Origin of the sequence: Polynucleobacter sp. Adler-ghost (assembly GCF_018688495.1) — a bacterium.
In the GTDB taxonomy this organism is placed as follows: Bacteria; Pseudomonadota; Gammaproteobacteria; order Burkholderiales; family Burkholderiaceae; genus Polynucleobacter.
Window position 1 is genome coordinate 718169 of the sequence record NZ_CP061320.1, and the last position, 115343, is coordinate 833511.

111 protein-coding genes and 3 tRNA genes (2 of these 114 running past the window's edge) are annotated in these 115343 nt (G+C 46.2%); 77 read left to right on the forward strand and 37 right to left on the reverse strand.

Annotated elements, in window-relative coordinates:
- The 4 genes from ICV89_RS03785 to ICV89_RS03800 form a co-directional block, all read right to left on the reverse strand.
- Positions 1-936, reverse strand: partial view of an AAA family ATPase gene (locus ICV89_RS03785; protein WP_215309827.1) — the 5' end (the start) only. 1164 nt of this gene lie to the left of the window's left edge; 936 of the gene's 2100 nt are visible here — the first part of the coding sequence; its start codon is at positions 934-936; its stop codon lies beyond the left edge, outside the window.
- Positions 937-1103: 167 nt separating this feature from the next.
- Positions 1104-1289: an AlpA family transcriptional regulator gene (locus ICV89_RS03790; RefSeq protein WP_215309829.1), complete on the reverse strand. Its 186-nt coding sequence runs from the start codon at positions 1287-1289 to the stop codon at positions 1104-1106.
- A gap of 60 nt (positions 1290-1349) precedes the next feature.
- On the reverse strand, positions 1350-2144 hold the full coding sequence (locus ICV89_RS03795; protein WP_215309831.1) for a hypothetical protein: 795 nt from the start codon (positions 2142-2144) through the stop codon (positions 1350-1352).
- Entirely contained in the window at positions 2137-3357 is a 1221-nt protein-coding gene (locus ICV89_RS03800) for an integrase arm-type DNA-binding domain-containing protein (protein WP_251370903.1), read from the reverse strand. The genes ICV89_RS03795 and ICV89_RS03800 overlap by 8 nt, the downstream gene beginning before the upstream one ends.
- A 455-nt stretch (positions 3358-3812) precedes the next feature.
- On the opposite strand from ICV89_RS03800, the gene ICV89_RS03805 reads away from it, so the two are divergent.
- Together ICV89_RS03805 and ICV89_RS03810 are read left to right on the forward strand one after the other, a co-directional pair.
- Complete coding sequence (locus ICV89_RS03805; RefSeq protein ID WP_215309834.1) at positions 3813-4385, forward strand: phasin family protein; 573 nt, start codon at positions 3813-3815, stop codon at positions 4383-4385.
- A gap of 97 nt (positions 4386-4482) precedes the next feature.
- Positions 4483-4785: a YciI family protein gene (locus ICV89_RS03810; protein ID WP_215309836.1), complete on the forward strand. Its 303-nt coding sequence runs from the start codon at positions 4483-4485 to the stop codon at positions 4783-4785.
- A gap of 58 nt (positions 4786-4843) precedes the next feature.
- On the opposite strand, the gene ICV89_RS03815 is transcribed toward ICV89_RS03810, so the two are convergent.
- A complete protein-coding gene (locus tag ICV89_RS03815; RefSeq protein ID WP_251370904.1) occupies positions 4844-5440 on the reverse strand; it encodes a DUF1080 domain-containing protein in 597 nt (198 codons plus the stop codon).
- 126 nt (positions 5441-5566) lie between these two features.
- Between ICV89_RS03815 and ICV89_RS03820 the strand changes: the two genes are divergently transcribed.
- From ICV89_RS03820 to nadB, 4 genes are all read left to right on the forward strand, one after another.
- Positions 5567-5791 (forward strand): hypothetical protein, encoded by a 225-nt coding sequence (locus ICV89_RS03820; RefSeq protein ID WP_215309838.1) that lies wholly within the window; start codon positions 5567-5569, stop codon positions 5789-5791.
- A 198-nt stretch (positions 5792-5989) separates the two neighbouring features.
- The gene (locus ICV89_RS03825; RefSeq protein WP_215309840.1) at positions 5990-7792 is read left to right on the forward strand and encodes an NAD(P)H-dependent oxidoreductase subunit E; all 1803 of its coding nucleotides are present in this window, start codon (positions 5990-5992) and stop codon (positions 7790-7792) included.
- Between the two features lie 37 nt (positions 7793-7829).
- Positions 7830-10724, forward strand: a complete 2895-nt coding sequence (gene fdhF, locus ICV89_RS03830) for a formate dehydrogenase subunit alpha (protein WP_215309842.1) — start codon at positions 7830-7832, stop codon at positions 10722-10724.
- A gap of 97 nt (positions 10725-10821) precedes the next feature.
- Positions 10822-12483, forward strand: a complete 1662-nt coding sequence (gene nadB / locus ICV89_RS03835) for an L-aspartate oxidase (protein WP_215309844.1) — start codon at positions 10822-10824, stop codon at positions 12481-12483.
- A gap of 10 nt (positions 12484-12493) precedes the next feature.
- On the opposite strand, the gene nadC is transcribed toward nadB, so the two are convergent.
- Genes nadC through pgi form a run of 4 tightly spaced genes read right to left on the reverse strand, consistent with a single transcriptional unit; the run spans position 12494 to position 17502 of the window.
- Positions 12494-13351, reverse strand: coding sequence for a carboxylating nicotinate-nucleotide diphosphorylase (gene nadC / locus ICV89_RS03840; RefSeq protein ID WP_215309846.1), 858 nt, complete (start codon positions 13349-13351; stop codon positions 12494-12496).
- Between the two features lie 45 nt (positions 13352-13396).
- Positions 13397-14524 carry a quinolinate synthase NadA gene (nadA, locus tag ICV89_RS03845; RefSeq protein ID WP_215309847.1) on the reverse strand — a complete coding sequence of 376 codons (1128 nt, stop codon included), beginning with the start codon at positions 14522-14524 and terminating at the stop codon, positions 13397-13399.
- Between the two features lie 50 nt (positions 14525-14574).
- A complete protein-coding gene (locus ICV89_RS03850) occupies positions 14575-15960 on the reverse strand; it encodes a phosphomannomutase/phosphoglucomutase (RefSeq protein WP_215309849.1) in 1386 nt (461 codons plus the stop codon).
- A gap of 45 nt (positions 15961-16005) precedes the next feature.
- Positions 16006-17502: a glucose-6-phosphate isomerase gene (pgi, locus tag ICV89_RS03855; RefSeq protein WP_215309850.1), complete on the reverse strand. Its 1497-nt coding sequence runs from the start codon at positions 17500-17502 to the stop codon at positions 16006-16008.
- A 139-nt stretch (positions 17503-17641) separates the two neighbouring features.
- Here pgi and ICV89_RS03860 point away from each other — a divergent pair, with 139 nt between their 5' ends.
- Together ICV89_RS03860 and ICV89_RS03865 are read left to right on the forward strand one after the other, a co-directional pair.
- Entirely contained in the window at positions 17642-18778 is a 1137-nt protein-coding gene (locus ICV89_RS03860) for an NAD(P)/FAD-dependent oxidoreductase (protein ID WP_215309852.1), read from the forward strand.
- Positions 18779-18798: 20 nt separating this feature from the next.
- Positions 18799-18888 (forward strand) — tRNA-Ser (locus tag ICV89_RS03865).
- A gap of 87 nt (positions 18889-18975) precedes the next feature.
- Here the strand turns inward: ICV89_RS03865 and ICV89_RS03870 are convergent.
- Together ICV89_RS03870 and ICV89_RS03875 are read right to left on the reverse strand one after the other, a co-directional pair.
- Positions 18976-19239 carry a hypothetical protein gene (locus ICV89_RS03870; RefSeq protein WP_215309854.1) on the reverse strand — a complete coding sequence of 88 codons (264 nt, stop codon included), beginning with the start codon at positions 19237-19239 and terminating at the stop codon, positions 18976-18978.
- A gap of 158 nt (positions 19240-19397) precedes the next feature.
- On the reverse strand, positions 19398-19862 hold the full coding sequence (locus ICV89_RS03875; protein WP_215309856.1) for a DUF2147 domain-containing protein: 465 nt from the start codon (positions 19860-19862) through the stop codon (positions 19398-19400).
- Positions 19863-19926: 64 nt separating this feature from the next.
- On the opposite strand from ICV89_RS03875, the gene ICV89_RS03880 reads away from it, so the two are divergent.
- On the forward strand, positions 19927-20718 hold the full coding sequence (locus tag ICV89_RS03880) for a MipA/OmpV family protein (RefSeq protein ID WP_215309858.1): 792 nt from the start codon (positions 19927-19929) through the stop codon (positions 20716-20718).
- A 1-nt stretch (position 20719) separates the two neighbouring features.
- On the opposite strand, the gene ICV89_RS03885 is transcribed toward ICV89_RS03880, so the two are convergent.
- On the reverse strand, positions 20720-21592 hold the full coding sequence (locus ICV89_RS03885) for a carboxylesterase (RefSeq protein WP_215309860.1): 873 nt from the start codon (positions 21590-21592) through the stop codon (positions 20720-20722).
- A 40-nt stretch (positions 21593-21632) separates the two neighbouring features.
- Between ICV89_RS03885 and ICV89_RS03890 the strand changes: the two genes are divergently transcribed.
- Positions 21633-22058, forward strand: a complete 426-nt coding sequence (locus tag ICV89_RS03890; protein WP_215309861.1) for a DUF4118 domain-containing protein — start codon at positions 21633-21635, stop codon at positions 22056-22058.
- Between the two features lie 32 nt (positions 22059-22090).
- Here the strand turns inward: ICV89_RS03890 and ICV89_RS03895 are convergent, their stop codons facing one another.
- The 7 genes from ICV89_RS03895 to ICV89_RS03925 all read right to left on the reverse strand — a co-directional run bounded on the left by ICV89_RS03895 (position 22091) and on the right by ICV89_RS03925 (position 27260).
- Positions 22091-22420 carry a hypothetical protein gene (locus tag ICV89_RS03895; RefSeq protein ID WP_215309863.1) on the reverse strand — a complete coding sequence of 110 codons (330 nt, stop codon included), beginning with the start codon at positions 22418-22420 and terminating at the stop codon, positions 22091-22093.
- A gap of 275 nt (positions 22421-22695) precedes the next feature.
- Positions 22696-23094: a hypothetical protein gene (locus ICV89_RS03900; protein ID WP_215309865.1), complete on the reverse strand. Its 399-nt coding sequence runs from the start codon at positions 23092-23094 to the stop codon at positions 22696-22698.
- Positions 23087-24589 carry an AAA family ATPase gene (locus ICV89_RS03905; protein ID WP_215309867.1) on the reverse strand — a complete coding sequence of 501 codons (1503 nt, stop codon included), beginning with the start codon at positions 24587-24589 and terminating at the stop codon, positions 23087-23089. Before ICV89_RS03905 ends, ICV89_RS03900 begins: the two co-directional genes overlap by 8 nt.
- A complete protein-coding gene (locus ICV89_RS03910; RefSeq protein ID WP_215309869.1) occupies positions 24577-25179 on the reverse strand; it encodes an AGE family epimerase/isomerase in 603 nt (200 codons plus the stop codon). The genes ICV89_RS03905 and ICV89_RS03910 overlap by 13 nt, the downstream gene beginning before the upstream one ends.
- A gap of 90 nt (positions 25180-25269) precedes the next feature.
- Positions 25270-25458 (reverse strand): AlpA family transcriptional regulator, encoded by a 189-nt coding sequence (locus ICV89_RS03915; protein WP_215309871.1) that lies wholly within the window; start codon positions 25456-25458, stop codon positions 25270-25272.
- Between the two features lie 87 nt (positions 25459-25545).
- Positions 25546-26019, reverse strand: a complete 474-nt coding sequence (locus ICV89_RS03920; RefSeq protein WP_215309873.1) for a hypothetical protein — start codon at positions 26017-26019, stop codon at positions 25546-25548.
- Positions 26016-27260 (reverse strand): integrase arm-type DNA-binding domain-containing protein, encoded by a 1245-nt coding sequence (locus ICV89_RS03925; protein ID WP_215309875.1) that lies wholly within the window; start codon positions 27258-27260, stop codon positions 26016-26018. The genes ICV89_RS03920 and ICV89_RS03925 overlap by 4 nt, the downstream gene beginning before the upstream one ends.
- A gap of 455 nt (positions 27261-27715) precedes the next feature.
- Here ICV89_RS03925 and ICV89_RS03930 point away from each other — a divergent pair, with 455 nt between their 5' ends.
- The 4 genes from ICV89_RS03930 to ICV89_RS03945 all read left to right on the forward strand — a co-directional run bounded on the left by ICV89_RS03930 (position 27716) and on the right by ICV89_RS03945 (position 32321).
- Complete coding sequence (locus ICV89_RS03930; RefSeq protein ID WP_215309877.1) at positions 27716-28516, forward strand: hypothetical protein; 801 nt, start codon at positions 27716-27718, stop codon at positions 28514-28516.
- An 18-nt stretch (positions 28517-28534) separates the two neighbouring features.
- Complete coding sequence (locus ICV89_RS03935) at positions 28535-29365, forward strand: hypothetical protein (protein ID WP_215309879.1); 831 nt, start codon at positions 28535-28537, stop codon at positions 29363-29365.
- A 46-nt stretch (positions 29366-29411) separates the two neighbouring features.
- The gene (locus ICV89_RS03940; RefSeq protein ID WP_215309881.1) at positions 29412-30533 is read left to right on the forward strand and encodes a choloylglycine hydrolase family protein; all 1122 of its coding nucleotides are present in this window, start codon (positions 29412-29414) and stop codon (positions 30531-30533) included.
- Positions 30534-30632: 99 nt separating this feature from the next.
- Positions 30633-32321 carry an amidohydrolase gene (locus tag ICV89_RS03945; RefSeq protein WP_215309883.1) on the forward strand — a complete coding sequence of 563 codons (1689 nt, stop codon included), beginning with the start codon at positions 30633-30635 and terminating at the stop codon, positions 32319-32321.
- Between the two features lie 130 nt (positions 32322-32451).
- Here the strand turns inward: ICV89_RS03945 and ICV89_RS03950 are convergent, their stop codons facing one another.
- Positions 32452-33033, reverse strand: coding sequence for a hypothetical protein (locus tag ICV89_RS03950; protein WP_215309884.1), 582 nt, complete (start codon positions 33031-33033; stop codon positions 32452-32454).
- Positions 33034-33270: 237 nt separating this feature from the next.
- On the opposite strand from ICV89_RS03950, the gene ICV89_RS03955 reads away from it, so the two are divergent.
- The 5 genes from ICV89_RS03955 (at position 33271) to ICV89_RS03975 (ending at position 38486) form a co-directional block, all read left to right on the forward strand.
- Positions 33271-33654, forward strand: coding sequence for a DUF1924 domain-containing protein (locus ICV89_RS03955; RefSeq protein ID WP_371817886.1), 384 nt, complete (start codon positions 33271-33273; stop codon positions 33652-33654).
- Between the two features lie 11 nt (positions 33655-33665).
- Complete coding sequence (locus ICV89_RS03960; RefSeq protein ID WP_251370905.1) at positions 33666-34127, forward strand: diheme cytochrome c; 462 nt, start codon at positions 33666-33668, stop codon at positions 34125-34127.
- Positions 34124-34798, forward strand: coding sequence for a cytochrome b/b6 domain-containing protein (locus tag ICV89_RS03965; protein ID WP_215309889.1), 675 nt, complete (start codon positions 34124-34126; stop codon positions 34796-34798). The genes ICV89_RS03960 and ICV89_RS03965 overlap by 4 nt, the downstream gene beginning before the upstream one ends.
- 47 nt (positions 34799-34845) lie before the next feature.
- Positions 34846-36288, forward strand: a complete 1443-nt coding sequence (locus ICV89_RS03970) for a sensor histidine kinase (RefSeq protein ID WP_215309891.1) — start codon at positions 34846-34848, stop codon at positions 36286-36288.
- A 95-nt stretch (positions 36289-36383) separates the two neighbouring features.
- Positions 36384-38486 carry an alkyl/aryl-sulfatase gene (locus tag ICV89_RS03975; protein ID WP_215309893.1) on the forward strand — a complete coding sequence of 701 codons (2103 nt, stop codon included), beginning with the start codon at positions 36384-36386 and terminating at the stop codon, positions 38484-38486.
- Positions 38487-38557: 71 nt separating this feature from the next.
- On the opposite strand, the gene ICV89_RS03980 is transcribed toward ICV89_RS03975, so the two are convergent.
- A complete protein-coding gene (locus ICV89_RS03980; RefSeq protein WP_371817887.1) occupies positions 38558-39772 on the reverse strand; it encodes a CaiB/BaiF CoA transferase family protein in 1215 nt (404 codons plus the stop codon).
- An 80-nt stretch (positions 39773-39852) separates the two neighbouring features.
- Between ICV89_RS03980 and ICV89_RS03985 the strand changes: the two genes are divergently transcribed.
- Together ICV89_RS03985 and ICV89_RS03990 are read left to right on the forward strand one after the other, a co-directional pair.
- Positions 39853-40851, forward strand: coding sequence for a tripartite tricarboxylate transporter substrate binding protein (locus tag ICV89_RS03985; RefSeq protein WP_215309896.1), 999 nt, complete (start codon positions 39853-39855; stop codon positions 40849-40851).
- Between the two features lie 93 nt (positions 40852-40944).
- The gene (locus ICV89_RS03990) at positions 40945-41748 is read left to right on the forward strand and encodes an enoyl-CoA hydratase/isomerase family protein (RefSeq protein ID WP_215309898.1); all 804 of its coding nucleotides are present in this window, start codon (positions 40945-40947) and stop codon (positions 41746-41748) included.
- A 28-nt stretch (positions 41749-41776) separates the two neighbouring features.
- Here the strand turns inward: ICV89_RS03990 and hemW are convergent, their stop codons facing one another.
- The 3 genes from hemW to rph are packed head-to-tail and all read right to left on the reverse strand — an operon-like array spanning position 41777 to position 44299.
- Positions 41777-42994: a radical SAM family heme chaperone HemW gene (hemW, locus tag ICV89_RS03995; RefSeq protein ID WP_371817874.1), complete on the reverse strand. Its 1218-nt coding sequence runs from the start codon at positions 42992-42994 to the stop codon at positions 41777-41779.
- Positions 42951-43550 carry an RdgB/HAM1 family non-canonical purine NTP pyrophosphatase gene (gene rdgB / locus ICV89_RS04000; protein WP_215310312.1) on the reverse strand — a complete coding sequence of 200 codons (600 nt, stop codon included), beginning with the start codon at positions 43548-43550 and terminating at the stop codon, positions 42951-42953. Before rdgB ends, hemW begins: the two co-directional genes overlap by 44 nt.
- A 17-nt stretch (positions 43551-43567) precedes the next feature.
- Positions 43568-44299, reverse strand: a complete 732-nt coding sequence (rph, locus tag ICV89_RS04005) for a ribonuclease PH (protein ID WP_215309900.1) — start codon at positions 44297-44299, stop codon at positions 43568-43570.
- 32 nt (positions 44300-44331) lie between these two features.
- On the opposite strand from rph, the gene ICV89_RS04010 reads away from it, so the two are divergent.
- The 4 genes from ICV89_RS04010 (at position 44332) to ICV89_RS04025 (ending at position 48554) form a co-directional block, all read left to right on the forward strand.
- Positions 44332-45273: a YicC/YloC family endoribonuclease gene (locus ICV89_RS04010; protein ID WP_215309902.1), complete on the forward strand. Its 942-nt coding sequence runs from the start codon at positions 44332-44334 to the stop codon at positions 45271-45273.
- 20 nt (positions 45274-45293) lie between these two features.
- Positions 45294-45944, forward strand: coding sequence for a guanylate kinase (gmk, locus tag ICV89_RS04015; RefSeq protein ID WP_215309903.1), 651 nt, complete (start codon positions 45294-45296; stop codon positions 45942-45944).
- 45 nt (positions 45945-45989) lie between these two features.
- Positions 45990-46193, forward strand: coding sequence for a DNA-directed RNA polymerase subunit omega (rpoZ, locus tag ICV89_RS04020; protein WP_011902918.1), 204 nt, complete (start codon positions 45990-45992; stop codon positions 46191-46193).
- 63 nt (positions 46194-46256) lie between these two features.
- Complete coding sequence (locus ICV89_RS04025) at positions 46257-48554, forward strand: bifunctional (p)ppGpp synthetase/guanosine-3',5'-bis(diphosphate) 3'-pyrophosphohydrolase (protein WP_251370941.1); 2298 nt, start codon at positions 46257-46259, stop codon at positions 48552-48554.
- A 17-nt stretch (positions 48555-48571) separates the two neighbouring features.
- Here the strand turns inward: ICV89_RS04025 and greB are convergent, their stop codons facing one another.
- A complete protein-coding gene (gene greB, locus ICV89_RS04030; RefSeq protein WP_215309907.1) occupies positions 48572-49072 on the reverse strand; it encodes a transcription elongation factor GreB in 501 nt (166 codons plus the stop codon).
- An 18-nt stretch (positions 49073-49090) separates the two neighbouring features.
- Between greB and ICV89_RS04035 the strand changes: the two genes are divergently transcribed.
- The 7 genes from ICV89_RS04035 (at position 49091) to ICV89_RS04065 (ending at position 56070) form a co-directional block, all read left to right on the forward strand.
- Positions 49091-49167: transfer RNA gene (locus ICV89_RS04035), tRNA-Arg, on the forward strand.
- Between the two features lie 89 nt (positions 49168-49256).
- On the forward strand, positions 49257-50429 hold the full coding sequence (locus ICV89_RS04040) for an ABC transporter permease (RefSeq protein ID WP_215309909.1): 1173 nt from the start codon (positions 49257-49259) through the stop codon (positions 50427-50429).
- Positions 50429-51196 (forward strand): ABC transporter ATP-binding protein, encoded by a 768-nt coding sequence (locus tag ICV89_RS04045; protein ID WP_215309912.1) that lies wholly within the window; start codon positions 50429-50431, stop codon positions 51194-51196. The genes ICV89_RS04040 and ICV89_RS04045 overlap by 1 nt, the downstream gene beginning before the upstream one ends.
- The gene (locus tag ICV89_RS04050; protein ID WP_215309914.1) at positions 51193-52107 is read left to right on the forward strand and encodes an MlaD family protein; all 915 of its coding nucleotides are present in this window, start codon (positions 51193-51195) and stop codon (positions 52105-52107) included. The genes ICV89_RS04045 and ICV89_RS04050 overlap by 4 nt, the downstream gene beginning before the upstream one ends.
- Positions 52104-52760 carry a membrane integrity-associated transporter subunit PqiC gene (locus tag ICV89_RS04055; protein ID WP_251370906.1) on the forward strand — a complete coding sequence of 219 codons (657 nt, stop codon included), beginning with the start codon at positions 52104-52106 and terminating at the stop codon, positions 52758-52760. Before ICV89_RS04050 ends, ICV89_RS04055 begins: the two co-directional genes overlap by 4 nt.
- A 42-nt stretch (positions 52761-52802) precedes the next feature.
- The gene (locus ICV89_RS04060; RefSeq protein ID WP_215309915.1) at positions 52803-53588 is read left to right on the forward strand and encodes an SDR family oxidoreductase; all 786 of its coding nucleotides are present in this window, start codon (positions 52803-52805) and stop codon (positions 53586-53588) included.
- A gap of 4 nt (positions 53589-53592) precedes the next feature.
- A complete protein-coding gene (locus ICV89_RS04065; protein ID WP_251370907.1) occupies positions 53593-56070 on the forward strand; it encodes an ABC transporter permease in 2478 nt (825 codons plus the stop codon).
- 23 nt (positions 56071-56093) lie between these two features.
- On the opposite strand, the gene ICV89_RS04070 is transcribed toward ICV89_RS04065, so the two are convergent.
- The 4 genes from ICV89_RS04070 to ICV89_RS04085 are packed head-to-tail and all read right to left on the reverse strand — an operon-like array spanning position 56094 to position 58325.
- Positions 56094-56633: an RDD family protein gene (locus ICV89_RS04070; RefSeq protein ID WP_251370908.1), complete on the reverse strand. Its 540-nt coding sequence runs from the start codon at positions 56631-56633 to the stop codon at positions 56094-56096.
- A gap of 3 nt (positions 56634-56636) precedes the next feature.
- Complete coding sequence (locus tag ICV89_RS04075; RefSeq protein ID WP_251370909.1) at positions 56637-57248, reverse strand: DUF3106 domain-containing protein; 612 nt, start codon at positions 57246-57248, stop codon at positions 56637-56639.
- A 46-nt stretch (positions 57249-57294) separates the two neighbouring features.
- The gene (locus ICV89_RS04080; RefSeq protein ID WP_215309919.1) at positions 57295-57759 is read right to left on the reverse strand and encodes a DUF3619 family protein; all 465 of its coding nucleotides are present in this window, start codon (positions 57757-57759) and stop codon (positions 57295-57297) included.
- Positions 57756-58325, reverse strand: coding sequence for an RNA polymerase sigma factor (locus tag ICV89_RS04085; protein WP_215309932.1), 570 nt, complete (start codon positions 58323-58325; stop codon positions 57756-57758). The genes ICV89_RS04080 and ICV89_RS04085 overlap by 4 nt, the downstream gene beginning before the upstream one ends.
- 193 nt (positions 58326-58518) lie before the next feature.
- Between ICV89_RS04085 and ICV89_RS04090 the strand changes: the two genes are divergently transcribed.
- From ICV89_RS04090 to ICV89_RS04115, 6 genes are all read left to right on the forward strand, one after another.
- The gene (locus tag ICV89_RS04090) at positions 58519-60306 is read left to right on the forward strand and encodes an acetolactate synthase 3 catalytic subunit (protein ID WP_215309934.1); all 1788 of its coding nucleotides are present in this window, start codon (positions 58519-58521) and stop codon (positions 60304-60306) included.
- Positions 60306-60797 carry an acetolactate synthase small subunit gene (gene ilvN / locus ICV89_RS04095; RefSeq protein WP_015420909.1) on the forward strand — a complete coding sequence of 164 codons (492 nt, stop codon included), beginning with the start codon at positions 60306-60308 and terminating at the stop codon, positions 60795-60797. The genes ICV89_RS04090 and ilvN overlap by 1 nt, the downstream gene beginning before the upstream one ends.
- A gap of 50 nt (positions 60798-60847) precedes the next feature.
- On the forward strand, positions 60848-61864 hold the full coding sequence (gene ilvC, locus ICV89_RS04100) for a ketol-acid reductoisomerase (RefSeq protein ID WP_215309936.1): 1017 nt from the start codon (positions 60848-60850) through the stop codon (positions 61862-61864).
- A 32-nt stretch (positions 61865-61896) separates the two neighbouring features.
- On the forward strand, positions 61897-62544 hold the full coding sequence (locus tag ICV89_RS04105) for a phosphatidylserine decarboxylase (protein WP_215309938.1): 648 nt from the start codon (positions 61897-61899) through the stop codon (positions 62542-62544).
- Positions 62545-62571: 27 nt separating this feature from the next.
- Entirely contained in the window at positions 62572-63435 is an 864-nt protein-coding gene (pssA, locus tag ICV89_RS04110; protein ID WP_215309939.1) for a CDP-diacylglycerol--serine O-phosphatidyltransferase, read from the forward strand.
- A 243-nt stretch (positions 63436-63678) separates the two neighbouring features.
- Entirely contained in the window at positions 63679-65226 is a 1548-nt protein-coding gene (locus tag ICV89_RS04115; RefSeq protein ID WP_215309941.1) for a 2-isopropylmalate synthase, read from the forward strand.
- Between the two features lie 40 nt (positions 65227-65266).
- On the opposite strand, the gene ICV89_RS04120 is transcribed toward ICV89_RS04115, so the two are convergent.
- Positions 65267-65860: a YSC84-related protein gene (locus tag ICV89_RS04120; protein ID WP_215309943.1), complete on the reverse strand. Its 594-nt coding sequence runs from the start codon at positions 65858-65860 to the stop codon at positions 65267-65269.
- A gap of 85 nt (positions 65861-65945) precedes the next feature.
- Here ICV89_RS04120 and ICV89_RS04125 point away from each other — a divergent pair, with 85 nt between their 5' ends.
- The 27 genes from ICV89_RS04125 to ICV89_RS04255 all read left to right on the forward strand — a co-directional run bounded on the left by ICV89_RS04125 (position 65946) and on the right by ICV89_RS04255 (position 91293).
- Positions 65946-67151, forward strand: a complete 1206-nt coding sequence (locus ICV89_RS04125) for a patatin-like phospholipase family protein (RefSeq protein ID WP_215309945.1) — start codon at positions 65946-65948, stop codon at positions 67149-67151.
- Positions 67152-67377: 226 nt separating this feature from the next.
- Positions 67378-67647 carry a 30S ribosomal protein S15 gene (gene rpsO, locus ICV89_RS04130; RefSeq protein WP_112204355.1) on the forward strand — a complete coding sequence of 90 codons (270 nt, stop codon included), beginning with the start codon at positions 67378-67380 and terminating at the stop codon, positions 67645-67647.
- 271 nt (positions 67648-67918) lie between these two features.
- Positions 67919-70072 (forward strand): polyribonucleotide nucleotidyltransferase, encoded by a 2154-nt coding sequence (pnp, locus tag ICV89_RS04135; RefSeq protein ID WP_215309947.1) that lies wholly within the window; start codon positions 67919-67921, stop codon positions 70070-70072.
- A 27-nt stretch (positions 70073-70099) separates the two neighbouring features.
- Positions 70100-71098: an NAD(P)H-quinone oxidoreductase gene (locus tag ICV89_RS04140; protein ID WP_215309948.1), complete on the forward strand. Its 999-nt coding sequence runs from the start codon at positions 70100-70102 to the stop codon at positions 71096-71098.
- A 17-nt stretch (positions 71099-71115) separates the two neighbouring features.
- The gene (tpiA, locus tag ICV89_RS04145; RefSeq protein ID WP_215309950.1) at positions 71116-71874 is read left to right on the forward strand and encodes a triose-phosphate isomerase; all 759 of its coding nucleotides are present in this window, start codon (positions 71116-71118) and stop codon (positions 71872-71874) included.
- A gap of 22 nt (positions 71875-71896) precedes the next feature.
- Positions 71897-72244 (forward strand): preprotein translocase subunit SecG, encoded by a 348-nt coding sequence (gene secG, locus ICV89_RS04150; protein WP_215309951.1) that lies wholly within the window; start codon positions 71897-71899, stop codon positions 72242-72244.
- 85 nt (positions 72245-72329) lie between these two features.
- A tRNA-Leu gene (locus tag ICV89_RS04155) sits at positions 72330-72414 on the forward strand.
- 110 nt (positions 72415-72524) lie between these two features.
- Positions 72525-72884 carry an NADH-quinone oxidoreductase subunit A gene (locus ICV89_RS04160; RefSeq protein WP_011902892.1) on the forward strand — a complete coding sequence of 120 codons (360 nt, stop codon included), beginning with the start codon at positions 72525-72527 and terminating at the stop codon, positions 72882-72884.
- A 5-nt stretch (positions 72885-72889) separates the two neighbouring features.
- Positions 72890-73372 (forward strand): NADH-quinone oxidoreductase subunit B family protein, encoded by a 483-nt coding sequence (locus ICV89_RS04165; RefSeq protein WP_011902891.1) that lies wholly within the window; start codon positions 72890-72892, stop codon positions 73370-73372.
- Positions 73373-73375: 3 nt separating this feature from the next.
- On the forward strand, positions 73376-73975 hold the full coding sequence (locus ICV89_RS04170; RefSeq protein ID WP_215309953.1) for an NADH-quinone oxidoreductase subunit C: 600 nt from the start codon (positions 73376-73378) through the stop codon (positions 73973-73975).
- Between the two features lie 3 nt (positions 73976-73978).
- A complete protein-coding gene (locus ICV89_RS04175) occupies positions 73979-75232 on the forward strand; it encodes an NADH-quinone oxidoreductase subunit D (RefSeq protein ID WP_215309955.1) in 1254 nt (417 codons plus the stop codon).
- Between the two features lie 23 nt (positions 75233-75255).
- Entirely contained in the window at positions 75256-75762 is a 507-nt protein-coding gene (gene nuoE, locus ICV89_RS04180; RefSeq protein ID WP_215309957.1) for an NADH-quinone oxidoreductase subunit NuoE, read from the forward strand.
- Positions 75759-77057, forward strand: coding sequence for an NADH-quinone oxidoreductase subunit NuoF (gene nuoF, locus ICV89_RS04185; protein ID WP_215309959.1), 1299 nt, complete (start codon positions 75759-75761; stop codon positions 77055-77057). Before nuoE ends, nuoF begins: the two co-directional genes overlap by 4 nt.
- Before the next feature lie 31 nt (positions 77058-77088).
- Positions 77089-79404: an NADH-quinone oxidoreductase subunit NuoG gene (gene nuoG, locus ICV89_RS04190; RefSeq protein WP_215309961.1), complete on the forward strand. Its 2316-nt coding sequence runs from the start codon at positions 77089-77091 to the stop codon at positions 79402-79404.
- Positions 79405-79412: 8 nt separating this feature from the next.
- On the forward strand, positions 79413-80486 hold the full coding sequence (gene nuoH / locus ICV89_RS04195; protein ID WP_215309963.1) for an NADH-quinone oxidoreductase subunit NuoH: 1074 nt from the start codon (positions 79413-79415) through the stop codon (positions 80484-80486).
- 11 nt (positions 80487-80497) lie between these two features.
- The gene (gene nuoI, locus ICV89_RS04200; RefSeq protein ID WP_215306593.1) at positions 80498-80989 is read left to right on the forward strand and encodes an NADH-quinone oxidoreductase subunit NuoI; all 492 of its coding nucleotides are present in this window, start codon (positions 80498-80500) and stop codon (positions 80987-80989) included.
- A 21-nt stretch (positions 80990-81010) separates the two neighbouring features.
- Positions 81011-81658 (forward strand): NADH-quinone oxidoreductase subunit J, encoded by a 648-nt coding sequence (locus ICV89_RS04205; protein WP_215309965.1) that lies wholly within the window; start codon positions 81011-81013, stop codon positions 81656-81658.
- Positions 81655-81963, forward strand: coding sequence for an NADH-quinone oxidoreductase subunit NuoK (gene nuoK, locus ICV89_RS04210; RefSeq protein ID WP_015420930.1), 309 nt, complete (start codon positions 81655-81657; stop codon positions 81961-81963). The genes ICV89_RS04205 and nuoK overlap by 4 nt, the downstream gene beginning before the upstream one ends.
- 2 nt (positions 81964-81965) lie before the next feature.
- Entirely contained in the window at positions 81966-84026 is a 2061-nt protein-coding gene (gene nuoL / locus ICV89_RS04215; RefSeq protein ID WP_215309967.1) for an NADH-quinone oxidoreductase subunit L, read from the forward strand.
- 24 nt (positions 84027-84050) lie between these two features.
- Entirely contained in the window at positions 84051-85517 is a 1467-nt protein-coding gene (locus tag ICV89_RS04220; RefSeq protein WP_215309969.1) for an NADH-quinone oxidoreductase subunit M, read from the forward strand.
- Between the two features lie 10 nt (positions 85518-85527).
- Positions 85528-87033: an NADH-quinone oxidoreductase subunit NuoN gene (nuoN, locus tag ICV89_RS04225; protein WP_215309971.1), complete on the forward strand. Its 1506-nt coding sequence runs from the start codon at positions 85528-85530 to the stop codon at positions 87031-87033.
- Positions 87034-87138: 105 nt separating this feature from the next.
- A complete protein-coding gene (locus tag ICV89_RS04230) occupies positions 87139-87741 on the forward strand; it encodes an NUDIX domain-containing protein (RefSeq protein ID WP_215309973.1) in 603 nt (200 codons plus the stop codon).
- A 60-nt stretch (positions 87742-87801) separates the two neighbouring features.
- Complete coding sequence (locus tag ICV89_RS04235) at positions 87802-88329, forward strand: DUF1178 family protein (protein ID WP_215309975.1); 528 nt, start codon at positions 87802-87804, stop codon at positions 88327-88329.
- Between the two features lie 82 nt (positions 88330-88411).
- Positions 88412-89164 (forward strand): transporter substrate-binding domain-containing protein, encoded by a 753-nt coding sequence (locus ICV89_RS04240; RefSeq protein ID WP_215309977.1) that lies wholly within the window; start codon positions 88412-88414, stop codon positions 89162-89164.
- A gap of 44 nt (positions 89165-89208) precedes the next feature.
- A complete protein-coding gene (locus ICV89_RS04245; protein ID WP_215309978.1) occupies positions 89209-89862 on the forward strand; it encodes an amino acid ABC transporter permease in 654 nt (217 codons plus the stop codon).
- Positions 89863-89896: 34 nt separating this feature from the next.
- Positions 89897-90628, forward strand: a complete 732-nt coding sequence (locus ICV89_RS04250; protein ID WP_215309980.1) for an amino acid ABC transporter ATP-binding protein — start codon at positions 89897-89899, stop codon at positions 90626-90628.
- Positions 90628-91293, forward strand: coding sequence for an amino acid ABC transporter permease (locus ICV89_RS04255; RefSeq protein WP_215309982.1), 666 nt, complete (start codon positions 90628-90630; stop codon positions 91291-91293). The genes ICV89_RS04250 and ICV89_RS04255 overlap by 1 nt, the downstream gene beginning before the upstream one ends.
- Positions 91294-91382: 89 nt before the next feature.
- Here the strand turns inward: ICV89_RS04255 and ICV89_RS04260 are convergent, their stop codons facing one another.
- Positions 91383-92903: a CoA-acylating methylmalonate-semialdehyde dehydrogenase gene (locus ICV89_RS04260; RefSeq protein ID WP_215309983.1), complete on the reverse strand. Its 1521-nt coding sequence runs from the start codon at positions 92901-92903 to the stop codon at positions 91383-91385.
- Positions 92904-93054: 151 nt separating this feature from the next.
- Between ICV89_RS04260 and ICV89_RS04265 the strand changes: the two genes are divergently transcribed.
- From ICV89_RS04265 to ICV89_RS04275, 3 genes are all read left to right on the forward strand, one after another.
- The gene (locus ICV89_RS04265) at positions 93055-94176 is read left to right on the forward strand and encodes an NADH:flavin oxidoreductase/NADH oxidase (protein WP_215309985.1); all 1122 of its coding nucleotides are present in this window, start codon (positions 93055-93057) and stop codon (positions 94174-94176) included.
- Positions 94177-94258: 82 nt separating this feature from the next.
- On the forward strand, positions 94259-95197 hold the full coding sequence (locus tag ICV89_RS04270; RefSeq protein ID WP_371817888.1) for a Bug family tripartite tricarboxylate transporter substrate binding protein: 939 nt from the start codon (positions 94259-94261) through the stop codon (positions 95195-95197).
- 11 nt (positions 95198-95208) lie between these two features.
- Positions 95209-95868: a SprT family zinc-dependent metalloprotease gene (locus ICV89_RS04275; RefSeq protein WP_215309989.1), complete on the forward strand. Its 660-nt coding sequence runs from the start codon at positions 95209-95211 to the stop codon at positions 95866-95868.
- 13 nt (positions 95869-95881) lie between these two features.
- On the opposite strand, the gene dnaQ is transcribed toward ICV89_RS04275, so the two are convergent.
- The 5 genes from dnaQ to ICV89_RS04300 all read right to left on the reverse strand — a co-directional run bounded on the left by dnaQ (position 95882) and on the right by ICV89_RS04300 (position 102359).
- Positions 95882-96592, reverse strand: a complete 711-nt coding sequence (dnaQ, locus tag ICV89_RS04280; RefSeq protein ID WP_215309991.1) for a DNA polymerase III subunit epsilon — start codon at positions 96590-96592, stop codon at positions 95882-95884.
- Complete coding sequence (locus ICV89_RS04285) at positions 96593-99691, reverse strand: efflux RND transporter permease subunit (RefSeq protein WP_215309992.1); 3099 nt, start codon at positions 99689-99691, stop codon at positions 96593-96595.
- Positions 99688-100998: an efflux RND transporter periplasmic adaptor subunit gene (locus ICV89_RS04290; protein WP_215309994.1), complete on the reverse strand. Its 1311-nt coding sequence runs from the start codon at positions 100996-100998 to the stop codon at positions 99688-99690. The genes ICV89_RS04285 and ICV89_RS04290 overlap by 4 nt, the downstream gene beginning before the upstream one ends.
- Before the next feature lie 115 nt (positions 100999-101113).
- Positions 101114-101569, reverse strand: coding sequence for a ribonuclease HI (gene rnhA / locus ICV89_RS04295; protein ID WP_215309995.1), 456 nt, complete (start codon positions 101567-101569; stop codon positions 101114-101116).
- Positions 101570-101573: 4 nt separating this feature from the next.
- Positions 101574-102359, reverse strand: coding sequence for a class I SAM-dependent methyltransferase (locus ICV89_RS04300; RefSeq protein WP_251370910.1), 786 nt, complete (start codon positions 102357-102359; stop codon positions 101574-101576).
- A gap of 36 nt (positions 102360-102395) precedes the next feature.
- On the opposite strand from ICV89_RS04300, the gene gloB reads away from it, so the two are divergent.
- The 7 genes from gloB to ICV89_RS04335 all read left to right on the forward strand — a co-directional run bounded on the left by gloB (position 102396) and on the right by ICV89_RS04335 (position 112225).
- Positions 102396-103205: a hydroxyacylglutathione hydrolase gene (gene gloB, locus ICV89_RS04305; RefSeq protein WP_215309999.1), complete on the forward strand. Its 810-nt coding sequence runs from the start codon at positions 102396-102398 to the stop codon at positions 103203-103205.
- On the forward strand, positions 103187-104605 hold the full coding sequence (locus ICV89_RS04310) for a transglycosylase SLT domain-containing protein (protein ID WP_251370911.1): 1419 nt from the start codon (positions 103187-103189) through the stop codon (positions 104603-104605). Before gloB ends, ICV89_RS04310 begins: the two co-directional genes overlap by 19 nt.
- A gap of 35 nt (positions 104606-104640) precedes the next feature.
- Positions 104641-106524 (forward strand): propionate--CoA ligase, encoded by a 1884-nt coding sequence (locus tag ICV89_RS04315; RefSeq protein ID WP_215310001.1) that lies wholly within the window; start codon positions 104641-104643, stop codon positions 106522-106524.
- A 244-nt stretch (positions 106525-106768) separates the two neighbouring features.
- Positions 106769-107962, forward strand: coding sequence for a glutamine-hydrolyzing carbamoyl-phosphate synthase small subunit (gene carA, locus ICV89_RS04320; protein ID WP_215310316.1), 1194 nt, complete (start codon positions 106769-106771; stop codon positions 107960-107962).
- Positions 107962-111225, forward strand: a complete 3264-nt coding sequence (gene carB, locus ICV89_RS04325; protein ID WP_215310003.1) for a carbamoyl-phosphate synthase large subunit — start codon at positions 107962-107964, stop codon at positions 111223-111225. The genes carA and carB overlap by 1 nt, the downstream gene beginning before the upstream one ends.
- A gap of 19 nt (positions 111226-111244) precedes the next feature.
- The gene (greA, locus tag ICV89_RS04330) at positions 111245-111721 is read left to right on the forward strand and encodes a transcription elongation factor GreA (RefSeq protein WP_215310005.1); all 477 of its coding nucleotides are present in this window, start codon (positions 111245-111247) and stop codon (positions 111719-111721) included.
- Between the two features lie 18 nt (positions 111722-111739).
- Complete coding sequence (locus ICV89_RS04335) at positions 111740-112225, forward strand: DUF4149 domain-containing protein (protein ID WP_215310007.1); 486 nt, start codon at positions 111740-111742, stop codon at positions 112223-112225.
- Positions 112226-112332: 107 nt separating this feature from the next.
- Here the strand turns inward: ICV89_RS04335 and ICV89_RS04340 are convergent, their stop codons facing one another.
- Positions 112333-112959 carry a YhbY family RNA-binding protein gene (locus tag ICV89_RS04340; protein ID WP_215310008.1) on the reverse strand — a complete coding sequence of 209 codons (627 nt, stop codon included), beginning with the start codon at positions 112957-112959 and terminating at the stop codon, positions 112333-112335.
- Between the two features lie 138 nt (positions 112960-113097).
- Between ICV89_RS04340 and ICV89_RS04345 the strand changes: the two genes are divergently transcribed.
- Together ICV89_RS04345 and ftsH are read left to right on the forward strand one after the other, a co-directional pair.
- Positions 113098-113772, forward strand: coding sequence for an RlmE family RNA methyltransferase (locus ICV89_RS04345; RefSeq protein ID WP_215310010.1), 675 nt, complete (start codon positions 113098-113100; stop codon positions 113770-113772).
- A 127-nt stretch (positions 113773-113899) separates the two neighbouring features.
- Positions 113900-115343, forward strand: the 5' portion of a protein-coding gene (gene ftsH / locus ICV89_RS04350) for an ATP-dependent zinc metalloprotease FtsH (protein WP_215310012.1). The gene runs 434 nt beyond the window's last position; the window shows 1444 of its 1878 coding nt (coding positions 1-1444); the start codon lies at positions 113900-113902; its stop codon lies beyond the right edge, outside the window.

Below are 115343 nucleotides of genomic sequence, written 5' to 3' on the forward strand. Positions count from 1 at the left end.
GGCCCCGCTTACCATTGAGGGAATTTTGTTGTAATACACATGCCAATCTGCCGGCTTAGGCTCAATCGCTTCCATGATTCCTTGCGCTTGGGCTATTACAGATTTGGGTTGATTCCCAAGTGCAATAAGGTGGCTAGTCAGTTTTAACAAGGGCTCATAGTAGTGTTCGCTTTGTAAGATTTGACGGGTGAGATCGGCAATGTCATTTCCCAAAACTAGGCCTTCAAATACATCTTTAGTCCCTCTGGATCCTGTCAAAATAAATTTCTCATCAAGTTTGAGGGCAGTAATGAGCTCGGATAGGGTGTACTTGGCAGTTGGATTCCACTTGTGCAATACATGTTTGAATGGCTTGTCATATTTGGTATTTGATCCAACTGGTAATCGAACATAACGAATGGGGTTGTTTCCCGACTTGTCGTTGCCGTTCACAAGGCTTTTTCGGCCAATTTCCGTTAGTAGCCTTTTTGCTTGATCCATATCTCTAATTGGCTCTTGCAAAATAAAGCCTAGCTGATGGTTATTTAAGGATGTTTCTAGGCTCCAGGAAGGCTTTAAAGGAGTCTCCTTGAGGTCATCAAGAACCACGCAATACATCGCCTCAGCGCAGCTAATTTGACGCCTTAAAGGATATTGATTGCGATTAAAGAGTGAGGTTGAAAAATAGTTATTTGACCCTTCCATTTCAGGGCAAGAGTTGGCATGTATGAAGTGACCAGTCCAATGCTCAGGCCCAGAATTTTGAGGCTTAACATCGTAGGAGGTTACCCAGCATCCAAGGGCGTCTGAGGGGCTATTAAACACCGTCCCCAGGAACTCTTTATTGCTGATAACGATTGGCTGACTATCATTTGCGGCCTCTTTAGCAGGGTTTGAAACTTTTCCTGCAGATCCGCTAGCATTTACTGCTAAGTTGATGTGATTACTCTTAAACATTTTCATGTTCCTTAAATTTAAAAAATAGAATTCCCCGGCTCGCCTAGGGCTGCTTTTTGGTACTTCGGTGTGTGCTGTGTCTGTGTGTTTTTTTACGTGCGCTTTGTCGCTACACGGGGCCGATGCCAGCTAGACGTATCTAGTTCTTCTACTGCTTTAAAACTTTATTACTGTGCTGCAAGGGTATCAATCCAGGCTGCAATGTCAGATTCTCTCCATACGCTGACATTTGTGCCCAGTTTGATGGGTTTTGGAAAATCTCCATTCGCAACCTTAGCCCAGATAGTACTTTTGGCTAGGGTAGTAATGCTTGAGACTGCTCCAATACGAATTAGCTTGCTAGGTGTTTGCATATATTTCCTTTCGTCTATTTGGTTTCACCTGCATATACTTATGCTTTTTCATCGTTGAATTCATGATTTCTCCTTTTTCGTTGTAGGATCAAGGCCTGTACGTTGATGAAAGAAATTGCGCAAGTAAGATTCAGTCCAGGTAGTGCGTTTATTGGACTCCCTAAACTTTGTACGCTCTTCCTCTGACATGTCCTTATTGGGACCGGCTACCCTTGGTAGGGGTATAAATGCGGGTTTAAATTCATCTTGTTTGGCTAGATCTCTAAAAATTGGGTAATCCGTCTTCTTCCAACGTTTGCCCTGGATGAGCGTTTTGGCTTTTTGTAGGCAGCCCATGAGAATTTTTTCATTCTCTTTAATATTTTTCTGTCTGCCTTTTAGTCTCTCCGTAACCCCTTTAGAGTGATTGTTTAAGAGCTCTGTATAGGTATCTTGTACGGTCGACAATTCTTTTTCATAAAAACGAATTACCTGATAGCAAATTTTCCTTTCTACCTCTGCATCAATAAGAAGGGTCATTTGCTTTGGTGTCAAACCGTTACCATAGATTTTTTCTATGTCAGCTTGGACTATTTTCCTTTGGCTGAAATCATTAAATCTCTTGAATGGTTCGTTAGGGCTTTGTAGCATTTCTAAATTACCTACTCGTTGCTGTAAGTCAAGTAATGCCGTTTTTTGAGGACCATTCAGCGCCCTTTTCTTTTTTGCCTTTTCAACGGCATCTTTAAGGCCGCCTAGTTTTCTAAGTTTGTCGTTGATTAAATGGTGAAGGGCATCACGATCTGATGGCGCAAATAATCTTTCAGTTGATGAGTCATCCGTTGGATCTACATCAGCTTCCCATTCATTAAGCATAAATTTCTCCTTCAGCCTCAATTTCGCTTTGAGATGTAATTAAATTTCCTTGTAACTTGCAATAGTTTTCCCAATCAGTAAGAAGGGCCCTCCTTTTGTCAATAAGATCACCTCTACGGTAGGCTGCTTCTACTTTGTTTGAAATGGCATGGGCTAGTGACATTTCTGCAACCTCTGATGAATGATCAGTCCTTTCTGACACCCAATCCCTGAAGGTTGATCTGAAGCCATGTACTGTTACTTTCTTTTTGAGTCTTCTAATCACCATCGTCATGGCCATATTCGAAAGGGGTTTCGTTTTCCTTGAGAATAAATACTCGCTGTCAGGGTCCAACAATTCAGATATTTTCAATATCTGAATAGATCTCTCACACAATGGGACCCTATGCTCCCTTTTGGCTTTCATTCTTTCTCCAGGAATTATCCAAACAGATTCAGAAACTTCGTTGCGCTTCCCGCCAATTACTTCGCCAGTACGTGACGCATTCAATATGCAAAATTCCAACGCTAATGCGGCCATCGTTCCCATCTCTCTAAGTTGTTCCATGAACTCTGGAATTTCATCAAAGGGGAGGGCAGCATGGTGTTTCACTTTTTTGATTTTGTTGGGCTTGGCTAATACTGTTTCTAAATGACCTTTCCACTGGGCTGGATTCAAGCCACTTCTTAGCCTTCGTGTTGTAGCTGCTGCTAATATCAGCTCAATGCGCCCACGCAACCTCGTGGCTGTTTCCGTCTTCTTGGCCCATATTGGTGACAGAATCTTCAAAATATCTTCGGTGGTAATCTGATCAAGCTTTAGATTACCAATTACTGGGTTTGCGTATTCCTCAATCGTGAACTCCCATTGAAGCCGGTGTTTTGTATTGGTCCACTCAGAGCTTTTAGTTTCTATGAATTGCTTTGCAAACTCGGAGAATGTGGCTTTCTGTTTCTCCATTTCAATTCTTGTTTCTTTGTGTGGTTTTGGGTCAATACCGTTCACAACCTTCTTCTTTGCTTCGATAGCCTTTATTCGAGCATCGGCTAGCCCAACATCAGGGTAGGGTCCAAGACCAATGTTCCTTTGCTTACCATCCATGGTGTATCTATAGATCCAATACTTTTTGTTGCTGTCTTTTACCCATAAATGCAAACCCATTGCTAAAGCGTCGGTATATCTCCCCGGCTTTTTAAGGTTTTTAATTGTTTGTGTATCTAGCTTTGTTGCCATGTTCATCTCCGTTACCAAAATAGTTACCAAAATCCATGCCCATAACAGCTTGGATTCACGAAGACGGCTTCATACCGTCATATATACTAATGCATATTCATGGATTAATTCATGAATATTTAGCCAAATAAACACGGAAGCCAGGAGTTATATGAGGGTACAGCATGCTCTCATGGCGTCTAATTTGACCTATAGAGATGTTAAGACGCCTCTTCCGCCAGTAGTTTGAAGCCACCTTCGGGTGGTTTTTTCTTTCTTTTTTCTTGCTTTTTACCTGAAATCACCACTTTCACCGGAATGATTTAGATACTCAACCCTCTGTTTTTAATCAAAAAAAAGGGGTTTTTGGTGTTTCTGTTGCATTGCCGCAAATAAATCTTGCACTGCAATAAAAAACTTTTTACAATGGTGCATCGCAATAAATTTTATCAATTTTAAAAAGTTAGGAAAACACCATGTTCCAGAATCAATTAAACGACCAACTCACACAAGCTCAAACTAAGGCTGTTGAAAATGCAAAGTTCTTGGCTCAAGTAGCTGTTGAAAGCGCAAAAGAATTAGCTGAAATCAACCAAGCTGCCGCTAAAGATGCTTTAGTAGTTGCTCAAGATGCAAGCGCTCAATTGTTGGCAATTAAAGATGCCCAACAGTTGGCAAAATTGGCTCAGCCTGAAACTGCACAAGAAGCTGCTAAGTACGCTGCTGCTTACCAAGCTAAAGTAAACAAAGTTGTGCGTAACAGCAACAAAGAAGTTGCTCATGTAGTTGATGCATCTATTGATGACGCACGTGCCGATATGGTGAAGTTTGTTAAAGAAGCTACTAAGACAGCTCCTGCTGGTTCTGAGGCATTTGTATCTGCATTCAAAACTGTATTTGAAACTTCACTCCAACAGTTTGACCAAGTTCGCGCTTCAGCAACTGATGCTTTCGCAAACTTTGAGAAAAGTGTTGATGCTGCAATGGCTAACTTTCAAGGCCAATACGCAGTAGCTAAGCCAGCTACCAAAAGCCGTAAAGCTGCTTAATTCGTTTTAATAGCATTGCACGAGAAACCGCCTTCGGGCGGTTTTTCTTTTTCTGCTTGCCGTAAGATGGATGTTTTAGAGCTAATGAGGAGTAAACATGATCTTTGCAATCCTTTTAATGGATCGTCCTGGTACTGCAGAATTGCGTATTCAAGTGCGACCAGAGCATCGCGCTTATTTGGGTCAGTTCGCAGATAAGATGGCCTTTGCTGGTCCACTTACATCAGAAGATGGCAAAACAACAGTGGGTAGTCTGTTGGCGATGGATTTTCCTAGTAAGGCAGATGTTGAAGCTTGGCTAGCAGATGAGCCATTCACTAAAGCAGGCGTCTATGAAAAGCCGGTCATTCATGTGTTTAATAATAGCTGGCAACAAAAGGTTGGGTTTCCACCTGCTTAGGTAAAAAAGAGCCACCTCATTTGAGGTGGCTACTTTGATGGATCTGTCTAGAGATGATCTAGATTGGCTTGATTTGTAGTTTCCTAAATTTGATGATGCCGCCAGCAGACTGAAGGGCAATGGGCCCCTCGGAGAACTTGCTATCCCTGGCATCTGTAACGGTAAGCACCCCATTCATCATTACTTTGAGCTGAGGTCCGTTGGCCGTAATTTCCATGGTGTTCCAGCGCCCACCTGCTTTGTGAATTGGGTTGACCTTGGCAATATCAACAATGGCTCCGGTGGAGTACTCCTGTCCCGGACGGGTATCCCAGATATTAATTTCATAAGCATTTCCAGCGGTGACTTTATTGGGATCTTGGCAGCGAATAAAAATTCCACTATTGGTGTTGGATTCAGCCCAAAATTCAGCGCGAATAATGAAGTTCCGATAACTTTTACTGCTCACCAGAAATCCGGACGGCTTATTACCCTCGACTATCCCTTTGCCAATGACCCAGTTCGCGCTGCCAATAATGTTCCAGCCGTCTAGGCTGACACCATCGATTAAATCGGTATAGCCATCTTGTGCTTGAGCATGGGTGTTGGCGGAAAGCAGGGCAATAGTCAGCGAAAAGGCAATTGCTAGAATTTGTTTCAAGGTTGTTTGCATCATGATCTCCAAAGGTATTTATCTCAATAGCTGCAATGTTGCTTCCATCCATTGTTGCTGACTTGGCTCCAATTCCACAAGTACTCACTTTCCCTTAACTTGGAATCAGGAATCCAGTAGACTTGAGGTATGAATTCAACTACATTGCGCCCCTTAGCTATCCTTGTTTCTGCTACCGCCATTGCCTTAACGGGATGCGGCTCCATAGAGTCAGCAGCCCAAGATGACTGCACTTCTATTGGCTGGCAAATCGGCAGCAAAGGCTACAACGATTGCTTTAAGGCGCGCGTTTACGAGCGCAAGCTAGATTACTCTCCGCCACCCGGCAGCAAGCCTTCCCCATCCGTTATTTAATAGGGTTTACCCTAGTTAAATTCACTTGAGCGCCGTCAAGGACTTGAGTGTGGAAATAACCCAAAATCACCCTTGATCTTGGGGATTTCCTATATAGAGCGAGATAAGTTGTTTCTTGCCAATACGGCCTTTCTCAAGCCTAGCTTCAGACATAAAAAATAGCATCATTAATGCGACTAGAAATTAGAGATTAAAACTATGAATCACCCAAAACCCTCGGCTGAAGTCAAAGCTGTTGCTGTAGCAACTGCAGATGATTTAAGGGAAACCATTCGTCGCAAGAGCAAACTCAAAGGGCGCCAAGCAGATGATGTGTCTTTGGCAGAGGTTCGCCAGTTAATCGGTGCTGCAGCTGATCGTCGTGATTTGCTAATTGAAAATTTACACAAGCTTAATGACGAATACCGTGCTTTGCATGATCGTCATTTGGTTGCTCTCGCAAAAGAAATGAATTTGCCGATGGCAGAAGTTTATGAGGTTGCTACTTTTTATCACCACTTTGAAGTAGTGCGTGGCAATGATCCGGTTGCAGATATCACTTTGCGTGTCTGTGATGGTATCGCCTGCGAGCTGGCCGGCGCGCAAAATCTATTGGCAAAGTTACCGGCAATTTTAGGTAATCCTAAGATTAAGGTAGAGGCTGCTCCATGCGTGGGTCGTTGTGAACAGGCTCCAGTAGCAGTTGTGCATCAGTACCCAGTATTGTTCGCAACAACGGATAAGGTTGCCGCCGCCGTCAAAAATAATCTGACTACCCAGCCTATGGCTAAGGACAGTGCGAGCTTTGATCCTGCAGCATTAGCTGAGAAGGGGGTATCCCCGCAGGGTGAGAATCAGTCAGTTTCACCAGACTATGTGGGCTACGAATCTTATCGCGCGCAGGGTGGCTATGCCTTAGCAAAAGAAATTGTTGAAGGTAAAAAAGACGGCGAGAGCATTGTCAAGATCATGGAAAGCTCGGGACTCCGCGGCCTAGGTGGCGCAGGCTTCCCAGCAGGGCGTAAGTGGCGCATTGTGAGAGATCAAGTCGCTCCAAAGTTGATGGCAGTGAACATTGACGAAGGTGAGCCAGGCACATTTAAGGACCGCACGTATTTGGAGCGCGATCCACATCGCTTCTTAGAGGGCATGTTAATTGCTGCCAATGTAGTGGGTATAGATGCTTGCTATATTTATCTGCGCGATGAGTACCATGGTTGCCGTGAATTACTCGAAGCGGAGTTGGCTAAACTCAAAGCAAACCCCCCATTTACATTGCCGCTGATCGAGTTACGTCGTGGCGCAGGTGCATACATTTGCGGCGAAGAGTCTGCCATGATTGAAAGTATCGAAGGGAAGCGCGGCGAGCCCCGTATGCGCCCTCCCTATATCGCTCAAGTTGGTTTGTTTGGTCGTCCAACGCTCGAACATAACTTTGAAACCCTCTACTGGGTGCGTGACATTGTTCAGCGTGGTCCAGAGTGGTTTAGTTCTTTTGGTCGTCATGATCGCAAAGGCTTGCGTAGCTTCAGTGTGAGCGGCCGAGTTAAAAACCCGGGTGTGAAACTCGCTCCAGCCGGCATTACGATTCAGGAGTTAATTGACGAATATTGTGGTGGCATGCAAGTTGGCCACAAGTTCTACGGCTATCTACCAGGTGGTGCTTCAGGCGGTATCTTGCCAGCAAGCATGAATGACATTCCGTTGGATTTCGATACCTTACAGCCCTATGGCTGTTTTATTGGCTCTGCTGCAGTGATGGTGTTTGGTGACAAAGATAAGGCGCGCGATATGGCGCTCAATGTCATGCACTTCTTTGAGCATGAGAGCTGCGGTCAATGCACGCCATGTCGTGTAGGTACTAGCAAAGCTGCCAAGTTAATGCAGTCGCCATCTTGGGATCAAGGCACTTTAGAAGACTTAGCAACTGTGATGGTTGACGCTTCAATATGCGGCTTAGGTCAAGCTGCACCCAATCCAATTCGCTGTATTGCAAAATATTTCCCAGCAGAAATTGCTTAATCAGCAAGCAAAAAACCAAGGGAAAAACGAGACAAATATGAACGCACCAGTAAATCCTAAAGAGCTTGAATTGCAAACCGTTGAGTTCAAGCTAGACGGTCAAACCATCGTTTCTTATGAAGGCGAGACTATTCTCAAGGCCGCTAAGCGTCACGGGATCGATATTCCCCATCTGTGTTTCAAAGATGGTTATCGCGCTGATGGTAATTGCCGCGCGTGTGTAGTGGAGATCAATGGTGAGCGTACATTGGCGCCAAGTTGCTGCAGAAGTGCTACGCCTGGTATGGAAGTGAAGGCTAATAGCGAGCGTGCACTGAAGAGTCAAAAACTCGTCCTAGAAATGTTGTTATCTGATATGCCCGACGAAGGATTTAAGTGGGTAGGAGACAGTAAGGAAGAAGAGCAAAAAAATCAACATGGTGAATTGAGCACCTGGGCTGCGCGCTTAGATGTCACAGTTCGACCTGAGCTCAAAGTATTGCGTCGTGAAAAAGTGAGTCATGACATATCCCATCCAGCGATGGCTGTGAACTTAGATGCTTGTATTCAATGTAATCGTTGCGTACGTGCTTGTCGCGAAGAGCAGGTTAATGATGTGATCGGCTACGCAATGCGCGGTGCTCACAGCGAGATCGTGTTTGATCTGAATGACCCAATGGGTGATAGTACTTGCGTTGCCTGTGGTGAGTGTGTGCAGGCTTGCCCAACGGGTGCATTAATGCCTAAGGGATTAATTGGCTCGCAGACGGTGGATCGCAAGGTGGATTCAGTATGTCCCTTCTGCGGCGTAGGTTGCCAGATTACTTATAGCGTTAAAGATGAAAAGATTGTCAGCGTAGAGGGTCGTGATGGTCCAGCTAACCACAATCGCCTCTGCGTTAAAGGTCGCTTTGGTATGGATTACATCCATAACCCACAACGCCTAACAAAGCCGCTGATTCGTAAGGCCGGTGTTGCTAAAGATGAGGCTTTATTAGAAGGCAAGCAAGACTGGTCTGAGATCTTCCGTGAAGCAACTTGGGAAGAAGCTTTGGAACTTGCGGGTGGTGGCCTCAAAAAGCTGAAAGATCAATACGGCAATAAGGTATTGGCTGGCTTTGGTTCTGCAAAAGGTAGCAACGAAGAGGCTTATTTATTCCAAAAACTCGTACGCACTGGTTTTGGCAGTAATAACGTCGACCATTGCACGCGCCTTTGCCATGCCTCTTCTGTAGCTGCATTATTAGAGGGTGTTGGCTCTGGTGCCGTTAGTAATCAAGTCAATGATGTTGAGCACTCAAGCCTTATTTTCTTGATCGGCTCAAATCCAACCGCAAATCATCCTGTTGCCGCTACTTGGTTTAAGAATGCTGCTAAACGAGGCGCAAAAATTGTATTGTGCGATCCACGTGCGACCGAAATCAGTAAACATGCCTGGCGTACGATGCAGTTCAAGCCGGATACTGATGTGGCAATGCTCAATGCCATGATCTTCACAGTAATTGAAGAGGGCTTAGTTGATCGGGACTTTATTGAGAATCGCTCTAATAACTTTGAGGCACTCAAAGAAAATATTAAGGGCTATAGTCCAGAAGCGATGGCACCAATCTGCGGCATCCCAGCGGAAACTTTGCGTGAGGTTGCCAGAGAATTTGCGACAACTAAATCCGCAATGATTTTGTGGGGTATGGGCATCAGTCAGCACGTTCACGGCACTGATAACGCCCGTTGTTTAATTGCTTTGGTTAGCATTACTGGTCAAATTGGTAAGCCTGGCTCTGGCTTGCATCCACTACGCGGACAAAATAACGTGCAGGGCGCAAGTGATGCAGGATTAATTCCGATGATGTTCCCGAACTACCAACGCGTAGATAATCCAGAAGCGCATGCTTGGTTTGAGAAATTCTGGGATACCCCATTAGACAAGAAGCCTGGTTACACCGTAGTAGAGATCATGCATAAGATCACCGCACCTGACAGTGATCCCGATAAGATTCGTGGCATGTATGTCGAAGGTGAGAATCCTGCGATGAGTGATCCCGATTTGAATCATGCCCGTCATGCTTTAGCTTCTTTGGATCTATTGGTTGTGCAAGATATTTTTATGACCGAGACTGCGCTCCTAGCAGACGTGGTATTACCAGCAAGCGCATGGCCTGAGAAAGTCGGCACTGCCAGCAATACCGACCGTATGGTTCAGATGGGTAAGAAAGCCATTAACCCTCCGGGAGATGCCAAGCCTGATCTGTGGATCATTCAGCAAATTGCTAAACGCATGGGCCTGAACTGGAATTACCAGGGTGCTGACGACGGCGTTGCAGAGGTGTATGACGAGATGCGTCAAGCAATGCATGCAGCTATCAATGGCATTACGTGGGAGCGTCTAGAAAAAGAGTCTAGCGTGACTTACCCATGTTTATCCGCTGAAGATCCAGGTCGCCCCATTGTGTTTGATGATAAGTTTGATACTAAAGATGGCAGAGTGAAGTTGGTGCCAGCAGATATCATTCCCGCAAATGAGCGCCCAGATGCGGAGTATCCATTTGTCTTGATTACAGGGCGTCAGTTAGAGCATTGGCATACTGGCAGTATGACGCGCCGTGCAACCGTCTTGGATGCGATTGAGCCAATGGCTACTGTGTCGATGCATGGTGAAGATATGACTCAGCTAGGCGTTTCTGCTGGCGATGTGATCACTGTTCAGTCCCGTCGTGGCGAAGTAGCTATCCACGTGCGTCGAGATGATGGCACTCCGCGTGGTGTAATCTTTATTCCATTTGCATACTATGAGGCTGCAGCCAACCTGATTACCAACTCTGCCCTAGATCCATTTGGAAAGATTCCGGAGTTTAAGTACTGTGCAGTCAAACTCGCTAAAGGCGGTCAGGCTGCTTCAGTGATGGGTTATGGAACTAATGATCCTAGTAGGCAGCAGTCTGAGCTCACTTCCTAAGCTATTTAGTTAAACCTAATAAAGCCCCCTTATCAGGGGCTTTGTTCGTTTAAATCTCTTAAAATATATTTTTAGCGATTGCCCTTTAGAATTAGTCATGGCTAGTTCAAAACCCCAAACCCCACCATCTGATACCAAAGCAGAATTACCCGTCCTGATTATTGGAGCGGGTCTAGCAGGCCTCACCGTTGCTCTACATATGGCAGAGACGCAACCAGTTATTGTGATGGCCAAGCGCGGTCTGGGTGAGGCTGCCACTGCATGGGCTCAAGGTGGCATCGTCGGAGTAGTCGATAAAGTACACGACAGTGTTGATTCTCATGTGGCTGATACCTTAGATGCTGGCGCAGGACTCGTGGTGGAGTCTACTGCTCGATATATTGCTGAAGAAAGCGCTGAAGCCATTCGTTGGCTGGTTGAACAGGGCGTTCCGTTTACCGCCGACGAGACTGGTCCTATGGGTTTGCATCTGACTCGTGAAGGTGGCCATAGTCAGCGTCGGATCGCGCACGTTGCTGATGCTACGGGTAAGGCCATTCATGAGGTCTTATTAGATAAAGCACGAGATCATAAAAATATTCAATTGCTAGAGCACTGGATTGCTTTAGATCTGATTACCAATCGGCACTTGGATGCGAAGACGCAACGCGCTAAGCCGAATCGTTGCTATGGTGTATATGCCCTTGATATTAAAAATAATCGTGTAGAAACAATTGAGGCCAAGTCGGTGGTATTAGCTACCGGCGGTGTTGGCAAGGTATATAAGTACACCAGTAATCCGGACACTGCGACAGGTGATGGTATTGCTATGGCCTGGCGTGCAGGTTGCCGTGTCGGTAATATGGAATTTATTCAGTTTCACCCAACATGTTTATATCACCCGAGCGATAGAACCTTTTTAATTACTGAGGCGATGCGTGGTGAAGGTGGCCTGCTCAAGCTCCCCAATGGCAATCGCTTTATGTCAGAGCATGATGAGCGTAATGAGTTGGCTCCTCGTGACATTGTTGCTAGGGCAATCGACTTTGAAATGAAAAAGCATGGTCTCGATTACGTACATCTCGATGCCACCCATTTAGGTGAAGCTTTTATTCAAGAGCATTTTCCAATGATCTATGCGCGCTGTATGAGTTTGGGATTGGACATTACTAAAGAGCCAATCCCTGTAGTACCAGCAGCGCACTATACCTGTGGTGGAGTTGTTACTGACCTCAAAGGCCGTACTGATTTGCCTGGTCTATATGCGGTAGGCGAAGCTACTTATACAGGCTTGCATGGCGCTAATCGTTTGGCAAGCAACTCATTATTGGAGTGCATTGTTATTGGTAAAGCTGCTGCTGCAGATATTTCTTCATTAAAAACACCAGCAATGCCAAAGCTCCCGCTCTGGGATGAGAGTCAAGTAGAGGATGCAGATGAGCAAGTGGTGATTGCCCATAATTGGGATGAGTTGCGTTCATTGATGTGGAACTATGTCGGCATCGTGAGAACCAATCGACGCTTAGAGCGAGCATTACATCGCATCAAACTACTCAGATATGAAGTGCAAGAATATTACGCTAACTTTAGGGTAACACGCGACTTAATTGAGCTTCGCAATCTGTTGGAGTGTGCGGAACTCATTGTGAGATCAGCTTTAATGCGTAGAGAGAGTAGGGGGCTGCATTACAGCCGTGATTACCCGGGCACTTGGGCAGTTTCTTATCCAACTATTTTGACGCCCCAGGCTGAGGGCAATTCCGAAAACGCTGCAAGCTAGAGATGGATTGCTATGCGGATATTCTCATTGAGAAATCCACTGCCTTAATATCTTTCGTCAGTTTTCCAAGAGAGATCCGATCAACGCCAGTGGCTGCAATTGCCCTCATCTGATCCAAGTCGATACCACCAGAAGCCTCTAATAAGGCGCGACCATGAGTAAAGGCGACCGCTTCTTTCATTTGCTCGGTAGTAAAGTTATCAATCAAGATATTTTTGGCGCCAGCATCTAAAGCTTCTTTCAGTTCAGTGAAGTTTTCTACTTCCACCTGAATATCTACCCCAGCATTTAAAGCTTGTGCAGCTTTCACGGCAGCAGCAACGCCACCTGCGGCAGCAATATGATTTTCTTTAATTAAGATGCCATGCCAAAGTGCAAGACGTTGATTTTGACCGCCACCGACGCGCACTGCGTATTTCTGGGCTTGACGTAATCCCGGAATGGTCTTGCGAGTATCGAGTACTGCACAACCCTTTGGGTTTGGACTGACTCCTGCAATCGCATCAACATGCTGACGTGCACTACTGGCAGTCCAAGATAGTGTTTGTAAAAAATTAATACAGGGACGCTCAGCCGAGAGTAGAGCACGAGAATTTGCATCAATATCGCACACTTGGGTATCGGGCTTCATCAAGTCACCCTCTTGGTAATGCCAAGTAACTTTTGCTGCCGGATCTAATGTTTTGAGGGTGCCTTCAAACCAATCTATCCCACAGAGCACAGCCTCTTGGCGCACGATCAGTTGCGCATGTACAAGCTTGCTAGGAACCAGTTGCGCAGTCCAATCGCACTGACCAATATCCTCCATCAGCGCATCAGCAATATTGCGTTGGCGGGCTTGCTCTACAGTTTCGTTGTAATTAAACATGCATATTCAGTCAAAAATACTATCCAGAAAAATATCAAAACTAGCTTAGGCAGCGCCAATATTCTTTACAAAGCCATGTTGAGCCTTGGCCAGAAGATCAGGATGATTTTTTGTGAAATCTAACATTCGCTCTATACAACCCAATGCTTTGACTCGAATATCTTCTTTGATAAAAATTTCACCAGAGGCGTTCTCAAGACAATTGAGAATGCCCTGCAAACCATTCATTGCCATCCAGGGACAGTGGGCGCAGCTCTTGCAGGTAGCACTATTGCCAGCAGTGGGGGCCTCAATCAATACTTTATTAGGAGCCAATTGGCGCATGCGATGCAAGATGCCATTATCGGTAGCCACAATGTATTCAGAAGCTGAGCCTTCAACTACGGCTTTGATCATGGCAGATGTGGAGCCAACGACATCTGCTAAATCTACAACCGCTTGTGGTGATTCAGGGTGAACTAGAACCATGGCATTGGGATGTGCTGCCATTAACATTTCTAATTCAACTGCTTTAAATTCATCATGAACAATGCATGCGCCATTCCATAGCAACATATCAGCGCCAGTCTGCTCTTGAATGTAGCGACCTAGATGACGATCAGGTGCCCATAAGATTTTTTTACCTTCAATCTTGAGTTGATGAACGATAGCTAAAGCACAAGAGCTTGTTACCATCCAATCAGCCTGGGCTTTAACAGCTGCACTCGTATTGGCATAGACAACTACAGTGCGATCCGGATGCTGTGCTCTAAAGGCGCCAAAGTCAGCAGCATCGCAACCTAAGTCTAAAGAGCAGCTCGCCTCCAAGTCTGGCATAAAGACGCGCTTTTCTGGACTTAGAATCTTGGCAGATTCACCCATAAAGCGCACGCCAGCAACAATCAAGTTTTTGGCAGAGTGGTTTTTGCCAAAGCGTGCCATTTCTAAAGAATCAGCAACAAAGCCACCAGTTTCTATTGCAAGATCTTGAATATCACCATCGACGTAGTAATGAGCAACTAAAGCAGCATCTTTCTCGATCAGCAATTGCTTGATACGGGCCAGTACAGCAGTTTTTTCAGTGCCATGTAGTTGGGGAGGTGTCTTCGCCCAAGCTTGAGCTGTACATATAGCCCCGGCAGCATTCTGCTGGGGGTAATCAAAAGCTATAGAAGTGCTAACAGTGGAAGTCATAGGTAATTTTATCTCTATTACGCGAGCTAGCGATAGCTGACCTCAATTACTTAAAACGGTAGCTTTGCTTCTGGCTTTGCGGCTAACAATACCGCCTTAAACTCGGCCTGTATACGCTGGATAGCCTCTTCACTATCTGCCTCAAAGCGCATCACCACAACTGGTGTTGTGTTGGAAGGTCGGGCAAGACCAAAGCCATCCGCGTATTCGACTCGCACACCATCAATCGTATTGATTGACTCTGATGTTGGGAACTTGGCATTGGCTTTGATTGTTTCTAGTAGGGCAAAAGGTTCACCTTCGGCGCAAGCGAGTTGCAATTCTGGGGTGCAGATTGCATTTGGTAAGCCATTGAGAGTATCACTTGGATTTTTCTCTTTGCTAAGAATCTCTAGTAAGCGTGCGCCGGTGTAAAGACCATCATCAAAACCAAACCAACGATCCTTAAAGAAGATGTGACCACTCATCTCGCCAGCCAGCGGGGCGCCAGTTTCTTTGAGCTTCGCTTTGACTAAAGAGTGGCCTGTTTTCCACATGATGGGTTCGCCACCATGTTCCTTAACGTAGGTGGCTAAGTTGCGAGTGCATTTCACGTCGTAAATAATTTGACCACCAGGATTGCGGGAGAGTACATCTTTTGCAAAGAGCATCATTTGGCGGTCTGGGAAAATGACTTGACCGTCTTTAGTGACTACGCCTAAACGATCGGCATCTCCATCAAAGGCAAGGCCTAATTCATTATCGGTAGTTTGGAGGTTCTTGATGAGGTCTTGCAGGTTTTCAATATGGGCTGGATCCGGATGGTGATTGGGAAAATGTCCATCGACTTCGCAGAACAATTCTTGAACTTCGCAACCCAAAGCTCTGAACAGTTTGCCAGCAAAAGCGCCACCAACGCCATTGCCACAATCCACTGCAATCTTCATGGGGCGAGCTAGCTTCACATCGCCAACAATATAGTTGAGGTACATCGGGAAAATATCAAAGGTACTACGTGTTCCTTGGCCAACAGTAAATTTCTTAGCTTCAATGCGTTTACGTAAGTCCTGAATCTTCTCGCCATAAATAGCCGCTGTACCCAGGACCATTTTGAAGCCGTTATAGTTCGGGGGATTATGGCTACCAGTAATCATGATCCCAGATTTTGGTGTTTTGCCATTGATGGTGTGATTGGCAGCAAAGTACACCATTGGAGTAGCTACCATACCTAAATCGATCACATTGATGCCGGTAGAGAGCAGGCCTGCTGTTAATGCTTCAATTAAGCTAGGACCAGAAAGACGACCATCACGACCAATAACAATATCGGTTTCACCAAGCTCATGCATTTCAGTGCCAAAGGCTTGGCCAATCAATTTAGCGATAGAGGGATCTAAGGTCTCATCAATAATGCCGCGGATGTCATAAGCTTTAAAAATAGATGGAGACAATTGCATTGCAGATCCTTCAGTAAAAACACCTCAGTATTGCTGGGGTGATAACTAGTTATTTGAATTTAATAGATTAATGCGGGCGGCAGTAACAGCGTCGATATCTGCACTAGCAGCAATATCGTTCTGATGACTCGCGAGTGCTTTCTCAATCGGCTTGGCTAGTACTTTGCCGTATTCCACGCCAGGTTGATCAAAGCTATTGATATTCCACAGGGCACCTAAAGTTGCAGTACGGTTTTCATAGAGTGCAAGCAGGGCCCCCAGATAAAAAGCATTGAGTTTGGGTAGTAATAGCAAGTTACTCGGGCGCTTGCCTGGATAGACATCATTTGGATTTGCAGCAGACTTACCATTTGCCAATGCCTGAGCTTGCGCTAAACAGTTCGAAAGTAGAATGCGATGATGCGCAATAGCCTCAGGTCGATCACTCATAGGCTCACGAATGGCAATGAAATCAATCGGAATGATTTCTGTACCTTGATGAAAGAGCTGAAAGTATGAGTGTTGCGCATTACTACCCGCGCTGCCAAATACCACTGGTGAAGAATGCTTAACTGCCTTGCCATCCCGATCCACGCTCTTGCCGTTACTTTCCATATCCAGTTGCTGCAACCACTTTGGAAACCAATCTAAAGCATCTGCATACGGAATAGCAGCATACGCTTTAATCTGATGTTTCTCTTGCTGGTGGAGCAAAGAGAGTGCCATGATGACGGGGAGATTTTCTTCAAGAGGTGCATTCTTAAAATGCAAATCCATCGCTTCGGCACCAGCTAAAAATTGTTTGAATGTCTCAAAGCCATATTGCAAAGCAATTGGTAGACCTACTGCCGACCATACAGAGTAGCGGCCACCCACCCAATCCCAGAAAGGAAAGATATTGTCTTGGCTTACTCCAAAGTCTTTGGCGGCGGGGATGTTGGCAGTGACTGCATACAAAGAATCAGTAATTTGGCTGGTAGAGCAACCACTGTCTTTAAGCCAAGCAACAACGGCTTTGGCATTCATGGAAGTTTCAAGAGTCGTGAATGACTTCGAGACCACGATGACACGAGTGCTATGCGCTTGAGAGCGAGCAAGGATGCGTGCTAACTCAGCAGTATCAATATTAGCCAAAAAATGCATCCGCATACCGCGGCTTGTAATCCCAGGAACATGGGCGAGCGCTTCAATTGCTAAGCGAGGGCCAAAGTCTGATCCGCCTATGCCAATATGAATGACATCGGTGACGCCAACCCAGGTATTACACAGCGCATCAATGCGATGCCAAACTTCAGAAACCGCGGGCATGACATCTTTGCCATCGATCATGACCGGCGTTTTGCTTAAGTTGCGCAGCGCAGAGTGAAGGGCGGGGCGATCTTCACTATTGTTAATGTGCTTACCAGCAAACATATCTGCAATAAATTGCTCTAGATGACTCTGGCGAGCGGAAGTAAAAAGCTTTTTCCAGTGAGCAGTATCAATTCCTTGATAGGCGGTATCGAGCACCACATCAAGGGCAGAGTGAATATTTTGGTTAGCTAATTCGGCGTGCACAGACATGGCTAGATTTTATCAATAAGGACATCAAAATCCCCTTAAAACGCTGAAAATGTTACGATTTCACCAATAACAAGGCTTTATCTTAGGCAAAAGTCATTACAAAATTGAGACATATCTGAAATCAAGTCAGGAATAGCGGATGGAGCAGGTTGATTGCGTGGTGGTAGGCGCTGGAGTAGTTGGTTTGGCAGTTGCTCGCGAGATGGCATTGCAGGGCCGAGAAACGATTTTGCTCGAGCGTGAGGATTCTTTTGGAACCATCAGTAGTGCACGCAACAGTGAAGTGATTCACGCAGGGATTTATTACCCTAAGGACTCTCTAAAGGCTAAGCTCTGCGTAGAAGGTAATCGTCTCTTGTATGAATACTGCCGAAGTCATCAAGTGAGCACGCAAGCCTACGGTAAGTTAATTGTTGCTGCAGACGCTAGTCAGTTAGATGACCTTCAGGCAATTCTCTATAAGGCTCAAAATAACCAAGTGCCTGATATCAAGATGATTTCAGGTGCGCAGGCGAAAGCGCTGGAGCCGCAGTTGCGATGTGAGGCAGCAGTGCTCTCAAGTTCAACGGGTGTAGTAGACAGTCACGGATTAATGCTGTCATTGCTAGGCGGATTTGAGGATGCAGGAGGCATGGTTGCCTATCAATCCCCTTTGCTCAGCGCTAAGCCGATTGGCAATAATGCCCAGGGTGGCTTTGAGCTCATGATTGGTGGCGTTGACGGTATGACCATTCAGACGAAATTGCTGATGAATTGTGCGGGACTAAGTGCGCCAGCGCTAGCCCAAAAAATTGAAGGCCTCTCGAAAGACCGAATACCCAAAGCCTACTTCGCAAAAGGCAATTACTTCTCCTTATCAGGTAAATCTCCATTCAGTCATTTGATCTATCCAATACCTGAACCGGGTGGACTAGGTGTTCATCTGACTCTCGACATGGGTGGGCAGGCGAAGTTTGGTCCAGACGTGGAATGGCTGGATATCGATGAAGAGAGCCAGATTAATTACACGGTTGACCCGCAGCGAGGAGAAGCTTTTTATGCAGCAGTTAGGCAGTACTGGCCAGGCTTAAAAGATGGTGCTTTACAAGCAGATTACTCAGGTGTCAGAGCCAAAATCGTCCCGCCAAATGCCCCAGCAGGAGACTTTTACTTTGAAGGACCCCAGCAGCATCAACTGAACGGCTTATTTAACCTCTATGGCTTTGAGTCCCCAGGGCTTACCTCTTGCTTGGCAATTGCTCAGCATTTGGAGGCACAAATCAAAAGTTCTCTATAATCTAGGACTTAAATCGCAAAGGAAGAGTGGCAGAGCGGTTGAATGCACCAGTCTTGAAAACTGGCGAGGATGAAAGTCCTCCGTGAGTTCGAATCTCACCTCTTCCGCCAGTATTTATATAGAAAACCCAGTATATTCAATGAGTTACTGGGTTTTTTGTTGTCTATATTTTTTCTAGTACCCGCATTGGTACCCACTTATTCTTCAAATCGTTCCCTGGTAAGAGGTAGCTTATCTGTTGGTGGTGGCGTGGCTGTTCTATTGTGACGTTGCTGGTCTTCTGACGCCGCCTCAAATACTCTGACGCGCTGCAGCTCCTGTTCTTTGGCTTCAGCTAGCTTGGACGCTGGAATGACCTTGCCGTCCTTAATAAGTCGCTCCAGTTGGAATTGCTTAAAGGTTTGAGTCTTTATCTTGCTAGCGAATTGGGTGTTGCTATTGTCTGAGCTATCGAAGTCCATGCATTTACTCTAACAAAATTATTGATGGGTACCCCCTTAGAACTTCCCCAGGAGTAGACCCCACCCACCCGGCACCCCCCATTTTCTAAAAAGGTTCCTCCCGATTCTCCCATACACATTGATCTGCTCAAACGATTCTTTGAAATTTGAAATTAAAACTAACGAACCCAAGTTTGAGTTCTACCCAACAATGGGATGCCAATATAACCCCTCACTTCCAAAGTTTTGTCGTTGACCAAATTAATTTTTACCTTATAAATCTCACCTTCTTCGGGATCTAGAATTTCTCCACCCGACCAAACCCCTGGGCTAGATTTTTTGAGGCCTTTCATAATCATCATACCGATTATGGGTTTACCTTTTCGCTCATCTTTACATAAGTTGCAGTGGGTTACTAGTGTTTCGCCAGGGGTAGGAATTAGCTCAGTAACGGTGCCGATTAATTCACCATTTTTTTCATCTAATCTAATTAATGAGCTGGGTTGATTTGTTTTCTCATCAATCGTTTTCCAAATTCCAAGTACTGGGTCTGTCGATTGTGCATTGCCATAACTTACAAAAAGAAAAGTACCCAAAAATGTACATTGGATAAATTTTGTAATGATTTGTAATGAGTTGGTCATAATGTTTTCATTGAGTGGTTTGGCTGCTAGTACAGATAGTCGTCTTTCATGTTAGATTGACGCCATGATGAAATCTGTAAAACTAACCGCAGGCTTGATATTACTTTGTTTTTTATCAAGCATTTCTGCAGCTTATGCTGCAAACAGTATAGATTCTGATGCTCCAAACGGGATTCCAGATCGTGTTGTGGGTGATATCGGAGCTGCTGTGTACAGCACCAATCTGAATATTGGTAGCACTGGCAGCCAATCAATGGCCTTACCCTATGGATTTTTTGACTACCAGCGCTTTGCCATGCGCATAGATCAGTTGGCCTTTAAAACTTTGCCTGTCGGATTTGGGTTTCTTGAAATCGTAGGTAAGGTAGATCCTGATTCCTACAAGGTCAAATCAACCATTAACAGTCAAACGATTAACAAAGGTTACCAAGTACCTATTGGCCTAGGAACATTTCAAGATACACCTATTGGGGCATTCTTTTTGAATGCCTATCATGACTTTGGTCAATCGAAAGGCAATCTCCTTGAAGTTAATTATTTTGCAGAAATCGAATTGATTAGCAAAGTAGTCCTCTACCCGCAAGTAGGCATGGAACGTCAGTCGGGCTCTTTTGCGAACTACTACTATGGTGTTACTCCTGGGGAGGCTCAAATTACTGGATATCGAGCATATACAGCTTCTGCTTCAAATAACCCATTGGCAGGTTTTTTACTTGAAATACCAGTAGCAGATGATTGGTACGTTAATTTATATGGAAAACGAAAATGGCTAGGTTCAGGAGTCAACAACAGCCCAGTTCTAACTCGCTCATATCAAGATACGATGTTTATGGCGCTTGCCTATCGTTTTAAATAGATTAATCAATGATGCGATCACGAATTATTAATTGTTTAGCATCTTTGCTGTATTGAACTACTGCCTTGCGCTTAAAAAATGATTCTTGAATGAATTCTACGGATTCATTAACAACTATTTCACGCTCGTTATCTAAAGTGATGATATGGTAAGAGCCGCCAAGCCAAATAATCTTACAAGTTGAAGAGCTGATGCTCTTAGAGATCCAGTCAATAGTTGTTGGTGCAACTACATCATCATCTATAGAGCAAATGATTTTTAAGTCAGATCGAAAATCTTGAAGTATTTTTTTTGCAAATTCAATCAGGCACAAGGACTGATATAAATGTTTTGCTGAGAGAGATGCTGATCCCACTTCTGTAGTTTCCTGCTCTAAGATTTGTTTTGCAACACGACGACGTACTTCAGGGTTGCGTAAGCCGTAAGGTTGAGATTCTTTATAGTGCCAATTCGTAATGCCAAGTTTGAAGACAACATAAAGTAATGGGTAGTACCAAGGCACACTCCAACCATCAAAAGCAAAAACGGGGGAGAGGGCCACTACTGGTAGACCCTTTTGATAATCAGCCTCGTAGGCTATTGCTAGTGTTGCACCCATGCTCAAGCCAACTAAACAAACTTGATCGTGGTTTTCAAGCAGTAAATTGACTACCGTATCTAATTCAGAGAGCCAAATATCAAATGTATCAAAGCCACTTTGAGCAGAGTAGCCATGAATTCTGGGAATACAAGAGGTATGCCCTAATTTTTTGATTGCTTTGGGGATCGATCCCAACTCCAACATGGAGCCCTGAAGGCCAGGCAGGAATACTACTGCCATACCTGAAGTTCCTAGGGTAAACTCCTCGAAAAGATCATTCACTTCATTGGACATGGTTTTAATTGGTAGTTAGCTTTAAGAGAGTGTAATCCAAATGCAAATAAAAAATTCACGGGCATGGGCGCCTCATATTCCTTCTGTCTATGGATATGCATTGCTTGGAACCCTGGCTGCATTTTTCATGCGCTATCAATTCCATCCATTGATGCAAGCCCAGTTCCCAATATTATTTTTTCTTTTTAACACCACTTTGATTGCTTACAAGTTCGGCTGGAAGCCAGCATCGATGAGCGCCATTATTGGGATGATATTGGCCTATTATTTTTTTATACCGCCATTTAATAGTTTTGAGTTACCTACCTTACTAGATTCTCTAAATCTCAGTATCTATTCGCTTCTATTCTTTACGGTTATTTATTTAATTGAAAAATTACAACGTGAGCGATACAGGGCTGTGTTGATTGCCAGAGTATCTGATTCAAGAATGCAAATAATGGCTAAATTAAGTGCTAAAAAATAATTATTAGCTTTATTTTCGCTTCAGCAATCTTCTTAGCTACTCAATTTACTTACATTGAGAATCGCAAAAAATAATTGCTCTGGGTCGTTCATGTCATATTTCACATAGCCTGTCGGCTTTCGACCTCTTGTATAGTCACCGTTAAAAAGATTGACGTGGTCACCTATGTCGCGCAATGTCAGCAAAATGGCTGATGATTTTCTCCGTTGCTCCTCTGACTCTCTTGTTCTCTCACCATTTCTGTACTTCGGGTGATTCACGCCTCGTAATACGTTGCGGGACTTGTGGGCTCCATGCATGCGGCAGCTAGAGCAGCCGTAAGCAGCTGGGTTTTTACATCGCTGTTTAGTGCGCTTTGTCATAACTTGACATCGTTTGGCACCGTTTAGTAGGCTCGGTAATGGCATAAGTAAATTTCTTTACATCAGATTACATAGGGTGTGAGGGGTCTTTTGAAGGCAAAAAATTTATTTCTCGCAATACCCATGCAAAGGACCATGACGAGAGCTACTCGTGCGCAGGTGAGCAGGGCATGTCTATTGAATATCTTGGGCATCTTGATCATCTTGAGTTCCTTAGCTTCACGGTTACAGTAAGTTATTCAATCTGTTCAAGATGCTCAATATATTCAGACAGGCTAGAGTTGATCAGCTTTCATCATTGCTTCTTTTGCGGTATCAAACCAATTGCCCTGAAGTATTCCTTGTGACGGAGTTACAACGTACCACTTGTCACTTGTGGCCTTTTTAACACTTATTATTCCAGCTTCATTAATCTTGTAATAACCACCTTTTTTCGATTCCTTCCAACCGACATTTCGTGAAATTGGGGCGGCCAACTTAAAGTTGCATTCGAAAACAAATTCCTCCATTGCCTCCTGAGCTTCTTCTGGGGTATCGTAAGAGCCCTTGAGAAATTCGCTGTCGCGAACTCCGCTCCACCCATCCCCAGATTTCTTTTTAAATACGGTCATGATGTCATCTGCACTTATTTTGTAGACATAGTTGCCGTTTGCGTTTTCATTCCATTCAGACATTTTTAGCTCCTAAATTTGAATCGTTACTTACTTGAACAAGCGTCCACTCCCAGGCTTCGCTACCTTTTTTGACCGTGATATACATGTCGTCCTTGGCTCTGCGTATTGATGCCCAGGAAATGCCAGCGCTCTTTGCCGCCTCCTTGATGTCATTAACGGGTTTGGTGCCACCTGATAGCTCTTCCTCAAGGAAGTTCTTTGCCTCATCTACAGCTTTTATTTGGGTCTTCTTCGATGGAGCTAGCAACTCATTTGCTGAGCGGAAAGACTTGTCTACCCATGTAATGTGCGAGGTTTTGATTTCATCTTCACCGCTGTGAAGAATCTTTTCCTTGATGTCATAAATAAACCCGTACTTATCATTACCAAGGTTGTTTTTGACTGGCAGCATATGCCTTGTGTGGTCGAGCTCATCTTCGCCAACTAAATAAGCCACCCTAGATACTGCAACCCACGCACCAGTTCCATTAAAGCGCTGGTGAGCGCCGCCATCAGAGCGTTTATTTAAATGCACCACCAATAGAACCAATGCGCCACTATCATGCGCCAGCGTTTGAAGTGGGGCCAACATCTTTCTGACATCCGAATCCTTGTAGGTGTCGGTTTTACCGCCAATGTACGCATTTGGTGGGTCAATGATGATTAGGCGAACGTCACCTAATTTGGTGGCGCAATCTCTTAGTAAGGCAACGTCTTGATCTAGCTGAAATGGTTCGAGCTCTTTACCTTCTTGCGCAATTCCTTGAACGATATGCACTTTATTGAGCACTGCGCCAGCCGCTTCTAGTCTTGGCCTTATTGTTCTAGCGGCATCATCTTCGTTCGCAAGAATAATGACGCTACCTATCGGTGCAAATCCATTTTGTAGTGGCGACCCAGCTCCAGATGTTGCAAGCGCTGCTAATTTAATCGCAATTTGAGACTTGCCTAGGCCAGGATTACCCCCAATTACTCCGATCATGCCAAGTGGGAAGCAATCTTCAACCAACCAGTCAACACGTTCTGCGATGATTTGATCAGCGCTGGTGGTAACTAAGCCTTTAGGCTGCTTAACGACTTCACTAGTTTTCTTGGTAACCTCAGACGGGAACTCTGCAATACCTTTGTACCCATTCTGTTTTGCTATAAAGAAGATGCTCCTGTAGCTGATCTTACGTTTTTCTTTTAGTTCGCTTGACCACACGCCGTCAAAATCCGTTTGATCAAATAGATCACCACGCTCGCTATACTCCAGCGCTATATCGTATCCAGAGCTCCAGCCTAGGTCGCGTATTCCCCAGATGGTATTTCTCCAAGGTACGCGATTGCCGTGCTCTTGTGGATCAGGGTCCATACCCTCTAAGATCTTTTTGAGATGCGATATGTTCTCTAGCGTCTCAGGTATTTTGGGTGCAACTACACTTTTGGGTGTAGGCGCCTTTGTTTTTGGTGGTAGCTTTTGATGGGCTTCAAAGATTGCCCTTTTTAGATCAGGTAGTTGAATTAAGCTAGGCATGGCTTAGCCTCCAATAACTTCGTACCAATAGGCGCTGCGCGATCTCGAAAGTTGATAGTGTTCGGTATGCGCAAGACCCTAGCAGCATCAGTCGTGACCTCGCCATCTACATCTAGGCCAAAGTCTTCCGCAATTTCACGTAATGCTTGTGCTTTAGGGAGCCATTCGCTTGTAGACATCGCCTCAGAGGTTGCCCATACTGCATGTATGCCATGACCCGTGTGATGGATATAGCTCGGAACTGGCAGATTAGAGTGTTCTATAAACTTCTCAAGGTCGGCAAGAGCCTCTTCAGGGTTTTGGTACTTGCCACCGCCATGACTATCTAGATCAAGCCAGAATGAGCAAAGCTGCGCGGCATTATCTTGGGTACGCTTGATACTTGGAGATTCATAGCAAGCCATGCTGACATATAGGGCGCAGTTGGGTTTAAGTGAATCGAGTAATGACACCAACTCATCAATATTCTTGAAGTGCCGTTGAGACCATCCTTCTTCATCTGCAATGCCAAGATAGCCAGCACCTTCACGTACATCATCAAGCCAATGGCGTAGAGATTCTTCTTCATCTAAAGTAAAATTAGTTAACATAAGCGAGCTTTCTTATTTAATTTGCGTTGAGTAGGGGAGCTAGAGCTAGATTCGGGTTGCCGCCCTGTCTAGCTCGTTTTGTTTTGATGCTCATAACTGATCTCCAGCAATTCGAGATTTGAGCCACGCATCAATTGCGTCACTTGACCAGCCCGTACTTCTTGCTGTGAGCTTGATGCCTGGTGGAAATAGTTTGAGTCGAATTTGTTTGTAAATTGAAGAAGGCCTAAGCCCAGTAATTTCACAAACTTCGGTAATACGATAGATCTTTATAGGCATTTATAGGCCCCTCCGTGTTGAACATAAAACGGAGTTTCATCCTATAAATGCGTTATGTATGCTCCTTGAGCTTACAGGTTTCGGGTACTACTTATTCTTCTTTGGAGTGTTGTACTCGTAAATTGAGTCCCTATCAGACGCTGATCGAAGCGTGTTTGCTCGATGAATTTTTTTCTTTTCGTACCACTTTTTTCTTATGTAGGCTGGATCATAAGAGCAGTCTGAGTCTTCACCAAAGAGTTTCGTTGCGATCCTTGAGCCTTCCTCAAATGCTTCTTTCATTGAATATGGCTTTATTGGCTGACCATTTTGATCAATATCAGGGTCAGTTGCGCATGCTATCCAATGGAATATGAAATCCATATTTGATCTAGATGTCTCATCTTGTTTTGATTTGCCATCACCGTAAGTGAGGCCAAGAATTCTAGCTGGATCACGTCCTGCACCCATTCCTCGGAAGACATGTATTAAATACTGCAATTGCTCTTTTGTTGGAGGGTCTCCATTTTCCAGTTGCTTAGCAAATGCCCTAAAACGTTTTTTTTGATCAGCTGGGCTCACGCTGCTGCCCTTAGTTGAGTAACTTTATCCATACTAAACCCAGCAGCCTGCGCATCACACCAGTCAGCAAACCATTGCATCATTCCGATCCGCTCATCCATAAAGTTGGAGCGCAAATAAGCTCTGCGAATCTTATTTTTCTCTGAATGATCTAGTTGACGCTCAATAGCATCTGGATTAAATCTATTTTCATTCAAAACATCTGTAATTAAGGATCGCAGACCATGTGCCGTTACTACAAACCCAAGTCTGTGTAAGGCAAGTCGTAAAGTATTCTCTGACATAATTTTATGTTTGCCTCTGCCTGGGAAAATGTAGTTATTGCCATCGCGATACGTTAGTGGCTTGATTAAGAGCAGGGCGGAAATTGCCTGTGATGGAAGTGGGACTTGATGTTCTCTACCGCTTTTCATTCTCGTGCTGGGTATAGTCCAGGTAGCATTCTCAAAATCAATCTCATTCCACAGAGCGCCGCGGATGGAGTTATCCCTTAATCCAGTGTAAAGCGCTAGGCGTAAAGCACAAACAGTCTTGAGATCAAGTTTTTGATTAATACCAGTTACATTCAGCGCATTAATCAGGTCGCCTACTTTGTTTTGGGGTAGGGCAGAAAAATGCTTAACTGGCGGCTTTTTAAAGTAGGGGTTGTCAGCCATATCTCGCGCTGGATTAATAGTTCCCCTGTGAGTTGCTCTTGCATATGAGAATATTTGCGCTGCTATTCCACGTGCTCTACGCGCTGATTCCTTTGTACCCTTGTCGTAGGACGCTTTAATGATCGTATAAAGATATGCCTCTTGAATGGAATCGATTGGCATTCTCTCCAGGTCTGGCAGTAGGTAGCGCTTTAATAGCCCATTGTTTCGCTCGTAATAATGCGCACTCCATTCGGATTCATTATGCGCAAGCCATTCCCTAGCAATAGCACCGAAGGTGGCCTCGCCCTTGATTATCTGGTTTGCCTTTGCTACTCGATTGGCAGTAGACGGGTTATCGCCCTTAGCAACGTGCTGCCTGGCTTCATCAATCTTCGCTCTCGCGATTTGTAAAGTAACTTTTGGGTAGGCGCCAAGTCCAGAAGACATCTCTTTGCCGCCAAGCCGATAGCGATATATCCACGTGCGACTGCCATCGGGACGGATGCGTAAACGCAGCCCAGCACCATCATTTAAATAGTAGAGCTTTGCTTTAGCTTTTGCAGCTTTGCATGCGGCTTCAGTTAGTAATTTTTCAGCAGCCATTAAGTTCTCCAGTACCCACGCCAGTACCCAATTTTACCGTAGCTTTTGGTGTGGTGCTATGAAGTGCTGTAACTTAAAGTACCCGTATTTATTGGGTTTAAAGGTGATTTATAGATTGTGGTGAAGCTCTGTAAAACCCAATTCGTCGCACACCTCTTCCGCCAAATAAATAGGTATTACAAGGATTTGTGGCAACACAACAGCCTTGTTACCAAAATCGTTACCAAAGCCATCCTGCGGGGTGGCTTTTCTTTTGGCACTGAGGGTCCGCTATCGGCCAATTAGAGACGCTTGTAAGAAATAAGTCCGCGCCTTTCTAAGGAGTAGGTCGCACGTTCGAATCGTGCTGGGCAGGCCATAAACTTCAAAAATATTGACAACTACGTCCTAGACAGTACTAAAGTACTTACTATATCTAATAACTGTAACTAATACATAAATTCAAAGGGGTAGGGATGCAAATATTCTTAAAAAGAACACTGGTCGGTTTTTTATCGACTTTAATCGTAGCTACACCAGCGTTTGCTCAAGATAGTAATACATCAAATCCACTACCAAAAGTCTCGCAAGAATGGCGCTTTGAAGTTACTCCTTATGTATGGGCGCCTGCAATTAAAGGCACTATAAATTTTGATAATGGCCTTGCGAAAACTGCTGATTTTTCTTCGAGCAATGTCCTTAGCAATCTGAAGTCTGGCGCAATGATGGCTGCTGAAGCGCATAAGGGTAACTGGGGCATTATGGGCGATCTTGTTTCAGCTACGTTGCAACATTCAGGATCAGTTCCCATATATGGCGGCGCTGCCACCGTAGCAGACAAAATTACGCTGCAGCAAACGGTTTTAACTGGTGCCGCAACTTATACGCTTGCTAATACACGGGACGTATATGTTGACGCCTTGCTGGGAGCTCGGGCAATTGATATTACAGCTACCTTAAACGGCAATTTAATTGGTACCGCTGAAAAAGAAACGATTTCAAAGAAAACCTCGACGGTCGATCCTATCATCGGTGCTAAAGGTCGTTACCGTATCGCTGACTCAAGTTGGTATCTGCCTGCCTATGCCGATATTGGCAGTGGTGGTGGTACTACGAATTTGACATGGCAGGTAATGGCTGGCATTGGTAAATCATTTGGCAGCTTGATTGATGCGTCATTGACGTATCGCGCGTTGTATTACGACATGAAGGCTGGTGGTGTTTTGCAAAAGACCACGATGCAAGGTCCGCAAGCTGCCATTACTTTTAAATTTTGATTCTGAATCACTGATCCCATGAAAACATTCAAACGTATTCTTGTCGTTATCGCAGCGACTACATTGTCTAGTCTAGTAGCTGCTCAAAGCAGTAGCGCCCCTGATGGGGGTGTGGATAAGGTCGGCATTGCTAAAAAACTAGCCAACCCGATTGCCAATATGATTTCGGTGCCACTGCAATACGAATTTAGTCGTGGTGTTGGTAAAAATCAGGGGGGTTCAGAGCAGACCTTGCTCTTTCAGCCGGTAACCCCATTTGATCTTGGTGGCGGAGATACTTTTATTGTTCGTCCGATTGTTGCCGGTGTAAGAGAGGTCAGTGTTCAGGCTGCGAATGGACAATCATTTTCGGGTTATGGCATTGCTAGCGTTACGGTGGAATCGTTCTATGCACCCAACACTAATTCATCGTGGATCTGGGGGATGGGTCCCTATGCTGTATCTCCCTCGGGCAATAGCGGCAAGTTTGGCTCCCAACAAACAGGTGCTGGTGTGACGGGTGTAATTCTCAATCGTCATGGTCCCTGGACTTATGGATTGCTAGGTTATCAGTCTTGGAGTGTAGGTGGCAATCCAAGCTTTGGCACGCAAAACAATTTATATGGCCAACCGTTTGTCGCTTTCACCAACAAGGACGCATTTACTTATACCGTGAATATGGAGGCGCAATATAACTACGATACGCATCGTACTTCCAACCCCTTATATGCCGGCGTATCGAAATTAATGGTATTTGATGGCGTACCTTTGCAGTTTGCCGCTGGCCCTATGTATTACATTAGCAATACTCCAGGCGGTCCGTCAGGATGGGGCGCTCGTGCCACAGCAACTTTGGTCATTTTGAAATAAACAAAAGCGTTTGAAGGCTGACACCAGACTTTATATAAGGACTCATATGAAACAAATCATCGCTCATAAAATTGTTGCTACATCACTCTCACTAACCTTAGTATTTGCTCCCTTTTTGAGTGAGGCATGTACTGCTGTGAATATCACTGCAAAAGATGGCTCTGTTGTTGCGGGTAGAACAATGGAGTGGGCTTTTGATATGAAGTGGCAGTTAACCGTCAATCCCAAAGGTACAGCTATCGCGTTAACTGCGCCTAGTTCAATGAAATTACCTGCAAGCAGTTTGTCGAGTAAATATGGATTTGCAGGTATCTCACCAGCCATCCTACCAGGACCACCTGCCTACTTAGAAGGTCAAAATGAAGCTGGTCTAGCGATTAGTGGAAACTTCTTGCCAGGCTTTACTGAATACCAGACAGTCAGCCCGCAAGATAAAAACTACGTTTCGATTCTTAATTTAGGCGGCTTTATTTTGGGGATGTTTGCTACAGTCAAAGAGCTGCGTAATGAATTACCAAAATATAAAGTTTGGTTTGATCCAAGTGAAGTAAAGGGTTTACCAACCCCGCCATGGTTGCATTTTGTTTTAACTGATCGAAGTGGCGAGAGTATCGTGATTGAGTTTGTAAAAGGCCAAATGGTCATCCACAATAATCTAGCAGGCGTCTTAACAAATGCCCCAACCTATGACTGGCACCTGAATAACGTACGAAACTATTTGTCACTGACAGCAACTGCTACCCCCTCTGTGACTGTTGGCAACGTTAATGTAACTGAGTTAGGACAGGGCGGTGGTTTGATTGGCTTGCCAGCGGATTACACTCCACCATCGCGTTTTGTCAGAGCCACTTATCTCAGGCAGCTTGCCTATCAGCCTAGTAATAGCATTGATGCTGTTGCGTTAACGGGTCATATTTTAGATAATGTGGACATTCCTATGGGGGTTGCAAGATCTACTGATGGCAAGCAGATAGTCTCTGATTACACGCAGTGGATCAATCTGAAGGATTTAAAAAATAACAAGATGAAGATTGCTAATTATGCAAGTCGCACCAACTTTATCGAGATTGATTTGAACCAAATGTTTAAATCTGGAAAAACAAAAAGCTGGTTAGTGGATAAATTGCCTTACCCAAAAAACGATTTGACAACAGAACTCTTAAAATAAATTAGTAGATAAACCGCCTTCGGGTGGTTTATTTTTTAGTGCATCAAACTAGGTTTATTTGTTCATGAAAATTTCAAAACCTTAATACATCGGCCATTTATGCGTATCCTCAAAATTATTTTCTCTGCAGTTTTTCTTTCGCTAGCCACCCCGGTCTTTGCCGACAATGCAGTGATTTATTTCAATGGTGACATCCTGACGATGGAGGGTGATAAGCCACAGTATGTTGAAGCAGTCGTAGTGAAGGGCAGGAAGATCGCTTATGTCGGTAATCTGCGAGACGCTTTAAATGGAGCCGGCGCTAATCCAGTAATGCAGGATTTAAAAGGTCAAACTTTATTGCCAGGCTTTATTGATGCCTGGGGCCACTTTACCCTGATTGCTCAGAACACTCTCGCTGTCAATCTGGGGTACTTTTCCAAAAATCCGCCGAAAACTACTAAGCAGCTAATAGACCGCTTGAAAGCAGAAGCAAGGCCATTTAATGGTTGGATTATTGGCGCAGAGTATGCAGACGCTTTTCTTACCGACGGTCCTTTAACCATTGCTCAGTTAGATGCAGCATTTCCTAATCAGCCAGTATTTGTTAATAACATTTCTACCTTGACTGGGATTGTGAATACTACGGGACTAAAAAAGCTAGGATTTACCAAAGCCACTAAAGTGACGCAAGGCATGCTGCCCGTTGATCCAAAGACAGGAAAGCTTACTGGTGAGTTGATTGGTGATCCAAATTTCGAGGCAACAGCGAAGGTATTCGGTAAGTCTTCCCAAGATTTAACGATGGAAACTTATCGCAAAGCCGAACAGATCTATGTCTCAAATGGATACACTACTGCGCAAAGCTATGAAACTACGATTCAAGATATTAGCAATATGCGCCAAGCAGTTGATCGTAATGTGATCAGCGTAGACCTGATTGCGTTGCCCACCTATGATGTGGTTGATCAATTGCTTGCAACCAATAAAAATTATCCATTTGGAGCCTATACCAAGGGTGATGGCGGCTTTAAGGTTGCTGGAATATTGGTTTCTACAGATGGCGCACCACAATTGCGTTTGGCCTATTTCACGAAGCCTTACACTGATAACACAGGTTTTTCAAAAGATTGGCGCGGGATGGCTGTTGCTTCTCAGGATTTGGTTGATAAGTATGCCAAATTAGCCTATGAAAAAAATATCCAGTACTTCGGTTACTCCAATGGGGATGCCGGTATTGATATGGCACTTTCTGGAATTACCAAGGCAATAAAAGAAACGGGTATTACTGAAGACCGCAGATCAGTAATCTCACATTCCTTCTTTGTTCGTGATGATCAACTCGACCAATACAAAGGCAATAAAATCTTGCCCCAATTTATGCCTAACCACATCTGGATGTATGGGGACGTGTACAAACGGATTCTGGGGGACGAGAGAGCTAACAATATGGTTCCACTCAATTTGGCTAAAGCAAAAGGTGTGCAATTTGGACTTCATAATGACACGCCATCATCAGGGCCAAGTGCATTGTTTACGATTTGGACCGCGGTTAATCGCAAGACCTATGGAGGAAGTACTTTAGGCCCGGATCAGCGCCTTGATCCCTATACAGCGCTACGTGGCTTTACTGCTGTGCCTGCATATCAGTACAAAGAAGAGGCATTAAAGGGCACTATTACAGCTGGAAAACTTGCGGATATGGTGATTCTTGATCGCAATCCAATGAAAGTAGACCCAATGGAAATTAAGGATATTCAGATTGTGAAGACCATTAAGAATGGTAAAGATCTTTATGGTCGCCCCTAGTTAGGTAGATTAGTACTCAAAGTTGATGGACTCCTTTGTGCTGTTGCGGAGGTAGGCTCCATCAAATAAAAACCCCAGCAATCACTTGCTGGGGTTTTATCTTTCTAGTAACTAGAAAATTTTTATTGCATTACTTCTTAGCAGCCGGAGCGCTGACAACTGCAGCAATCGCTTCTGTGTAAACCACTTTAACTTGGTCGTTTACAGCAATATCTTTCATTAAGTCAGGATTCTGAACTTTAACTTTGAAGATGTTTCCTTGAGGACCTTTTAAAGAAACGATGTTCTTAGCCGCATCAATTGCTTCAATATTAGCAGTAGCAGTAATAGTGTTAGTAGTGATCATGCCTGGCTTATCACCTTGTGGGGCAGTAGTAGTGGCAGTAGTAACTTGCTCACCAGTTGTACCTGGGTTTTTCACCTTAACCAACTCAATAGCAACAGCGAGTTCATATACAACGTCAAAACGATCACCCACTTTAATCTCAGCGAAGTTCTTTACTTCAGGGCCGGCAACGATAGTTGATTCGCCATCTTGATTCTTGAGAGTCACTGTACGGGTTGCAGCATCAATCTTGATGACTTCACCGTCATAAATGAGGGCGCTCTCTTGAGCAGCTACGGCAGCAACTGGAGCTTTTGGTTGGTTAAGAACAAAGTATGCGCCGATAGCGATAGCAGCAAGAACGACAACGATGAGTATTTTTTTCATAACAGCATTAATCCTTAATAAATTGAATCACATTACCTGTGAGTGATAGTGGGGTAATTGATAAATATGGTTGTTTTAACAATTATGGAGATTGTATTACTCATGCAATTAATCAGAATGAATTTTCAGAGCGAATTCGGCTAAAAAGGGCCTAATTTCACACTTTTTATTGATCTATCGCAATCTTCAGTCTTTTAAAAGGCACATACTTAGTAAATGGCGTCAACAGGAGCAGATATGTTTTTGAAGTTACTTTCAGGGTTTGTATTCATGGGTATGGCCTTTGCGGTTAGCGCAGGAACGCCGCAAGATTTGCTGAAATCCTATGAAGCTCAGTCTGGGAAAGCAAATTCAGCTCGCGGAGAGCGGTTCTTTAACATTCAGCATGGCAAGGAATGGAGTTGTGCATCCTGCCATGAAAATCCCCCTAATCACGACACCAAACATATTGTTACTGGGAAGCTTATTAAGCCGTTGGCACCTAGCGCTAATCCAGCACGCTTTACTGATGAAGCCAAAGTAGAGAAATGGTTTAAGCGCAATTGCAACGATGTAGTCGGAAGAGACTGTACTGCGCAAGAAAAAGCAGATGTTCTCTCTTGGCTGATGACTGTTAAATGAACCCCATCAAAATGAAAAAAACTATATTCATTAGCGCCTTTTTGCTATTGATATCTTCGCCTACGTTCGCAGGAAAAATGGCAACGCCTACCGATATGCCGGCTTCTTATGAGGCAGAGTGCGCAAGTTGTCATATGGCATATCCGCCAGCACTCTTAAGTCAGCAGAGTTGGAGGAATGTCATGTCTGGTCTATCAAAGCACTTCGGTACCGATGCTAGCGTGGATCCTAAGACCCAGACTGAGCTGACTAACTGGCTAGTGAAGAATGCGACTACTAGATCAAAGTACAGCGAGACCGCCCCAGAAAACCGCATCACCAAAACATCCTGGTTTATTCGTAAGCATGATGAGGTGAGGCCTGAGGTTTGGAAGCGCGCAAGTATTAAGAGCCCAGCGAATTGTGGCGCTTGCCATATTGATGCTGCCAATGGCGTCTTTAGTGAGAAAAATATTAAGGTCCCAGCGAAATGAATCATCCCCTGAATGACGCAGTTGGCGCTACAGGCAAAGTAAGGCAATCCATTCTGGTGTGGGATATGCCGGTGAGGGTGTTTCATTGCTTGCTGGTAATTTGTTTTACAGGTGCGTGGCTTAGCTCAGAGAGTGAGCGCTGGGCCATGATTCACTATGCCTTTGGATATACCGCATGCCTGCTAGTTCTCATTCGACTGGTATGGGGCGTTATTGGCACACGTTACGCTAGATTTAGTCAGTTCCTCAAAAGTCCTAAGGCAGTCATTGCGCACTTTATGGCAATGTTACGTGGTCATCCTCATCATGATGTTGGCCACAATCCAGCGGGTGGTTTGGTCATGTTTGCACTGATGTTACTCATATTGTTGATTGGCTTTACTGGCTATCTATCGGTTAAAGAATTTTTAGGTAACTTTGTATCAGAGGCTCATGAAGCAGTTGCCAGTTTGGCGCTTGGCTTAGTCATCATCCACATCATTGCGGCCATTGGCATGAGCTTGATCGAAAGACAGAATCTGGTCAGATCCATGGTAAATGGTAAAAAACAGGGTATGCCAGAGCAGGGGATTCGGTATCCACAATACCTGATTGGCTCCTTGATCTTTATCAGTACGCTTTACTTCTTCTACCTGATCCTGAGTGGCGGCTTACCTAGTCTGACTCAGTAGATCGAGTCATTCTTGTCTGGTTTGATGATCGTTGTACGATAGATGGTATGAAGCTGCTGATCGCCCTTTATTTCTTCATTCTTGCAACGATTCAGCTCGGCTTGTTATTGGGTGTGTATCACTATCACCGATCTCAAAGTGATCTGAGGCCTAATCCATATTGGATGGGATCCTTAGTGGTGAGCGTTATCGCCTTATTTATTTTTGGTGGCGGGATTCTAGTTCTCAAGGATATAGAAAAGCCTGAATTTAATTTTACGGTTGCCAACTCCCTGTTTTATGTGGCGACTATTTTTCAGCTGCTATTTTGTAAATCCCTTAATGGCCCAATTAGCAAGCCCATGCAATATGGCTTTGTACTTTCTGCGCTTATTTTTGTGCCAGCTTTCGAATTTCTTCGTTTATACGGAAATTATGAACTTCGGACAGCCTTTATGTGCACCCTTGGCATCATATTTTTCTCGTGGCAGATCACTATGCTAAGACGCAAGAGGGGGGCAAGTCCCTCTCGGCAGTTGATGTATTTGCAGTACGCTACGGCCATCGAGTTAATCTTTGCTATAGCCCGTTTAGCAGTATTGGCTTCGAATACTTTTACTATTCGTCAAGTTGAGCAGATTCCACAATTGCTTATTCTTTTGACTATTGCGCAATTGGTCGTCAATACACTGTCCTATATTGCGCTTGGTGGCTATTGGGCCGAAAAGGTTGCGCTAGCGAATGCAAGATCGCAAAGCGAGAATGATGAAATTAGGTCCCTTCTGATTGAGCGTGAGAACTTAATTACCAGTCTGCTGAAGGCAAACAAGACAGCAGCAACAGGTGCCTTATCGGCCTCTATTGCACATGAATTGAATCAGCCCCTAGGCGCATCTCAGCTCAATATCCAGTTTCTACAAAAGAAGTTGTCGGATGGAAATTTGACTACTCAGCAAAATCAAGAGGTATTGACTGCATTACTAGCAGATAATCGGCGGGCAAGCAGCATTATCCAATCGCTTCGATCCATGTTTTCAGATGGGAAGATTGGGGTGGAGCGTATTGATATTGTGGAGCTGATTGAGTCAGTTCTCAAAATTACCAAGCCAGAAATTCAGGCGAAGACTATTCAAGTTGTTCTAGATCTTGGCTCACATTCTTTAATCAATGTGAATCGCGGTGAGATTCAGCAGGTGCTTCTGAATCTGATTAATAACGCCATCCAGGCTCTGAGTGAATCCGCTCGATCTCCCCGAATGCTACGCATTGAAAGTCGGGATGTCCCTGGCGGAGTAAATCTACTCGTTGCGGATAGTGGCGGTGGTATCTCTGCTGCTGTTCAAGACCATCTATTTGAATTACTCTCGAGCAGTAATAAGCGCTCCGGTATGGGCTTGGGTTTGTGGCTTTGCCAGCATATTGTCACTCGTCATGGTGGCTACATTCGTTATGAAGACTCAGCTAGTGGCGGCGCACAATTTACTGTCTTCTTGCCATCTATTCAGGGCTAAGATATTAGCTCTATAGCTAATTGCCCAAAGGCAGACCTATCTTTACATTCGCAGAATAGCTTCTCTACCAATTTCCGCTTCAATCCAAGGCTTTTATGAAAACAAAACTATCGCTTCTTGCCCTAACTATTGTCCTGATTACTGGCAATTCCGCTATTGCTGCGGGAGGCGGTGGAGTCGTTGCTGACCCAGGCGCAATGCAAGGAAAGCATTTTGATACTAAGGGCAAAGCGCCCTCCACATTTACTGTTGAATTGCAAAACGGTTTACGTAAAACACTGCCTTTCGAAGATAAGCGCGACTTCGAAGAGTCTAAGAGGGGATTCATTGCGGCTCCTAGCTATAAAACCATCATGGCAGATGCTGGCAATGTCGCTTGGGATATGGGTAGTTATGACTTCCTCTTACAAGGTAAGGACTTTGATAGTGTTCACCCATCGTTACAGCGTCAAGCGATTCTGAATATGGGCTACGGCCTCTATGAAGTCGTGCCAGGAAAGATTTATCAAGTTCGCGGTTTTGACTTATCCAACATCAGCTTTGTCAAAACAAATACCGGCTGGATTGTCTTTGATCCATTAACTTCAAAAGAAACTGCCAGAGCAGCTTTAGAGTTAGTTAATGAGAAGTTAGGTAAGCGCCCAGTAGTTGCAGTGGTCTACTCTCACTCCCATGCTGATCACTTTGGTGGTGTGCGCGGCGTAGTGGATGAAGCAGACGTGAAGAGTGGCAAAGTGAAGATTATTGCTCCAGCTGGTTTTATGGATCACGCCGTAGCAGAGAACGTCTATGCGGGTAATGCCATGACACGTCGCTTGTATTTTCAGTACGGCGTTTTATTGCCACGTAGCCCATTTGGTCACGTTGACCAATCGATTGGTAAAAATACTGCAGCCGGTAACCTTGGTCTAATTGAGCCAACCATTCTGATAAATGAGCCTTTTGAAAAAATGACGGTGGATGGTGTAGAGATGGAATTCCAAAACACGCCCGGTACCGAGGCGCCTGCCGAGATGAATACCTATTTCCCGCAGCTCAAAGCATTCTGGGCTGCTGAAAATATTACGGGGACTATTCATAACATTTATACCTTGCGTGGCGCTTTAGTACGTGATGCTTTGGCTTGGTCCAAGAACATCAACAATGCCTTATATCGTTATGGCAATGAGGCACAAGTGATGTTTGCTTCCCATTCGTGGCCGCGCTGGGGTAATGATCGCGTGCAAGAAGTGATGCGTACGCAACGTGATAGCTATGCACATCTGAATAATGAGGTTCTTCATTTAGCAAACAACGGTGTGACCATCAATGAAGTACATAACGTCTACAAGCAGCCTGATAGCCTAAAGTCTCAATGGGCTGCACACAGCTACCATGGCTCAGAGGAGCACAATAGCCGCGCTGTTATTAATCGTTACTTGGGTTACTGGGATGCGAATCCTGCTACCTTGATCCCTTTGTCGCCAAAAGATTCTGCGCCACTCTACGTAGAGATGATGGGTGGTTCAGGCAAGATCATGGCCAAGGGCAGGCAACTCTATCAGCATGGCAAATACCGTGAAGCAATGGAGATCGTAAATAAGTTGGTTTATGCAGAACCAAACAACACCGCCGCCAAAGATTTGCTAGCGGATATCTTTGAACAAATTGGCTATCAAAAAGAAAGCCCAAGCGTACGTAATAGTTTCTTAGGTGCCGCCTATGAATTACGTCATGGCATGCCTTCTGGCGCATCACCAAAGACCAATGGCCCTGACATGATCAAGGCAATGACTACAGAGCTTTGGCTAAATGCCTTAGCCATCAGTATGGACAGTAAAAAAGCGGCCGGTATGAGGTTCACTATCAACCTCAGTACGCCAGATAACGGTGAAAAGTTTGTCGTCGAGATGAGTAATTCTGCGCTAAGTAATATCAAAGGCTATCAGGATAAAAATCCCCATTTGACTATTACCTTAAATCGCAGCGACTTAGAAAAAGTCATGGGTGGGCAAGCTACTTTTGAAAAACTATTGGCTGAGGGTAAAGCGAAGTTTGAAGGTGATCGCAAGGCATTTGAGCAACTGCGAAGCACGATGACTACTTTTACTCCAGATTTTGAATTGATGCCTGGTACAAAAGCTAAAAAGGCACCTCCCGCTAAACCGAGCAAAGACCCGTTTGAAGCTCCTCCAATCGCTAATTCCGATGGAGCTTAAGTTGGGTCTTAAGTGAATATAAAAAATGGGCTCTTAGGAGCCTATTTCATTTTCCGGAAACAGTAAGTACCTCAGGCCGCGAAAGCGCCACCATCTTCCAGTGCTTTGAGTTCTTGTCCTGCAATACCCAATTCCTTAAGTACCTCATTGGTGTGTTCACCGAGCAAGGGGGGATGACGAGAAACCTGTTGAGGAGTACCCATCATCTTCACTGCAAAGCCAATATTGGGAACCTTGCCTTCAATCGGGTGATCAATCTCCATACGCATCTGGCGATGCTGCCCATGCTCACTATCAAATGCTTGGGGGTAGGTATTAATCGGCCCAGCTGGAATACCTGCTGCCAATAGGAGATCCACCCACTCTTCACTAGTTTTGGTGATAAATGTCTTCTCTAGCTCAGCAGCCAATATCAAGCGATTGGCGAGACGTAATGGATTGGTTCTAAAAAGTGGATCTTCAAATAATTCTGGTCGATCAATCTTGTCGCAAAGGAGCTTCCAGAGTTTTTGATTGGTGGCGCCCATTACAAAATAACCATCAGCGGCTTTCATAGCCTGATAGGGTGCGCTCATATGGTTTGCTGTGCCCAACTTATAGGGCTCAACACCGGTGCCCCAGTATTGGGCTGTATCCCAGATCGAAAACGCCAAAGCAGAATCAAATAGGGAGGCATCAATAAATTGCCCTTCACCCGATTTAGTCTTACCAATATAGGCTGACAAAATTCCATAGACCGCAAAAAGGGCGCAACCAATATCTGCCACTGGAACACCCGCTTTCACAGGAGGACCATCTGGGTAACCTGTAACGCTCATAACACCAGACATAGCTTGTGCCATCAGGTCAAAGCCAGGGCGATCTGCCCATGGGCCTGTTTGTCCGAATCCCGAGATGCTGGCATAGACCAGTCCTGGATTGAGATCTTTCAGGGAGAGGTAATCGATCCCCAGTTTTTTCATCACGCCGGGACGATAGTTCTCGACCAAAATATCAGCGGTCTTTACGAGCTCAAAAAAAACTTTTTTCCCGGCTTCTGTTTTGAGATTGAGCGTGACGCTGCGTTTATTGCGATTCATGTTTAGAAAGCCCATACTGTCTGAGCCCTTCATCTTGAATCCCATGGCCCCGCGAGTTTGATCTCCAGTGCCAGGCGGTTCAATTTTGATGACATCAGCACCTAAGTCTGCCAACAACATGCAGCAGTAAGGGCCGGCCATTACTTGACTTACGTCAAGAACTCGAACGCCAGCCAAGGGCAAAGGCTTGCTGATAGGTGTTTTCATCATTGTCTCAATAGTTTTTATATGTTTATATTGCAAAGTTCATTTACAGCATTGAATATAAAACAAAAAATGGAGACCGTATGATCAATCAAGCCCCCAAACGGATTTTGCGCAGATTCGCTTTCTTGGCACTGGGTATCTGTAGCACTTTGTCATTGACTGCTCATGCTCAGCAGGCCTTCCCAAGCAAACCCATTCGCTTAATTGTCGGATTTGCTCCTGGTGGTGGCACGGATATTGTGGCTCGAGCTATTGCTCCCAAGATGAGTGAAATCTTAGGCCAAAGCGTCGTGATTGAAAATAAATCGGGTGCAGCCGGAACGATTGGTGCAGACCTCGTCGCCAAATCTAGTCCAGATGGTCACACCCTACTCATGGGCCACTCTAACTCGAATGCGATTTCTCCATTTGTTCTGAAGAATGTACCTTACAACCCAGCAACTGATTTCACGCCAATCACCTATTTAGGTTATGTACCAAACGTGTTGGTAGTTAAATCTTCTCTGCCAGTGAACTCGGTGGCGCAATTGATTTCTTTGGCCAAGCAAAACCCAGGTCAGATGACTTATGGCTCCTCAGGAATCGGTAGTACCCAGCATCTAGCGGGCGCTTTATTCTCGAAGATTGCCGGCGTAGAAATGAATCACGTGCCCTATAAAGGTAGCGGTCAGGCGATTGTTGATTTATTGGGCGGTCAAATCACAATGAACTTTGATACCTTGCCGCCAAACTTGCAGCAGATTCGTCAAGGTAATTTGAAAGCTTTGGCAATCTCTACTCCGAAACGCTTAGCCTTATTACCGAACGTTCCTACATTTAATGAAGTGGGTATTGTTGGCTTTGATGTGACAAACTGGTATTCCGTGATGGGGCCCAAAGGCATGGATCCTGCAGTCGTCAATAAGATTGATTTAGCCGTAAAAGCAGCCACCAATGATCCGGAGATCAAGAAAACATTGGATGCTCAAGGCTTACAACCAGAAGGTCCAGCAACGCCAGCAGCCTTTAATTTGTTTCTCGCAGGTGAGTTGGCGAAGTATCAGCGCTTGGTCAAGAGCTTGAATATCAAGGCTGAATAATTGATTTCCTGTTTTTTTATCAAACTAGCTTAGCTAATTGGGCTATAGTATTCATCAACCCTCTCTCTTGAATGAGGGAGGGTTTTTTATTCCATGACAACAACCATAGACTCCACCCCAGATCGTATTGCCGAAGTGCGTTTAGAGCTTCGCAATCACATTGCATACATTACTTTTGACCATATTGCTGCGCGCAATGCAATGACAGTAGGAATGTATCAAAGCCTGAAATCGATTTGCGAGGATTTGGTTAAGAGCTCTTCGGCCAGAGTTGCCATTTTGAGAGGTGCTGGCGGTAAGTCTTTTGTCTCGGGAAGTGATATCGCTCAGTTCTCTAGTTTTAGTTCTGGTGAAGATGGTATTCGTTATGAAGAGGGTATTGATACTTATCTCGCACCTTTAGCCATGTTGCCTATTCCAACGATTGCAGTTATTGATGGGATGGCGGTTGGCGGGGGTCTTGCAATTGCTAGTTGCTGCGATTTCAGAATCTCTACACCTGATGCGCGTTTCGGAGTGCCGATTGCCAAAACACTGGGTAACTGTTTATCTGCTAGCAACGTTGCCTGGCTCGTTGCGCACTTGGGTATCAATATCGTGAAGCGCATGCTCTTATTAGCAGAGTTGGTGACTGCACCCGAGCTACTTAAACAAGGTTATCTCTTGGCCACCCATCCCGCCCAAGCCCTTGAGAATGAGTCAAATCAGCTGGCTGAGCGCTTAATGAGTTTGGCGCCAATCACGCAAAAATCTAGCAAGCAAACTCTTGCACGAATCATCAAAAATAATTTACCCGATTGCAGCGATCTCATTCGTGAGTGCTATGGCAGTGACGATTTTAAGAATGGCGTTGCTGCATTTTTGGATGGTAAGCCGCCCACCTGGACTGGCAAGTAATTTAAATTTCCAGACAAGTACCCAGTTTTTATAAAAACAGCTCTTGTAAGTTGTTGAGGAAGCGCAATCCTTGTTCGGTTGCTTTGAGCTTGTTGGGATTGGGATCTAATAAACCTTTTTTACTCGCCTCATCTAACCCTTTTGAGACTACATTGAGTGGCAAGCCGGTACGCTCTTCAAATGTAACGGTGTCTACGCCATCAGTCAGGCGCAAGGTATTGAGCATGAATTCAAAAGGGAGATCTTTGGCCGAAATCTCTCTCGCTTCGATTAAGGCATTGCCCTTGGTCTCCATCGCTTGCATATACGTTTCTGGATGACGTTCTCGTACCTGCCTTGTAATTTTGTCAGGGAAGGAAATCTTCCCGTGTGCACCTGCGCCAATTCCGATGTAATCACCAAAGCGCCAATAATTGAGATTATGTTTGCACTCCTGATCTTTTTTGGCATAAGCAGACACTTCATAGCGTCGATAGCCTGAAGCCTCAAGAAGTTTCAAGTTCTGCTCAAAGATCGCATCAATCTCATCTTCACTGGGAAGCTTTGGAGGGAAGCTTGCGAAGTACGTATTTGGTTCTAGTGTTAAGTTATAAAAGGATAGATGCGGAGTCTTAAACGAGAGGGCAATTTCCATATCAGATCTTGCGGCTTCTAGACTTTGATTGGGTAAGCCAAACATGAGATCGAGATTAACGGATTTAAAGTGTTGCAGAGCAATCGCAATAGCGTGCTTGGCTTCTTCGCCATTATGGATGCGTCCTAAGGCTTTAAGTTGCGCATCCTGAAAGCTCTGAATGCCTAAAGAGACGCGATTAATTCCTGCTTGAGCAAAGCCAGCAAACTTATCGGTCTCCACTGAGTCTGGATTAGCTTCCATCGTAATCTCGCAATCGGGCTCTAGGTTCACCCGTGCCCGAATGGCCGAAAGGAGTTCATTCATGCCATTGGCAGATAACAAGCTTGGCGTGCCGCCGCCAATAAACATGCTATGCACTTGACGACCCCAGATGCGAGGGAGCTCAGTCTCTAGATCAGTAATGAGGGCCTTGATATAACGCGCTTCATCAAAGCCTTGCTTGCCATCTTTAATTTGATGTGAGTTGAAATCGCAGTAAGGACATTTCTTTTCACACCATGGAAAGTGAATGTACAAAGACAGCGGGGGTAGGGCAGTGAGTTTTGGCTGCGTAGCCAAAATAGAATTAAGTGTATTGAGCACGGATTTGGAGTTGAGTAATGAGTTCAAGCAAGGCTTGGCCTCGATGACTAATCTGGTTTTTCTCAGCAGGCTCTAATTGGGCAACAGTTTTGCCTAGCTCTGGTATAAAAAAGTGGGGGTCATAACCAAAGCCACGATCACCCTGAGCATTGTCAATTACTTGCCCATACCAGCGGGCTTGCACAATGAGTGGCTCTGGATCCTTAGCGCTATTGACCATCACAAGAGCACAAACATAGTGCGCTCCACGATCAGATTTGCCCTGTAAGGCTGCAACCAGCTTCTGATTATTGGCCGCATTATCGCCATCAAGCCCTGCATAACGCGCTGAATGCACTCCAGGCGCTCCATCTAATGCATGGGCACAAATACCGGAGTCATCCGCGAGTGCAGGTAAGCCACTCGCAGCGCTGGCATGGCGGGCCTTAGCAAGCGCATTCTCAACAAACGTGTAGTGCGGCTCTTCCGCCGCCGGAATGCCCAACTCACCTTGAGGAATGACCTGAAAATGGAAGGGCTCCAGGAGTTCCTGAAATTCGCGGACCTTGCCAGCATTGTTAGAGGCGAGAACGAGCTTTTGCACCATCGACCTTTAAGCTTTTATTTGAAAGCTTCTTTTTGTAGCTGAGTTAAATCACGGATACCTTCTTCGGCCAGATCTAATAAAGCATTTAATTCGGTGCGGGAGAAAGCAGGACCCTCAGCAGTACCTTGCACTTCAATCATGCCGCCTTTGCCAGTCATGACTACATTCATATCGGTATCGCAAGAGGAGTCCTCTGGATAATCCAAATCCAGGACGGGAACTCCATGGTAGATGCCAACAGAAATCGCAGCAACGCTATCGATGATGGGGTCAGCTTTCAGGGCACCACTTTCAAGCAGGGTATTGATCGCATCACGAGCTGCAACATAAGCACCGGTAATCGATGCGGTTCGTGTTCCACCGTCGGCCTGTAAGACATCGCAATCTAAATGGATTGTTCTTTCACCTAAAACTTTCAAATCAAAGACACTGCGCATCGCACGGCCGATCAAACGCTGAATCTCTTGTGTGCGACCAGATTGTTTGCCACGAGCGGCTTCACGGTCACTGCGGGTGTGGGTGGAACGGGGGAGCATGCCGTACTCAGCTGTAACCCAACCTTCACCAGAGCCTTTTTTATGGGGAGGCACCTTTTCCAGGACGCTGGCTGTGCAGAGTACCTTCGTATCGCCAAACGCAATCAATACAGAGCCTTCCGCATGCTTGGTAAAAGCGCGGCTGATGCTCACAGGGCGCAATTGGGTTGGGGTGCGGCCACTGGGGCGGGTGATGTTGGGCTGAGTCATGGGGAGTTGTCCTAAAGATCTACAATGTCCCTATGATATCGAGCATGACTGGTTATGGCAGCGCTTCTCGCCAAGTCTCCCTAGGAGCTGGCGTAGTGGCTGATCTGCAAGTGGAATGTCGGGCTGTAAATAGCCGCTTTCTGGATTTGGGCTTTCGTCTTCCGGACGAGTGTCGCGGGGCCGAGCCTGCCTTACGAGAGCTAGCTACGCAAAGCCTTTCTCGAGGTAAGGTCGAGTTTCGAGCTGCTTGGCGTGTTAATTCGGGTGCCGCTGGAGCAGCTAAAGCAAACCCCCATGCCTTGGGCGCCTTAAATAAAGACCGCCTAGATGCGCTGTATACCCTGCAAGAACATGCTCAAGTAGCCTTTCCGAATGCAGAAGCGTTGCGTATCGCTGATATTTTGCGTTGGCCCGGAATTGTTTCCGAGCCGAGGGGTGAGGAAGAAGGCTGGATTACCGCTACCGTTGAAGCTGGGCGCGCTGCTCTAGCTGCCCTAATGGATAGTCGCCATGCCGAAGGTAAGGCTTTGACTACAGTACTAAGCAATATCACTAGCAAGATGCGGGAGATTGTGAAGGTGCTTGAGCCAAAGCTTCCCCTTTACGTTTCCCAGTATCAAGAAAAACTCACCGAGCGTCTATCTGAGGCCTTAGCTGCCCAAGAGCAAGGAAAGGGTAATGGCGGGTCTGGCACTGAGCTGATGGAGCGAATCCGACAAGAGGTTGTGCTCTATGCAGTCCGTATCGATGTGGCGGAAGAGTTTGCGCGCTTAAAGACCCATCTTCAAGTAGTGGACACCGCCTTAGCAGGCAAAGGTCCGGTAGGCAAGCGCTTGGATTTCTTGATGCAGGAATTAAACCGTGAAGCCAATACCTTGAGCTCCAAATCTGTTTCAGAAGAATGCACGCAAGCTGCTTTAGAGCTCAAGCTGTTGATTGAGCAGATGCGTGAACAAGTGCAAAATTTAGAGTAATTGATATTTAAATAATCACTATGGCTAGCCCGAAAACTAAACCCAATCTCTCGCCCGCCTATCAAGGCAGTATGCTGATGATCGTTGCGCCTTCTGGCGCTGGTAAGTCTTCTCTAGTCAATGCTCTATTGCAAGAAGACGCAGCCCTTAAGCTTTCACTTTCAACAACAACTCGCGCACCAAGACCGGGTGAAGTGGATGGAAAGGACTATCGCTTTATCAAGAGGGCTGAGTTTATTGCGGAGCGTGACCAAGGTCATTTTTTAGAACACGCTGAAGTGCACGGTAATTTTTACGGTACTTCCAAAGCCTGGATTGAGACTCAGATGAAAACCGGGCGCGATGTGATGTTAGAAATCGACTGGCAGGGCGCACAGCAGATTCGTCAAATCATTCCTGAAGTGCAGTGGATCTTTATCTTCCCACCTTCATTTGAAGCTCTAGAGGAGCGCCTGCGCAAACGGGGTCAGGATGATGAGGCCACCATTCAGAGAAGATTGGCTGCAGCGCATTTAGAGCTCCAGCATGCTCATGAGGCTGATTTCATCGTGATCAACGATGATTTTGAGCGGGCATTAATTGATTTGCGGCATGTAGTTGCTGCCAGCCGCCTGCGCTCAGGGCCGATTATGGCGCGTAACCCTGCGCTTTTGAAGCGCCTCGGAGTCTAATCAGTTATCCTATGGGTATTAAAGCTAAATTTAAGTGAGTCCAGCATGGCCCGTATTACTGTAGAAGATTGTCTAAAAACTATCCCCAATCGTTTTGAGCTGGTATTGGCCGCGACTTATCGCGCACGTCAATTAGTTCAAGGTCACTCCCCACGTGTTGAGTCCAGAGATAAAGCAACTGTAGTTGCGTTGCGTGAAGTTGCTGCTGGTGTAACCGACCGTGACATGTTGACCAAAGTACCTTTGTAATTCAGGGGTTCCGTTGTGGAGCTCCCCTTAGGCGACCCAAACACATCGGAACTCAAAGGTCAGATCTCGCCTCAAGAGATCGCTAATAGCGAAAACTCTTCCATCATCGCGACTTTGTTGGCTCAGTCGAGTAGACACCTTTTTGGCCCAACTTCTGCGCCTACCTTACCCTTAAAGCATCAAGTTGTTTCGATTGATGGATTGATTTCTAAACTGGGCTATCTCAAGCCTGATGAAGTGGTCTTGATTAAGCAAGCCTTTCATTTTGCTGATGCGGCTCACCTTGGGCAGTACCGCCATAGTGGTGAGCCTTATATTACCCATCCTGTAGCAGTTGCTGAACTGTGTGCTACTTGGCGATTGGACGCGTCTTCCATCATGGCAGCCTTAATGCATGATGTGATTGAGGATACGGGTTGTACTCAAGCAGACCTAGTTGGTAAGTTTGGTAGCAAAGTGGCTGAACTCGTAGAGGGCCTAACTAAGCTCGATAAGCTGGAATTCCAAAGTCACGCTGAGGCACAAGCTGAAAGCTTTCGCAAGATGTTTATGGCCATGGCGCGCGATGTTCGGGTCATTTTGGTCAAGCTTGCTGATCGTACGCACAATATGCGCACGCTTGATGCCGTCCCAATGGAAAAGCGTCGCCGAGTGGCTGCTGAGACAATTGAGATCTACGCTCCGATTGCGCACCGCTTAGGTCTCAATATCATTTACCGCGACTTACAGGACTTGAGTTTTCGTTACTCCATGCCAATGCGTTTTAGGGTGATTGAGGATGCAGTGAAGCGGGCGCGCGGTAATCGTAAAGAGATGGTAGAGAAGATTTTGCAGAACGCTCGAATGGCCTTTGCAAAAGTGAATCTCGAAGTTGATTTACAAGGTCGAGAAAAAACACTTTTTAGTATTTACAACAAAATGCGCAACAAGCAATTGAGCTTTTCTCAAGTGCTCGATGTGTACGCCTTCAGGGTCACTGTCCATTCGATTGATGAGTGCTATCGTGCGCTCGGCATATTGCATGCACTCTATAAGCCGATGCCTGGGAAGTTTAAGGATTACATTGCGATTCCTAAACTCAATGGTTATCAGTCTTTGCATACGACACTATTGGGTCCATCCGGAGTACCAGTAGAGTTTCAGATACGTACTGGCGATATGCATGCGGTTGCTGAAGCGGGTGTTGCTGCGCACTGGGCCTATAAAGATGGTGGTCCCGATATTAGCGAGGTGCAAAACCGTGCTCATCAATGGCTGCAATCTTTAATTGATATTCAGGATAGCAGTGGTGACTCTCAAGAATTCTTGGAGCACGTCAAAATTGATCTGTTCCCAGATGCGGTGTATGTCTTTACGCCGAAAGGGCAGATTAGAGCCTTGCCACGTGGCGCTACTGCTCTCGATTTTGCTTACTCCATTCATAGTGATGTAGGTAATACCTGCGTAGCAGTCAAGATTAATGGCATGCAGTTGCCCTTGCGTAGCGAGCTAAAGAACAGCGATATTGTTGAGGTAGTGACATCTGCGAACTCCCAACCTAACCCAGGTTGGCTAGCATTTGTGAGGACGGGTAAAGCCCGTGCATCGATTCGTCATTCACTCAAAACCAAGCACTATGCCGAGTCTTTGCAGTTAGGTGAACGTCTTTTGGCTAGCGCATTACGTCAGCAGGGAGTTGATGCTGGACTACTATCGCCAGAGCTCTGGGAAAAGTTATTGCATTGGACTGGCGATAAAACGCGAGAAGAAGCTTGTGTCAACATTGCCTTGGGCCGTAGATCCTCTCAAGAGCTGGCAATTCGCTTGAAGATTTTGATTGATGATGAGGGTGGCTCTGATCAAATGCGCTTGGGCGCAGCAGATTGGGTCTCACCTCAACAAGAGATAGCTTCACACCACCATCAGCGTCAGGCTATTTTGGTGGATGGTCGCGAAGGCAATTCAATTAGCTTTCAAACTTGCTGCCATCCGATTCCGGGCGACAACATCATTGGCTATCTTGGTAAGGGTGAGGGTTTACAGGTCCACACTAATGACTGCCAAGTAGCCCTCAGAATGCTCTCCAAGGATAGTGATAAGTGGGTAGAGGTTGAGTGGGGCAAAGAGGTTAATCGGGAGTTTGAGGTGGACCTCGCAATTGATACACGCCAAGGTAAAGGCGTATTGGCTAGAGTAGCAAGTAGTGTGACTGCTGCAGACTCCAACATCATGAATGTATCCATGGATGATCGCTACAAAGAAGATGCCGTCACAATTCGATTCACTATTCAAGTATCAGACCGTCTGCACCTCTCTAAAGTCATGCGTAGTTTGCGTGCGAACCATGATGTGATGCGTGTGACCCGCGTACGGGTTAGCTAAGCTCCTGTAAATACCTATTATCTGTACTGTATTTCCAGGATTTCAATCTCAGTTGGACCGGTTGGCGTCTGAATTTTGACGCAATCACCTAGGCGCGACTTGATTAAGGCTTTGGCTATCGGCGATACCCAGCTAACGTGACCCAAATCTAAATTAACCTCATCGACGCCTACAATCGTGATGCTTGTCTTTTTGCCAGCATCTGCACCTTCCAAGTTCTCATAAGTAACGGTAGCCCCAAAAAAGACCTGATCGGCATCTGCTTCACCCGATTTTCGAGCCTGGTTATCGACAACGACAGCAAATTCAAGGCGCTGGTTAAGGAAGCGAATCCGGCGATCTATCTCCCGAAGTCGCTTTTTTCCATAAATATAGTCACCATTCTCGGAGCGGTCACCATTAGAGGCGGCCCAGTGGACAACCTTGACAACCTCTGGCCGATCCAGGTTTAAGAGCTGTAAAAGCTCACTTTTAATGCGCTCGTGACCGGCAGGCGTGATGTAGTTCTTCTCTTCCATGGCATAATTATGGCTGTTGCGGCTGTAGCTCAGCTGGATAGAGTACTTGGCTACGAACCAAGGGGTCGTGGGTTCAATTCCTGCCAGCCGCACCAACCCTTACAGGGCCTAGTTGAAAAACTGGGCCCTTTTTCTTTTATAGGCATTTCATCGTGGCTTTATGTAGATCCCTTATAGTTTGTCTATGAGCATTTCGGCCCCTAATTCTTTAAATTCACTCACTCCAGTGGCAGTTTGGTCGCAAGTGGATGCAACTCATGCTCAAGTTAGCTTGAGTGGTGCAGTCAATGTGTATTCCTTAGCTGGTGTGTGGAGCGAGGTTCGGAACAAGCAAAATCAGTGGTTAGGGCAAGGAAATACACAAACGCACTCATTGATTTTTGATGCATCACAAGTTAGATCTTTAGATGGATCAGCATTTGCATTTTTGATTGACGTGCAAGAGGCGCAGAACAAAGCAGGTGGACAGTTTGATATTCAAGGTTTAGATCCTAAGTATCAGCCGCTCTTGCGTGAATTTGATCCTATTAATAAATTATTTCCAGCAACTTCTGCAAAGCAAAAAAGAAATTTTGTTGTGAGTACTGGTATGGCTGCGCAGAATTTAATGGATGATGCTCGTGGCCTAGTGACATTTACTGGTCACCTGTCAGCAGATTTAGTTTGGTCAATACGTAATGTTAGGCAAGTTCGTTGGGGTGATTTTGTTAACGCTGCTGTAGAGGCAGGCATTTCCGCATTACCGATTGTTGGCCTAGTGGCATTTTTGATTGGCGTCATTCTGTCCTTTCAGGCTGCGATTGGTATGCAGCAATTCGGCGCCGTCTCATTTGTTGGGCCACTCGCTGCGCTAGGCATCGTTAGAGAGATGGGGCCACTGATTACTGCGATCTTGCTTGCAGGCCGCTCATCAGCAGCATTTGCAGCCGAGATTGGTACGATGACCGTAAACAGTGAAGTGGATGCTTTAGTTACTGGCGGCTTAAGCCCTATCCGATTTCTGGTTGTACCAAGAGTACTGGCCGGAATATTAGTAGCGCCAATATTGACCTTGTTTGCCGATATTGTCAGCATTTTTTCTTCGATGCTGACAATGCAAATTTATGGCATTCCCTTTATTAATTTCTACAACGGCATGTTAGCTGCTGTCGATGTTGAGGATGTGCTCTCTGGTCTTGTTAAGGCCACTCTCTTCGGTGTGGTTATCTCCGCAATGGGTTGTTTACGGGGCATGCAAACTGGTACTGGTGCGGCGGCTGTAGGCATCTCCGCAACCCGAGCAGTGGTGAGTAGTATTGTCATGATCGTGTTAGTAGACGGTATCTTTGCCTACATCTCTTACAGGACAGGTTTCTGATGGATGCACTAGGTAAAGCGATTGATGTGCAAAACCTCACCGTAGGCTATGGCTCAAAAGTGCTGTTACAGAACCTGAACTTCTCTGTCAAGAGTGGTGAGATCTTTGTGATTTTGGGTGGATCAGGTTGCGGTAAATCAAGCCTCTTAAAGAATTTATTCGGCCTATATCAACCACTTGCTGGAGATGTGTTGATCGAGGGTCAAAATATCACTACCGCCCAAGGCGCTGAGCGCCAAAAAATCATGACGAGCTTTGGGGTGATGTATCAGCAGGGCGCTTTATTCGGTTCCATGAGTTTATTGGATAACGTGACTCTCTTTATGGAAGAGTACACCCAACTGACTAGAGAGCAGATGAATTTATTAGCCCGATGCAAACTGGACTTGGTAGGCTTGCTTCCATACGAAACGTATATGCCTAGCGAAATTAGCGGTGGCATGCAAAAGCGGGCTGCAATTGCCCGTGCGATGGCTTTGGATCCTAAAATATTATTTTTGGATGAGCCTTCAGCGGGTCTTGATCCGATTACGTCGGCTGATCTCGATAGTACGATTTTAGATCTTTCAAAAAACTTAGGATTTACTTTTGTGATTGTTTCTCACGAGTTAGCTAGTATTTATTCTATTGCCGACAAAGTCATCATGTTGGATAAAGATGCTACAGGCATTATTGCCGAGGGAGATCCTAAGGCATTAAGAGACAGCAGCAAAGATCCCCGGGTACACCAATTTTTTAATCGCATCATGAGCAAGGACGCAGCATGAGTAATAACTCCAACCCGAATTACTTCCGTCTTGGCATTTTTGTTCTCGCGGCAATCGGTGCACTGCTCTTCATCATCTTGATCTTTGGCTCAGGGCAATTTTTTAAAAAATCATTTGTAGTTGAAACTTACGTCAAGCAATCAGTGACTGGCTTGGATGCTGGTGCGGCAGTGCGCTTTAGAGGCGTCAAGATTGGACAGGTAACATTGATTGCTTTATCGGGTGACTTGTATGAGAAAGAAGTCCCGATGATTCAGAAGCAAGAGTATGTTGTGGTGAGAATGCAGATCTATGGTGATGCTATTGAGAAAAGTCACCTAGAAACATTCATTAAAGATAATTTACGTGCACGTATACGGTCAATGGGTATTACTGGCGTTAATTATGTTGAGCTAGATTTCTATCCCGGTGCCGCTCAATACTCCCAATTATCTTACCCTTGGACGCCCGAATATGCGGTGGTCCCTTCAATGCCCAACCAAGCAGATGAAATTATTTCCGGAATTCAGAAGTTAATTGGTGCACTCAATGGCATGGACATCGATGGAACTCAGAAGAAGTTTGATGCCTTACTGAGTAATCTAAATCAATTGATGTCTGGTGACGGCAAAAATAATGCGGGTCTGATCAATACAGTTCAAGATCTTAATGTCTTGTTGGATCGAATTGCAAAAGTCACTGATAAAGATCAGCTCAATATTCTGATGCGTGAATTGGTGGCGACTATGGTTTCTTTGCGTCAAACCGTCACTAGTGTTCAGGGTGATACCACTGCAACCCTGGAGAATCTGCGTCAGGCTAGTGAGCAGTTAAATGAATTTACCCGAGTCGCAAGTCAATCGCCATCTACTCTGATTTGGGGTGAGCCACCTGCACGTATCACACCTCCAATGAATGGAGTCCAAAAATGAAAATTCAGATGACTACAAATTCTCGCTGGATTCAGTTTGTCGCCTTTGTATTGATGGCGGCCACATTAAGTGCATGCTCATTACCGAAAAGACCCGCATTAGAGATCAGTAGTTGGATGGTTGCCCCAGAGCGTACTGGCGCCCCCTATAAGCCGCGAAGTGATTTATGGCTCAAGATGGGTTCATCATCTACAACACCACCTTTTGACGGCAAGTCTTTGGTTTATCGCTTGGGTGATCAGCGCTATGAAAAGGATTTTTATAATACCTATTCTGCTTTACCCAATGAGATGGTTGGTAATGCGACACGTCAGTGGTTGAATAATGCCCAGATCTTCTCTATGACCGTAGGTCAGGGCAATAGCTTCTTTCCGTATTACATCTTGCAGACATCGATAGAGGAGTTTTATGGTGATTACCGTGTTCGACCAGAGGCTGTGGTAACGATAGAATTTTTCCTGACTGCAACTGATCCCCAAAAGCGCAATCCAGTGATTGGTAAAAATCGCTATACCAAGAGAGTCGTGCTCAAAGATAACACCCCCCAGGCATTGGTGCTGGGCCAGCAGGAAGCCCTGGCGCAGATTTTGAAAGAGTATGAGGTGGTACTTTATAAGTACGCTGGCAATCTGCCTCCACCTCTAGGGCAGTAGGCAATTTAGAATGACAACATCTATAAAAATATTGGAGAAGACATGGATTTAGGACTCAAAGGTAAGGTTGCTTTGGTGATGGCATCTAGCCGAGGTTTAGGTCAGGCGATGGCGGTTTCTTTGGCGCGTGAGGGTGTCAAAGTGGCAGTGACTGGCCGCAATCCCGAGGGATTAAAAAAATCAGTTGAAATGATTGAAGCTGCCGGTGGAACAGCTTTTGCTCTGACCTGGGATCTTTCTGATGCATCCCTGATCGATAGCTTGGTGAGTAAGGTGGAGAAAGAACTGGGCCCGATTGATATCTTGGTAAACAACACCGGTGGACCTCCCCCGACATTAGCGGCAGGGCAAGACCCCGCTTTGTGGCAAAAGAGTTTTAACGATATGGTTCTATCACTCATCAGTATCACAGATCGAGTTCTACCAGGAATGCGTCAGCGTAAATGGGGTCGCATTATTACCAGCACCACTTCAGGTGCTATTGCCCCCATTAAGAATCTCGCCATCTCCAATACCTTGCGTGCTGCATTGCTGGCTTGGTCTAAAACCCTATCTGCAGAAGTAGCAGCTGATGGAATTACCGTGAATGTGATCATGCCAGGTCGCGTAGCAACTGATCGTTTGCGTCAGTTAGATGAAGCACGTGCCCAACGTGAAAATGTGAGCTATGAATCTGTTGTTCAAGCCAGCTTGAAGCAAATTCCGATGGGTCGTTACGGTGATCCACAGGAGTATGGAGATACCGCGGCGTTTTTGGCTAGTCAAAATGCCTCCTACATTACTGGCTCAGTGATTCGTGTAGATGGTGGCCAGATTCAGGCTATCTAAAGTAGTGTTAACCAGCTTTCTGCGGGCTATTCAGCGAGACCTTCGATCTAGTGAACTAGTAGCACTTTTGGTCGCGCTGACGCTCTCGGTGGCCGCCTTATCCAGCGTGAGTTTCTTGGCTGACCGCATGCAGCGAGCCTTTCAGTTCGATGCACGCCAGCTGCTTGCTGCGGATCTATTAATCGTTTCTGATCAGCCACTGCCCGAGCGCTTCATTCAGGAAGCCAAGGGGCGACAGCTGAGCTTGGCTCAAACCATTGTCTTTCCGAGTATGGCCACAGTAGGGGCGCAAAGTAAGTTGGCTTCCCTTAAGGCTGTGAGTTCTGCCTATCCCTTACGCGGTAGCTTGCAAGTATCACCTTCGTCAGTCAGCGCAACTCCAGCAGTGGGTTCGGTCTGGGTGGATCCCGCAATGCTCAATTCGCTAAAGGCAAATGTTGGTGACCAGATGCTATTGGGTGATAAGACATTTCTCATTAGCGGCATTTTGGAACGCGAGCTCGATCGGGGTGCTGGCTTTATGAACTTCGCTCCACGCGTGATGATGTCGCTAGATGATTTGCCAGCCACAGGTCTAATTGGTCTCGGTAGTCGCGTAAGCTATCGACTTCTTCTGGCAGGCAATGATTCGTCCATCTCTGATTATGCGCAGTGGGCAACGCAATCGATTGCATCCGAAAGTCTCCGAGGATTGCGGATTGAGACCTTGGAAAATGCGCAGCCTGTCATGCGTAAAACCCTCGAGCGGGCTGAGCGCTTTTTAGCCTTGGTTGCCTTACTAACAGCCATGGTAGCTGCGGTTGCGATTGCCTTGTCAGCACGTCGTTATGTTTTAAAGCAGGCCGATGTTTGCGCGGTCATGAAATGCCTTGGCGCAAGCCAAAAGACGATTCTAGTGAATCAAGTCAAGATATTGGGCGCTCTGTGTATATTGGCTGCTGTGATGGGCGCTGGGATTGCTTATGGCGTTCAAGAGATATTGATTGGCATATTGGGTAATCTAATATTGGCTAATTTACCCGCACTCTCACTCTGGCCTTTGGTCTGGAGTATTTTGTTTTCCTCCTGTCTGCTAGTTGGCTTTGCTGGGCCACCTTTATTGAGTTTAGTCACGATTTCACCGGTGCGACTGATTCGCAAAGAGTTGGGTTCGGTGAACATCAAGGTGCTGTGGGTTGCACTCTTTGGATTGAGTACTTGCCTTATCTTGATCGCGCTTGCAGCTCAAGATTGGAAGCTAGCCTCTTGGGTTGCCGCTAGTTTTGGCTTAGCTCTTGTACTCTTTGCTGCAGTTTCTTGGTTATGTCTAGGTTTACTCAAGCTCCTGTTCTCTAGGTGGAGCAATCATCACTTCGCGCTACGCTTTGCACTTACAGTTCAAGCACGTCGCTCTGGCTTTGCAGTCATGCAAATCACGGCGCTAGGTATTGCCTTAATGGCCTTATTACTCATTCTCTTGCTCCGACAAGATTTATTGGCTACTTGGCAGGGCAATATCCCAGTCGATGCACCCAATCGCTTCATGATTAATGTTCAGGAAGATCAAAAGTCTAGTATCACTCGCTCACTACTGGATGCGGGAGTAGCAAAGCCGAGTTTTAGCCCCATGGTTCGTGCGCGCTTAGTTGAGGTGAATGGAAAGACCATTGGGCCCAATGACTACATTGATGACAATGCGCGCCGCTTAGTTGATCGAGAATTCAATCTCTCGTATACCGAGCAGTTGCCTGAGGGTAATCGGATTACTTCCGGCAAATGGCTTGAAGGCAGCGCGCCGCAAGTTTCTTTAGAGGCGGGGATTGCGAAGACTTTGAAGTTAAAACTGGGTGATCAAATGACTTTTGAGCTTGCTGGTGAGAAAGTTACTGCGCCTATTACCTCTTTGCGTAAGTTGGATTGGAGTTCGATGAAGGTGAATTTCTTTGTCATCATGCCGCCCGCAACGCTCGCAGAAATGCCCCAGTCTTGGATTACTTCGTATTATCAAAGCACTGCAATTGAAGGTTTGGATTATCAACTTGCGCAGGCCTATCCCAATCTCACCATCGTGGATGTCGGAGCATCGCTAAAACAAATCCAGGATGTGCTGGATAGACTGTCTTCTGTATTAGGCCTCTTGTTCGCTTTCACTATTGGGGCGGCAATTTTAGTTTTAGTGGCTGCGATAGCGGCAACCCAAGATGAACGTTTCAGGAGCGCAGCCTTGTTAAAAGCAGTAGGTGCGTCGCGCTATCTACTAGGGAAGATTGCATTAGCCGAGCTCCTGATTATTGGAGTGCTTGCTGGAACTTTGGCTGGACTCGCTGCTGGAATTGCAGCATGGGCACTTGGCCGTTTTGTATTGGAGATTGAATTCAATGCGTTTGCGCAGTCATTGGCGATGGGTATCGGCTTTGGGGTAACTGCTTGCCTATTGGCGGGTTATCGCTTTCAGAGAAGAATTCAAACCGCTACTGCAATGGAATGTTTGCGTGAGATCTAACTCGACTGAAGGCTTAGGTCTACTTAATTGAGCTTTACTAAGTTCTTCGGTAATTCCACTAAACGCGTTCCACTTAAACGGTCTGGCAGACTCTGACGTAGCAGAGGTTTAACGCGATCCAAGTAAATGCTGAGTGGCCACAGAAATAAAGCAACTGCAAATAGCATTTCAATAATCTGCCATTTTTGCAGCTCGAACAACCACTGCAAAAGTACGCAAGGCACTAGCCACAAGGATCCAAAAAAATAACGCCAAATCGCTTGCTTGCGAGTCAGGTTGTATCCGCCTGGACCAATTATGCGTACTCGCCATGTTTGCATCGCCAGTGTCTGTCCTGACTTAGTCCAATACCAAACAAAGTAAATGCCCAGAACAGCATAGAGATAGAGAAAGGTGAGCCAGCTTGGCAGAGATGCGCCAAACAAAATGCCCAATCCCAAATTTGGAAGGAGGAAGGTAAGGGCAATGACGCCTAATAAAACCAATTGCTCATAAAGAATACAAGAGACCCGTCGCCAAAATTGTGGAGCAGGGAGCAGGTTTAATTCAGCGGGGCTAATCACGACTTAGGGATTATTTGAGCCGCTATCAGTGCTCGTGTTTGTTGCTGGAGACTCTGAGGCTGGAGTGCTACCGGGTGCTGGAGGTGGCGCTAAGTTCGATTTTTCTTTAATCGGATGCTGCTGCAAGGTTGGTGCGTTTGCAGCTGTCGGCTTTTTCTTATTAACCTCTGCTTGGGCTAACTTCTTCTTTTGCTCATCACTCAGTTTTTGATATGCACTCCAAGCTTCTGCTTTTTTCTCAGCAGGAAACTTGAGACTGCTTAAGTAGTTTTCACGAGCAAGCCGGCGTTCTTTTTGTGAGAGCTTAGACCATCCATTCATGCGGGCTTGCAGTCGCTGTTGATCAGTCTCACTCATTTTGGGATATAGATTGGCAACCTGTATCCATTTTTTGCGGCTGTCTGGGAGCATGTAATCCCAATCATCTTCCAGTGGAGCTAGGATTTTTTGTTGTTCTGGTTTAAGGTTTTCCCAAGTGCCATCCGGTTTTTTCTCTGGGATGCCAGTAGTTTTTCCATGGGCAGCTGCCGATGTTTGAGCGAATATGTCTGAGCTTTGTACCGACCCTAGGGCGCCAATCACTAGCATCATGCTGATGCTTAGTGAGGCGCTCAAGGACCGTCGATTTTTTAGCATGCGCTAACTGAGCTCGCTATGTCACTTAGGATGGAGTCTTAACTGAGCTAAGACTATCTTGATCTGATTCCGATAAAGGACCATTTTTGAGGAAGCCCAAAAAGCCGCTATCAGCATACGCATCTGGAGGGACATCATCAGTTAGGAGGGCGACATCTAGCTCGGCAATGTCATTGATACGGGAATCCTGCTGCCATTGGGCGATACCAATGAGGCCAAATACTAATACGACTAGTGGGGCAACCCAACCCACGTTATCCCAGAATGAACGTGAGCCAGAAGACCAGCTTCCGCTAGAACTCGCTAAAACATGCTGAGCAATGCGTGCTTTTTCGGGTTTTTTGAGAGAAAGGGCTTTGATGCGCGCTGCATAAAGACGATCTTTGACTCCAGCTGGCAGGGATTGGGATCCTTGGCGGAGCAGGGCGGCGGCAGTCAGACCAAATTGATCTGCTTCTCTTGTGCTGAGAGTGTCTTCGTTGCGGTTCACAGGGTAATTCCTTTTAATTTCAATGCTTTAGCTAGAGCCTGAGTGGCTCTTGAGCAGTGGGTTTTGACGCTTCCCTCGCTACAACTCATCGCTAGGGCAGTTTCAGTAATACTCAGCTCATCCCAATAACGCATCAGGAAGGCTTCTCGTTGACGGGCAGGCAATTTTGATATTTCCGACTCTAGAGCCTGTAATAGCTGACTACGTTCAAGCTTAAATGCACCATCTTGGTGAATTTCACTATCATCCGGAGCTGAGAGGGACTCTAGGGGGTCAAAATCATCGCTTTCATCGGATTTCTTGCCCATATTCGAGAATAGAGTGACCCAGGTATTGCGAACTTTTTGACGTCTAAACCAGTCATGAATGCGGTTTTGCAAGATTCTAGTGAAAACCAGAGGTAATTCCGCTGCAGGGCGGTCGCCATATTTTTCTGCCAACTTAATCATGGCGTCTTGAACAATGTCTAAGGCCGCATCGTCATCTCGCACAGCATAGACCGCTTGCTTGAAAGCGCGCTGCTCAACACTGCTCAGAAAGTCAGAAAGTTCTTGGGGTGAAGCCATTCAGTAGATTAGACCTGAATCAGAGGGAATTCGTCTATTTTAGGGGATTGCTATAGAATATAGGGCTTACTACCTAGAATCTCATTCAAGAAGTGGTTTTTTCCGGTAGCAGCGCCGTTCGAACTCAGGCCACAAGCAAGAGACAGAACAGACCAAACAATTTTTTGCCGAAAATTGCAAAGGACGAAAGAAAATGAATACAAGCAGCGCCGAATTTTTAGCTACTAAAGCTAACCAAGACACAGCAAATACAAATCCCGTAGCGACTCCGCCAGAAATGATTGGTGCTGAGATGCTGGTGCAAGCTTTGCACAAAGAGGGTGTTGAATACGTTTGGGGTTACCCAGGCGGTTCTGTTCTCTTTATTTACGATGAAATTTTTAAGCAGGACAAGTTTGAGCACATTCTTGTTCGCCATGAGCAAGCGGCAGTTCATGCGGCCGATGGCTATGCGCGCGCAACCGGTAAGGTTGGTGTTGCCTTAGTAACTTCAGGCCCAGGCGTAACCAATGCGGTTACCGGAATTGCGACTGCTTACACTGATTCGATCCCGATGGTGGTCATCAGCGGCAACGTGCCAACCTATGCGATTGGTGAAGATGCTTTCCAAGAGGCTGATACCGTAGGTATTACTCGCCCAGTGGTCAAGCACAACTTCTTAGTAAAGGACGTGAAAGATCTCCCTTTAGTGATTAAGAAGGCTTTCCATATTGCGCAGACTGGCCGTCCAGGTCCAGTATTGATTGATATCCCTAAGGATGTATCTGCAGCTAAAGGACCCTTCGTCTACCCAGAAACATTGGAGATGCGTTCATACAACCCAGTAGTCAAGGGTCATAGTGGGCAAATTCGTAAAGCCGTTTCTTTATTGCAAGAAGCTGAGCGCCCATTTATCTATACCGGTGGTGGCGTGATCTTGGCTGATGCCGCTCCAGAATTAAAAGAGTTTGCTGACTTGCTGGGTTATCCCGTGACCAATACCTTAATGGGTCTTGGTGGTTTCCCAGGCACTAGCCCTCAGTTTGTGGGCATGCTTGGTATGCACGGTACGTATGAAGCCAATATGGCGATGCAGCACAGTGATGTGTTGATTGCAGTTGGCGCACGTTTTGATGATCGTGTGATTGGTAATACCGCTCACTTCGCAAGTCATCCGCGTAAGATTATTCATATTGATATTGATCCATCCGTAATTTCCAAGCGGGTGAAAGTAGATGTACCTATCGTTGGTAATCTCAAGGAAGTGTTACAAGAGATGACGGCTCAGCTGAAGGCTGCTGGCCCACGTAAGAATGATGCCAAGCTGGCGGCATGGTGGGCACAGATTAATGAGTGGCGTAAAAAAGATTGCCTGAAATACGACGAGGCATCGCAAATCGTCAAACCTCAGTACGTAGTTCAAAAATTGTGGGAACTCACTGGTGGTGATGCATTCATTACTTCTGACGTTGGTCAGCATCAAATGTGGGCTGCGCAGTTCTACAAGTTCGATAAGCCACGTCGTTGGATTAACTCTGGCGGTCTTGGCACTATGGGTGTTGGTTTGCCATATGCCATGGGTATTAAGAAAGCATTCCCAGATCAAGATGTATTTGCCATCACTGGTGAAGGCTCTATTCAGATGTGCATTCAAGAGTTATCCACTTGCAAGCAATACAACACGCCCGTGAAGATCGTCTCTTTGAATAATCGTTACCTCGGCATGGTTCGTCAATGGCAAGAGTTAACTTATAACAAGCGCTATTCCAGTTCTTATATGGATTCATTGCCTGATTTTGTGAAGTTGGCAGAAGCCTTTGGACATGTGGGTATGCGCATTGAGAAGAAGTCTGATGTTGAAGGCGCTCTCAAAGAAGCAATTCGTTTAAAAGATCGCACAGTATTTATGGATTTCCAGACAGACCCAGAGGAAAACGTTTGGCCGATGGTTCAAGCGGGCAAGGGTATTACTGAAATGCTTTTGGGTAGTGAGGACCTCTAATGCGACATATTATTTCTGTATTGATAGAGAATGAGCCGGGGGCATTATCCCGTGTGGTTGGCTTATTTTCTGCGCGAGGTTACAACATTGAAACCTTAAGCGTTGCACCTACCGAAGATCCATCCTTATCACGCATGACGATTGTCACGATTGGATCTGAGGATGTCATTGAGCAAATCACGAAACACTTAAATCGCTTAGTTGAGGTGGTTAAGGTTTTTGATTTGACTGAAGGCCCTCATATCGAGCGTGAGCTCATGATGATCAAAGTGCGCGCAGTAGGTAAAGAGCGTGAAGAATTGAAACGTACAACGGATATTTTCCGTGGTCGCATCATCGATGTGACTGATAAGAGTTACACCATTGAATTAACTGGTGATGGCGCCAAATTGGATGCCTTCATTGATTCGATTGATCGTGCATCGATTCTGGAAACCGTGCGTTCAGGTGGTTCTGGTATTGGGCGCGGTGAACGCATTCTGAAGGTTTAATTTTTTAACTAATTACTGCATTAACTACATTTTCAAAACAAGGAAAGAGCATGAAAGTTTTTTACGATAAAGACGCCGATTTGTCCCTCATTAAAGGCAAAAAAGTAACCATCATTGGTTACGGTTCACAGGGTCACGCACACGCATTGAACCTCAAGGATTCAGGCTGTAATGTGACTGTTGGTTTGCGTAAGGGTGGCGCTTCTTGGAGTAAAGCTGCAAATGCTGGCTTGACAGTAAAAGAAGTTGGCGAAGCAGTTAAAGATGCTGACGTAGTCATGATGCTTTTGCCTGATGAGCAAATTGCTGATGTATATAGCAAAGAAGTTCATGGCAACATCAAGCAGGGCGCTGCACTGGCATTCGCTCACGGCTTTAACGTTCACTACGGTCAAGTTCAGCCACGCGCTGACTTAGACGTGATCATGATTGCTCCTAAAGCGCCAGGTCACACTGTGCGCGGTACTTACTCTCAAGGCGGCGGTGTTCCTCATTTGATCGCTGTGTATCAAGATAAATCAGGTTCAGCTCGTGATGTTGCTTTGTCATATGCAACAGCGAATGGTGGCGGTCGTGCCGGCATTATTGAAACGAACTTCCGCGAAGAAACTGAAACTGACTTGTTTGGTGAGCAGGCTGTTCTTTGTGGTGGCGCAGTAGAGTTGATTAAAGCTGGCTTTGAGACTTTAGTCGAGGCTGGTTATGCTCCTGAGATGGCTTACTTCGAGTGCTTGCATGAGCTCAAGTTGATTGTTGACTTGATCTACGAAGGTGGTATCGCCAACATGAACTACTCAATCTCCAACAATGCTGAGTACGGTGAGTATGTCACTGGCCCACGTGTTGTGACTGAAGATACTAAGAACGCAATGCGTCAGTGCTTGAAAGATATTCAGACTGGTGAGTATGCAAAGAGTTTCATTCTGGAAAATAAAGCAGGTGCACCTACTTTGATTTCACGTCGTCGCTTGAATGCTGAGCATGACATCGAGGTCGTTGGTGCAAAGTTACGCGCCATGATGCCTTGGATTGCCAAGAACAAATTGGTTGACCAGACTAAGAACTAATCAGCAGTAACTTAAAAAGGCTCAGAACAAAGATGATGTATCCGCACCCCATTATTGCGAAAGAAGGTTGGCCGTATTTGGCATTAGTGGGGGCTGTTACTTTGCTAGTCCACTATCTTGGTGGCATTGCATGGTCATGGCCTTTGTGGATCATCTTCGTCTTTGTTCTGCAGTTCTTCCGCGATCCGCAGCGTATTGCTGCCTTAGGTCGTGATCTCGTGTTATCTCCTGCCGATGGCCGTATCGTCGTAGTTGAAAAAGCGAATGATCCTTATGCGGGTCGTGAAGCTTTGAAGATTAGTGTTTTTATGAACGTATTTAACGTTCACTCCAACCGTAGCGCAGTCAATGGTGCGGTAAAAGAGATTCAGTATTTCCCTGGCAAGTTTGTCAATGCCGATTTAGATAAAGCCTCTACCGAGAACGAGCGTAACGCTGTTGTGATCGATGCCAACGGTCAAATCGTGACACTAGTTCAGGTTGCAGGTCTGATTGCTCGTCGCATTCTTTGTTATATCCACGTTGGCGATAGACTAAAAGCGGGTGAGCGTTATGGCTTTATTCGCTTTGGTTCCCGTGTCGATGTATATTTACCATTAACGGCTGAGCCTTTAGTCAGCGTTGGCGATAAAGTTTTTGCTACGAACACTGCATTAGCTCGCGTACCTGGCTTAGATTAATTAAGCCGTTTTAACTAGGAACATTCTTTGCCTACATTTCGCCGTCGTGGCCGTATCGATCGTAGCCGCTTAGTCAACTCCCGCACTGATCGCACTCAAGATGAGTGGGCAGAGGACTTGGGTGATGGGATTGATTTTGAAGTGGAAGAGTTGCACGTAGACAAGCCACGTAAACGTAGTAAAGGCATTTACTTACTTCCCAATGCATTTACTACCGCAGCCTTATTTTGCGGTTTCTTTGCCATTGTCAATGCGATGAACCACCAGTTTGAGATGGCCGCTATTGCCATCTTTGCATCTTTAGTTTTGGATGGTATGGACGGTCGCGTTGCCCGCATGACGAATACCCAAAGTGCCTTCGGTGAACAGTACGACTCCTTGGCTGATATGGTGTCTTTTGGTGTGGCGCCAGCCTTAGTTGCTTACGAATGGGCTTTAAAAGACTTGGGTAAGTGGGGTTGGTTAGCCGCCTTTACCTACTGTGCGGGAGCGGCTTTGCGTCTAGCGCGCTTTAACGTCAATACTGGTGTAGTGGACAAGAAATTCTTCCAAGGTTTGCCTAGTCCTGCCGCTGGCTCTTTAATGGCTGGTTTTATTTGGTTGGCTGATGACAATAAGATCCCGGTGCGCGACAGTGCCATCCCTTGGATTACTTTCTTTTTAGCTGTTTATGCTGGCTTGACCATGGTATCTAATGCCCGTTTTTACAGTGGTAAGGCTTTGGATGTGCGCTACCGCGTACCTTTTGGCGTCATGGTTCTGATGATTCTGACCTTTGTTCTGATTTCGTCCAACCCGCCCTTAACCTTGTTCGGCCTCTTTGTGGTGTATTCCATCTCGGGATATGTCATTTGGGCTTGGGAGCACCTGAGCGGCCGTCGTTTTAGCTAATTTGGAATATTTAGGTTATATTTAATCCATGTTGATGAATTTCTCACTTCCTATCTTGCTTCTACTAGCACTAAGCCTACAGCTTGGGGCAGGTAAGGCCTGAGTTAATGAGATTAAAGTAATTCATTAGCCACGACATACCAGCCCCAGCAAATTGCTGGGGTTTTTGTTTTTAGGATTAGTCATTAGTAAACATGAATCAGCAGTCAGCATAATGAAGCAATATTGAACCGGAGAGTAGTGATGAGCGACAAAGTAATCATTTTTGATACCACCTTACGTGATGGTGAACAATCACCTGGCGCCTCCATGACTAAGGACGAGAAGGTGCGCATTGCTCGTCAGCTGGAACGTCTTAAGGTTGATGTGATTGAAGCTGGTTTCGCGGCGAGCTCTGAAGGTGATTTTCAGGCAATCTCTGCAGTAGCAGCAGCTGTGAAGGATTCGATTGTCTGCTCACTCGCACGCGCTAACGATAAAGATATTACTCGGGCTGCTGATGCATTGAAGGCTGCTAATGCAAAACGGATTCATGCATTTTTGGCAACTAGCCCATTACATATGGCAGTGAAGTTGCGCATGTCTCCAGAAGAGGTTTTGGAGCAGGCTAAACGTTCCATCCGTTTTGCAAGAAATTTGGCTGAGGATGTGGAGTTCTCAGCAGAGGACGGCTATCGCTCAGAAATGGATTTCTTATGCAGAGTCGTTGAAGGAGTGATTAACGAGGGTGCTACCACCATCAATATTCCGGATACCGTAGGCTACGCCACTCCAGAGTTATATGGTGAATTCATCAATACCTTGCGCACCCGAGTGCCCAACTCGGATAAAGCGGTATGGTCGGTGCATTGTCACAATGACTTGGGTATGGCAGTTGCCAACTCCTTGGCTGGCGTCAAAATTGGGGGTGCACGTCAAATTGAGTGCACCGTTAACGGCTTGGGTGAGCGTGCAGGCAATACAGCATTAGAAGAAATTGTCATGGCCTTGCGTACGCGTAAGGATTATTTCGACATGGTGTGCGGTATCGATGCCACTCAAATTGTTCCTGCATCGAAGTTGGTCTCGCAAATTACTGGCTTCGTTGTTCAGCCGAACAAGGCAGTTGTTGGTGCCAATGCGTTTGCACACACTTCAGGAATTCATCAAGATGGCATCTTAAAGAATCGTGACACCTACGAGATCATGCGTGCGGAAGATGTGGGTTGGTCTGCCAATAAGATCGTGCTCGGCAAGTTGTCTGGCCGCAATGCTTTCAAGCAGCGCTTACAAGAATTGGGTATTGCAATTGAAGCCGAAGCGGATTTGAACGAGGCTTTTGTTCGCTTTAAGTCATTAGCCGATCAAAAATCAGAAATCTTTGATGAGGATATTATTGCCATCATGTCGGATTCTGCTGCAGCTGAAGAAGGTGAATTTTATAAATTTATTTCCTTAAGTCAGCATTCTGAAACAGGTGAGCGACCAAAGTCTAAAGTGACTTTTCGGGTTGGCGACAAAGAGGCTAGCTCCGAGGCTGAGGGTAATGGTCCAGTAGATGCGAGTTTAAACGCTATTGAACAGATCGTGAAGAGCGGGGCAGAGCAATTGCTTTACTCTGTCAATGCCATCACCTCAGGTACTCAATCCCAGGGCGAGGTTACTGTCAGACTTGCAAAGGGTGGACGTATCGTGAATGGCGTTGGAACTGATCCGGACATCATTGCAGCTTCAGCCAAAGCCTACTTATCAGCGCTGAATAAATTGCATGATCCTAGTCAAGCTAAGCTCAATGCGCAGATGACGCCTTAAGAAATTCTCGGCGACATCGGCGGCTTTTGCATCGCGCCTCTTATTTATTAAGGTCTGTGCTCTTGTAGTACTTAGTGCCTTTGCCAGTAATTTCTGCCGCAATGCCTGAGTCTGTGAGCTGGTACATCAATACCCCTGGCGCCACTGTAGTGGCATCTTGGTATGCGCCACCATTTGCCTCATACTTGGCTGCAGCAGTAACTTGACCGCCAAATGTCCATCCAGAATTGACGAAGTCATTTAGTGCGGCCTGTGTTTGAAAAACAAAAATATTTTGGAAGGACTTAATTCCAAGGCCCAAGCCAGCCTGAACCTCTGCCATATTCATATAGATCGGCTTAGCACCATCTTTTTGGATAACGACACCGCTACCTGTGCCTCCACCAGCAATCAATATCTTCATGCCGAAGTTGCTGAAGGTCGCGTAGCCAACGGATTTCTCAATTAACTCTTTTGCCTTAGGTTGGGCTTGATACAGAGCCTTTAAGATCTCCTCTCTCTTATTGAGGATCTCTTGGCGTTGCTGGGCTACAGTTTTATCGGCAGCAAATGGATTGGAAAACTGTGCGTAGACCAGTGTGGGCAATAGGGCTAATAGACCACAGGCTAATGCTTGGACAAATTTAGTGCGCATGGATTTTTTCCTTTGCTGCATTTTCGCAATGAATGAATTCCATCTTTATACTCCTACAAGCCCTCTTGTCCAATAAGTACCCAATATGACTCTGTTCACTCGCTGCTTCTTTGTTCTCCTCATACTTTCATTGCTAGGCTGTAGCAGTTTGCAGCGCAAAGCAGCAGTGCCATCGCAGCAGATGGGTCAAGCACACATTGCGGGTCTGACTGGTGTGCGCTATATGGTGGCCAGTCAATCCAGCGTGGATCAGATGGCCGTGGATATTCAGGCGGGATTTAAGGTGAGGGATGAAAAAACCTTAAATACACCTGCGAATTATTTATCGCTCTCTGGTGGCGGTGATGATGGTGCATATGGCGCTGGACTATTAATAGGGTGGGCGGAGCGCGGCGATCGCCCGCAATTTAATTTAGTCACTGGCATCAGTACTGGCGCATTAATTGCCCCATTTGCATTTATGGGGAAAGAGTATGACCCAGTCTTACGTGATGTTTATACAAAATATGGCCCACAGGATATCTTCATTGAGCGTGGGTTGATCTCTGGCATTTTGAGCGATGGCCTATCTGATACGACCCCCTTATTTCAACTCATTTCAAAATACATTGATCAAGATTTTCTGAAGAAGGTGGCAAATGAGTACACCACCAAAAACCGCTGGCTTTTGATTGGGACAACGAACCTAGATGCAGGCGTCCCCGTAGTTTGGAACATGGGCAAGATTGCCAGTATTGGCACTCCAGAGGCCTTAGAGCTTTTTAGAAAAGTCATGCTGGCATCCGCATCGATACCAGGGGCATTTTCACCAGTCATGTTCGATTTTGAGGTTTCTGGCCAAAGCTTTCAGGAGATGCATGTGGACGGCGGTGCCATTACTCAGGTGTTCCTCTATCCCAGCGCCTTATCTCAGCGTGCTCAAGATTTGAAACTGAAGCTTCAGAAACAGCGAAATGCCTACATTATTCGCAATGCCCGTTTGGATCCTGAGTGGCGCGAGACCGAGCGGGGCACCCTGAGCATTATTCAGAGGGCAATTTCTAGCATGATTCAGACTCAGGGTATCGGGGATTTGTACCGCATTTATCACACCACTCAGCTTGATGGAGTCAGCTTCAACCTGGCTTTTATTGGGCCAGACTTCAAATTTCCGCACAAGACTGAGTTTGACACTGCCTATATGCAGGCTCTTTTTGATTACGGTTACAAACAAGGCCTTGGTGGCAAGGAGTGGCAAAAGTACCCACCAGGCTATAAGAGAGGATTTGATGGGGAATTGCCTAAAAAATAGGCATTTATAGTGATTTTTATCATCTTTTTCATATAAATCAAGAGCTTGCCTTGATGTCTGCTGCACAGCCCTGGTTTGAGTGCCTAGCTCTAGAGCTGGGGATTTAAGGCTGATCTGCTACAATTCGAGGGCTTTGATTTGTAAAGCTTTTTTGTTTTATTTGATTAATAAATGCACGACACAAATTGGGTGAAAGCTCAGGTGTTCGCAAGTAAGGAGTATGAAAATGGCAGTTGCTGATATTAAAACGGCGGAAATCGTCAAAGATAACGCGCGCAGCGCAAACGATACGGGTAGCCCTGAAGTTCAAGTTTCATTGCTAACAGCCCGAATCAATGAATTAACCCCCCATTTCAAAGCTAACGCTAAAGATCATCACAGCCGTCGTGGTTTGTTGAAGATGGTTTCACGCCGTCGCCGCCTTTTGGATTACCTCAAAGGCAAGGATTTGGGTCGCTATCGCGCATTGATCGAGAAATTAGGTCTCCGTAAGTAATTCTTATCGGTATTGCAATGCCATCTATCTTAGGGTTGTTTCGTCACAGAATCAGTCTTAAGCAGATGGCATGTTTTTTGAGCGCTTCAAGATTATTTGTGTAGGGGATCGTGTCATTCCAATGAGTTTCTGGGTTGAAGAACCTAGTGCCTCCCTGGAATGGCATCCCTTGTGATCTTCAAACGCTCCAGTGTTGTCGTGACACTGCTTTATCCCACGACAAGCGTGAAATCCATGTGGCTTTTACGTGAACAATTTGGAGAAGATCAGAATGACTATGTTTAAAAAAGCAGTAAAGACGTTTCAATGGGGTAATCATCAGGTAACAATGGAAACAGGCGAGATTGCTCGTCAAGCTGGTGGTGCTGTCATCGTTAACGTAGATGACACAGTAGTAATGGGTACAGTAGTTGCCTCTAAATCAGCCAAGCCTGGCCAGTCTTTTTTCCCGTTGACTGTTGACTACTTAGAAAAAACTTACGCAGCAGGAAAAATTCCCGGTGGTTTCTTCCGTCGTGAAGGTCGTCCATCAGAAGGCGAGACATTGATCTCCCGTTTGATCGATCGCCCATTGCGCCCATTGTTTCCAGAAGGTTTCTTGAACGAAGTTCAGGTAGTAGTTCATGTGTTATCGATCAACCCCGACGTTCCTGCAGATATTCCTGCATTGATCGCTGCATCTGCAGCTTTGGCTGTTTCAGGCATTCCATTTGCTGGTCCAGTTGGCGCGGCACGTGTTGGTTACGCTAATGGTCAATACCTCTTGAACCCAACTCGTACAGAGCAAGCTACTAGCGAAATGGATTTAATTGTTGCTGGTACACAAGCTGCGGTGTTGATGGTTGAGTCAGAAGCCAATCAGTTGTCAGAAGAAGTGATGTTGGGCGCCGTTGTTTACGGTCATGATCAAATGCAAACCGCGATCAACGCAATTAACGATTTAGTGCGCGAAGCTGGCAAGCCAGAGTGGGATTGGACTGCTGCACCTAAAGATGAGCCATTTATCGCTAAAGTCACAGCCTTAGCTGAGGCACCATTGCGTGAGGCTTATCAGATTCGTCAAAAAGGTGCTCGTTCAGACAAGCTCAAAGAGATCTCCAAAACAGTTCTAGCTAAGCTAGCTGAAGAGGGTGATGTTGATGCTGTTGCTGTTAGCGATATCATGTTTGAAATCGAAGCGAAGATTGTTCGTAGCCAAATTTTGAATGGTGAACCTCGTATTGATGGTCGTGACACACGCACTGTGCGTCCGATTGAAATTCGTAACGGGGTATTGCCACGCACACACGGTTCAGCATTGTTTACTCGTGGTGAAACACAAGCCCTCGTAGTAGCTACTTTAGGTACTGCACGCGATGAGCAGATCATTGATGCGCTCGAAGGTGAGTACCGTGATCGCTTTATGTTCCACTACAACATGCCTCCGTTTGCTACTGGCGAAACAGGTCGTGTAGGTAGCCCAAAGCGTCGTGAAATTGGTCACGGTCGTTTGGCTAAACGTGCATTGATTCCCGTATTGCCAAGTGCAGAAGATTTTGCCTATAGCATTCGTGTGGTTTCAGAAATTACTGAGTCCAATGGCTCTTCATCCATGGCTTCCGTTTGCGGTGGCTGTTTAGCAATGATGGATGCTGGCGTTCCTGTTAAGGCCCACGTTGCTGGTGTTGCAATGGGATTGATTTTGGATGGCAACCGTTTTGCTGTGTTGACAGACATCTTGGGTGATGAAGATCACTTGGGCGATATGGACTTTAAAGTAGCAGGTACTGCTAACGGTATTACTGCTCTGCAAATGGATATTAAAGTTCAAGGTATTACTAAAGAAATTATGCAAGTTGCATTAGCTCAAGCGAAAGAAGGTCGTTTGCATATTTTGAGCAAGATGCAAGAAGCGATGGGTTCAGTTCGCACTGAATTGTCTGCACATGCTCCACGTATGGTTTCTTTCAAGATTCATCCAGATAAGATTCGTGAAGTGATCGGCAAGGGCGGCGCAACAATTCAAGCCTTGACTAAAGAAACTGGTTGCAGCATCGATATCAAAGATGACGGTACTGTAACTATTGCCTCTACTTCTGCTGAAGGCATGGCTGAAGCAAAAGCTCGTATTGAAGGCATTACTGCTGAAGCTGAAGTAGGTAAGATCTACGAAGGCCCAGTAGTGAAGTTGCTTGAGTTCGGTGCTTTAGTAAACATTCTTCCAGGTAAAGATGGTCTCTTGCACATCTCTGAAATCTCTAATGAGCGCGTAAAAGAAGTTAAAGACTATTTAGCAGAAGGCCAAGTTGTTCGCGTGAAGTTGTTGGCTGCTGATGAGCGTGGTCGTTTACGTTTATCTCTCAAAGCTGCAATGGCGGATGAGGGTGGCACGATTGCTCCTTTGGCTGGTGCTGAAGCTGCTCCCGTATCTGGCGAAAACGCTTAAGTAGTTTAGTTAGCAAGCGGAACTCATATGCGCGTAATTGAAATCAAAGAATTTGGCGCACCAGAAATGCTGGTGTCTGCCACTCGTCCTGATCCAGTACTTCCTAGTGCTGGGTCTGGCGAGATTCTGATTCGTGTTTTGGCTGCTGGGATTAATCGTCCAGACGTTTTACAACGTAAGGGTCATTACCCTGTCCCGGCGGGCGCATCTGATATTCCTGGCCTTGAAGTAGCTGGTGAGATTATTGGTGGTGACTTAAATCATCCCGATAATCTGTTCGGACTGAAGATTGGCGATAAGGTATGCGCACTAGTGCAGGGTGGTGGTTACGCAGATTTGTGCATAGCCCCAATTGCCCAATGCTTGCCTTATCCAAAGGGATTTACCGATCAAGAGGCTGCCGCATTACCAGAGACGTTTTATACCGTGTGGAGTAATGTCTTCATGCGTGGCGAACTATCACAAGGCGAAACTTTATTGGTTCAAGGTGGCTCAAGCGGTATCGGTGTAACAGCTATTTTGATTGCGAAAGCCCTAGGTCATAAAGTATTTGTGACTGCGGGTACCGATGAGAAGTGTGCTGCTTGCGTAGCTTTAGGTGCCGATTTGGCGATCAATTACAAGACGCAAGACTTTGTCGAGGAAGTAAAGAAAGCTACAGACGGTAAGGGTGTCAATGTCATTCTGGACATGGTCACCGGCGCTTACGTACAAAAAGAAATCGATTGCCTGGCTGATGATGGTCGTATTGTCATCATTGCAATTCAGGGTGGATCAAAAGCGGAAGTGAGTACGAATCAAATTTTGCGTCGTCGCTTGACCATTACAGGTTCTACATTACGCCCACGCCCAGTGTCATTTAAGAAGCAAATTACCCAACAGTTGCATGCCCATATCTGGCCTTTGCTAGATGCAGGCAAGTTAAAGCCAGTGATCTATAAAACATTCACCTTAGACCAAGCGGCTGATGCCCATCGTTTGATGGAGTCATCTGAGCACGTTGGTAAGATTGTGTTGACCGTTTAAGTGTTGAGTTAGATTTCATGCGTCCAATCACTGTTATCGGCAACTGGAAAATGAATGGCAGCTTTGCAAGTAATGCAGACTGGATTAAGACTGTTTGCCGCGGCATGGAACAGGGAATGCCTGCGGGCCGTAAGTATGTAGTTTGTGCCCCAGCGCCTTATTTGTCGCAGTGCGGCGAGTTAATTCGTGACTGCTCTTTAGCCTTTTTAAGTTTAGGCGCTCAAGATGCATCAGCTTACCCGGCGGGAGCCTATACCGGCGATGTCGCAGCTTCTATGCTCAAAGAATTAGATTGCGCCTACGTTATTGTGGGGCATTCGGAGCGTCGCCAGTACCATCAGGAGGCTGATGAGCAGGTGGCAGAAAAAGCACTGCAGGTATTAGACAACGGCATGGTTCCTGTGATTTGTGTTGGTGAGTCTGCAGATGAGCGTAACTCTGGCCGTGAAGTTGAGGTAGTCAGAGGTCAAATCTCAAAGCAAGTGACGATTTTGCAAGACCGTTTGGCCGACTGTCTGATTGCCTATGAGCCTGTTTGGGCTATTGGTACAGGTAAGGTGGCCAGCGCTCAAATTGCTCAGGATATGCACAGAGCGATTCGATTGCAGTTGGCTGAGTTTGATGAAGATGTAGCTTCCCATGTGGGAATTTTGTATGGCGGCAGTGTCAAGCCTGATAATGCCGTTGAACTATTTGCAATGCCGGATATTGATGGTGGATTGATTGGGGGTGCTTCATTGAATCCTCAGGATTTTTTAGCCATTTGTCAGGCCTAGATTTTTTATTTGGAGATAAGCCATGGAATGGTTTAAGACTTTATTGATCGTTTTACAAATTATTTCAGCTTTAGCTGTGATTTTGCTCGTATTGCTTCAGCAGGGCAAAGGTGCCGATATGGGTGCTGCTTTTGGTTCTGGGTCCTCCGGCAGTCTTTTTGGTGCCAGCGGGTCAGCTAACTTCCTCTCCCACACAACGGCTATCTTTGCAGCAATCTTTTTTGTTTGCACTTTAGGCATTACATGGATCGGAAATAAAAAGGAAGTAAGTCCTGGAATTTTGTCTGGCACCGTGGCTCCGGTTGCAGCCCCCGTTGCTGAACCAGTAGCCCCAGTTCAAGATCCGACCAAGCCAGCTGTTCCAAAGTAAAAAATAGGGTTTTAAGTAGTTTCTAGCGCTATTTTTGAGGTAATTCAGTGGTGCAATGCAGTAGAATTGACAAGTTTTACAAGATGCCGACGTGGTGAAATTGGTAGACACGCTATCTTGAGGGGGTAGTGGCTTAGGCTGTGCGAGTTCGAGTCTCGCCGTCGGCACCAAATTGTAAAAATTGTAGGGCTTTATGCTCTAAATCAAGGTTTTTTGTAGTGGAGTAATTGATAATTTTGTAGCTTCTTAGGACTTACCAGACGAACGACTCAGGACCATTTTGAATCTCGCAAATTACTTTCCTGTTCTGCTTTTTATCCTTGTAGGTATTGGGGTTGGTTTAGTACCCATGTTCCTCGGAAAAATATTGGCTCCTTCGAAGCCAGACGCTGAAAAATTGTCGCCTTACGAGTGCGGCTTTGAGGCATTCGAAGATGCGCGTATGAAATTCGACGTACGCTACTACCTCATCGCCATCCTATTTATCTTATTTGACTTAGAAACTGCATTCCTGTTTCCCTGGGGTGTAGCTCTGCGGGATATTGGCTGGTTCGGTTATGCCTCTATGGTGATTTTCCTATTGGAATTTATTGTGGGCTTCGTATATATCTGGAAAAAGGGCGCTCTCGACTGGGAGTGATCGATATGGCATTAGAAGGCGTTCTCAAAGAAGGATTTGTTACCACTACTGCGGACCAGTTAATTAACTGGACTCGTAATGGTTCTTTATGGCCAATGACATTCGGCCTTGCTTGCTGTGCTGTAGAAATGATGCACGCAGGCGCTTCCCGTTATGACTTGGATCGCTTTGGAGTGGTGTTCCGCCCATCTCCTCGTCAATCAGATTTGATGATTGTGGCAGGCACTTTGTGTAACAAGATGGCACCGGCGCTCCGTAAGGTTTACGATCAAATGCCTGAGCCTCGCTGGGTCATCTCTATGGGCTCCTGTGCTAATGGCGGTGGTTACTACCATAACTCCTATTCAGTAGTTCGCGGCTGTGACCGCATTGTGCCAGTCGATATTTACGTGCCTGGTTGCCCTCCTACTGCGGAAGCGTTGATCTACGGAATTATTCAGTTGCAATCCAAGATCGCTCGCACCAGTACGATTGCACGGAAGGCTTAATCCATGTCAGATCGTTTAGTTCAGCTCGCCGCCAATCTAGAAAAAGTTTTAGGTAAGCACGCGCAATCTATTGAGATTGCCTTGGGCGAAGTCACTGTGGTACTTCATGCATGCACCTACTTTGAATCTGCCATGTTATTGCGCGATGAGCCATCATTGGCCTTTGAGCAATTGATTGATTTGTGTGGCGTGGATTACCAGGACTACCGAGACGGGCAGTGGAGTGGTCAGCGTTTTGGCGTAGTGACTCATCTTTTATCTGTTGCTCATAACTGGCGTCTGCGTGTGCGCGTATTTGCAGCAGAAGATGCCCACCCAGTAGTTGCCTCTCTCACCCCAGTATGGGCTTCGGCTAATTGGTTTGAGCGTGAGGCATTTGACCTGTACGGTATTTTGTTTGATGGTCATGAAGACTTGCGCCGCATCTTGACTGATTATGGTTTCATCGGTCATCCATTTAGAAAAGATTTCCCAATCTCTGGCAACGTAGAAATGCGTTATGACCCAGAGTTAAAGCGTGTGGTGTATCAGCCAGTCACAATCGAAGCGCGTGAAATCACGCCACGTATCGTGCGCGAAGAGCAGTACGGAGGCCCGGTTTAAGTCATGGCACAAATCAAGAACTACACCCTCAACTTTGGACCTCAACATCCTGCCGCCCACGGCGTATTGCGTCTCGTGTTAGAGCTTGATGGAGAGGTGATCCAACGCGCTGATCCGCACATTGGTTTATTACATCGCGCTACAGAAAAATTAGCAGAGACTCGTACCTGGATTCAGAACGTTCCTTACATGGACCGTTTGGACTACGTATCCATGATGGCAAACGAGCATGCTTACGTAATGGCCATTGAGAAGTTGCTGCAAGTAGATGTGCCTTTGCGTGCGCAGTACATCCGGGTGATGTATGACGAGCTAACACGTTTGCTAAACCACCTCTTGTGGATTGGTTGTCATGGCCTAGACGTTGGTGCCATGGCCGTGTTCCTGTACGCCTTCCGCGATCGTGAAGATATTTTCGACATGTACGAAGCCGTATCCGGAGCGCGTATGCATGCTGCTTATTACCGTCCGGGCGGGGTCTATCGTGACCTGCCAACACAAATGGCGCAATACTCAAAGTCTAAGATTCGTAGCACCTCTGCCATTAAGCGTTTGAATGAAAACCGCAGCGGTACATTGCTTGATTTCATTGAGCAATTCTCCAATGGTTTTGATGCCAACGTGGACGAGTATTGCAATCTCTTAACTGACAACCGCATTTGGAAGCAGCGCTTGGTTGGTATTGGTGTTGTGACTCCTGAGCGCGCTTTGCAGCTTGGCTTCACTGGCCCTATGTTGCGTGGTTCCGGTATTGAGTGGGATTTGCGTAAAAAGCAGCCTTATGAAACTTACGACAAACTCGACTTTGATATTCCTGTTGGCGTTAATGGCGACTCTTATGATCGTTATTTAGTTCGCATGGAAGAGATGCGTCAATCGAACCGCATCATTAAACAGTGCGTAGCTTGGCTCAAGGCAAATGATGGTCCTGTCATGAGCGACAACCATAAGGTATCTCCGCCAAAGCGTGTGGATATGAAAACCAATATGGAAGAGTTGATTCACCATTTCAAACTCTTTACTGAAGGTATGCACGTTCCTGATGGTGAGGCTTACTCTGCTGTTGAGCATCCAAAAGGTGAGTTTGGTATTTACTTGATTTCTGATGGTGCGAATAAGCCCTACCGTATGAAGATTCGAGCACCAGGGTTTGTGCATCTCTCAGCAATGGATGAGATGTCACGTGGTCACATGTTGGCTGATGCTGTAACTATTATTGGAACCCAAGATATCGTGTTCGGGGAGATTGACCGCTAATACAGCGCGCCAAGGATGAATTCATGACAACAACTCTTCAACTATCTGATAAAACGCTTGCAGATATTGCACGTAATATTGCGAAGTATCCTCCAGAGCAAAAACAATCTGCTGTGATGGCATCTTTAATTGCTGCTCAAACTGAAGTGGGTTGGGTTTCACCAGAGGTGATTGAAACAGTTGCCCAAATTTTAGAAATGCCAACTATTGCAGTAGATGAAGTAGCTACTTTCTACAATATGTATGACACCAAGCCGATTGGTAAGTACAAGCTGGTGATCTGCACAAACCTACCTTGCCAGCTATCGCATGGTGAGACTGCGGCAAGCTATTTAAAAGAAACGCTTGGCATTGGCTACAACGAAACAACTTCTTGCGGCACCTTCACTTTAAAAGAGGGTGAGTGCATGGGTGCTTGCGGTGATTCTCCAGTGCTGTTGGTAAACAACAAGCGCATGTGTAGCTTTATGAGTAAAGAAAAGATTGATGCGCTGTTAAGCGAACTTCGTGCAGAAGGGAAAGCAGTATGACTAGCTTGCACGATAGACACATTAAGCCTTTGATCCTAGCGGGATTGAATGGTGAAAACTGGCGTTTAAAAGATTACGAAAGCCGAGGCGGTTATCAACAACTGCGTCGCATCATCAATGATCAGCTTGCACCAGACGCCATCATTGCTGAATTAAAGGCATCTTCATTACGTGGTCGTGGAGGCGCAGGCTTCCCCACTGGATTGAAGTGGAGCTTTATGCCCCGTCAGTTCCCTGGCCAAAAATATTTAGTTTGCAATAGTGACGAAGGTGAGCCGGGTACATTTAAAGACCGCGACATCATGCGTTATAACCCGCATGCCTTAATTGAGGGCATGATTATTGGTGCCTACACTATGGGTATCTCTGTAGGCTACAACTATATTCACGGTGAAATTTGGGAAGTCTATTCTCGCTTCGAGGAGGCTCTTGAAGAAGCCCGTGCTGCTGGATATCTTGGCGATAAGATCATGGGAAGCGATTTCAACTTCCAATTGCATGCTTCTCCGGGTTGGGGTGCCTATATCTGCGGTGAAGAAACTGCGCTCTTAGAGTCACTTGAAGGTAAGAAGGGTCAACCACGCTTTAAGCCGCCATTCCCTGCCAGCTTTGGTTTGTATGGCAAGCCAACCACTATTAATAACACTGAAACATTTGCTGCTGTGCCATTCATCATGGCAATCGGCGGTCCTGCGTATTTAGAGTTGGGCAAGCCGAATAATGGCGGTACAAAAATATTCTCCATCTCCGGTGATGTCACTTATCCAGGTAACTATGAGATTCCGTTGGGCACACCATTTGCTGAGTTATTAAAGCTTGCTGGTGGGATGCGCGATGGCATTCCATTGAAAGCTGTGATTCCTGGTGGATCGTCTGCCCCAGTGATTCCGGGTGCTGAGATGATGACCCTCACCATGGATTACGACAGTATTGCAAAAGCCGGTTCCATGTTGGGATCTGGCGCAGTCATCGTCATGAACGAAACGCGCTGCATGGTTCGCGCTTTAGAACGTCTGTCCTACTTCTATCACGAAGAGTCTTGTGGTCAGTGCACTCCTTGTCGTGAAGGTACTGGCTGGCTATGGCGCATTGTTCACCGCATTGAGCACGGCGAAGGTCGTCCAGAAGATTTAGATTTGTTAAATGATGTAGCAGCCAATATTCAAGGCCGTACGATTTGCGCTTTGGGTGATGCAGCCGCTATGCCTGTTCGTGGCATGTTGAAGCATTACATGGATGAATTTGTGTATCACGTAGAACATAAGCGCTGCTTAGATTCTGTTAAACCTTTATAAGACATTGAGCACGGGACATCTTAAAGTGAGCATGGTTGAAATCGAATTAGATGGTAAGTTGGTAGAGGTTCCACAAGGTTCGATGGTGATGCACGCCGCGAACAAGCTTGATACGTATATTCCGCACTTCTGTTATCACAAGAAATTATCTATCGCCGCTAACTGCCGTATGTGTTTGGTAGAGGTAGAGAAAGCACCAAAACCGTTGCCAGCTTGTGCAACACCAGTGACGCAAGGTATGAAGGTGTTTACGCACTCAGCTAAGGCAGTAGAGGCGCAGCGCTCAGTGATGGAGTTTTTGCTGATTAACCATCCCTTGGATTGCCCAATTTGCGATCAGGGTGGTGAGTGCCAGCTACAAGATTTAGCGGTGGGTTACGGTAAATCAAATTCACGCTACGAAGAAGAGAAGCGTGTTGTATTCCATAAGAATGTAGGTCCACTTATCTCCATGCAGGAGATGACCCGTTGTATTCACTGTACTCGTTGCGTGCGTTTTGGCCAAGAGGTTGCCGGTGTCATGGAATTGGGTATGGTCAATCGCGGTGAGCATTCTGAAATCACTACTTTTGCCGGTCAAACCATTGATTCAGAGTTATCTGGAAATATGATTGACATTTGCCCAGTAGGAGCCTTAACAAGCAAGCCATTCCGTTACGCAGCGCGTACTTGGGAATTGGGTCGCAAGCGTTCAGTAAGCCCGCATGACAGCCTAGGTGCCAACACTACGATTCAAACAAAATCTAATAAAGTCATGCGTGTCGTTGCTTTAGAGAATGATGCAATTAACGAATGCTGGATTAGCGATCGTGATCGCTTTGCTTATGAAGGTTTGAATAGTGCTGATCGTGTAACAACACCCATGGTGAAGCAGGGCGGTCACTGGCTCGAGACTGATTGGCAGTCTGCAATGGATTATGTTGCTCACTCACTCAAAACTATTTCGTCTGAGAGTGGTCCTGAAGCAGTGGCTGCTCTAGCGCATCCAATCTCTAGTACTGAAGAGTTGTACCTTCTCCAAAAGATGATTCGTGGTTTGGGCTCCAATCAAGTCGAGACTCGCTTACGTCAAACTGATATAAAGGGTTCTGCCTCTGCCCCATGGTTGGGTATGCCGATTAGCAAATTAAGTGAGTTAGACCGGGTTCTAGTAATCGGTAGCTTCTTGCGTAAGGAGCAGCCATTAATTGCTGCACGTTTACGTACTGTGGCTAAACGTAGTTTGCAAGTTTCACGTATAGATGTAGGTGGCGATGATTGGTTGATTCCCGCCACTGCTATTGCCGCAACTCCAAGTGCATGGATCAATGCATTAGGCGAAGTTGCATTGGCAGTCGCTAAAGCTAAATCTGTTTCTGCTCCAACTGGTACACCTAACTTAACAGTGTCTGCTACTGCGCAAAAGATTGCGGATAGCTTGCTTTCTGGCACAGCTACTTCAGTATTGCTGGGCTCGGCCGCAATAGCCCATCCATATGCATCTGATTTACATGTGCTAGCGCAATTCATTGCTGAGCAGACTGGCGCAACTTTAGGTTTCTTGCCAGTTGGTGGCAACGCTGTAGGTGCTAGCTTGGTAAACGCCAACGGCGCTGGCGTTGAATCCGTTTTATCTGGTGAGCGCCGCGCTGTGATCCTGATGAATATCGAGCCCGATGCGGATTTACCCAATCCTGCGCAAGCACGTGCTGCATTGGCTAAAGCGAATACAGTGATTGCTCTAAGTGCCTACAAGAGTGCTGATCTATTGGAGGTGGCTGATGTCATTCTGCCTATCGCCACATTCACAGAAACAGTATCCACTTTTGTCAACGCAGAAGCTCGGACGCAAACTATTCAGCCAGCTGTAAAACCTTTGGGCGATTCTCGTCCAGCATGGAAGGTTCTCCGTGTTCTTGGCGGCTTATTGAATTTAGATGGTTTCCTCTACAACATGCCTGAAGAAGTTTTGGGTGAAGCCCTAGGTGATCACTACTGCACGAAGCTTAGCAATCAATCTGTAGTCACTAGTCTGTCTAATGGCAAGGCCACTCCATCAGCAGGTTTAGAGCGCTTATCTGATGTGGGTATTTATGCCGGCGATCAAATCGTGCGTCGTTCATCTGCATTACAGTTAACACGTGATGCAAAGCGTGGCAATCAAGTTGGCTTGGGTCAAGCACTCTTCAATGAGTTGGGCTTGAAAGAGGGTGATGCTGTGCGAGTGACTCAAGGTAGTCAGTCTGCAGATTTGCCTGCCACATTAGAAGTGAACCTAGCCAAGGGTGCCGTCAGAATTTCTGCAGGCACTATGGCTAGCGCTCAATTGGGATCGATGTTTGGTCCCGTAACAGTTAGTAAGGCATAAGGGACGAGATGGATAATTTCTTGAACCTCGTTACCACCCAGGGTGAGGCTATCTTTGGCTCGCTATGGCCACTTGTTTGGGCTTTGCTACGCATTGTGATCATCATATTGCCGATGTTTGCTGCCGTTGCTTATATGACTCTTTGGGAGCGTAAGCTAATCGGCTGGATGCATATCCGCCTTGGACCAAACCGCGTTGGTCCTTTGGGATTGCTGCAACCGATTGCCGATGCCTTGAAATTATTGATGAAGGAGATCATTTCTCCAACCCAAGCAAGTAAAGTGCTGTATTTCATTGCACCAGTCATGGTGATCATGCCGGCCTTTGCTGCTTGGGCTGTGATTCCTTTTCAGGCCAAAATGGTCTTGGCTGATGTGAATGCTGGATTACTGTATGTGATGGCCATCTCATCCATTGGTGTTTATGGCGTGATCTTAGCTGGTTGGTCATCTAACTCTAAATATCCATTCCTTGGAGCCATGCGTGCTTCAGCCCAAATGATTTCTTATGAAATCGCTATGGGCTTTGCGCTAGTTACGGTCTTATTGACTTCCGGTTCTTTGAACTTAAGCACGATTGTGGCCTCACAAGAGCAGGGCTATTTCGCCAGCATGGGCTTGAACTTCCTCTCTTGGAACTGGTTGCCCTTGCTCCCGATGTTCCTGATTTACTTCATCTCTGGCGTTGCTGAAACGAATCGTCATCCATTTGACGTGGTTGAAGGTGAGTCTGAGATTGTTGCGGGCCACATGGTTGAGTATTCCGGTATGGCGTTTGCGATGTTCTTCTTGGCTGAATACGCCAACATGATCTTGATCGCTGCTCTAGCATCCACCATGTTCTTGGGTGGTTGGTTGCCGATTGTGGATTTACCAATCCTGCGCGATATCCCTGGCTTCTTCTGGTTGTTTGCCAAAACCTTCTTCCTTTTGTCTTGCGTTATCTGGTTGCGCGCTACATTGCCACGCTATCGCTATGACCAGATTATGCGTTTGGGTTGGAAGATCTTTATTCCCATCTCCGTATTCTGGGTAGTTGTCGTTGGCGCATGGGTTGTATCTCCGTTGAATATTTGGAAATAAGTTGATCAATCATGTTTAAGAAAATTTCCCAATTCCTTGATAGCTTGATGCTGAAAGATATTTTGGTCGGTATGTCGATTACCGGTCGCTATCTTTTTAAGCCAAAAATTACGATTCAATACCCTGAAGAGAAGACGCCTCAGTCTGTTCGCTTCCGCGGTTTACATGCATTACGCCGTTATGAGAATGGTGAAGAGCGTTGTATTGGTTGCAAACTGTGTGAAGCAGTTTGTCCTGCTTACGCAATCACAATCGAAACAGCTGAGCGCGATGACGGTACGCGTCGCACCAGCCGCTATGACATTGATTTGACAAAGTGTATTTTCTGCGGCTTCTGTGAAGAAGCCTGTCCGGTTGATGCTATTGTCGAAACCAATATTTTCGAGTATTTCGGTGAGAAACGCGGCGACCTCTATTTCACTAAAGACATGCTCTTGGCAGTAGGCGATAAGTATGAAAAAGATATTGCCGCTAACCGCGCAGCTGATGCGCCTTATCGTTAATCGAATCGAGCACAAGAACATATGACATTCGATACTTCTACTTTATTCGCAGCATTCTTTTATGCTTTCGCTGGCCTTTTAGTGGTCTCTGCAGTGCGCGTGATTACTGCGCGCAATCCAGTCCATGCCGCACTCTTTTTGGTTCTTGCTTTCTTCTGCGCTTCTGGCCTGTGGATGCTACTGAAAGCAGAGTTCCTCAGCTTAGCCTTAATTCTGGTGTATGTTGGCGCTGTGATGGTGCTCTTCCTTTTCGTGGTCATGATGCTGGATCTGGATCTCGAGCATTTACGTCGCGATTTTAAGAAATTCCTTCCCGTAGCTTTCTTGATGGGTGCTGTCATCGTATTAGAGCTATCGATCGTCTTGATTCGCAGCTTTATCGGCACTAACACTCCAGTACAGCCCATGCTTGAAGAGATGGCTACAAGCAATACACAAGCTTTAGGCATGTTGATCTTCGTTGACTATGTTTATGCCTTCGAGGTTGCTGGCGTGATTCTGTTAGTGGCCATCATTGCTGCTGTTGCATTGACCTTACGCAATCGCAAGGATTCGAAAGCCCAAAATATTCATGAGCAGGTGAGCGTAAATTCTGCTGATCGTATGCGCATCATCAAGATGGATTCTGATATGGCTGCAAAGCAAGATGCCCGTGGGGAAAAGAAATGACTATTACCCTCGCTCATTATTTAGTGCTCGGCGCAATCTTGTTTGCGACTAGCGTGATTGGTATTTTCTTAAACCGCAAGAATATCATCGTGCTTTTAATGGCAATTGAATTAATGCTCCTTTCGGTGAACATGAACTTTGTAGCCTTCTCTCACTATTTGGGTGATATGGCTGGTCAGGTATTCGTATTCTTTATTTTGACTGTGGCTGCTGCTGAGGCGGCAATCGGTTTGGCAATTTTGGTTGTTCTCTTCCGTAAGGTAGATACCATCAATGCTGAAGACCTTGACCACCTAAAAGGCTAGTCATGCAATTGACCTTAACTCTTCCTGTTCTCTGTGCAATTCCGCTGGCGCCATTATTTGGCTCAGCCATTGCTGGATTGTTCGGTACCAAATTAGGTGGTAACCGCATTGGTAACGGCGCCTGCCAGTTCGTGACTATCTTAGGTGTGATGATTGCTTTCGTTCTGTCTTGTTTTGTGCTCGTACAAGTCATGGATGGTTTCTATTTCAATGGCACTGTCTATCGCTGGATGCAGTTGGGCGAGCTCAATCTGGATATTGGCTTCTTGATTGATCCATTAACTGCCACCATGATGTGTGTAGTGACCTTTGTCTCTTTGATGGTTCACATCTATACCATTGGTTATATGAAAGGTGAGGAGGGTTACAACCGCTTCTTCTCCTACATTTCACTCTTTACCTTTGCTATGTTGATGCTCGTAATGAGTAACAACCTCTTGCAACTCTTTTTCGGTTGGGAAGCGGTAGGCGTGGTTTCTTATTTGTTGATTGGCTTCTACTACGAGCGTCAATCTGCGGTATTTGCCAATATGAAGGCTTTCTTGGTCAACCGTGTTGGTGACTTTGGTTTCATTCTCGGTATCGGTTTACTTCTGGCCAGTACTGGATCCATGAACTACGACGTGATCTTTGCTCAGAACACTGCTTTGGCTGCACAAACCTTGCCTGGCACGAGCTGGAATTTGGTAACCGTCGCCTGTATCTGCCTCTTCATTGGCGCGATGGGTAAATCAGCTCAGTTCCCATTGCACGTATGGTTACCAGATTCCATGGAAGGCCCAACCCCAATATCTGCATTGATTCATGCGGCAACGATGGTTACAGCTGGTATCTTCATGGTGTCACGCATGTCACCTTTATTTGAGTTGTCTGATGCGGCGTTGAGCTTTATCTTAGTGATTGGCTCGATCACTGCGCTATTTATGGGTTTCTTGGGTATTGTTCAGACCGATATCAAGCGGGTAGTAGCGTACTCAACACTGTCTCAGTTGGGCTATATGACTGTTGCATTGGGCGTATCTGCTTATCCAATCGCCATCTTCCATCTGATGACGCATGCATTCTTCAAAGCGCTCTTATTCCTTGCAGCAGGTAGTGTGATATTGGGAATGCACCATGAACAAGATATGCGCAAGATGGGTGGTCTCTGGAAATACATGCCAATCACTTGCCTCATGATGTTGTTGGGTAACTTGGCACTAATTGGCACACCATTTTTCTCGGGCTTCTATTCAAAAGACTCCATTATTGAAGCGGTAGCAGCTAGCCATATTCCTGGATCTGGTTTTGCTTACTTCGCAGTCATGGCCAGCGTCTTTGTAACGGCTTTGTACTCATTCCGTTTGTATTTCTATGTGTTCCACGGTAAAGCCCGTTGGGGGCATGAAGATGCTCACGCGCACGATCACCATCATGCTCACCCAGAGCAAGGGGATGATCATGCGCACCATGGCTTAGCCCCCGGTCAAAAACCACATGAGTCTCCTTTTGTTGTTACTTTGCCGCTGATCTTGCTGGCAATTCCATCAGTCATTATTGGTTACTACACGATTACGCCTTTATTGTTTGGTACTTTCTTTGGCGACTCGATCTTTGTTGATATTGGCAAACATCCTGCCATGAAAGAACTTGCTGAAGAGTTCCATGGTCCGATTGCGATGGCAATGCATTCATTCACTTCACCAGTGTTGCTATTGGTGGTGCTGGGTGTACTCACTGCGGCAATTGGCTACCTCTGGGCTCCGAAGTTGCCTGGTGTGGTGGCTCAAGCATTTGCGCCAATCAAGAAGTTGATGGATAACAAATACTATCTCGATGATCTCAACCAGGCGGTGTTTGCCAAAGGTTTGCTATGGATCGGTGGCATCTTGTGGCACCGCGGTGATCAGCAGGCTATCGATGGTTTCTTGGTTAACGGTAGTGCGCATGCAGTAGGGCGCTTATCTGCAGTGATTCGCCATTTGCAATCCGGTTATCTCTATCACTATGCCTTCGCAATGATTGCGGGCTTGGCGGTCTTGCTAGCTTGGGTTTTGTACGCTTACCTGCCTTTTGTTCGCTAGGCCTTTGTTACTTAAGTAGCCATCATGACTCTCTCTTTTGCCATCTGGATTCCGATTTTCTTCGGCATCATTATTTTGTTCTACGGTTCGGAGAAGCCGACTGCCGGTGTTCGCTGGTTAGCTCTCGTGGGCTCTGTTCTTGGCTTCATCGCCACTCTGCCTTTGGTGATGGAATTTGATATTGCCAACCCTGGTATGCAGTTTGTTGAAAAGATGAGTTGGATTCCGCGTTACGACATTAACTACCACTTGGGTATCGACGGCATATCGGTTTGGTTTATTGTTTTGACCGCATTCATCAATATCTTCGTGGTGATTGCTGCTTGGGAAGTGATTGACAAGAAGGTTTCGCAATACATGGCCTCTTTCTTAATCCTTTCTGGATTGATGATTGGTGTATTTGCTGCCTTGGATGCTTTGTTGTTTTATGTATTCTTTGAAGCAACCCTCATTCCGATGTACATCATCATCGGGGTTTGGGGTGGTCACAACCGTATCTATGCGGCATTTAAGTTTTTCTTGTATACCTTGCTTGGCTCATTGCTGACCTTGATTGCCATGCTGTACTTGTATAACGCTACCAATACTTTTGATATCTTGGCTTGGCATAACGCCCGTCTAGATATTGTTGAGCAAATCCTACTATTCTTTGCCTTCTTCATGGCGTTTGCTGTGAAGGTGCCAATGTGGCCTTTGCATACTTGGTTGCCAGACGTTCACGTTGAAGCACCTACTGGTGGTTCCGTAGTCTTGGCTGCGATCATGTTGAAGCTTGGTGCTTATGGCTTCTTGCGTTTCTCATTACCAATTGCTCCGGACGCAAGTCAGTATCTTGGCCCGTTCATCATTTTCTTATCTTTAGTGGCTGTGATCTACGTAGGTGCAGTAGCGCTGGTTCAGAAAGACATGAAGAAACTGGTGGCCTACTCATCAGTAGCGCATATGGGTTTTGTGACTCTCGGCTTCTTCCTCTTTAGTCCCCTGGGTATCGAGGGCGGCATCGTGCAGATGATTTCTCATGGCTTTGTTGCGGGTGCCATGTTCCTTTCAATTGGCGTGTTGTATGACCGCATGCATACCCGTCAAATCGCTGATTACGGTGGCGTTGTACACCGCATGCCTGCATTTACAGCCTTTGCAGTCTTGATGGCGATGGCGAACTGCGGATTACCTGCTACTTCGGGTTTCGTGGGCGAGTTCATGGTGATTCTGGCTGCCGTGGATTACGACTTTGTGATTGGTATCCTGGCAGCAACCGCCTTGATTTTAGGTGCTGCTTACTCTTTATGGATGGTCAAGCGTGTATTCTTCGGCGCAATTACCAATCGGCATGTTGAGGAATTAAAAGATCTCAATGCGCGCGAGTATTTCATGATGGCAGCACTATCTATCTGTGTGATCGGTATGGGTGTTTATCCAAAGCCTTTTACCGACATCATTCATCCAGCTGTGATTAATCTGCTACAGCATGTTGCTGTTAGCAAACTCTGAGTAAAAGCTAATGCAAGCATTTGACCTATACGCCGTCCTGCCAGAACTCGTTTTACTTGTAGTCGCCTGTCTTTTGTTGGTGGCAAGCGTTTATGTTCCTGAGCGTCAGCCAGCAACCCCTGGTGTAGAGCAAGATATTTTCCATACGCCACGTGGTGTTGGCTTTGTTTACTTTTTCACCATCATCCTGTTGGTCTACTTGATTATTGCTTTTGTAGCTCGCATGGGAGACGTATCCATCGTAGCTATGAATGGCTTATTTCAGTCAGATCCCATATCAAACCTCTTGAAAGCTTGTTCATGTGCTGCGGTATTGGTGAGCTTGGTGTATTCAAAACAGTATCTGACTGATCGCGCATTATTCCGTCCTGATTTCATTGTCTTGGTTTTGTTAGCCTTGTTAGGTCAATTTGTATTAATCTCTGGCGCAAACCTACTGACACTCTATTTAGGTCTTGAGCTGATGGCTTTGCCAACCTATGCCCTGGTGGCGATGCGTCATAGCAGCGAGAAGAGTGTTGAAGCAGGCATTAAGTACTTTATTCTTGGAGCTCTGGCATCTGGTTTCTTACTCTACGGCATGTCTATGTTGTATGGCGTTACTGGATCACTAGATTTAATTGAGATCTTCCGCACTGTTGCTGATCCACGCGTCAATCATTTGGTTATGGCCTTCGGCTTGGTATTTATCATCTCCGGCTTAGCCTTTAAGTTGGGGGTTGTGCCGTTTCATATGTGGGTGCCGGATGTGTACCAAGGCGCTCCGACAGCGGTGACTTTAATGATTGCAGCTGCACCCAAGCTAGCTGCTTTTGCTTTGCTTTTCCGACTCCTGGTAAATACATTGTTGCCGCTGATGGGTGATTGGCAGCCAATGCTGGTGATTCTTGCCGTTTTATCCTTAGTAGTAGGTAACGTCACTGCTATTGCGCAAACCAATATTAAGCGGATGCTGGCTTATTCTGCGATTGCGCAAATGGGCTTTGTATTGCTCGGCATGTTGTCCGTGTTTGATGATCATGCATTTAGTGCATCCATGTTCTATGTCATTACCTATGTATTGACTACCTTGGGTAGCTTCGGTCTGCTCATGATGTTGTCACGCAAGGGCCATGATTGCGAAACGATTGACGACCTCAAGGGTTTAAATAAGCGTCACCCTTGGTTTGCCTTCATTGGCTTAGTAATGATGTTCTCTTTGGCTGGTATTCCGCCAACAGTGGGCTTTGCTGCCAAACTTGGCGTACTTGAAGCTCTCGTTGATGGCGAGCATACTTTCTTGGCCATTATTGCAGTGATCGCATCCTTGATTGGCGCCTTCTACTACTTGCGAGTGGTTAAGGTGATGTACTTTGATGAGCCAAAAGAAGAGCATGCTGCTGAGATTTCTGGATCTGGTTTTGCCCGCGGACTGTTGAGCTTGAATGCGATATTGGTTCTGGCTTTAGGGATCCTTCCAGCCGGGCTGATGGCTGTTTGCTTGGATGCAATGCGCCGCACTCTGCTAGGCTCATAGGCGGAATCATCAATTAACTTGCGATATAGGCTCCTCATCGGAGCCTTTTCTTTTGTTGTCACCCAGATTTTGTATGATGGACCTTCAATTAATGAAAGATGCACCATGACTGAAAAATCATTTAAAGACTTGCCAATTGGCGATGCCCATTTAAGGGAAGAGCGCTTGTCCGGTGAGGATATTTACGGTGGCATCTTTTTGAATATGAAGCGCGATCAAGTGAGTCTGCCAGATGGAAATCAGGCGGTGCGCGAGTATCTTACTCACCCAGGCGCAGTCGCTATTTTGGCGATCCTAGATGATGGCAGGGTACTGATGGAGCGCCAATATCGCTACCCCATTGCAAAGGCCTGTATTGAGATTCCTGCAGGTAAGTTGGAGATTGGTGAAGATCGATTGCTTTGTGCTCAACGAGAGCTTGAGGAGGAGACTGGCTACTCTGCAAGTAAATGGAGCTTTATACGCCGCATTCATCCAGTGATTTCGTATTCGACAGAATTTATTGACATCTATCTCGCTGAAGGTTTAGTCACTGGCAAAAGCCACTTGGATGATGAAGAGTTTTTGGATGTATTTGCTGCCCCTTTAGAGCAATTATTGGATTGGGTAGAGCAGGGTGAGATTACGGACGTCAAAACAACGATTGCGACCTATTGGTTGGATCGCTATCGTCGCGGTTTAGTGAGTCCTAAGCCTATCTCGGGCTAATCTAACTATCCCTTAAAATAGGGCTATTGAATTTGGTATTTTTGCCCCTATATAGGTCTTATGAAAGTTTATAACCTCGCTTGTCCACTGTCTCATCGCTTTGAGGGGTGGTTTGCCTCCGAAGAGGATTGCCTTGCACAGCAAGACAAGGGAATACTGGCGTGCCCTATTTGCGATAGCACGGAGATTTCCCGGATGCCATCGGCTCCCCATATTGCTAAATCAGGATCTAGTAAAGATACCCCGACTTCAACTGAGCTTGCCGTTGCCAGTTCAGCTGCAATGGATCCGGCTGGTGTCAGTGGCACATTAAGTGGTGATGTTGTTGCGTTGACTGGTAGTGACCATTCTCAGTTAGAGGCGCAGGTACAGGCAGCTTTTTTAAAGGGTATACGTGAGTTGATGGGGCGCTCTGAGGACGTTGGGAGTTCTTTTGCCGAAGAGGCTCGAAAAATTCACTATAAGGAATCTCCTGAGCGCAGTATCCGCGGTCAAACCACGCTTGACGAAGCCGAGGCTTTGCGTGATGAGGGGATTGAGGTATTGGCAATGCCTATGATGCCTGCCTTCAAAAACACCTTGCAGTAGCCAGCGCCTCCCTAATTCCCCTATACTTGGTGTGCACCCAGAGTCTGGATATCACCATTGATTAGGATAGGAGAATTACCCCATGAAACGCATTTTTCTAGCATTGTTTGCCGCTGTTCTAGTGCTCACCATTGCGGCTTGCTCCAAGTCCCCCGATACCAAAGAAATTAAGGTTGCTGTTTCTCCTGCATCTCCCCCCATGTTATTTGATGACAAAGGGCAGATTGTTGGCGTTGATATGGATATTTTCCAGGGCTTCTGCCAGTCTCGTGGATGTACTCTAAAAGTCACTCCGTACGATTGGGCAGGAATGTTGGGTGCTGTATCAAGCGGTCAGGCAGATGTGGCTTTCTCAGGAATTTCTATTACTGATAAGCGTAAAGAGGTGATGGATTTTTCTCAGCCTTACTATGACAATGCTTGGCATCTTGTCAGCATGAAAAATAAAAATATTCAGATCACTGATTTGAATCAACTGAAGAAATACTCTATCGGCTATCCACGTGGCATGGCTTACGATGACCTCATCAAGAATGAGCTAGAGCCAAAAGGCTACTATTCATTAAGTAAGGTTAAGCTCTACCCCTCATACGCAGAAGTGATTACCGATCTGCAGAATGGCAATTTGGACCTAGCCTTTATTGAGGAACCTGTATTTCTAAATTACGAAAATAAACTGCAGTTGCCGATTCAGAGTAGCTACGTATTTAAGGGTTTTGATAAGCTAGGTTTTGCTTTTGCTAAAGGCTCTAAGCTACGCGATGATTTTGATAAATACCTCAATGAACTGGGGCCAGAAAAAATCAAAGCCATTCTTGATAAGTGGATGAAGTAAGCTCCATTTATTAACAACTCAATCAGTAGTCAAAAGGCTGCCTTGTGACTTTTCTGGATATTCTTGCCCAGTTAGCTCAGGGCATTTCTTATACGGTTCTGGTAACTCTTGTTTGCTCACTAACAGGCTTAGTAGTCGGCTTATTTTTAGCAAGCCTACGCCGTCTCGATATTTCCTGGTTAACCCCGCTGATTGACTGCTATACCTATGTCTTTAGGGGTGTACCAGTGTTGGTCTTACTATTTATGGTGTACTTTGGTTTACCAGGGATTGGCTTTAAGGTTCCACCCTTAATGGCGATGGCACTCAGTTTGGGTTTAGTGGCATCCGCCTATTTAGCCGAGGTATTTCGGGGGGCGTTTAACTCAGTAGATCCCGCTGAAGTGATTGCTGCTCAGGCTATGGGAATGACTCGTATACAGGTTCTCAGGTTTATCGAGTTACCCCAGATGCTGCGATTTTCAGTGCCGGGCATGGTCAATGAGTTCACCTCAGTTCTCAAATATTCTCCATTTGCGTATACGGTGGGGATCCCTGAGATTACCAAGCAAGCGATGACACTCACCTCTACCACGCTGCGTGGCATTGAGGTCTATCTGGCTGTGGGCATTTTATATTTTGTGATTTACCGAATTTGCTTAGTTGGTGTACAGCTTCTGAGTAAGCGTTTCCAAATTCCAGGCATGTCTCCAGCATGAGCGCCAGTACTACATTATTTAAAGAGGTAATCCTGTGGCATTAATTCAAGTGAGGGATTTGGTAAAAGAGTTTGATGGGCAAACTGTCTTATCCAACATTAACCTGGATTTAAAAGAGGGCGATGTTCGGGTCTTGATGGGCGCCTCTGGCTCTGGTAAATCTACCTTATTACGTTGCCTTAATCGCTTAGTTGAGCCCACCTCGGGATCGATTATTTTTAGAGGCAAAGAGGTATTGCATCCTGACGTGGATGTCCGCGAGTTGCGCAAGCAAATTGGTTTTGTATTTCAGCAATTTGCCCTTTATAGTCATCTCACCGTGTTAGAGAACGTGTCATTAGGTCTACGTAAATTGCATCAGATGGGTAAGGCTGAGGCTAAAGAAAAAGCCCTCCAAGAGCTATCCCATTTTGAGATGACGATCCATCAAAATAAATATCCCTCGCAGCTTTCTGGCGGACAGAAGCAGAGGGTGGCTATTGCCCGTGCGCTTGCCATGGATCCGGCAGTCTTAGTGCTCGATGAGCCTACCTCAGCACTGGACCCTGTTATGTCTAGAGATGTTGCTGATCTCATCAACCGCTTACATGGGGAGGGGATCACAATGATCTGCGTCACCCATGACCTGAACTTGGCACGCAATATTGCGGATACCGTAATGTTTTTGGATCGTGGCGTCATTCGGGCTGATGATCGAATCGATGTATTGAGTCAACATTCTGATCCAGATATTAAAGCCTTCTTTGGTGCCGAGGAGAAGCGTTAATGGGAGGGTGGCCATCCTTCGCTCGTGATCTCACGGAGCAAATGCCTTTGATTTTGACGGGGCTAGTGAAGACTTTGCAATTGGCAGGTTTGATTAGTGTTTCAGGATTGCTTTTAGGCATCGTCGTGTTTTATCTCACGCTGAGTAAAAATCAATATGTGCGTAGAGCTATTAATTCATATATCTCCTTTTTTATTGGTATGCCCCTAATCGTTTTATTGTTCTTAATGTATTACGGTTTGCCACAGTGGGGCGTGCGACTTTCTCCATTCACAGTCGCATTTATTGGATTTACATTCAACGTAGCAGCATACAATGCGGCATATCTCAAGACTGCCTTTAACGGATTGGATAAAAGTCAGCTAGAGGCGGCGAGTGCTCAGGGCTTCAGTCCTTTGCAAATCTTTCGCTTGATTACTTTGCCACAGGTAATTCGACTATCTATTCCAGCATTAACCAATCAAGTGATTGCGAATCTCAAAGATAGCTCGGTGGCCTTCTTGATTCAGTACACCGAATTCTTTGCTCGGGTTCAAGAGTTGGCTGCGACCAATTTCCAATTCTTTAAGGCCTATTTTTTGGCCGCCTTAGTCTATCTAGTCCTAGTATCGGTGATTGTATTGTTCGCTCGGGCTATTGAGAGGCGCTATCTTATTCCCGCCTAGTATTGCTACTGAATCGAAAATATACGATAAAAAAATAGCGACCCGAGGGTCGCTATTGTCATTTACAGATCCTCTCTGCGGACCAGAATTTATTTCGAAGTCGGCATCACAAATTCTGCGCCCTTGGCAATACTCTCAGGCCAGCGTTGCATCACACTCTTTTGCTTGGTGTAGAAGCGAACACCTTCTTTACCGTAGGCATGCATATCGCCAAAGAGGGATTTCTTCCAACCGCCAAAACCATGCCAAGCCATTGGCACGGGGATAGGTACGTTAATACCAACCATACCCACTTGTACGCGGCGAGCAAATTCACGGGCAATATTACCGTCGCTTGTAAAGCAGGCCACACCATTACCAAACTCACAAGAGTTCACTAAATTGAGTGCTTCAGTGAAGTTCGCTACACGCATGCAAGATAGTACTGGCCCGAAGATTTCTTCTAAATAGATCTTCATCTCGGAGGTCACGTTATCAAACAGTGTGCCACCGATAAAGAAGCCATTCTCATGCCCTGGCACCTTCAAACCACGACCGTCTACTAATAGCTTTGCACCAGAAGCAACGCCGCTATCAATGTAGCCAGTGATGCGCTCTAGGGCAGCTTTAGTAACAATAGGGCCCATTTCAGCATCGAGCTCCATGCCGTTCTTCACCTTCAGAGTCTTAGTGCGCTCGATAAGTTTTGGCATGATTTTCTCAGCAACATCACCGACCAAAACCGCTACTGAAATTGCCATGCAGCGCTCACCAGCAGAGCCATAGGCCGCACCAATCAAAGCATCAATCGTCTTGTCGATATCAGCATCAGGCATCACTACCATGTGATTCTTAGCGCCCCCTAGGGCCTGAGAGCGCTTTCCAAAGTGCGCGCAACGCTCATAGATATAGTTGGCGATGGGAGTAGAACCTACAAAGCTTACTGCTTTGACGTCGGGATTTTCAATCAAGGCATCTACAGCTTCTTTATCGCCTTGCACCACGTTAAACACGCCATCAGGCAAGCCCGCTTCTTTTAATAGCTTTGCCATAAACAAGGATGCGGATGGATCAGTGGGGCTAGGCTTAAGAATGAAGGTGTTGCCGCAGGCAATCGCCACTGGGAACATCCACATTGGCACCATGACAGGGAAGTTAAATGGCGTCACGCCAGCAACTACACCTAAAGGCTGGCGCATTACCCAGTTATCAATATCGGTCGACACTTGCTCGGTGTAATCACCCTTGAGCAGCTCCGGAATGCCGGTGGCGAACTCCACAATTTCAATACCGCGAGTAACTTCACCCTGGGCATCAGTAAACACTTTGCCGTGTTCAGCAGTAATCATAGCGGCCAACTCATCACGGTTTGCGTTGAGTAGTTCAAGATACTTAAACATAATGCGCGCACGGCGCAATGGGGAGGTTTGGCTCCAAGTCTGGAATGCTGTCTGAGCATTTGCTACAACATCATCAACCTCTTTGCGGCTAGCTAGGGCTACGCGTCTTGCAACAGCGCCTGTAGAGGGATTAAATACATCGGCGAAACGACCATCTTTTGGGTTAACGACTTTACCGCCAACGAAATGGCCAATATCTTCTTTTGATGTAAAAGCTTGGGGTGCGCTCATAGTGATTTACTTAATATTCTATTGTCTGGTTTTGGGTTCAATAAAGATGCTTGGGCTAGATTCCGCACAACTTTGTGGTCTCGTTTATTCTACTGAATCTATTTTATCGCTTTAGCTAGTTTTACGCTTTTTCAGCCCTAAAGGTAAGCAAATGAGTCTTTTATTCTCCAGTTATGTTCTAAGCTCCCCTAAAGGGCCTCTAACCCTATCAAACCGAGTTGTTGTGGCCCCAATGTGCCAATACTCTGCAGTCAATGGAGAGGCTCAGGATTGGCATTTAATGCACTGGGGTAATCTCCTGAATAGTGGCGCAGGACTCTTCATTATTGAAGCCACTGGGGTGACTCCTGAGGGACGTATCACCCCTGTATGCCTGGGTCTGTGGGATGACCGCACAGAAGCGGCCCTGAAAGACAAGCTCACGAGAGCCCGGAGTTTAGCTCCAGCCACCCCTGTATTCATTCAGTTGGCACATGCTGGTCGCAAAGCCTCAAGTGCAAGCCCTTGGGCTGGCGGTCAATTGCTCTCCAAGGAGCAGGGCGGCTGGGACATGGTTGCACCATCAGCTATTCCACAGCTAAAAGATGAGCGCTTGCCACACGAACTCTCAAAAACAGAGTTATCTGAGCTCATTGCCGCATTTGTTATTGCGGCGCAGCGGGCTGAGCGGATTGGGATTGATGGTATTGAGTTGCACGGTGCCCACGGCTATCTCTTGCACCAATTTTTATCGCCAATCGCCAATCAACGCACGGATGAATATGGCGGCTCTTATGAAAATCGCATCCGCTTTCCATTGGAGTTATTTGCGGCGGTACGAAAGGCCTATCAAGGAGTCTTGGGTATCCGCATTTCTGCAAGCGATTGGATTGAGGGTGGTTGGACACCCGAAGAAACGGCTAATTTTGCTGCTCGACTGAAGCCCTTGGGATGTAATTTTGTTCACATCTCTTCAGGGGGAATTTCTCCATTGCAAAAGATTGCGATTGGACCAAATTACCAAGTGCCATTTGCCAAGATTGTGAAAGACAAGTCCGGCATTCCAACGATGACAGTTGGCTTGATTACCGAGCCTACGCAAGCTGAAGATATTTTGCAAAAAGGGGATGCGGATTTAATCGCTCTGGCACGGGCATTTTTATATAAACCCCGTTGGGCTTGGGAGGCTGCTGCGGCCTTGGGTGGCATCGTGCCTTCTAATGAGCGTTACTGGCGTTGCTTACCGCGTGAAGCCCAGGCCATTTTTGGTGATGTCAAAGTAGGGCAGCGATAATTCTTAACTAAGCACAAATAAAACCCAGTTCCTGGAGATCAATGTGAAATCAATCAAACTCATCTATCGTTTTTTAGCCGTCATTAGCATTGCATTAGGCTCTCACTTTGTTCAAGCCCAATCATTTCCGGATCGACCAGTTACCTTGGTAGTTCCGAACCCGCCTGGAGGCCTAGTAGACACCTCGGCGCGTTTATTGAGTGAGCCCTTAGCTCGGGTGATTGGTCAGCCTGTGATTGTGGATAACAAGCCAGGTGCTAGCGGAAATACTGCCTATCAATATGTTGCTAAGGCCAAGCCCGATGGATATACCTTGCTGATTTCGTATTCTGGATATCACGTTGGCAATCCTTCCTTGATGGATAAATTACCGTGGGATCCAATTAAAGATTTTTCTCCAGTTGGGCTCCTCACAGTTTCTACGAATGTGATTGCAGTGCATCCTTCAGTGCCTGTGAATAACTTAAAAGAATTAATTGCTTATGCTAAGGCCAATCCTGGAAAGCTTAATTACGCCTCTCAGGGCAATGGTTCGGTATCTCATATTGGGACTGAAATCTTTAAGCAAAATACAGGTGTAGATATTGTTCATGTTCCTTACAAAGGTTCTGGCCCTGCAATCCAGGATGTATTAGCAGGTCAGGTGCAAGTATTTATTACGACACCACCTTCGGTGATGCAACACGTACAAAGTGGAAAGCTGAAAGGCTTGGCTGTGACTGGTAAAAGTCGTCACCCTGGCATGCCCAATGTGCCTACGACTGCCGAAGCAGGCTTGCCTACATTTCAATTGGAATCTTGGGTAGCTTTATATGCGCCAGCGGGCACGCCAGCACCAGTCATTACTAAGCTGACCGAGTCTGTTAAGAAAAGTCTTGCTCTACCTGAAGTGAAAGAGCGTTCTGATGCGGCAGGTGTTGAGTTGCGTTATCTAACGCCTTCTCAGATGGATGCCTTGTTGAAAAAAGAATTGCCTTATTGGGATAAAGCAATCAAATCCGCCAATATCAAGCTTGATTAAGTGATCGACAAATGAAGCAACACTCTGTAAGAGAATCTTGGTTAGAAGATGCTGTAAGACATTTGGAGCCGGTATTCTCAAAGGCGGGATATGCCATACCTCCAGTGAGAGTATCTTGTGGCTTTCCAGCCTCTAGTAGCCCTAGAACAACCTTGGGTCAATGTTGGCCGCGCGAGCGCTCTGGTGGAGGAGTTAACGAGATCTTTATTTCGCCTAAGTTGGATGATCCTGTTCAGTTATTAGATACTTTGGTGCATGAGCTATGTCATGCCGTGGACGACTGCTTTAGTGGCCACGGAGAGGACTTCAAGGGCATTGCGCAGACTGTTGGTTTAGAAGGTCCCGCCAGAATGGCTCATGCGACTGAAGAGTTGATGGTGCGTCTCATGATGATTAGTCAAGAGCTTGGGCCATATCCACACCAGGCAATTGTTTTTCCACCCCCAAGGCCGAGTAATGCGAGTCGCAATAAAGCCAAGTGTAGCCAGTGTGGATATGAGGTCACGCTATTAAAAAAGTGGGCTACTTATGGCGCGCCTATTTGTCCGAAAGATAATATTCGAATGCAAGAAGCGCTTATCGAGACGATTGAAAATACGACCGAGCACGATACAGAATCTGTTACAGGGTCTAAGCCAAAGGCGGATGAAATACGCCGCGCTATCAGCTAATGAGCAATATTTATTAGCCAGCAATAGTAGAGGGGCTCCAAACAGGATCCTTCTTGCTTGCCTTGGCAATGTCAGCCAAGATCTTTTCATGTAATTGGCAATCTTCTTCGCTTGCTGTCACCATTTTGAGTTTGGTAGGCAGGGCTTTGGTTTGTCCTGAGGCGTCAGTACCAACGGTGTAATCAATGAGGTCAATCGATAAGTCTTCTTGCCCACGCGTCATGGCTACATAGACTTCAGCCAATAATTGGGCATCCAATAAAGCGCCGTGCAAGGTTCGATGTTGATTGCTAATCGCAAAGCGTTCGCAGAGGGCGTCAAGCGAATTACGCTTGCCCGGGAACATTTGGCGGGCATCGAGTAGGGTATCGGTAATTTTGGAGGCAAGGCCCCTAAAAGCTGGGCGCTTTAGGAGTGCAAATTCGTTATCAAGAAAGCCTAAGTCAAACGCTGCATTATGAATAACTACTTCAGCCCCATCAACAAATTCAATTAACTCTTCCACGATATTGGAGAATACGGGTTTGTCGGATAGGAACTCACGAGAGAGTCCATGCACTGCAAAGGCACCAGCATCGATATCACGTTCAGGATTAATGTAGTAATGAAAGGTGCGATCGGTTAGGCGACGACCTACCATCTCAACGCAACCAATTTCAATAATACGATCGCCTGTAGCGGGATTAAGACCGGTGGTTTCAGTATCGAGAATAACTTGACGCATTTAGGTGCCTTCTAAAACAGATGGAGGTATTTCAAGGGGTCCGTTACCCGAGTACTTATCTAGATACAAATAGATCACGGGGGTAATAATGAGTGTTACAAATTGCGAGAAGATCAAACCACCGGCCACACTGATACCTAAGGGTTGACGCAACTCCGCGCCTGCGCCTAAACCTAATGCAATTGGTAGGGCACCCATCAGAGCGGCAATCGTTGTCATCATGATTGGTCTAAAACGCAAGATGCAAGCCTCACGAATAGCCATCTCTGGCGACATGCCCTGGTTGCGCTGAGCATCCAAGGCAAAGTCAATCATTAGGATCGCATTTTTCTTCACAATACCAATGAGCAGCAAGATGCCGATCGAAGCAACAACGGTTAGCTCAAATCCGAAGATGCGCAAGGACAAAATTGCACCAATCGCTGCGGAGGGCAGGCCAGCCAAAATGGTGAGAGGGTGGATATAGCTCTCGTACAGAACGCCAAGCAGGATATAAATAACCCCCAGTGCAGCCAATAGCAAAATGACCTGACCAGATTGATTATCTTTAAATACGGCTGCATCACCACCATAGCTCGTGATGATGGAAGGTGGTAAATCAACTGCCTTAACAAAGCCATCGATTGCCTTTGTTGCATTCCCTAAGAAAACATCTGGAGCGAGGTTAAAAGAAATCGTTACCGCTGGAATTTGACCCTGATGATTTACTGCAGTGGGTCCCACAGTTCTGACAAAGCTCGCCAGACTGGATAGCGGAATCAATCTATCTGTCGCTCTACCCCGAACGAAGACCTTATTCAAGTCTGTTTCAAATTGACGATCATCCTGCGCTGTTTCCAAAATCACATAATAGGTATTGACAGGGGTATAGATGGTGGATACCTGCCTTTCACCAAAGGAAGAGTAGAGGGCAGTACGGATATCGGCAATGGACACTCCCGCACTGGCAGCTTTTTCCCGATCAATTTCAATTTTGACATTCAAACCTTTTAATTGCGAGTCACTAGTGACATCCTTAAAAATTGGATCAGCGCGCATTTTTTGCAACAATTTCTCAGCCCATTCATTGACACCTTCAAAGCCAACGCTTTGCAGGGTAAATTGATAGCGGCTTTTACTGCTTCGACCACCTAGTTGTAAATTTTGTACCGGGCTCATGTAGACCTGAATACCAGGAATTTCTTTGAACTTGGATCTAAGCCCCTCCATCACCTTGCTCATTTTTTGGCGCTCATTCTTGGGCTTGAGAATGATGAAGAATCTTCCGGTATTACGGCCAGAACTTTGGCCACCGCCAAGAATAGAGATTGAGGTTGCCACATTAGGGTCGCTATCAACCACTTTCGCAGCCTGATCTTGTAAAGCCATCATCGCTCTAAAGGAGGTGTCTTCAGAGGCCTCCACGGTCACGCGTAATTGACCAATATCTTCTTCCGGAAAGAATCCTTTTGGACTATAAACAAAGAGGGCAATAGTAATGACAAAGCTGGCTAACGCCCCGTATAACACTCTCTTTCTATTCGCTAAGGCTAAATCTAAATAGTGGACATACTTTTTTAAAGTCCACTCATATGCGCGATCGAACTGCTTTGTGATTTCATATTCTTTGGGGTGCTCACCAGGTTTTGGCAAAAAGCGGCTGCATAACATTGGCACTACTGTTAATGAGACAACAGCCGAAACTAGAATTGATAGCGTTACCACAACGGCAAATTCTCTAAAGAGAAGGCCAATTGGACCAGCCATAAAAAATAGTGGAATAAATACTGCCACCAGAGATATGGAGATTGAGATGATCGTAAAGCCAACCTCTTTACTGCCTTTTAAAGCAGCCTTTAATGGATCCATGCCTTCTTCAACATACCGCATGATGTTTTCTAGCACTACGATTGCATCATCTACCACCAAGCCAACAGCAAGAGTGATACCCAGCAATGAAATGTTATTGAGGCTATAGCCCAAAAAGTAGAAAACAAAGAATGCACCGATCAGGGAAATCGGTAAGCTAATGGATGGAATGATAGTTGCAGAAACATGCTTTAGAAATAGGAAGATTACTAAGACAACGAGTGCGATAGTGAGAAGCAGTGTGAGATTGACATCATGAATCGACTCAATAATTGAAAGCGATCGGTCATTAATCAGTGTTAACTGAATAGATTCCGGCATTTGCGCTTTGAGAGAAGGCAATAGTTTTTTAATGGAGTCAACAACTTCAACCGTATTGGCATTTGGTTGGCGTAGTACGGCAATCGCTATTGAGCGCTCACCTTTTGCCGAGGCAAAGGTCTTTACATCCTCAAAGCTCTCTTGTACGTCAGCAACATCTTTGAGATAAATTGGATATCCATTACGCTGGGCAACGATCAGGTTGCCAAATTCTTGAGCTGACACTAGTTGTGGGTTGGCATAGATGGTGATGAGCTGGCGGGGTCCATCAAGGGTTCCAACCGGGCTATTGGTATTGGCTTTGTTGACTGCAGCTGCCACCTCATCCATGGTGATATTGCGATTACCCAAAGCATCTGGCCTCACGCTTACTCTCACTGCATAACGCTTTGCTCCATATACTATTACTTGTGAAACCCCAGAAATAGTGGATAAGTTTGGGGACATCAGGTTCTCTGCATAAGCGTTCATTTCAGAGAGGCTGATTGATGGGGAGCTCATGCGCACAATTAATACGGGTGTATCGGCAGGATTAATCTTTCGATAAGAAGGAGGTACCGTCATTTCAATTGGCAAACGGCGCTGGGCCCGTAAGAGAGCTGCTTGAACATCTACGGCTGCTTTATCAATGTCACGATCACTTGTAAATTCAAGGGTGACACTCGTTGAGCCAAGTGAGTTAGTGGAGCTGATGACTTTGATGCCATCAATTGTTGAAAATTCTTTTTCGAGTGGCAGCGCAACAGCCGAGGCCATAATTTCAGGTGATGCGCCAGGTAAGCTGGCCGATACAGAAATAACTGGCGTATTGAAACTAGGAAGAGCGGCTACTGGAATCTTAAAATAGGCAACACCCCCAGCAATGACAGTTGCAATAGACAGCAATACTGTCATTACGGGACGTCTAATGCATAACTCAGAAAGCGTCATTTTGGTTCAGCGGCAGTAGATTTATCGGCGGGGGGCTTCTCTGATTTAGCAGCTTTTGCCTCACGCACTTTGCTACCGGTGCGTAAATTCTGCTTACCCTCAACCACAATGCGATCGCCAGAATTAATTCCAGTAATGACTGAGGTGCCCAGGTACTCATAGGGTACTTTCACCGGCTTTGCGGTGACTTTATCGTCTTTATCAACTACATATACTAGACGCCCAGCAGGGCCGATGACAATGGCTTGAGTGGGAACGGCAATCACGTCTTTTAAGGTGTTGGCATTGAGCGAAACGCGTGCAAATTGCCCAGGCAGTATTTCCAATTTATCGTTCGGAATTTGTGCTTTAACTCGAACTGCCGCAATTAACGGGTCAACTTGGTTATCGATCACCAGAACATGACCTTCATAAGTATTTTTTCCAGTATCACCAATAGTCACTTTTACCTTTAAAGGCGCATCATCTTTTTTATTTTCCAGGATGATGGGAATATCCTTTTCTGGAATTACAAACTGAACATTAATTGGGTTAAGTTGCGTGATTGTGACCATCGAACCTACGCTCGAGGTAGCAGTTGAGTTTGTTGAAGTTGTTACGACATTACTTGCTTGCACTAGAGAGCCGGGGAAGACGTTGATGATGCCTGCTCTTCCGTTAATCGGTGAGCGAATTGAGTCAAAAGAGAGTTGAACTTCAGCAGACCGAGCAGCCGCCTGAGCCGACTTTGCATTGGCGAGGGAGGTTTCTAATCCTGCCTTAGAGATAAAGTTTTTCTCTACCAGTTCCTTGGCGCGTAAATATTGTTTTTGCGCGTCATCTGCCAAGGCTTTTAACTTCTCATAGTTAGCGCGGTCGTTGCGATCATCTAGGGTAAAGAGGAGTTCACCTTCTTTGACTTCTTGCCCATCCTTTACGTGGATGGTCTTAACTGTATTAGTAATCATTGGGCGAATATCAACGATGCTATTGGAGATAATCGTGCCAGTGGCTTCAATAATGAGAGGGACATCCTTCTTTTCAGCTACAACGCTGGTAATGGTTTGAGGTCCACCGCCGCCTTTAGTAGGAGCTGGGAAAAAATAGTCATAGGTTTTAGAACCGGCATACAAAATGACCAGCACAATCAAAATACGCCACTTGTATTTCAGAGTAAATGCTTTGACTGTGGGGTAGTCAATTTTTTTGAGCTTACTCAGGTGCGGGGAAGTTTTTTTCCAAAGAGCGCACAGACGGGTCATGACCCAGTTTTTTAGCTTGAGAAGCTTGGCAACTGCCTTATCGAGTGTGGATTCAATTTTTGACACGGTCTCAGCTTTTTCTTGGTTTTATATGGGTTAGGCGGTCAATTCTTGATCGACTCTGAATTCATTCATTTTCTCATAAGACCGTAAGAATCGGGCTGCAGGGCATTGATCCAAATTAAGGGAGAAATTCTTCTACACCCTTGTTTGCCAAGAGGTCTGCCAGCTCATTCCCAGGGTGGCCGTTATGGCCACGAACCCAATGCCAGGTGATCTGATGGTCGGGAATGAGGGTATCTAATTCTTGCCATAAATCAGCATTTTTAACGGGATCTTTGCTGGCGGTCTTCCAACCCCTCTTTTTCCAACCCTCCAGCCACTCAGTGACACCCTTTTGTACGTACTGAGAGTCGGTCCAAAGTTCTACCGAGCTAGTTTGCTTCAGGGCTCGCAGCGCATGAATGACGGCGCTAATTTCCATCCGATTGTTAGTGGTATGTTCGGCACCACCATGAAGGTGCTTCTCATGGCCGCCAGAGCGCAGGACAGCACCCCAACCGCCGGGGCCGGGATTGCCTTTGCAGGCACCATCGGTATAAATGACAATATGAGGAAGGGGTTTGGTGTGAGGCATGCCGTTAATTTACTCGGTCTTGCTCTTTGACCAATTGCTGGCGACTTTCAGCGACAGGGTTCAATTGAGTGATTGCTGGGATGCGCAGACCCTGGACTTGTCCGATGAGGCGGATGCCTTGCTGGCGCTTGATGGCGGAAACTAAGAAAACAGCCCCAAAAATAGGCCACCAGCGGTTACCAGCTGGCTCCATAAAATCCATTCTGGCCATGCCTGACTCGCCACTCAAGGGGAGTTTATAGCAGCCAAAATGACCTCTATCTAGTGAGAAATTCAGAAGCTGCAGCCAGTCTTTAATTCTAAGAAGGCTAATAAATTGACCATCTCTCGGTAAATAGGGGGCGCCGATCAATCTACTAAGATATTGACGCATACCCCAAAGACTAGCCGGATTAAATCCAGAAATAATCAAGCGGCCCTCTGGGCGAAGGACGCGCTCGGCTTCTCGCAAAATTTGATGGGGATCAGCAGCAAATTCCAAGACATGGGGCAATACCAGCAAATCAATGGATTCAGAGGCAAAGGGCAGTTCATTGGCATTGCCCTCAATCTGATGCCAATTAAACTGGCCAGCCTGCTTTTGGCGATCATGAGTGTTAATCAGTAGCGCGTGCAAGGGCATGCGGTTTTCTGCCAAGGTATTGATTTGCGGCAAACCAATTTGTACGGCATAAAAACCAAAGACATCCGCCACGATTTGATTAAAGCATTTTTGCTCCCAGGCAAGCACATAGCGCCCAGGGGGCGATTGCAGCCATTTTTCCCATGAACTCCATGGTGGTGCAGGCATCTGAGAGGGGGCGGGTGGGGTTGGTATCATCGGTCTATGGTGAAGAATACTTTATTGCAAGTTTGGCCGATACCGGCTTTTGATGACAATTACCTCTGGTGTATCCATGATGGCCAGTCTGCTTTGATCGTTGATCCAGGTGATGCTGCCCCCGTACTGCAATATCTTGAGCAACATCAGCTGACCCTGACTGGTATTTTAATTACCCATCACCATGCAGACCATACTGGCGGCATTCTGACTTTACTCAATACCCTTGGCTCGAATATCCCGGTTTATGGCCCTGCCGCGATTGATATTCCGGGTCGTACCCATGCCTTGATGGAAGGCGACAAGTTAGAAGTCGCTGCGCCACGGATTAGTCTTGAGGTTTACGAAGTGCCTGGCCATACTTTGAGTCATATTGCCTACTTTGCAAACATGCAGGCCAATGTAGTTGAGCCTATGCTGTTCTGTGGTGATACCTTATTTGCATCTGGCTGCGGTCGTTTATTTGAAGGCACTCCAACACAGATGAGCCAGTCTCTCGCGAAGTTTATTGCTTTGCCTAAAAACACGCTGGTGTATTGCACCCATGAATACACCTTATCCAATATTCGCTTTGCACTGGCAGTTGAGCCGAATAACGCCAACCTGATTACTTGGGCGGAAACTGCTAAAGCTCTGCGCGATCAACACCTGCCAACATTACCAACAACTATCGGGCAAGAACTGCAAGTGAATCCATTCATGCGCTGTGATCAACAGGCTGTGATTGATGCTGCCCTCGAGGTCTCGGGTGAAAAATCTCTCCCAACACCCGCACATGTCTTGGCGGTAATTCGGGCATGGAAGGATCGGTTCTGATGTTGTGGCGCTATGCGGCGATATTGCTGATTACGCTATTCACAGGTTGTGCCAGTACTGGAGATTGGTCCTCTGATGTACCGACACGTCAGGATCCCCGCGCTTCTAATGCAAAGCGTGTAAACCTAAAAAATCAATCCGTTAGTGATCTGTACGCACCATCAAGCAACCTCTGGATTCGGATTCGGGATGGCTTCGAGATGGAGCCCATGAATACACCGCTGGAGATCGAACAAGTACGTTGGCTTAGTGCACGCCCAGACTATGTGCATCGCTCAATGGCTCGGTCATCACGCTACCTGTTTTATATCGTGCAAGAGGTAAATGCACGCAAAATGCCCACAGAGATTGCCTTGCTCCCGTTTGTCGAGAGCGCATTTGTGACTAACGCCAAATCTAGTGCAAAGGCTATGGGCTTGTGGCAATTTATGCCTGCAACTGGTAAAGATTTTCAATTAACGCAAAACGTCTTTCGGGATGAGCGCAGGGATGTCTTGCAGTCTACTGATGCAGCATTGGATTACTTGCAACGTTTACATAAGCAGTTTGGTAGCTGGGATCTCGCTTTAGCCGCTTATAACTGGGGCGCGGGCAATGTCTCCAAAGCCCAGAAACGCAATCTTGCTGCAGGACTTCCAACCGATTACCTGAGTCTTAAGATGCCCAATGAGACTCGCAACTATGTTCCGAAGTTAATGGCCTACCGGCAGATTGTTTTGGATCCGAAAGCCTACGGGATTGTTCTGCCAGATCTAGAAAACCATCCGTATTTCGTTGCCGTAGATGTCGGGTCAGATATCGACGTTGCCTTAGTCATTAAATTGAGTGAAATTCCAGAGGACGAGTTTCATAGTCTGAACCCCTCGTTTAAGAAGCCGGTCATCTTGAGTAATGCTAATCAGCAAATCTTGCTACCGTTTGGACATGCTGAGGTCTTCCAGGAAAACTTGAAGAAATACACCAAGCCACTATCTTCTTGGACGGCAGTGCAAGTGACCAAGACAGAATCAGTTGAGCAAGCCGCAAAAACGCTTGGTGTTGATGCCGACACCTTAAGAGCAGTCAATGGCATTCCCAAAAGTATGAGAATTAGGGCGGGTTCAACGGTTCTTATACCTAAAACGAGTCAGCGTCCTGGTGATATCTCAGTGGCATTAGCCGAAAATGGCAGCCTCAGTTTGGATAAGTCAGCGCCTAAAAATTGTGCAAAAGGGGCTAAGTGCGCAGTGGCAAAGTCTGGAAAAGGCACTTCTAAGGGTAATTCTGCTGCGAATAATGCTGCAACTCAGCATAAATCCGCATCGACAGGACTTGCAAAATCTGCGAAAAATGTATCTTCGAATGCAAGTAGCTCGACCCCCAAGACTTCGGCTAGCAAAGGGGCCAGCAAGATTCAGTAAGTCCAGATACTTTAATTTACTTATTTAGGTTGACCATGTCCTATAAATCAGAACACGAACGCTCCATTAAAGATCCAGATGGATTCTGGGGAGAGCAGGCAAAACTCATTCATTGGGAAAAACCATTCAATAAAGTTCTGGATTACGCAAATCCTCCGTTTGCTAAATGGTTTGAGGGTGGCTTAACCAATCTTTGCTATAACGCAGTTGATCGTCACCTCAAAGATCGTGCTGAGCAGATCGCTCTAGTCGCTGTTTCAACAGAAACGAATTTAGAAAAAGCATACACATTTCAGGAGTTGTACGAAGAGGTCAATCGCATTGCGGCCATCTATAAAGCCAACGGCGTTCAAAAGGGTGATCGTGTATTGATTTACATGCCGATGATTGCTGAGGCCTGTTTCGCAATGCTCGCTTGTACACGCATTGGTGCAATTCACTCTGTGGTCTTTGGTGGCTTTGCATCCCATAGCTTGGCATCACGTATCGACGATGCCAAACCGAAAATGATTGTGACTGCAGAAGCGGGGGCACGTGGCGGTAAAGCAGTTCCTTATAAGCCCTTGCTCGATGAGGCAATCAAGCTCGCGAGCTACAAGCCTGAAAAAGTCCTGATCGTGAATCGTGGCCTGACTGAGTTCACTGCAGTGGCCGGTCGTGACTTGGACTACGCAACTGAGCGCCAAAAGCACCTCAATGATTTAGTGCCGATTGAGTGGGTGGATGCAACCCACACTTCATATATTTTGTATACCTCTGGCACTACTGGTAAACCTAAGGGCGTACAACGTGACACCGGTGGTTACGCAGTCGCCTTGGCTTCCACCATGAAGCACATCTTCTGCGGTAATCCTGGCGAGACCATGTTCTGCACCTCAGATATTGGTTGGGTAGTGGGTCATAGCTACATCATTTATGCACCCTTGCTAAACGGTATGGCAACTATTCTTTATGAAGGCACGCCCTTGCGTCCTGATGCAGGTATTTGGTGGGAGTTGGTTGAGAAGTACAAAGTTTCAGTCATGTTCTCTGCGCCAACTGCAGTTCGTGTTCTCAAAAAACAAGATCCTGCCTTCTTAACTAAATATGATCTCTCGAGCTTGCGTGCTTTGTTCTTAGCAGGCGAGCCTCTGGATGAGCCAACGGCAACTTGGATCCATGATGCGATCAAAAAGCCGATTGTGGATAACTATTGGCAGACAGAAACGGGTTGGCCGATGTTGGCAATTCAGCGTGGCGTAGAAGTGATGCCGCATAAGTTTGGCTCCCCTGGTGTCCCTTCATTTGGTTACAACATGAAGTTATTGGATGATGCGACTTCGGAAGAGTTGGGTCCAGATCAAAAAGGCGTTATTGCGATTGAAGGTCCTTTGCCTCCTGGTTGCATGCAAACGGTTTGGGGTGATGACAAGCGTTTTGTCAGTACTTATTGGGAAACTATTCCCGGTAAGACCATTTACTCCACCTTTGATTGGGGTATCAAAGACAAAGACGGTTACTTCTTTATTTTGGGGAGGACCGATGATGTAATTAACGTTGCTGGTCATCGACTGGGCACTCGTGAGATCGAGGAGAGTATTTCTAGCCATCCGAATATCTCTGAAGTAGCAGTAGTGGGAATTGAGGACAAACTCAAGGGCCAAGCTGCGATCGCTTTTGTGATTCCAAAGGATGCCTCTAATACAGCTACTTTAGAAGCAGAGTGCATGAAAACCGTCGACACCACATTAGGTGCAATTGCTCGTCCTGGTCGCGTTTATGTGGTTACGGCTTTGCCCAAGACCCGTTCAGGCAAGATCGTCCGCCGTGCTCTCCAGGCTGTAGCTGAAGGGCGCGATCCCGGTGATATCAGCACTATGGAAGATCAAACCGTTTTAGCTCAAATTAAGACCATCATCGAACAAAGCGCAAAGTCTTAAATCCAGCTTGGCAGCATCAAAATAAGCCCCTCAGTCTGGTGACTGAGGGGCTTATTACCTTGCAAGCCTCATTGGCTGGGAATCCAAGGGTTTATACGCAAAACTGGTATGATTCAAGGGTTCAAAACTTAATAAATTACCCTAGCGCTTAAAGACACTCACCTCCCGCACAAACAGTCCTGGGTTGGTCTTTTTGGGGTGTTGAGCGTCGGATGGAGCAGGGACTGGAGATGGTTTGTCACCCTTGCTTCCTTCTTTTCCTCCCGCCGTGTTGGCTTTAGCCGACGGCACTATATTTCCTGGTCTTAGTATTGGCGCTCCTGGCGAAACTACCGGCGAAGTTGTTTTCAATACCGCACTGACTGGCTATCAAGAGATCATCACTGATCCTAGCTACTCACGCCAAATTGTCACCTTGACATACCCGCACATCGGCAACGTTGGGGTAAACGCTCAAGACGCTGAGTCGGATCAGATTCATGCGGCTGGCTTGGTTGTAAAAGACCTCTCTAAGCGTGTTTCGAATTTCCGTTCTGAAGAAAGTCTGGATAGCTACCTCAAAAAAGCAGGGGTAGTAGGCATCTCTGGTATCGATACGCGTAAGCTCACTCGCATTCTGCGTGATAAGGGTGCTCAGTCTGGCGCGATTGTTGCTGGCAAGATGGGCGATGACGTAGCGGCCCTGGGTAAGAAAGCCTTGGAGCTCGCAAAAGCCTTCCCAGGCATGGCTGGTTTAGACCTTGCTAAAGTCGTGACCACAAAAACTCCATACCAATGGCGTGAGGCTGAGTGGGATCTGCACGGACCTGACGGCAAACCCGCTTATCGATCTTTAAATACTGGTAAGCCAATCAAAAAAGTGGTTGCCTATGACTTTGGTGTGAAGCGTAATATTTTGCGCATGTTGACCGAGCGTGGCTGTGAGCTAACCATTGTTCCCGCGCAAACTAGTGCCGCCGAAGTGTTGGCAATGAATCCCGATGGCGTGTTCTTATCAAACGGCCCCGGAGATCCCGGTCCTTGTGATTACGCGATTGCTGCTGCAAAAGAAATTATTGAGAAGGGCGTTCCGACTTTCGGTATTTGCCTGGGTCACCAAATTATGGGCTTAGCTGCAGGTGCTAAAACCTTGAAGATGAAATTTGGTCACCATGGTGCGAATCACCCGGTAAAAGATTTGGATACTGGGCGCGTCGCGATTACCTCTCAGAATCATGGTTTTGCAGTAGATGCGAAAACTTTGCCTGACAACATTCGCGTTACGCACGTGTCTTTATTTGATGGATCACTGCAAGGTTTGGCTTGGAAAGATAAGCCTGCTTTGTGTTTCCAAGGGCATCCTGAGGCCTCACCAGGCCCTCACGATATTGCCTATTTATTTGATCGTTTTGTGGAGCTCATGAATGCTGCCGCTGTTGGTAATAAGGGGGGCAAATAATGCCTAAGCGTAGCGACATTCATAGCATTCTGATTATTGGTGCCGGTCCAATTGTGATTGGACAAGCTTGTGAGTTTGACTATTCTGGTGCGCAAGCTTGTAAAGCGTTGCGTGACGAGGGCTACAAAGTCATTCTGGTAAATAGTAATCCTGCCACCATCATGACAGACCCCGAGATGGCAGATGTAACTTACATCGAACCGATTACTTGGGAAGTAGTGGAGCGCATTATTGCCACTGAGAAACCCGACGCTATTTTGCCAACCATGGGCGGTCAAACTGCCTTGAACTGCGCACTCGATTTACATCGCCATGGCGTCCTCGAGAAATACGGTTGCGAATTGATTGGCGCTTCACCAGAGGCGATTGATAAAGCGGAAGACCGTCAAAAGTTTAAAGATGCGATGACCAAAATTGGTCTGGGTTCTGCAAAGTCTGGTATTGCGCACTCCATGGATGAGGCGCATGAAGTGCAACAACGTATTCAGAAAGAAACTGGTAGCTTGGGTTTCCCAGTAGTCATTCGACCTTCGTTCACTATGGGTGGATCAGGCGGTGGCATCGCTTATAACCGTGAAGAATTTGAAGAGATTTGTAAGCGCGGCTTAGATTTATCGCCCACCCGTGAGCTCTTGATTGAAGAGTCTCTCTTAGGTTGGAAAGAGTTCGAGATGGAAGTGGTCCGTGACCGTGCAGATAATTGCATCATCGTTTGCTCAATTGAAAACTTAGATCCGATGGGTGTGCATACTGGTGACTCGATCACGGTTGCCCCCGCACAAACCTTGACGGATAAAGAGTATCAAATTCTGCGTAATGCCTCGATTGCGGTCTTGCGTGAGATTGGTGTGGATACTGGTGGTTCAAACGTGCAGTTCTCGATTAATCCAGTCGATGGTCGCATGATCGTCATTGAAATGAACCCACGTGTTTCACGATCATCTGCCTTGGCTTCAAAAGCAACTGGTTTTCCGATTGCCAAGATTGCTGCGAAGCTAGCAGTGGGCTATACCTTAGATGAGTTGAAGAATGACATCACCGGTGGCGCAACTCCAGCATCCTTTGAGCCATCAATCGATTACGTAGTCACGAAGATTCCTCGTTTTGCCTTTGAGAAATTTCCACAAGCAGATTCTCGTTTAACCACACAGATGAAATCGGTCGGTGAGGTGATGGCCATTGGTCGTACATTCCAAGAGTCATTTCAAAAAGCATTGCGCGGTTTAGAGGTTGGTGTTGATGGCTTGGATGAAGTTTCCACAGATTTGGATGACATCATTCAGGAGATCGGCGAGCCAGGTCCAGATCGTATTTGGTATTTGGCGGACGCTTTCCGTATGGGCATGGGCTTGGATGAGGTTTACAACGAGACTAAGGTAGATCCTTGGTTCTTGGAGCAAATCGAAGAACTCATCACCATGGAGACTGAGCTCAAGCAGCGCAAGCTCGACAGCTTGTCAGCTCCTGAGTTGCGTTTCATTAAGCAAAAAGGTTTCTCAGATCGTCGCTTGGCGAAATTGCTTGGAGTAGATGCTGCTTCCGTTCGTGCAGCACGTCACCGCCTCAAAGTGGTTCCAGTCTACAAGCGAGTGGATACCTGCGCCGCTGAGTTTTCTACCAATACAGCTTATTTGTATTCCACCTATGAAGCAGAGCATGGCGAGTGCGAATCTCAGCCAAGCACTAAAGATAAGATTATGGTTTTGGGCGGCGGTCCAAACCGTATTGGTCAAGGTATTGAGTTTGACTACTGCTGCGTTCACGCAGCCTTAGCAATGCGCGAAGATGGTTATGAAACCATCATGGTGAACTGCAATCCAGAAACAGTTTCTACTGACTACGATACTTCTGATCGTTTGTATTTTGAGCCATTGACACTAGAAGATGTTCTAGAGATCGTAGCAATTGAAAAGCCAAAAGGCGTCATCGTTCAGTATGGTGGTCAGACTCCGTTGAAGCTGGCTTTGGATCTCGAAGCGAATGGCGTACCAATTATTGGTACGTCACCAGACATGATTGATGCGGCAGAAGATCGTGAACGCTTCCAGAAGTTATTGCATGAGTTGAGCTTGCGACAGCCACCTAACCGTACCGCCCGTGCGGAAGATGAGGCTCTGAAGCTGGCTGAAGAAATTGGTTACCCATTGGTAGTGCGTCCTTCCTACGTATTGGGTGGTCGTGCAATGGAGATCGTTCATGACGGTCGTGATCTTGAGCGTTATATGCGTGAAGCGGTCAAGGTTTCGCATGATTCACCAGTATTGCTAGATCGCTTCCTGAACGATGCGATTGAGTGTGATGTGGACTGCATTAGTGATGGTCAGCATGTATTTATTGGTGGCGTGATGGAGCACATTGAGCAAGCCGGTGTTCACTCGGGTGACTCAGCCTGTTCCTTACCACCATATTCCTTATCGGACGAGACGATTACAGAAATCAAACGTCAAACCGCGGCCATGGCCAAAGGTCTCAACGTGGTTGGTTTGATGAATGTGCAGTTTGCGATACAGCACGTCGATGGTAAAGATGTCATCTATGTACTCGAGGTAAACCCGCGAGCTTCTCGTACTGTTCCGTTCGTATCCAAAGCAACCGGTTTGCAGTTAGCCAAGATTGCAGCTCGCTGTATGGTGGGTCAAACTCTAGAGCAGCAGGGCATTCTGAATGAAGTCAAGCCAGCTTACTACTCGGTAAAAGAAGCCGTGTTCCCATTCAATAAGTTTCCAGGTATTGATCCGATCCTAGGGCCAGAGATGCGCTCTACTGGCGAGGTGATGGGTGTTGGTAAAACTTTTGGTGAAGCCTTGTTTAAATCCCAATTGGGCGCAGGGATTAAATTGCCTAAGAGTGGTACTGTGCTCTTGACTGTTAAAGATAGCGACAAACCTAAAGCAGTTGAGGTGGCTAAACTGTTACATCAATTGGGATTCCCAATGGTGGCTACTAAAGGTACTGCCGCAGCTATTGAGGCGGCTGGCTTACCCGTACGCGTAGTCAATAAGGTGAAGGATGGTCGTCCACACATTGTTGACTTGATCAAGAATGGCGAGATCTCCCTAGTATTTACTACGGTTGATGAGACACGTACTGCAATTGCGGATTCACGCTCCATTCGTACGAGCGCTCAAGCCAACAACGTGACTTACTACACTACGATTAGTGCAGCACGTGCAGTCATGGATGGTTTGATGACCTCACAAAACGGTAACAAAGGGTCGCTTGAGGTGTATTCATTGCAAAATCTACACAAGACTCTCAATTAAATTAAATGAGGTAAGAAGCATGAACACAATTCCCATTACCAAGCGTGGCGCAGAGTTACTCAAAGAAGAGTTACACCGCTTAAAGCATGTAGAGCGTCCTTCTGTGATTAATGCAATCTCTGAAGCGCGTGCACAAGGTGACCTTTCTGAGAATGCTGAGTATGACGCTGCTAAAGAGAAGCAAGGTTTTATTGAAGGACGCATTCAGGAGCTTGAAGGCAAGTTATCTGCAGCGCAAATCATTGATCCGGCTACTTTGGATGTGAACGGCCGCGTAGTATTTGGTGCTACGGTAGATCTTGAGGACTTAGAAGATGGTACCAAGCTCACCTATCAAATTGTGGGTGATGATGAGGCTGATATTGCCCTGAATAAGATCTCTATCAGCTCACCGATTGCGCGTGCCTTAATTAGCAAAGAAGAGGGTGATGTGGTTGCGGTTCAAGCTCCTGGCGGTAATCGCGAAGTAGAGATTCTTGCGGTTCGCTACATCTAATACATTGCAAAAGTTCATATGCAGACTGTAGAGACCCCGAATCATCTGGCGGCTCAAAGACTGTTTATTCTGATTGCAGGCCTTTGGGTTGGCAGCATACTTGCGGTAGGTTATCTGGTTGCTCCGGCTATCTTCAGCACGATGACCGATCGACAGGCTGCTGGCATGGTAGCTGGTAGCATCTTTAAATTAGAAGCCTATCTTAGCTTGATTGTCTGCATTGGCTTGATGGTTCTAGCCAATCTCCTAGTGAATCGTGGCCTCAATCAATTCAAGTTCATTCGCTGGCTCTTATTGGCAATGCTACTTTGTGCAATCGCAGCTAGCTTTATTTTGATCCCCTGGATGAACGCCTTGAGAGATGATGCCCTCATGCAAGGTATGCCGGTCATGCTTTCTCCCTCAGCCACTGTGTTCGGAAGGCTGCATGGCGTGTCCAGCATGCTGTTTATGCTGCAGAGTATTTTAGGAGTCTTCTTAGTTTGGCGACTGACTAAGAGATAGGCCAAAGAGTAATTCAAAAAGTAAGTCAAAAAGTAAGTCAAAAAGCAGGCAATAAAAAACGCCGACTAGCGACGTTTTTAACTACAGCAGTTTTAATCCTCTGAAGATCAAGAGCCCAATGATTTCTTCTTGGTGCTGCTCATGCGGACCTTGCGTTTCTTAATGGGGGCGGGCGCTGCAACTGCCTTGCGGTAACCCGGTGATGACCAACCAATTTTTGATTCAGCGGCATCGGCGCGTAGAACCCGTTTCTTGGGGGCAGCGCTTTTGACCGCAGCCGCTCTTTCAAAGGGTGATTTGCTAGCTGCTGAGCGTCGATCTGATCTCTCGGAGGTGCTGGTGCGAACACCAGCTTTCGCTACCACGCGATTTGGCTGACGCTTAGTGCGGGGTGCTTGTAATGTCTTTTTCGTTTGCTTGCTAGATCTACCCAAATTGACCAGTGCTGCATCGACGATATCAATCGGCTTCCAGATCACTAGTAATTTTCCAATGTGCTGAACGGGTGCGGCGCCCAGTTTGTCGCAGAGCTCTTCATAGATAGCGATGCGTGCTTCACGATCATCGCCAAAAACACGAACTTTAATCAAGCCGTGATGAGAAATGGCTGATTTAGCCTCCTTAATCACCGCAGGGGTAAGGCCATCGCCGCCAATCATGACAACTGGGCTAAGCCCATGAGCGTCGGCTTTAAGGGATTTACGTTGTGCGGGGGTAATAGTAAGTGCAGTCATGGGCTCGATGATAGAGCATTGGTGCTTGTAAAACAGGGCTTTCGGCCTGATTTGAGTCAATATCAAGATGTTTCCAGTCGATTCCTTTTGCCTTGTAGAGCATAAACAAGGAAAATGGAAGGCGAAAGTGGGTAAGTTGTGGCAAAGAATAAATTTAATAAAAGTTGGTTGCAGGATCACCTAAATGATCCCTACGTGAAGATGGCTCAAAAAGAGGGTTATCGCGCACGAGCCGTCTATAAGCTGAGCGAAATAGATGAGCAGGATCGACTCATCAAAGCAGGCATGACAATTGTGGATTTAGGAAGTGCTCCAGGGAGCTGGTCTCAGTACGCCCGGAATCGCCTGACTGAGCTCGGTAAAAATAATCCGAACATTGAATCCGGCAAACCAGATGGAATCATTATTGCAATCGATATTCTGCCGATGGAGGACATTGCAGACGTTTCCTTTATTCAGGGGGATTTCCGCGAAGATGAGGGTTTAAAGGCCTTAGAGGCACTTTTACCGGCGAATGCGGATGGAAAAGTCGATTTTGTGATGTCCGACATGGCTCCCAATTTATCCGGGGTGGGGGTGGCTGACGCGGCCCGAATGGCCTTTTTGGCTGAAATTGCCTTAGATTTTTCAGTTCAGCACCTGAAGTCTGACGGGGCTCTATTAATTAAGTGCTTTAACGGCAGTGGCTATAGCCAGATTGTGGAATCCTTTAAAAAGGTCTTTAAAACAGTAGCTTCCAGAAAGCCAAAAGCCTCTAGAGCCAAGTCTTCAGAAATCTTTTTGCTCGGCCGAGACCTTAAAGTACCCAAATAACCCCCCAAAAAAAGGGGTTTATAAAATAAATTAGCTCTTCGCTATTGAAAAAGCCTAGTAGTAGAATCAAATACTTAGGTATGGCAATCCGCTTTAACTCCCGGATTAATCCGGCAAAGGTCTCCTTTTGAATAGCAATATGTTGCAAAAAATCGGTGTGTGGCTCATTGTGGGTTTGGTCTTGTTCACTGTTTTTAAACAGTTCGACAAGCCTAAAGATCAGAATCAAGTCACGTATTCTCAATTCATGGACGATGCCAAAGCAGGCAAAGTTAAGCGAGTGGATGTGCAAGGTCGCACCTTGCAAGTGACTCCAAATGACGGCAACAAATATTCCATCATCTCCCCGGGAGATATTTGGATGGTTGGCGACTTAATGAAGTTTGGTGTCCAGGTCACCGGTAAAGCAGATGACGAACCGAATATGTTGGTTTCTGCTTTGTATTACCTTGGACCTACTTTATTGATTATTGGTTTCTGGTTCTTCATGATGCGTCAGATGCAAGGTGGCGGTAAGGGTGGCGCATTCTCTTTCGGCAAATCCAAAGCACGCTTGATTGATGAGAATAGTAATACTGTTACTTTTGCTGATGTTGCTGGTTGCGATGAAGCAAAAGAAGAAGTCTTTGAGATTGTGGACTTCCTCAAGGATCCGCAAAAGTTTCAAAAGCTCGGTGGTCGTATTCCGCATGGCATATTGCTTGTAGGTCCCCCAGGTACTGGTAAGACTTTGTTGGCGCGTGCGATTGCAGGCGAGGCAAAAGTTCCATTCTTCTCCATCTCTGGATCAGACTTCGTGGAGATGTTTGTTGGTGTTGGTGCCTCACGCGTGCGCGACATGTTTGAGAACGCTAAGAAAAATTCTCCTTGCATCATCTTTATTGATGAGATCGATGCCGTTGGTCGTCACCGTGGTGCCGGTATGGGCGGCGGCAATGATGAGCGCGAACAAACTCTGAACCAAATGCTGGTAGAGATGGACGGTTTTGAAAGTAATAGTGGTGTCATCGTTGTTGCTGCGACTAACCGTTCCGATGTGTTAGATAAAGCCTTATTGCGTCCAGGACGTTTTGATCGTCAAGTGCACGTTGGCTTGCCAGACATTCGTGGTCGTGAGCAAATTTTGCAAGTGCACATGCGCAAAGTTCCAATTGATCCAGATGTGGACGCAGCCGTATTGGCGCGTGGCACTCCTGGTTTCTCGGGCGCAGATTTAGCAAACTTAGTCAATGAGTCTGCATTGTTTGCAGCACGTCGTAATAAGCGTGCCGTCGATATGAAAGACTTTGAAGATGCAAAAGACAAGATCTATATGGGTCCTGAGCGCAAGTCAGCAGTCATGCGTGAAGAAGAGCGTCGTAACACGGCGTATCACGAGTCTGGCCATGCTGTAGTTGCCAAGATATTGCCTAAAGCAGATCCAGTACATAAAGTCACCATCATGCCGCGTGGCATGGCCTTGGGTGTGACTTGGCAATTGCCTGAGTTTGATCGTGTGAACTTATACAAAGATCGCATGTTGGAAGAGTTGGCTATTTTGTTTGGCGGTCGCGCTGCTGAAGAAGTGTTCC

Excerpts from the sequence above, each read along its gene's own strand:
- ICV89_RS03915 (WP_215309871.1), bottom strand. The coding sequence starts at position 25,458 with ATGCCTATAAAGATCTATCGTATTACCGAAGTTTGTGAAATTACTGGG.
- ICV89_RS04340 (WP_215310008.1), bottom strand. The coding sequence starts at position 112,959 with ATGACTGCACTTACTATTACCCCCGCACAACGTAAATCCCTTAAAGCC.
- nuoG (WP_215309961.1), top strand. The coding sequence starts at position 77,089 with ATGGTTGAAATCGAATTAGATGGTAAGTTGGTAGAGGTTCCACAAGGT.
- ICV89_RS04240 (WP_215309977.1), top strand. The coding sequence starts at position 88,412 with ATGAAACGCATTTTTCTAGCATTGTTTGCCGCTGTTCTAGTGCTCACC.
- ICV89_RS04235 (WP_215309975.1), top strand. The coding sequence starts at position 87,802 with ATGAAAGTTTATAACCTCGCTTGTCCACTGTCTCATCGCTTTGAGGGG.
- ICV89_RS03815 (WP_251370904.1), bottom strand. The coding sequence starts at position 5,440 with ATGATGCAAACAACCTTGAAACAAATTCTAGCAATTGCCTTTTCGCTG.
- fdhF (WP_215309842.1), top strand. The coding sequence starts at position 7,830 with ATGAACGCACCAGTAAATCCTAAAGAGCTTGAATTGCAAACCGTTGAG.
- nuoE (WP_215309957.1), top strand. The coding sequence starts at position 75,256 with ATGACAACAACTCTTCAACTATCTGATAAAACGCTTGCAGATATTGCA.
- ICV89_RS04170 (WP_215309953.1), top strand. The coding sequence starts at position 73,376 with ATGTCAGATCGTTTAGTTCAGCTCGCCGCCAATCTAGAAAAAGTTTTA.
- ICV89_RS04040 (WP_215309909.1), top strand. The coding sequence starts at position 49,257 with ATGAGCATTTCGGCCCCTAATTCTTTAAATTCACTCACTCCAGTGGCA.
- secG (WP_215309951.1), top strand. The coding sequence starts at position 71,897 with ATGGAATGGTTTAAGACTTTATTGATCGTTTTACAAATTATTTCAGCT.
- gloB (WP_215309999.1), top strand. The coding sequence starts at position 102,396 with ATGGTGAAGAATACTTTATTGCAAGTTTGGCCGATACCGGCTTTTGAT.
- ICV89_RS03935 (WP_215309879.1), top strand. The coding sequence starts at position 28,535 with ATGAAAACATTCAAACGTATTCTTGTCGTTATCGCAGCGACTACATTG.
- ICV89_RS04085 (WP_215309932.1), bottom strand. The coding sequence starts at position 58,325 with ATGGCTTCACCCCAAGAACTTTCTGACTTTCTGAGCAGTGTTGAGCAG.
- nuoI (WP_215306593.1), top strand. The coding sequence starts at position 80,498 with ATGTTTAAGAAAATTTCCCAATTCCTTGATAGCTTGATGCTGAAAGAT.
- ICV89_RS03870 (WP_215309854.1), bottom strand. The coding sequence starts at position 19,239 with ATGGACTTCGATAGCTCAGACAATAGCAACACCCAATTCGCTAGCAAG.
- ICV89_RS03800 (WP_251370903.1), bottom strand. The coding sequence starts at position 3,357 with ATGGCAACAAAGCTAGATACACAAACAATTAAAAACCTTAAAAAGCCG.
- ICV89_RS03805 (WP_215309834.1), top strand. The coding sequence starts at position 3,813 with ATGTTCCAGAATCAATTAAACGACCAACTCACACAAGCTCAAACTAAG.
- nuoN (WP_215309971.1), top strand. The coding sequence starts at position 85,528 with ATGCAAGCATTTGACCTATACGCCGTCCTGCCAGAACTCGTTTTACTT.
- ICV89_RS03985 (WP_215309896.1), top strand. The coding sequence starts at position 39,853 with ATGATCAATCAAGCCCCCAAACGGATTTTGCGCAGATTCGCTTTCTTG.
- ICV89_RS04120 (WP_215309943.1), bottom strand. The coding sequence starts at position 65,860 with ATGCGCACTAAATTTGTCCAAGCATTAGCCTGTGGTCTATTAGCCCTA.
- ICV89_RS04090 (WP_215309934.1), top strand. The coding sequence starts at position 58,519 with ATGAATACAAGCAGCGCCGAATTTTTAGCTACTAAAGCTAACCAAGAC.
- ICV89_RS04140 (WP_215309948.1), top strand. The coding sequence starts at position 70,100 with ATGCGCGTAATTGAAATCAAAGAATTTGGCGCACCAGAAATGCTGGTG.
- nuoF (WP_215309959.1), top strand. The coding sequence starts at position 75,759 with ATGACTAGCTTGCACGATAGACACATTAAGCCTTTGATCCTAGCGGGA.
- ICV89_RS03990 (WP_215309898.1), top strand. The coding sequence starts at position 40,945 with ATGACAACAACCATAGACTCCACCCCAGATCGTATTGCCGAAGTGCGT.
- ICV89_RS04310 (WP_251370911.1), top strand. The coding sequence starts at position 103,187 with ATGGAAGGATCGGTTCTGATGTTGTGGCGCTATGCGGCGATATTGCTG.
- ICV89_RS03810 (WP_215309836.1), top strand. The coding sequence starts at position 4,483 with ATGATCTTTGCAATCCTTTTAATGGATCGTCCTGGTACTGCAGAATTG.
- nadC (WP_215309846.1), bottom strand. The coding sequence starts at position 13,351 with ATGTTTAATTACAACGAAACTGTAGAGCAAGCCCGCCAACGCAATATT.
- ICV89_RS03965 (WP_215309889.1), top strand. The coding sequence starts at position 34,124 with ATGAATCATCCCCTGAATGACGCAGTTGGCGCTACAGGCAAAGTAAGG.
- rpsO (WP_112204355.1), top strand. The coding sequence starts at position 67,378 with ATGGCAGTTGCTGATATTAAAACGGCGGAAATCGTCAAAGATAACGCG.
- ICV89_RS03900 (WP_215309865.1), bottom strand. The coding sequence starts at position 23,094 with ATGTCTGAATGGAATGAAAACGCAAACGGCAACTATGTCTACAAAATA.
- greA (WP_215310005.1), top strand. The coding sequence starts at position 111,245 with ATGAACACAATTCCCATTACCAAGCGTGGCGCAGAGTTACTCAAAGAA.
- ICV89_RS04165 (WP_011902891.1), top strand. The coding sequence starts at position 72,890 with ATGGCATTAGAAGGCGTTCTCAAAGAAGGATTTGTTACCACTACTGCG.
- ICV89_RS03825 (WP_215309840.1), top strand. The coding sequence starts at position 5,990 with ATGAATCACCCAAAACCCTCGGCTGAAGTCAAAGCTGTTGCTGTAGCA.
- rnhA (WP_215309995.1), bottom strand. The coding sequence starts at position 101,569 with ATGCCTCACACCAAACCCCTTCCTCATATTGTCATTTATACCGATGGT.
- ICV89_RS04275 (WP_215309989.1), top strand. The coding sequence starts at position 95,209 with ATGAAGCAACACTCTGTAAGAGAATCTTGGTTAGAAGATGCTGTAAGA.
- ICV89_RS03945 (WP_215309883.1), top strand. The coding sequence starts at position 30,633 with ATGCGTATCCTCAAAATTATTTTCTCTGCAGTTTTTCTTTCGCTAGCC.
- ICV89_RS04175 (WP_215309955.1), top strand. The coding sequence starts at position 73,979 with ATGGCACAAATCAAGAACTACACCCTCAACTTTGGACCTCAACATCCT.
- ICV89_RS03955 (WP_371817886.1), top strand. The coding sequence starts at position 33,271 with ATGTTTTTGAAGTTACTTTCAGGGTTTGTATTCATGGGTATGGCCTTT.
- ICV89_RS03950 (WP_215309884.1), bottom strand. The coding sequence starts at position 33,033 with ATGAAAAAAATACTCATCGTTGTCGTTCTTGCTGCTATCGCTATCGGC.
- ICV89_RS03960 (WP_251370905.1), top strand. The coding sequence starts at position 33,666 with ATGAAAAAAACTATATTCATTAGCGCCTTTTTGCTATTGATATCTTCG.
- ICV89_RS03905 (WP_215309867.1), bottom strand. The coding sequence starts at position 24,589 with ATGCCTAGCTTAATTCAACTACCTGATCTAAAAAGGGCAATCTTTGAA.
- ICV89_RS04205 (WP_215309965.1), top strand. The coding sequence starts at position 81,011 with ATGACATTCGATACTTCTACTTTATTCGCAGCATTCTTTTATGCTTTC.
- dnaQ (WP_215309991.1), bottom strand. The coding sequence starts at position 96,592 with ATGCGTCAAGTTATTCTCGATACTGAAACCACCGGTCTTAATCCCGCT.
- ilvC (WP_215309936.1), top strand. The coding sequence starts at position 60,848 with ATGAAAGTTTTTTACGATAAAGACGCCGATTTGTCCCTCATTAAAGGC.
- ICV89_RS03895 (WP_215309863.1), bottom strand. The coding sequence starts at position 22,420 with ATGACAAAGCGCACTAAACAGCGATGTAAAAACCCAGCTGCTTACGGC.
- greB (WP_215309907.1), bottom strand. The coding sequence starts at position 49,072 with ATGGAAGAGAAGAACTACATCACGCCTGCCGGTCACGAGCGCATTAAA.
- ICV89_RS04115 (WP_215309941.1), top strand. The coding sequence starts at position 63,679 with ATGAGCGACAAAGTAATCATTTTTGATACCACCTTACGTGATGGTGAA.
- nuoK (WP_015420930.1), top strand. The coding sequence starts at position 81,655 with ATGACTATTACCCTCGCTCATTATTTAGTGCTCGGCGCAATCTTGTTT.
- rpoZ (WP_011902918.1), top strand. The coding sequence starts at position 45,990 with ATGGCCCGTATTACTGTAGAAGATTGTCTAAAAACTATCCCCAATCGT.
- pgi (WP_215309850.1), bottom strand. The coding sequence starts at position 17,502 with ATGTCTGTGCACGCCGAATTAGCTAACCAAAATATTCACTCTGCCCTT.
- ICV89_RS04055 (WP_251370906.1), top strand. The coding sequence starts at position 52,104 with ATGAAAATTCAGATGACTACAAATTCTCGCTGGATTCAGTTTGTCGCC.
- tpiA (WP_215309950.1), top strand. The coding sequence starts at position 71,116 with ATGCGTCCAATCACTGTTATCGGCAACTGGAAAATGAATGGCAGCTTT.
- ICV89_RS03980 (WP_371817887.1), bottom strand. The coding sequence starts at position 39,772 with ATGAAAACACCTATCAGCAAGCCTTTGCCCTTGGCTGGCGTTCGAGTT.
- ICV89_RS03885 (WP_215309860.1), bottom strand. The coding sequence starts at position 21,592 with ATGTCCAATGAAGTGAATGATCTTTTCGAGGAGTTTACCCTAGGAACT.
- ICV89_RS04060 (WP_215309915.1), top strand. The coding sequence starts at position 52,803 with ATGGATTTAGGACTCAAAGGTAAGGTTGCTTTGGTGATGGCATCTAGC.
- ICV89_RS04335 (WP_215310007.1), top strand. The coding sequence starts at position 111,740 with ATGCAGACTGTAGAGACCCCGAATCATCTGGCGGCTCAAAGACTGTTT.
- nuoH (WP_215309963.1), top strand. The coding sequence starts at position 79,413 with ATGGATAATTTCTTGAACCTCGTTACCACCCAGGGTGAGGCTATCTTT.
- ICV89_RS04010 (WP_215309902.1), top strand. The coding sequence starts at position 44,332 with ATGATATCGAGCATGACTGGTTATGGCAGCGCTTCTCGCCAAGTCTCC.
- ICV89_RS04260 (WP_215309983.1), bottom strand. The coding sequence starts at position 92,903 with ATGAGCGCACCCCAAGCTTTTACATCAAAAGAAGATATTGGCCATTTC.
- ICV89_RS04300 (WP_251370910.1), bottom strand. The coding sequence starts at position 102,359 with ATGCCTGCACCACCATGGAGTTCATGGGAAAAATGGCTGCAATCGCCC.
- ICV89_RS04045 (WP_215309912.1), top strand. The coding sequence starts at position 50,429 with ATGGATGCACTAGGTAAAGCGATTGATGTGCAAAACCTCACCGTAGGC.
- ICV89_RS04220 (WP_215309969.1), top strand. The coding sequence starts at position 84,051 with ATGACTCTCTCTTTTGCCATCTGGATTCCGATTTTCTTCGGCATCATT.
- rph (WP_215309900.1), bottom strand. The coding sequence starts at position 44,299 with ATGACTCAGCCCAACATCACCCGCCCCAGTGGCCGCACCCCAACCCAA.
- pnp (WP_215309947.1), top strand. The coding sequence starts at position 67,919 with ATGACTATGTTTAAAAAAGCAGTAAAGACGTTTCAATGGGGTAATCAT.
- ICV89_RS03890 (WP_215309861.1), top strand. The coding sequence starts at position 21,633 with ATGCAAATAAAAAATTCACGGGCATGGGCGCCTCATATTCCTTCTGTC.
- ICV89_RS03925 (WP_215309875.1), bottom strand. The coding sequence starts at position 27,260 with ATGGCTGCTGAAAAATTACTAACTGAAGCCGCATGCAAAGCTGCAAAA.
- gmk (WP_215309903.1), top strand. The coding sequence starts at position 45,294 with ATGGCTAGCCCGAAAACTAAACCCAATCTCTCGCCCGCCTATCAAGGC.
- nuoL (WP_215309967.1), top strand. The coding sequence starts at position 81,966 with ATGCAATTGACCTTAACTCTTCCTGTTCTCTGTGCAATTCCGCTGGCG.
- ICV89_RS04265 (WP_215309985.1), top strand. The coding sequence starts at position 93,055 with ATGAGTCTTTTATTCTCCAGTTATGTTCTAAGCTCCCCTAAAGGGCCT.
- ICV89_RS03875 (WP_215309856.1), bottom strand. The coding sequence starts at position 19,862 with ATGACCAACTCATTACAAATCATTACAAAATTTATCCAATGTACATTT.
- ICV89_RS04230 (WP_215309973.1), top strand. The coding sequence starts at position 87,139 with ATGACTGAAAAATCATTTAAAGACTTGCCAATTGGCGATGCCCATTTA.
- ICV89_RS03910 (WP_215309869.1), bottom strand. The coding sequence starts at position 25,179 with ATGTTAACTAATTTTACTTTAGATGAAGAAGAATCTCTACGCCATTGG.
- ICV89_RS04125 (WP_215309945.1), top strand. The coding sequence starts at position 65,946 with ATGACTCTGTTCACTCGCTGCTTCTTTGTTCTCCTCATACTTTCATTG.
- carB (WP_215310003.1), top strand. The coding sequence starts at position 107,962 with ATGCCTAAGCGTAGCGACATTCATAGCATTCTGATTATTGGTGCCGGT.
- ICV89_RS03970 (WP_215309891.1), top strand. The coding sequence starts at position 34,846 with ATGAAGCTGCTGATCGCCCTTTATTTCTTCATTCTTGCAACGATTCAG.
- ICV89_RS04315 (WP_215310001.1), top strand. The coding sequence starts at position 104,641 with ATGTCCTATAAATCAGAACACGAACGCTCCATTAAAGATCCAGATGGA.
- ICV89_RS04050 (WP_215309914.1), top strand. The coding sequence starts at position 51,193 with ATGAGTAATAACTCCAACCCGAATTACTTCCGTCTTGGCATTTTTGTT.
- ICV89_RS03850 (WP_215309849.1), bottom strand. The coding sequence starts at position 15,960 with ATGCAATTGTCTCCATCTATTTTTAAAGCTTATGACATCCGCGGCATT.
- ICV89_RS03930 (WP_215309877.1), top strand. The coding sequence starts at position 27,716 with ATGCAAATATTCTTAAAAAGAACACTGGTCGGTTTTTTATCGACTTTA.
- nadA (WP_215309847.1), bottom strand. The coding sequence starts at position 14,524 with ATGACTTCCACTGTTAGCACTTCTATAGCTTTTGATTACCCCCAGCAG.
- ICV89_RS04105 (WP_215309938.1), top strand. The coding sequence starts at position 61,897 with ATGATGTATCCGCACCCCATTATTGCGAAAGAAGGTTGGCCGTATTTG.
- nadB (WP_215309844.1), top strand. The coding sequence starts at position 10,822 with ATGGCTAGTTCAAAACCCCAAACCCCACCATCTGATACCAAAGCAGAA.
- ICV89_RS03795 (WP_215309831.1), bottom strand. The coding sequence starts at position 2,144 with ATGCTTAATGAATGGGAAGCTGATGTAGATCCAACGGATGACTCATCA.
- ICV89_RS03880 (WP_215309858.1), top strand. The coding sequence starts at position 19,927 with ATGATGAAATCTGTAAAACTAACCGCAGGCTTGATATTACTTTGTTTT.
- ICV89_RS04255 (WP_215309982.1), top strand. The coding sequence starts at position 90,628 with ATGGGAGGGTGGCCATCCTTCGCTCGTGATCTCACGGAGCAAATGCCT.
- ilvN (WP_015420909.1), top strand. The coding sequence starts at position 60,306 with ATGCGACATATTATTTCTGTATTGATAGAGAATGAGCCGGGGGCATTA.
- ICV89_RS03860 (WP_215309852.1), top strand. The coding sequence starts at position 17,642 with ATGGAGCAGGTTGATTGCGTGGTGGTAGGCGCTGGAGTAGTTGGTTTG.
- ICV89_RS03820 (WP_215309838.1), top strand. The coding sequence starts at position 5,567 with ATGAATTCAACTACATTGCGCCCCTTAGCTATCCTTGTTTCTGCTACC.
- ICV89_RS03975 (WP_215309893.1), top strand. The coding sequence starts at position 36,384 with ATGAAAACAAAACTATCGCTTCTTGCCCTAACTATTGTCCTGATTACT.
- ICV89_RS04285 (WP_215309992.1), bottom strand. The coding sequence starts at position 99,691 with ATGACGCTTTCTGAGTTATGCATTAGACGTCCCGTAATGACAGTATTG.
- ICV89_RS03940 (WP_215309881.1), top strand. The coding sequence starts at position 29,412 with ATGAAACAAATCATCGCTCATAAAATTGTTGCTACATCACTCTCACTA.
- ICV89_RS03790 (WP_215309829.1), bottom strand. The coding sequence starts at position 1,289 with ATGCAAACACCTAGCAAGCTAATTCGTATTGGAGCAGTCTCAAGCATT.